The sequence below is a fragment of the Microbacterium rhizosphaerae genome (assembly GCF_034120055.1).
Lineage (GTDB): Bacteria > Actinomycetota > Actinomycetes > Actinomycetales > Microbacteriaceae > Microbacterium > Microbacterium rhizosphaerae.
Window position 1 is genome coordinate 2,623,824 of sequence record NZ_CP139368.1, and the last position, 110,919, is coordinate 2,734,742.

At 70.4% G+C, this 110,919-nt stretch carries 115 protein-coding genes, 1 tRNA gene and 1 riboswitch (2 of these 117 running past the window's edge); of the genes, 50 read left to right on the top strand and 66 right to left on the bottom strand.

What is annotated here, in order from left to right; translation table 11 throughout:
* The 3 genes from SM116_RS11845 to SM116_RS11855 all read right to left on the bottom strand — a co-directional run.
* Positions 1-684: the 5' portion of an ABC transporter permease gene (locus tag SM116_RS11845; protein WP_320941187.1), read on the bottom strand. It extends 345 nt beyond the left edge of the window; only the first 684 of its 1,029 coding nucleotides appear in the window; it begins with the start codon at positions 682-684; the stop codon falls past the left edge of the window.
* Positions 684-2,219 (bottom strand): ABC transporter permease, encoded by a 1,536-nt coding sequence (locus SM116_RS11850; RefSeq protein WP_320941188.1) that lies wholly within the window; start codon positions 2,217-2,219, stop codon positions 684-686. The genes SM116_RS11845 and SM116_RS11850 overlap by 1 nt, the downstream gene beginning before the upstream one ends.
* A gap of 128 nt (positions 2,220-2,347) precedes the next feature.
* The gene (locus tag SM116_RS11855) at positions 2,348-4,126 is read right to left on the bottom strand and encodes an ABC transporter family substrate-binding protein (RefSeq protein ID WP_320941189.1); all 1,779 of its coding nucleotides are present in this window, start codon (positions 4,124-4,126) and stop codon (positions 2,348-2,350) included.
* A gap of 190 nt (positions 4,127-4,316) precedes the next feature.
* On the opposite strand from SM116_RS11855, the gene SM116_RS11860 reads away from it, so the two are divergent.
* On the top strand, positions 4,317-5,117 hold the full coding sequence (locus SM116_RS11860) for a CPBP family intramembrane glutamic endopeptidase (protein ID WP_320941190.1): 801 nt from the start codon (positions 4,317-4,319) through the stop codon (positions 5,115-5,117).
* 66 nt (positions 5,118-5,183) lie between these two features.
* Here SM116_RS11860 and gcvP read toward each other — a convergent pair whose 3' ends face one another.
* The 4 genes from gcvP to SM116_RS11880 form a co-directional block, all read right to left on the bottom strand.
* Positions 5,184-8,078: an aminomethyl-transferring glycine dehydrogenase gene (gene gcvP / locus SM116_RS11865; RefSeq protein WP_320941191.1), complete on the bottom strand. Its 2,895-nt coding sequence runs from the start codon at positions 8,076-8,078 to the stop codon at positions 5,184-5,186.
* Positions 8,075-8,458 (bottom strand): glycine cleavage system protein GcvH, encoded by a 384-nt coding sequence (gene gcvH, locus SM116_RS11870; protein WP_320941192.1) that lies wholly within the window; start codon positions 8,456-8,458, stop codon positions 8,075-8,077. Before gcvH ends, gcvP begins: the two co-directional genes overlap by 4 nt.
* Entirely contained in the window at positions 8,455-9,615 is a 1,161-nt protein-coding gene (locus SM116_RS11875) for an aminomethyl transferase family protein (protein WP_320941193.1), read from the bottom strand. Before SM116_RS11875 ends, gcvH begins: the two co-directional genes overlap by 4 nt.
* Before the next feature lie 239 nt (positions 9,616-9,854).
* Positions 9,855-9,943: riboswitch (glycine riboswitch) on the bottom strand.
* 88 nt (positions 9,944-10,031) lie between these two features.
* Entirely contained in the window at positions 10,032-11,204 is a 1,173-nt protein-coding gene (locus SM116_RS11880) for a MarP family serine protease (protein WP_320941194.1), read from the bottom strand.
* A 91-nt stretch (positions 11,205-11,295) separates the two neighbouring features.
* Here SM116_RS11880 and SM116_RS11885 point away from each other — a divergent pair, with 91 nt between their 5' ends.
* Genes SM116_RS11885 through SM116_RS11910 form a run of 6 tightly spaced genes read left to right on the top strand, consistent with a single transcriptional unit; the run spans position 11,296 to position 17,968 of the window.
* Complete coding sequence (locus SM116_RS11885; protein ID WP_320941195.1) at positions 11,296-12,054, top strand: NUDIX hydrolase; 759 nt, start codon at positions 11,296-11,298, stop codon at positions 12,052-12,054.
* Entirely contained in the window at positions 12,051-13,364 is a 1,314-nt protein-coding gene (nadA, locus tag SM116_RS11890) for a quinolinate synthase NadA (RefSeq protein ID WP_320941196.1), read from the top strand. The genes SM116_RS11885 and nadA overlap by 4 nt, the downstream gene beginning before the upstream one ends.
* Complete coding sequence (gene nadB / locus SM116_RS11895) at positions 13,361-14,998, top strand: L-aspartate oxidase (protein WP_320941197.1); 1,638 nt, start codon at positions 13,361-13,363, stop codon at positions 14,996-14,998. Before nadA ends, nadB begins: the two co-directional genes overlap by 4 nt.
* Positions 14,998-15,852: a carboxylating nicotinate-nucleotide diphosphorylase gene (gene nadC, locus SM116_RS11900; protein WP_320944162.1), complete on the top strand. Its 855-nt coding sequence runs from the start codon at positions 14,998-15,000 to the stop codon at positions 15,850-15,852. The genes nadB and nadC overlap by 1 nt, the downstream gene beginning before the upstream one ends.
* 1 nt (position 15,853) lies before the next feature.
* Entirely contained in the window at positions 15,854-16,990 is a 1,137-nt protein-coding gene (locus tag SM116_RS11905; protein ID WP_320941198.1) for a cysteine desulfurase family protein, read from the top strand.
* Positions 16,991-17,035: 45 nt separating this feature from the next.
* Complete coding sequence (locus SM116_RS11910; RefSeq protein ID WP_320941199.1) at positions 17,036-17,968, top strand: glycosyltransferase family 2 protein; 933 nt, start codon at positions 17,036-17,038, stop codon at positions 17,966-17,968.
* A gap of 6 nt (positions 17,969-17,974) precedes the next feature.
* On the opposite strand, the gene SM116_RS11915 is transcribed toward SM116_RS11910, so the two are convergent.
* Together SM116_RS11915 and SM116_RS11920 are read right to left on the bottom strand one after the other, a co-directional pair.
* Positions 17,975-19,849 (bottom strand): ABC transporter ATP-binding protein, encoded by a 1,875-nt coding sequence (locus tag SM116_RS11915; protein WP_320944163.1) that lies wholly within the window; start codon positions 19,847-19,849, stop codon positions 17,975-17,977.
* 58 nt (positions 19,850-19,907) lie between these two features.
* Entirely contained in the window at positions 19,908-20,549 is a 642-nt protein-coding gene (locus SM116_RS11920) for a DUF1345 domain-containing protein (protein ID WP_320941200.1), read from the bottom strand.
* 140 nt (positions 20,550-20,689) lie between these two features.
* On the opposite strand from SM116_RS11920, the gene SM116_RS11925 reads away from it, so the two are divergent.
* Both SM116_RS11925 and SM116_RS11930 read left to right on the top strand, forming a co-directional pair.
* Positions 20,690-22,216 carry an MDR family MFS transporter gene (locus SM116_RS11925; RefSeq protein ID WP_320941201.1) on the top strand — a complete coding sequence of 509 codons (1,527 nt, stop codon included), beginning with the start codon at positions 20,690-20,692 and terminating at the stop codon, positions 22,214-22,216.
* Positions 22,217-22,278: 62 nt separating this feature from the next.
* Positions 22,279-22,854 (top strand): carboxymuconolactone decarboxylase family protein, encoded by a 576-nt coding sequence (locus SM116_RS11930; RefSeq protein ID WP_320941202.1) that lies wholly within the window; start codon positions 22,279-22,281, stop codon positions 22,852-22,854.
* Between the two features lie 7 nt (positions 22,855-22,861).
* Here the strand turns inward: SM116_RS11930 and SM116_RS11935 are convergent, their stop codons facing one another.
* The 9 genes from SM116_RS11935 to SM116_RS11975 all read right to left on the bottom strand — a co-directional run bounded on the left by SM116_RS11935 (position 22,862) and on the right by SM116_RS11975 (position 28,900).
* Positions 22,862-23,683 carry a DNA-formamidopyrimidine glycosylase family protein gene (locus SM116_RS11935; RefSeq protein ID WP_320941203.1) on the bottom strand — a complete coding sequence of 274 codons (822 nt, stop codon included), beginning with the start codon at positions 23,681-23,683 and terminating at the stop codon, positions 22,862-22,864.
* Between the two features lie 43 nt (positions 23,684-23,726).
* Positions 23,727-24,236 carry a hypothetical protein gene (locus SM116_RS11940; RefSeq protein ID WP_320941204.1) on the bottom strand — a complete coding sequence of 170 codons (510 nt, stop codon included), beginning with the start codon at positions 24,234-24,236 and terminating at the stop codon, positions 23,727-23,729.
* Between the two features lie 22 nt (positions 24,237-24,258).
* A complete protein-coding gene (locus SM116_RS11945; RefSeq protein WP_320941205.1) occupies positions 24,259-24,381 on the bottom strand; it encodes a hypothetical protein in 123 nt (40 codons plus the stop codon).
* Positions 24,382-24,391: 10 nt separating this feature from the next.
* Positions 24,392-25,795, bottom strand: a complete 1,404-nt coding sequence (locus SM116_RS11950; RefSeq protein WP_320941206.1) for a pyridoxal phosphate-dependent decarboxylase family protein — start codon at positions 25,793-25,795, stop codon at positions 24,392-24,394.
* A gap of 125 nt (positions 25,796-25,920) precedes the next feature.
* The gene (locus tag SM116_RS11955; protein WP_320941207.1) at positions 25,921-26,688 is read right to left on the bottom strand and encodes an ABC transporter permease; all 768 of its coding nucleotides are present in this window, start codon (positions 26,686-26,688) and stop codon (positions 25,921-25,923) included.
* Positions 26,685-27,509, bottom strand: a complete 825-nt coding sequence (locus tag SM116_RS11960) for an ABC transporter ATP-binding protein (RefSeq protein ID WP_320941208.1) — start codon at positions 27,507-27,509, stop codon at positions 26,685-26,687. The genes SM116_RS11955 and SM116_RS11960 overlap by 4 nt, the downstream gene beginning before the upstream one ends.
* Positions 27,506-27,871 carry a DUF1048 domain-containing protein gene (locus SM116_RS11965; protein ID WP_320941209.1) on the bottom strand — a complete coding sequence of 122 codons (366 nt, stop codon included), beginning with the start codon at positions 27,869-27,871 and terminating at the stop codon, positions 27,506-27,508. Before SM116_RS11965 ends, SM116_RS11960 begins: the two co-directional genes overlap by 4 nt.
* Before the next feature lies 1 nt (position 27,872).
* Positions 27,873-28,214, bottom strand: coding sequence for a PadR family transcriptional regulator (locus SM116_RS11970; RefSeq protein WP_320941210.1), 342 nt, complete (start codon positions 28,212-28,214; stop codon positions 27,873-27,875).
* A gap of 341 nt (positions 28,215-28,555) precedes the next feature.
* On the bottom strand, positions 28,556-28,900 hold the full coding sequence (locus SM116_RS11975) for a DUF7882 family protein (protein WP_320941211.1): 345 nt from the start codon (positions 28,898-28,900) through the stop codon (positions 28,556-28,558).
* A 201-nt stretch (positions 28,901-29,101) separates the two neighbouring features.
* Between SM116_RS11975 and SM116_RS11980 the strand changes: the two genes are divergently transcribed.
* Genes SM116_RS11980 through SM116_RS12000 form a run of 5 tightly spaced genes read left to right on the top strand, consistent with a single transcriptional unit; the run spans position 29,102 to position 33,756 of the window.
* Positions 29,102-29,848: a helix-turn-helix transcriptional regulator gene (locus tag SM116_RS11980; protein ID WP_320941212.1), complete on the top strand. Its 747-nt coding sequence runs from the start codon at positions 29,102-29,104 to the stop codon at positions 29,846-29,848.
* A gap of 7 nt (positions 29,849-29,855) precedes the next feature.
* The gene (locus tag SM116_RS11985; RefSeq protein ID WP_320941213.1) at positions 29,856-30,791 is read left to right on the top strand and encodes a helix-turn-helix transcriptional regulator; all 936 of its coding nucleotides are present in this window, start codon (positions 29,856-29,858) and stop codon (positions 30,789-30,791) included.
* A 57-nt stretch (positions 30,792-30,848) separates the two neighbouring features.
* A complete protein-coding gene (locus SM116_RS11990; protein WP_320941214.1) occupies positions 30,849-31,940 on the top strand; it encodes a type III polyketide synthase in 1,092 nt (363 codons plus the stop codon).
* Positions 31,937-32,629, top strand: coding sequence for a methyltransferase domain-containing protein (locus SM116_RS11995; protein ID WP_320941215.1), 693 nt, complete (start codon positions 31,937-31,939; stop codon positions 32,627-32,629). Before SM116_RS11990 ends, SM116_RS11995 begins: the two co-directional genes overlap by 4 nt.
* Entirely contained in the window at positions 32,626-33,756 is a 1,131-nt protein-coding gene (locus tag SM116_RS12000) for an FAD-dependent oxidoreductase (protein WP_320941216.1), read from the top strand. Before SM116_RS11995 ends, SM116_RS12000 begins: the two co-directional genes overlap by 4 nt.
* 8 nt (positions 33,757-33,764) lie before the next feature.
* On the opposite strand, the gene SM116_RS12005 is transcribed toward SM116_RS12000, so the two are convergent.
* Positions 33,765-34,640, bottom strand: coding sequence for a UbiA family prenyltransferase (locus SM116_RS12005; protein WP_320941217.1), 876 nt, complete (start codon positions 34,638-34,640; stop codon positions 33,765-33,767).
* Positions 34,641-34,677: 37 nt separating this feature from the next.
* Here SM116_RS12005 and SM116_RS12010 point away from each other — a divergent pair, with 37 nt between their 5' ends.
* Positions 34,678-35,205: a DUF2127 domain-containing protein gene (locus SM116_RS12010; protein ID WP_320941218.1), complete on the top strand. Its 528-nt coding sequence runs from the start codon at positions 34,678-34,680 to the stop codon at positions 35,203-35,205.
* 3 nt (positions 35,206-35,208) lie between these two features.
* Here SM116_RS12010 and SM116_RS12015 read toward each other — a convergent pair whose 3' ends face one another.
* Positions 35,209-35,688 (bottom strand): MarR family winged helix-turn-helix transcriptional regulator, encoded by a 480-nt coding sequence (locus SM116_RS12015; RefSeq protein WP_320941219.1) that lies wholly within the window; start codon positions 35,686-35,688, stop codon positions 35,209-35,211.
* Between the two features lie 137 nt (positions 35,689-35,825).
* Here SM116_RS12015 and SM116_RS12020 point away from each other — a divergent pair, with 137 nt between their 5' ends.
* Both SM116_RS12020 and SM116_RS12025 read left to right on the top strand, forming a co-directional pair.
* Positions 35,826-36,182 (top strand): DUF7882 family protein, encoded by a 357-nt coding sequence (locus SM116_RS12020; RefSeq protein ID WP_320941220.1) that lies wholly within the window; start codon positions 35,826-35,828, stop codon positions 36,180-36,182.
* Positions 36,183-36,243: 61 nt separating this feature from the next.
* The gene (locus SM116_RS12025; RefSeq protein WP_320941221.1) at positions 36,244-36,735 is read left to right on the top strand and encodes a methylated-DNA--[protein]-cysteine S-methyltransferase; all 492 of its coding nucleotides are present in this window, start codon (positions 36,244-36,246) and stop codon (positions 36,733-36,735) included.
* Here SM116_RS12025 and SM116_RS12030 read toward each other — a convergent pair.
* Positions 36,732-37,118: a hypothetical protein gene (locus tag SM116_RS12030; RefSeq protein WP_320941222.1), complete on the bottom strand. Its 387-nt coding sequence runs from the start codon at positions 37,116-37,118 to the stop codon at positions 36,732-36,734. The genes SM116_RS12025 and SM116_RS12030 overlap by 4 nt on opposite strands.
* A 119-nt stretch (positions 37,119-37,237) precedes the next feature.
* On the opposite strand from SM116_RS12030, the gene SM116_RS12035 reads away from it, so the two are divergent.
* The 7 genes from SM116_RS12035 (at position 37,238) to SM116_RS12065 (ending at position 43,667) form a co-directional block, all read left to right on the top strand.
* Entirely contained in the window at positions 37,238-37,783 is a 546-nt protein-coding gene (locus tag SM116_RS12035) for a TM2 domain-containing protein (RefSeq protein WP_320941223.1), read from the top strand.
* A 167-nt stretch (positions 37,784-37,950) separates the two neighbouring features.
* Positions 37,951-38,916, top strand: a complete 966-nt coding sequence (locus tag SM116_RS12040; protein ID WP_320941224.1) for a patatin-like phospholipase family protein — start codon at positions 37,951-37,953, stop codon at positions 38,914-38,916.
* Positions 38,917-39,134: 218 nt separating this feature from the next.
* A complete protein-coding gene (locus SM116_RS12045) occupies positions 39,135-41,258 on the top strand; it encodes an MDR family MFS transporter (protein ID WP_425563263.1) in 2,124 nt (707 codons plus the stop codon).
* 72 nt (positions 41,259-41,330) lie between these two features.
* Positions 41,331-41,909 carry a TetR/AcrR family transcriptional regulator gene (locus SM116_RS12050; protein ID WP_320941225.1) on the top strand — a complete coding sequence of 193 codons (579 nt, stop codon included), beginning with the start codon at positions 41,331-41,333 and terminating at the stop codon, positions 41,907-41,909.
* Positions 41,910-41,955: 46 nt separating this feature from the next.
* Entirely contained in the window at positions 41,956-42,384 is a 429-nt protein-coding gene (locus tag SM116_RS12055; protein ID WP_320941226.1) for a pyridoxamine 5'-phosphate oxidase family protein, read from the top strand.
* A gap of 81 nt (positions 42,385-42,465) precedes the next feature.
* Complete coding sequence (locus SM116_RS12060) at positions 42,466-42,957, top strand: DUF6069 family protein (protein ID WP_320941227.1); 492 nt, start codon at positions 42,466-42,468, stop codon at positions 42,955-42,957.
* A 101-nt stretch (positions 42,958-43,058) separates the two neighbouring features.
* Positions 43,059-43,667, top strand: a complete 609-nt coding sequence (locus SM116_RS12065) for a dihydrofolate reductase family protein (protein WP_320941228.1) — start codon at positions 43,059-43,061, stop codon at positions 43,665-43,667.
* A 207-nt stretch (positions 43,668-43,874) separates the two neighbouring features.
* Here SM116_RS12065 and SM116_RS12070 read toward each other — a convergent pair whose 3' ends face one another.
* A complete protein-coding gene (locus SM116_RS12070; RefSeq protein ID WP_320941229.1) occupies positions 43,875-44,195 on the bottom strand; it encodes a hypothetical protein in 321 nt (106 codons plus the stop codon).
* Between the two features lie 404 nt (positions 44,196-44,599).
* Between SM116_RS12070 and SM116_RS12075 the strand changes: the two genes are divergently transcribed.
* Positions 44,600-45,199 carry an FMN-binding protein gene (locus SM116_RS12075; RefSeq protein ID WP_320941230.1) on the top strand — a complete coding sequence of 200 codons (600 nt, stop codon included), beginning with the start codon at positions 44,600-44,602 and terminating at the stop codon, positions 45,197-45,199.
* A gap of 110 nt (positions 45,200-45,309) precedes the next feature.
* Complete coding sequence (locus tag SM116_RS12080; protein WP_320941231.1) at positions 45,310-46,494, top strand: NHL repeat-containing protein; 1,185 nt, start codon at positions 45,310-45,312, stop codon at positions 46,492-46,494.
* On the opposite strand, the gene SM116_RS12085 is transcribed toward SM116_RS12080, so the two are convergent.
* Entirely contained in the window at positions 46,463-47,551 is a 1,089-nt protein-coding gene (locus SM116_RS12085) for a kelch repeat-containing protein (RefSeq protein ID WP_320941232.1), read from the bottom strand. The genes SM116_RS12080 and SM116_RS12085 overlap by 32 nt on opposite strands.
* A gap of 219 nt (positions 47,552-47,770) precedes the next feature.
* Between SM116_RS12085 and SM116_RS12090 the strand changes: the two genes are divergently transcribed.
* Positions 47,771-48,688, top strand: coding sequence for an aldo/keto reductase (locus SM116_RS12090; RefSeq protein ID WP_320941233.1), 918 nt, complete (start codon positions 47,771-47,773; stop codon positions 48,686-48,688).
* 617 nt (positions 48,689-49,305) lie between these two features.
* Here the strand turns inward: SM116_RS12090 and SM116_RS12095 are convergent.
* The gene (locus tag SM116_RS12095; protein ID WP_320941234.1) at positions 49,306-49,971 is read right to left on the bottom strand and encodes a winged helix-turn-helix transcriptional regulator; all 666 of its coding nucleotides are present in this window, start codon (positions 49,969-49,971) and stop codon (positions 49,306-49,308) included.
* Positions 49,972-50,032: 61 nt separating this feature from the next.
* Between SM116_RS12095 and SM116_RS12100 the strand changes: the two genes are divergently transcribed.
* Positions 50,033-50,773 (top strand): hypothetical protein, encoded by a 741-nt coding sequence (locus SM116_RS12100; RefSeq protein WP_320941235.1) that lies wholly within the window; start codon positions 50,033-50,035, stop codon positions 50,771-50,773.
* 152 nt (positions 50,774-50,925) lie between these two features.
* Here the strand turns inward: SM116_RS12100 and SM116_RS12105 are convergent, their stop codons facing one another.
* The 3 genes from SM116_RS12105 to SM116_RS12115 form a co-directional block, all read right to left on the bottom strand.
* The gene (locus tag SM116_RS12105; protein WP_320941236.1) at positions 50,926-51,333 is read right to left on the bottom strand and encodes a hypothetical protein; all 408 of its coding nucleotides are present in this window, start codon (positions 51,331-51,333) and stop codon (positions 50,926-50,928) included.
* A 470-nt stretch (positions 51,334-51,803) separates the two neighbouring features.
* The gene (gene ychF / locus SM116_RS12110; protein ID WP_320941237.1) at positions 51,804-52,895 is read right to left on the bottom strand and encodes a redox-regulated ATPase YchF; all 1,092 of its coding nucleotides are present in this window, start codon (positions 52,893-52,895) and stop codon (positions 51,804-51,806) included.
* A 43-nt stretch (positions 52,896-52,938) separates the two neighbouring features.
* Positions 52,939-53,550, bottom strand: a complete 612-nt coding sequence (locus tag SM116_RS12115; RefSeq protein WP_320941238.1) for a dihydrofolate reductase family protein — start codon at positions 53,548-53,550, stop codon at positions 52,939-52,941.
* Positions 53,551-53,616: 66 nt separating this feature from the next.
* Between SM116_RS12115 and SM116_RS12120 the strand changes: the two genes are divergently transcribed.
* Positions 53,617-54,273 carry a methyltransferase domain-containing protein gene (locus SM116_RS12120; RefSeq protein ID WP_320941239.1) on the top strand — a complete coding sequence of 219 codons (657 nt, stop codon included), beginning with the start codon at positions 53,617-53,619 and terminating at the stop codon, positions 54,271-54,273.
* 4 nt (positions 54,274-54,277) lie between these two features.
* Here SM116_RS12120 and SM116_RS12125 read toward each other — a convergent pair whose 3' ends face one another.
* Positions 54,278-55,027 carry a class I SAM-dependent methyltransferase gene (locus SM116_RS12125; RefSeq protein WP_320941240.1) on the bottom strand — a complete coding sequence of 250 codons (750 nt, stop codon included), beginning with the start codon at positions 55,025-55,027 and terminating at the stop codon, positions 54,278-54,280.
* Between the two features lie 90 nt (positions 55,028-55,117).
* Here SM116_RS12125 and SM116_RS12130 point away from each other — a divergent pair, with 90 nt between their 5' ends.
* Positions 55,118-55,705, top strand: coding sequence for an exonuclease domain-containing protein (locus SM116_RS12130; protein WP_320941241.1), 588 nt, complete (start codon positions 55,118-55,120; stop codon positions 55,703-55,705).
* Between the two features lie 28 nt (positions 55,706-55,733).
* Positions 55,734-57,041, top strand: a complete 1,308-nt coding sequence (locus SM116_RS12135) for a DNA recombination protein RmuC (protein WP_320941242.1) — start codon at positions 55,734-55,736, stop codon at positions 57,039-57,041.
* Positions 57,042-57,057: 16 nt separating this feature from the next.
* Here SM116_RS12135 and SM116_RS12140 read toward each other — a convergent pair whose 3' ends face one another.
* Positions 57,058-57,276, bottom strand: a complete 219-nt coding sequence (locus tag SM116_RS12140) for a UDP-N-acetylmuramyl pentapeptide phosphotransferase (protein WP_320941243.1) — start codon at positions 57,274-57,276, stop codon at positions 57,058-57,060.
* A 96-nt stretch (positions 57,277-57,372) separates the two neighbouring features.
* Complete coding sequence (gene glpX / locus SM116_RS12145; protein ID WP_320941244.1) at positions 57,373-58,362, bottom strand: class II fructose-bisphosphatase; 990 nt, start codon at positions 58,360-58,362, stop codon at positions 57,373-57,375.
* A 191-nt stretch (positions 58,363-58,553) separates the two neighbouring features.
* Between glpX and fbaA the strand changes: the two genes are divergently transcribed.
* On the top strand, positions 58,554-59,585 hold the full coding sequence (fbaA, locus tag SM116_RS12150) for a class II fructose-bisphosphate aldolase (RefSeq protein ID WP_320941245.1): 1,032 nt from the start codon (positions 58,554-58,556) through the stop codon (positions 59,583-59,585).
* Positions 59,586-59,763: 178 nt separating this feature from the next.
* Here the strand turns inward: fbaA and SM116_RS12155 are convergent, their stop codons facing one another.
* The 5 genes from SM116_RS12155 to SM116_RS12175 are packed head-to-tail and all read right to left on the bottom strand — an operon-like array spanning position 59,764 to position 63,179.
* On the bottom strand, positions 59,764-60,315 hold the full coding sequence (locus SM116_RS12155) for an MOSC domain-containing protein (protein WP_320941246.1): 552 nt from the start codon (positions 60,313-60,315) through the stop codon (positions 59,764-59,766).
* Positions 60,316-60,337: 22 nt separating this feature from the next.
* The gene (locus SM116_RS12160; RefSeq protein WP_320941247.1) at positions 60,338-61,057 is read right to left on the bottom strand and encodes a zf-HC2 domain-containing protein; all 720 of its coding nucleotides are present in this window, start codon (positions 61,055-61,057) and stop codon (positions 60,338-60,340) included.
* Positions 61,054-61,560: a sigma-70 family RNA polymerase sigma factor gene (locus tag SM116_RS12165; RefSeq protein ID WP_320941248.1), complete on the bottom strand. Its 507-nt coding sequence runs from the start codon at positions 61,558-61,560 to the stop codon at positions 61,054-61,056. Before SM116_RS12165 ends, SM116_RS12160 begins: the two co-directional genes overlap by 4 nt.
* A 42-nt stretch (positions 61,561-61,602) precedes the next feature.
* A complete protein-coding gene (locus tag SM116_RS12170; RefSeq protein WP_320941249.1) occupies positions 61,603-62,133 on the bottom strand; it encodes a DUF6264 family protein in 531 nt (176 codons plus the stop codon).
* Positions 62,130-63,179, bottom strand: a complete 1,050-nt coding sequence (locus SM116_RS12175) for a 4-hydroxy-3-methylbut-2-enyl diphosphate reductase (RefSeq protein ID WP_320944165.1) — start codon at positions 63,177-63,179, stop codon at positions 62,130-62,132. The genes SM116_RS12170 and SM116_RS12175 overlap by 4 nt, the downstream gene beginning before the upstream one ends.
* Positions 63,180-63,265: 86 nt before the next feature.
* On the opposite strand from SM116_RS12175, the gene xseA reads away from it, so the two are divergent.
* From xseA to SM116_RS12210, 7 genes are read left to right on the top strand one after another with little or no spacing between them, the layout of a single operon-like run.
* Positions 63,266-64,552 carry an exodeoxyribonuclease VII large subunit gene (gene xseA, locus SM116_RS12180; protein WP_320941250.1) on the top strand — a complete coding sequence of 429 codons (1,287 nt, stop codon included), beginning with the start codon at positions 63,266-63,268 and terminating at the stop codon, positions 64,550-64,552.
* A gap of 32 nt (positions 64,553-64,584) precedes the next feature.
* Positions 64,585-64,836 (top strand): exodeoxyribonuclease VII small subunit, encoded by a 252-nt coding sequence (locus SM116_RS12185; protein WP_425563264.1) that lies wholly within the window; start codon positions 64,585-64,587, stop codon positions 64,834-64,836.
* Positions 64,836-65,528: a DUF4245 family protein gene (locus tag SM116_RS12190; protein ID WP_320941252.1), complete on the top strand. Its 693-nt coding sequence runs from the start codon at positions 64,836-64,838 to the stop codon at positions 65,526-65,528. The genes SM116_RS12185 and SM116_RS12190 overlap by 1 nt, the downstream gene beginning before the upstream one ends.
* Before the next feature lie 35 nt (positions 65,529-65,563).
* The gene (locus SM116_RS12195; protein WP_425563269.1) at positions 65,564-66,175 is read left to right on the top strand and encodes a carbonic anhydrase; all 612 of its coding nucleotides are present in this window, start codon (positions 65,564-65,566) and stop codon (positions 66,173-66,175) included.
* An 18-nt stretch (positions 66,176-66,193) separates the two neighbouring features.
* Complete coding sequence (locus SM116_RS12200; protein ID WP_320941254.1) at positions 66,194-67,588, top strand: class II fumarate hydratase; 1,395 nt, start codon at positions 66,194-66,196, stop codon at positions 67,586-67,588.
* A gap of 31 nt (positions 67,589-67,619) precedes the next feature.
* Positions 67,620-69,143, top strand: a complete 1,524-nt coding sequence (locus SM116_RS12205) for a sensor histidine kinase (RefSeq protein WP_320941255.1) — start codon at positions 67,620-67,622, stop codon at positions 69,141-69,143.
* Positions 69,140-69,796 (top strand): response regulator transcription factor, encoded by a 657-nt coding sequence (locus SM116_RS12210; protein ID WP_320941256.1) that lies wholly within the window; start codon positions 69,140-69,142, stop codon positions 69,794-69,796. Before SM116_RS12205 ends, SM116_RS12210 begins: the two co-directional genes overlap by 4 nt.
* An 83-nt stretch (positions 69,797-69,879) precedes the next feature.
* On the opposite strand, the gene SM116_RS12215 is transcribed toward SM116_RS12210, so the two are convergent.
* The 4 genes from SM116_RS12215 to SM116_RS12230 form a co-directional block, all read right to left on the bottom strand.
* A complete protein-coding gene (locus tag SM116_RS12215) occupies positions 69,880-70,470 on the bottom strand; it encodes a hypothetical protein (RefSeq protein ID WP_320941257.1) in 591 nt (196 codons plus the stop codon).
* 170 nt (positions 70,471-70,640) lie between these two features.
* Positions 70,641-71,972: an RNA 5'-3' helicase PhoH2 gene (gene phoH2, locus SM116_RS12220; RefSeq protein WP_320944166.1), complete on the bottom strand. Its 1,332-nt coding sequence runs from the start codon at positions 71,970-71,972 to the stop codon at positions 70,641-70,643.
* Between the two features lie 233 nt (positions 71,973-72,205).
* Complete coding sequence (locus SM116_RS12225) at positions 72,206-73,327, bottom strand: aminotransferase class V-fold PLP-dependent enzyme (protein WP_320941258.1); 1,122 nt, start codon at positions 73,325-73,327, stop codon at positions 72,206-72,208.
* 71 nt (positions 73,328-73,398) lie between these two features.
* A complete protein-coding gene (locus tag SM116_RS12230; RefSeq protein WP_320941259.1) occupies positions 73,399-74,184 on the bottom strand; it encodes an isoprenyl transferase in 786 nt (261 codons plus the stop codon).
* 138 nt (positions 74,185-74,322) lie between these two features.
* Between SM116_RS12230 and trhA the strand changes: the two genes are divergently transcribed.
* Complete coding sequence (trhA, locus tag SM116_RS12235; RefSeq protein ID WP_320944167.1) at positions 74,323-75,030, top strand: PAQR family membrane homeostasis protein TrhA; 708 nt, start codon at positions 74,323-74,325, stop codon at positions 75,028-75,030.
* A 3-nt stretch (positions 75,031-75,033) separates the two neighbouring features.
* On the opposite strand, the gene SM116_RS12240 is transcribed toward trhA, so the two are convergent.
* Positions 75,034-75,336 carry a hypothetical protein gene (locus SM116_RS12240; RefSeq protein ID WP_320941260.1) on the bottom strand — a complete coding sequence of 101 codons (303 nt, stop codon included), beginning with the start codon at positions 75,334-75,336 and terminating at the stop codon, positions 75,034-75,036.
* A gap of 85 nt (positions 75,337-75,421) precedes the next feature.
* Between SM116_RS12240 and SM116_RS12245 the strand changes: the two genes are divergently transcribed.
* Positions 75,422-75,817, top strand: a complete 396-nt coding sequence (locus SM116_RS12245) for a DUF4307 domain-containing protein (protein ID WP_320941261.1) — start codon at positions 75,422-75,424, stop codon at positions 75,815-75,817.
* A gap of 84 nt (positions 75,818-75,901) precedes the next feature.
* Positions 75,902-76,393: a transcription elongation factor GreA gene (greA, locus tag SM116_RS12250; protein WP_320941262.1), complete on the top strand. Its 492-nt coding sequence runs from the start codon at positions 75,902-75,904 to the stop codon at positions 76,391-76,393.
* Between the two features lie 12 nt (positions 76,394-76,405).
* On the opposite strand, the gene ilvA is transcribed toward greA, so the two are convergent.
* On the bottom strand, positions 76,406-77,626 hold the full coding sequence (ilvA, locus tag SM116_RS12255) for a threonine ammonia-lyase (protein ID WP_320944168.1): 1,221 nt from the start codon (positions 77,624-77,626) through the stop codon (positions 76,406-76,408).
* Positions 77,627-77,631: 5 nt separating this feature from the next.
* Positions 77,632-78,864, bottom strand: coding sequence for an AI-2E family transporter (locus tag SM116_RS12260; protein WP_320941263.1), 1,233 nt, complete (start codon positions 78,862-78,864; stop codon positions 77,632-77,634).
* 153 nt (positions 78,865-79,017) lie between these two features.
* Between SM116_RS12260 and helR the strand changes: the two genes are divergently transcribed.
* A complete protein-coding gene (gene helR, locus SM116_RS12265) occupies positions 79,018-81,195 on the top strand; it encodes an RNA polymerase recycling motor ATPase HelR (RefSeq protein WP_320941264.1) in 2,178 nt (725 codons plus the stop codon).
* 40 nt (positions 81,196-81,235) lie between these two features.
* Positions 81,236-82,492, top strand: coding sequence for a winged helix-turn-helix domain-containing protein (locus SM116_RS12270; RefSeq protein ID WP_320941265.1), 1,257 nt, complete (start codon positions 81,236-81,238; stop codon positions 82,490-82,492).
* On the opposite strand, the gene SM116_RS12275 is transcribed toward SM116_RS12270, so the two are convergent.
* The 7 genes from SM116_RS12275 to SM116_RS12305 form a co-directional block, all read right to left on the bottom strand.
* Positions 82,483-83,571 carry a DNA glycosylase AlkZ-like family protein gene (locus tag SM116_RS12275; protein ID WP_320941266.1) on the bottom strand — a complete coding sequence of 363 codons (1,089 nt, stop codon included), beginning with the start codon at positions 83,569-83,571 and terminating at the stop codon, positions 82,483-82,485. The two genes, SM116_RS12270 and SM116_RS12275, sit on opposite strands and share 10 nt — an antisense overlap.
* Positions 83,572-83,604: 33 nt before the next feature.
* Positions 83,605-84,171, bottom strand: a complete 567-nt coding sequence (locus SM116_RS12280) for a LemA family protein (RefSeq protein ID WP_320941267.1) — start codon at positions 84,169-84,171, stop codon at positions 83,605-83,607.
* A gap of 82 nt (positions 84,172-84,253) precedes the next feature.
* Positions 84,254-85,567 (bottom strand): D-arabinono-1,4-lactone oxidase, encoded by a 1,314-nt coding sequence (locus tag SM116_RS12285; protein ID WP_320941268.1) that lies wholly within the window; start codon positions 85,565-85,567, stop codon positions 84,254-84,256.
* Positions 85,564-86,793 (bottom strand): alanine racemase, encoded by a 1,230-nt coding sequence (locus SM116_RS12290; RefSeq protein ID WP_320944169.1) that lies wholly within the window; start codon positions 86,791-86,793, stop codon positions 85,564-85,566. The genes SM116_RS12285 and SM116_RS12290 overlap by 4 nt, the downstream gene beginning before the upstream one ends.
* Positions 86,794-86,906: 113 nt before the next feature.
* Positions 86,907-87,506 (bottom strand): copper resistance CopC family protein, encoded by a 600-nt coding sequence (locus tag SM116_RS12295; protein WP_320941269.1) that lies wholly within the window; start codon positions 87,504-87,506, stop codon positions 86,907-86,909.
* On the bottom strand, positions 87,503-88,228 hold the full coding sequence (locus SM116_RS12300; RefSeq protein WP_320941270.1) for a YcnI family copper-binding membrane protein: 726 nt from the start codon (positions 88,226-88,228) through the stop codon (positions 87,503-87,505). Before SM116_RS12300 ends, SM116_RS12295 begins: the two co-directional genes overlap by 4 nt.
* Positions 88,229-88,291: 63 nt before the next feature.
* The gene (locus SM116_RS12305; protein ID WP_320941271.1) at positions 88,292-88,891 is read right to left on the bottom strand and encodes a hypothetical protein; all 600 of its coding nucleotides are present in this window, start codon (positions 88,889-88,891) and stop codon (positions 88,292-88,294) included.
* A gap of 77 nt (positions 88,892-88,968) precedes the next feature.
* Here SM116_RS12305 and SM116_RS12310 point away from each other — a divergent pair, with 77 nt between their 5' ends.
* The gene (locus tag SM116_RS12310) at positions 88,969-89,394 is read left to right on the top strand and encodes a rhodanese-like domain-containing protein (protein WP_320941272.1); all 426 of its coding nucleotides are present in this window, start codon (positions 88,969-88,971) and stop codon (positions 89,392-89,394) included.
* 2 nt (positions 89,395-89,396) lie between these two features.
* Here SM116_RS12310 and SM116_RS12315 read toward each other — a convergent pair whose 3' ends face one another.
* The 11 genes from SM116_RS12315 to SM116_RS12365 form a co-directional block, all read right to left on the bottom strand.
* Positions 89,397-89,618: a PLD nuclease N-terminal domain-containing protein gene (locus SM116_RS12315; protein WP_320941273.1), complete on the bottom strand. Its 222-nt coding sequence runs from the start codon at positions 89,616-89,618 to the stop codon at positions 89,397-89,399.
* Between the two features lie 63 nt (positions 89,619-89,681).
* Positions 89,682-89,754, bottom strand: a tRNA-Leu gene (locus SM116_RS12320).
* A 72-nt stretch (positions 89,755-89,826) separates the two neighbouring features.
* Positions 89,827-91,296 (bottom strand): NAD(P)/FAD-dependent oxidoreductase, encoded by a 1,470-nt coding sequence (locus SM116_RS12325; RefSeq protein WP_320941274.1) that lies wholly within the window; start codon positions 91,294-91,296, stop codon positions 89,827-89,829.
* A gap of 32 nt (positions 91,297-91,328) precedes the next feature.
* The gene (locus tag SM116_RS12330) at positions 91,329-92,597 is read right to left on the bottom strand and encodes a S8 family serine peptidase (protein WP_320941275.1); all 1,269 of its coding nucleotides are present in this window, start codon (positions 92,595-92,597) and stop codon (positions 91,329-91,331) included.
* Positions 92,594-93,142, bottom strand: a complete 549-nt coding sequence (locus tag SM116_RS12335) for a DUF501 domain-containing protein (protein ID WP_320941276.1) — start codon at positions 93,140-93,142, stop codon at positions 92,594-92,596. The genes SM116_RS12330 and SM116_RS12335 overlap by 4 nt, the downstream gene beginning before the upstream one ends.
* Before the next feature lie 59 nt (positions 93,143-93,201).
* Complete coding sequence (locus SM116_RS12340; protein ID WP_320941277.1) at positions 93,202-93,693, bottom strand: FtsB family cell division protein; 492 nt, start codon at positions 93,691-93,693, stop codon at positions 93,202-93,204.
* A 34-nt stretch (positions 93,694-93,727) separates the two neighbouring features.
* Positions 93,728-95,008, bottom strand: a complete 1,281-nt coding sequence (gene eno, locus SM116_RS12345; protein ID WP_320941278.1) for a phosphopyruvate hydratase — start codon at positions 95,006-95,008, stop codon at positions 93,728-93,730.
* 116 nt (positions 95,009-95,124) lie between these two features.
* Positions 95,125-95,823, bottom strand: coding sequence for an O-methyltransferase (locus tag SM116_RS12350; protein WP_320941279.1), 699 nt, complete (start codon positions 95,821-95,823; stop codon positions 95,125-95,127).
* An 87-nt stretch (positions 95,824-95,910) separates the two neighbouring features.
* Positions 95,911-96,927, bottom strand: a complete 1,017-nt coding sequence (locus SM116_RS12355) for a DUF1648 domain-containing protein (RefSeq protein WP_320941280.1) — start codon at positions 96,925-96,927, stop codon at positions 95,911-95,913.
* A complete protein-coding gene (locus SM116_RS12360) occupies positions 96,917-97,273 on the bottom strand; it encodes a GntR family transcriptional regulator (RefSeq protein ID WP_320941281.1) in 357 nt (118 codons plus the stop codon). The genes SM116_RS12355 and SM116_RS12360 overlap by 11 nt, the downstream gene beginning before the upstream one ends.
* Before the next feature lie 29 nt (positions 97,274-97,302).
* Positions 97,303-97,743 carry a YdeI/OmpD-associated family protein gene (locus tag SM116_RS12365; RefSeq protein WP_320941282.1) on the bottom strand — a complete coding sequence of 147 codons (441 nt, stop codon included), beginning with the start codon at positions 97,741-97,743 and terminating at the stop codon, positions 97,303-97,305.
* Positions 97,744-97,798: 55 nt separating this feature from the next.
* Here SM116_RS12365 and SM116_RS12370 point away from each other — a divergent pair, with 55 nt between their 5' ends.
* Positions 97,799-99,049 (top strand): APC family permease, encoded by a 1,251-nt coding sequence (locus tag SM116_RS12370; RefSeq protein ID WP_320941283.1) that lies wholly within the window; start codon positions 97,799-97,801, stop codon positions 99,047-99,049.
* Here SM116_RS12370 and SM116_RS12375 read toward each other — a convergent pair.
* A complete protein-coding gene (locus SM116_RS12375; protein WP_320944170.1) occupies positions 99,033-100,319 on the bottom strand; it encodes a histidine--tRNA ligase in 1,287 nt (428 codons plus the stop codon). The two genes, SM116_RS12370 and SM116_RS12375, sit on opposite strands and share 17 nt — an antisense overlap.
* A gap of 82 nt (positions 100,320-100,401) precedes the next feature.
* On the opposite strand from SM116_RS12375, the gene SM116_RS12380 reads away from it, so the two are divergent.
* Both SM116_RS12380 and SM116_RS12385 read left to right on the top strand, forming a co-directional pair.
* Complete coding sequence (locus tag SM116_RS12380; RefSeq protein ID WP_320941284.1) at positions 100,402-100,767, top strand: ArsR/SmtB family transcription factor; 366 nt, start codon at positions 100,402-100,404, stop codon at positions 100,765-100,767.
* Entirely contained in the window at positions 100,754-101,242 is a 489-nt protein-coding gene (locus tag SM116_RS12385) for an SRPBCC domain-containing protein (RefSeq protein WP_320941285.1), read from the top strand. The genes SM116_RS12380 and SM116_RS12385 overlap by 14 nt, the downstream gene beginning before the upstream one ends.
* 1 nt (position 101,243) lies before the next feature.
* Here the strand turns inward: SM116_RS12385 and SM116_RS12390 are convergent, their stop codons facing one another.
* Positions 101,244-101,864, bottom strand: a complete 621-nt coding sequence (locus SM116_RS12390) for a nucleoside triphosphate pyrophosphohydrolase (RefSeq protein WP_320941286.1) — start codon at positions 101,862-101,864, stop codon at positions 101,244-101,246.
* Positions 101,861-103,012: a Na+/H+ antiporter NhaA gene (locus SM116_RS12395; protein WP_320941287.1), complete on the bottom strand. Its 1,152-nt coding sequence runs from the start codon at positions 103,010-103,012 to the stop codon at positions 101,861-101,863. Before SM116_RS12395 ends, SM116_RS12390 begins: the two co-directional genes overlap by 4 nt.
* Before the next feature lie 79 nt (positions 103,013-103,091).
* Here SM116_RS12395 and SM116_RS12400 point away from each other — a divergent pair, with 79 nt between their 5' ends.
* Positions 103,092-105,767: a phosphoenolpyruvate carboxylase gene (locus SM116_RS12400; protein WP_320941288.1), complete on the top strand. Its 2,676-nt coding sequence runs from the start codon at positions 103,092-103,094 to the stop codon at positions 105,765-105,767.
* Between the two features lie 23 nt (positions 105,768-105,790).
* Here the strand turns inward: SM116_RS12400 and SM116_RS12405 are convergent, their stop codons facing one another.
* The 3 genes from SM116_RS12405 to mfd form a co-directional block, all read right to left on the bottom strand.
* The gene (locus SM116_RS12405; protein WP_320941289.1) at positions 105,791-106,390 is read right to left on the bottom strand and encodes a gamma carbonic anhydrase family protein; all 600 of its coding nucleotides are present in this window, start codon (positions 106,388-106,390) and stop codon (positions 105,791-105,793) included.
* Positions 106,391-106,484: 94 nt separating this feature from the next.
* Entirely contained in the window at positions 106,485-106,856 is a 372-nt protein-coding gene (locus tag SM116_RS12410; protein WP_320941290.1) for a VOC family protein, read from the bottom strand.
* Between the two features lie 74 nt (positions 106,857-106,930).
* On the bottom strand, positions 106,931-110,518 hold the full coding sequence (gene mfd / locus SM116_RS12415; protein WP_320941291.1) for a transcription-repair coupling factor: 3,588 nt from the start codon (positions 110,516-110,518) through the stop codon (positions 106,931-106,933).
* An 84-nt stretch (positions 110,519-110,602) separates the two neighbouring features.
* Between mfd and SM116_RS12420 the strand changes: the two genes are divergently transcribed.
* A protein-coding gene (locus tag SM116_RS12420) for a hypothetical protein (protein WP_320941292.1) crosses the window boundary here: on the top strand, positions 110,603-110,919 show its 5' portion. It continues 262 nt past the right edge of the window; the window shows 317 of its 579 coding nt (coding positions 1-317); the start codon lies at positions 110,603-110,605; the stop codon falls past the right edge of the window.

Sequence of the window (110,919 nt, forward strand, 5' to 3'; positions counted from 1 at the left end):
GGTCGCGTTCGGCAGGATGTGCTTGAAGATGATGCGCGCATCCGAGGCGCCCGCCACGCGCGCCGCCTCGACGAACTCGCGCTCGCGCAGCGACAGGAACTCACCGCGCGTCAGACGTGCGATCACCATCCAGCTGAAGAACCCGAGCATGATGCCGAGGACCCAGACGCCGATCGCTCCGGCCCAGTTGCCGACGACCGCCGCGATGACGATGGCCGGGATCACGATGAACACGTCGGTGATGCGCATGAGCACCGCATCCACCCAGCCGCGGTAGTAGCCCGCGATCGCGCCGACGACCACGCCCGTCACGACCGCGAAGGTCGTGATCAGGATCATGGCGACGAACGAGTTCTGGATGCCGCGCATGACCATCGCGAAGTAGTCGCGCCCGATGCGGTCCTGTCCGAAGGGATGCTGACCGAGCGAGAAGGGCCACCACTGCAGGGTCGGCGCTCCGCCGTTCACGATCTTGGGAGACGGCGTGTAGTAGTTGTACGGCCACCACCCCTTGATCGGCCCGACGCCGATCGAGGACACCGACAGGATGAGAACCAGCACGAGCACGATCAGGGCGATGAGTCCGGCGCGCTGGCGCAGGAAGCGCCGCAGCACGAGGCGTCCCTGGCTGACGGGCTTCTCGGTGACGACCTCGTCGACGAGGCTGGGAAGGGAATCGGTCATCAGCGGACCCTCACTCTCGGGTCGAGCGCCGCATAGCTGAGGTCGGCGAGGAAGTTGAACGTGATGGCCATCACGGCGATCACCAGGAAGTAGCCCATGACCGGGTAGATGTCACCTGGCCCGAGCGACATCTGGAACAGCTGTCCCATGCCGGGGATGGCGAAGATGTACTCGGTGATGATCGCGCCGCCGAGCAGCGCTCCGAGGTCGGTCGCCACGAGCGTCGTGATCGGGATGAGCACGTTGCGGAACGCGTGCCGCACGACGACGACACGCTCGGGCATTCCCTTCGCGCGCGCCGTGCGCACGTAGTCCTGCCCCATGACCTCGATCATCCCGGCGCGTGAATAGCGCGTGTACTGGGCGAACGAGATCGCGAGCAGCGAGAGCGTCGGCAGCACGAGATGGAAGAACACGTCCAGCCCGCTGCGCCACATGTTGTTGGGGTCGTACCCCGGCGTGCCCGAGCCGACGGTCGCGACCGGGCGGCCGTTCGTGTCGTACATGTAGCCCGGGAACGACTGCATGAAGCGGTCGATCAGGATGAGCAGCGAGATGAGGAAGGCGAGGATGGCGCCGATCCGCATGTTCTGCTTGCGATCGTCACCGCCCACGAAGTAGCCGACGGCCAGTCCGACGACGATCGCCACGACCGCGAGGACGACGATGAGCAGCGGCGTCGCCCGGTCGAGCAGGCCCTGGATCGAGAAGTAGGTGATGATCCCGATGACGGCGACGATGCCGCCGGTCAGGAGCGCCCTGCGCTGGTGCAGCCCGGCGAGCAGCGCCACGAGGCCGACCGCCATCGCGATCGAGATGATCGGGAGCGCCACGGGCCCGATCGCGGGGGTCAGGAACCAGCCCGATGCGCTCATGTAGATCAGCAGACCCGACGTGATGACGAAGTTGATGCCGAATGCGATCAGCCGACGACGGGCATCCCCGCCGACGACGGCTTGGACGATGACGCCCATCACCACGCCTATCACGAGCGACACCCAGATAGGGATGACGGGATCCTGCAGGAAGTTGTTGTAGCCGATGGCGACGAAGCTCTTCAGCATCGCGGCCGCGAGGAAGGACGGCAGCGAGAACAGGAACAGGCTGATGACGGTGAAGCTGGAGTCGAATCCGCTGTTCTCGCGGATCGCGGAGAGGATGCCGGTCATCAGACCGAACAGGATCGCCAGGACGAGCGAGGCGGTCACCATCTGGACGGTGGAGCCCATGGCGGTGGGCAGCAGCTGGGTCACGGGCGCACCGTGGAACGAGACGCCGAGATCGCACTGATTGGCGAACGGGATGAGGCACTTCGCGACGCCGCCGAGCCACATTGCCCAGCGGACGGGTGCAGGCACGTCGAGGTGTGCGAGTTGAATACGGGCCTGGATGAGCTGCTGCTTGTTGGGCAGCGAGGACTGACGGAGATCCTCGAGCGGGTCTGTGGAGATCGCGACGAGGTTGAACATCACGAACGAGGCCGCGATGAGGATCAGTACCGAGACGCCGATCCGGCGGAGGACGAATCCGATCAAGGGGACTTCCTAGTTGTGGCAGGGAGCCGGCGGTCCACCGCGGATCGCGAGGAAGACCGGTCAGCAGAACAGAATACGCGAGCGTCGGGGGTGGCGCCCATCCGGACGCCACCCCCGAGCATCGTCACTTACTTGGAGCTGGTGCTGGTCTTGACGGACCAGTCCCACGTGTTCCAGACCGGACCGGTCTGGTTGCCCATGTACTTGACTCCCTGGATCTTGTCCGAGACGCCCCAGACACCGGCCGCCTGGAACAGCGGGAGGCCGTAGCCCTCGGTGAAGGCGATCTTGTCGATCTCCATCGAGAGGCTGTCGAGCTTCTTCGGGTCGAGCGTCGTCTGCGTGGCGAGCGCCTGGTCGTTCGCGGCGGTGAAGCCGTTGTAGTTGCCGCCACCCTGCGAGGAGAACAGCTGCGGGATCTGGGCGGTGCCCACACCCGGGCTGATCCAACCGAAGATCGAGGCGTCGTAGTTGCCCGCGGGCAGCAGCGACGACCACTTCGGGTCACCGCCGTCGATCACCTTGAAGCCGGCCTGAGCAGCCGAGGCCTGGATGGCCTGGAACTCGTCGACGCGGTTCGGGTTCTTCGTGTTGTAGAGGATCTTCACGCTCGGCGTGGCGCCCGCGAGGAGCTCCTTGGCCTTGGCGATGTCGACCTTGCTGTACGCGTCAGAGCCGTTCTGCTTGATCGTCGTCGCGTACTGGGCCTGGTTCGGCAGCCAGATCTGCGAGTCGAGCGGCTTGGCGGACGGGTTGATCGGCTTGACGATCGCGTCGACGATCTGCTGGCGCGGGATCGTCAGGAGGAACGCCTGGCGAACCTTCGGGCCCTTGAACACCGACGACTTGAAGTTCAGGTCGAGGTGGTCGTAGGAGACCTGGTTGCCCGTGAGGACCTGCGTGCCCGAGACGCCCTCGAGGGACTTCTTGGTGTCGGCGGATGCCTGCGGGTAGGCGATGTCGACCTCACCGTTCTGGAGAGCCGTGACCTGAGCCGCCGAGTCGCCGATGATGCGGAGAACGAGCGAGTCGATCTTCGGCTTCAGCGCACCCTTGTACTCCGGGTTCGGCTTCAGCTCGACCGACTGACCGGGCGTCCAGCCGGTGACCATCCACGGGCCGGACGAGACGAGGAGGTCCTTGTCGGTCGGGAAGCTCGTGATGTCGTAGCCGGTGTTCACGAAGGCCGCGGCCTTCTGGAGCGTGGCGTCCGGAGCGGCCGGGTTGGCCGGGTCGCCCTTCGGCAGCCCCTTCAGGAGGCTGGTCAGCGCCGCAGCGTTGGCCAGGCCCGCCTTCTTGGCGACGACGTGCGCCGGCTGTGCGAGCGGGTTGAAGAGCTCCCAGTCGACGTACGGGGTGCCGTACTTCAGGGTGATCGAACGATTGTCGTCGCCCACGGTCGGGAAGGCGGTCGAGTCGACGCCCGCGGTCGAACCCGCGATGGCGAAGTACTGCGTGCCCTTGGTCACGTTGCCGTCGGCGTCGAAGGTGGCCGAGTCGTAGTAGCCCGACCCGATCGCCCAGCCGAGGACCAGGTCATCGGCGGTGATGGGCTGGCCGTCCGACCACTTCGCGTCCTTGTTGAGGGTGTACTTGACCGTGAGCGGGTCGTTGGACACCTTCGTGTACGTGCCGAAGTCGGTGTTCTTGACCAGCTTGAAGTTGTTATCCGGGTAGTTGAAGAAACCCCCGGTCAGGTAAAAGATCTGGCCATTGGTGTCCAGGTTTCCCTGAGGTGTGTTCTGGTTGAGCGACGTCATGTCGTTGACCGTCGCGACGCGGACCGTGCCGCCCGTCGGTGCGGCGCTGGCAGTGTTGCCGGAGCCTCCCGTGGACGAGCAGCCCGCGAGTGCGAGAGCACCTGCGGCCGCAACCGCGACCACTGCTCCCAGGCGTGACTTCTTCAATGTTCCTCCTGTGCAAGGGGTTAGCGGCCGTGCAGGATCGTGCCCAGCCCCGGCCGCGGATAGGGACAGACTAGGTAACGTCCGACGGATGGTCAAAGAGCGTGTCGAAAACGTTACATACCCTTAACTCAACTCGAGCGGTGTGTGGCAATCTGACAACGCAGAAGGTGTATGGACGCAAGGAGTGCGCATGTCGAACGGAGCCGCCATCGCGCCTCCCCGGGTCGAACCGCTCAGCCGCCCTCGGGTCATCTGGGAGATCTGCCTCGTCCTCGCCATCAGCGTCGGGCAATCTGCCGTCTACTCGCTGCTCTCGCTCATCCGCTCCGCGCTGGCGACGACGCCGCTCGGTGACCAGCAGACACAGCTGAATCCCTCCCGTGACAAGGTCGCTTTCTGGGACGTTCTCTACCAGTTCCTGGATATCTTCTTCTCGCTGGCCATCGTCGCGCTGGTCGTGTACCTGCTCTGGGAGCCGGGCACGAATGCGCTGCGGCGCATCGGCCTCGACTTCAGCCGCTTCGGGCGCGACCTTCTGCGCGGCCTCCTGCTGGCGGCGGTCATCGGCATCCCCGGACTCGCCCTGTATGCGGTCGGACGCATCCTGGGATTCACCGTGGCGGTCGTCGCATCCCCGCTCGGCGCCGCCTGGTGGACCGTCCCGCTCCTGCTGCTGTCCGCACTGCGCGCGGGGCTGACCGAAGAGGTGATCTTCGTCGCCTACCTGACGGACCGGCTGTCGCGGCTCGGCTGGGGCACCTGGGGGATCATCTTCTTCTCGGCCGCCCTGCGCGGGCTGTACCACTCGTACCAGGGCCCCGGCGCCATCGCCGGGAACTTCGTGATGGGCGTGGTGTTCGCGTGGTGCTACCGCCGCTGGGGACGCGTCATGCCTCTCGTCATCGCCCACACACTGCTCGACACCGTCGCGTTCGTGGGCTACCCCCTCGCGGCCGCGCTGTGGCCGGGCGTGTTCGTCCCGCACAAGTAGGGATCGGTCGACGGGACGGGGCGGGCTGCCGACGCATCCCACCCCGCTCCGTTCCCCGGATGCCGCCTAGGCGAACGCCTCGACCGGCGGGCAGGCGCACACGAGGTTGCGGTCTCCCCACGCGTTGTCGATGCGGCGCACCGGCGGCCAGTATTTGGTGCGCACCAGCGTGTGCACGGGGTAGACCGCCGTCTCGCGGGAGTAGGGGTGCGTCCACTCCTCCGCGACGATCGACTCCGCGGTGTGCGGGGCGTTGACGAGGGGGTTGTCGTCCGCCGGCCACTCCCTCGCGCCCACCGCGATGGCCTCCGCCTTGATGGCGATCATGGCGTCGACGAAGCGATCGAGCTCGGCGAGGTCCTCCGACTCCGTCGGCTCGACCATGAGCGTCCCGGCGACGGGGAACGACATCGTCGGCGCGTGGAACCCGTAGTCGATGAGGCGCTTGGCCACGTCGTCGACCGTCACCCCGGTGTCGTCCTTCAAGGGCCGCAGATCGAGGATGCACTCGTGGGCGACGAGTCCGCCGGCTCCCGTGTAGAGCACCGGGTAGTGCTCGCGCAGACGCGCGGCGAGGTAGTTCGCCGCGAGCACGGCGGCGGACGTCGCATCCTTCAGCCCCGCGGCGCCCATCATGCGCACGTACGCCCACGAGATCGGGAGGATGCTGGCCGAGCCGTAGGGTGCGGCCGAGATCGGGCCGCCCTCGAACACGAAGCCACCCGCGTGATCGGCGCGCTGGGCGAGGTTGTGGGCCGGCAGATAGGGCGCGAGGTGCGCCTTGGCCGCGACCGGGCCTACACCCGGCCCGCCGCCGCCGTGCGGGATGGCGAACGTCTTGTGCAGGTTCAGGTGCGACACGTCGCCGCCGAGGTCGCCGAAGCGGGCGTAGCCGAGGAGCGCATTCAGGTTCGCGCCGTCGACGTACACCTGGCCGCCGGCGTCGTGCACGGCCTGGGTGATGTCGACGACATCCTGCTCGTACACGCCGTGCGTGGACGGGTAGGTGATCATGAGCGCGGCCAGCTCGTCGGCGTGCGCCGTGATCTTCGTGCGCAGGTCGTCGAGGTCGACGTTGCCCGCGTCGTCGCACGCGACGACCACGACCCGCATCCCCGCGAGGACCGCGGACGCCGCGTTGGTGCCGTGCGCGGACGACGGGATGAGGCACAACGTGCGCTGCGCGTCGCCGTTCGCGTGGTGGTAGCCGCGGATGGCCAGCAGGCCCGCCAGCTCGCCCTGCGAGCCGGCGTTCGGCTGCAGCGAGACCGCGTCGTACCCGGTGACCTCGGCCAGCCACGACTCGAGCTGCTCGATCATCGCCAGGTAGCCGTGCACGTCCTGCTCGGGCGCGAAGGGGTGCACGCGCGAGAACTCCGGCCACGACACCGCCGCCATCTCGGTGGCCGCGTTGAGCTTCATCGTGCACGAGCCGAGCGGGATCATGCCGCGGTCGAGCGCGTAGTCACGGTCGGCGAGCTGCTTCAGGTAGCGCATCATCGCCGTCTCGCTGCGGTGCGTATTGAAGACGGGATGCTCGAGGTACGCGTCATCCCGCATCAGCGATGCGGACACCGCACGCAGCGGCGTCGCGTCGGCGTAGGCCAGGTCGCGCACGTCGTTCTCGTCCGCCTCCGGCAGCCCCAACGCCCACGCGACGGCCGCCAGGTCGTCGGCCGTGGTCGTCTCGTCGACGGAGATGCCGACGGTCGCGTCATCCACCCAGTGCAACTGGAAGCCCTTCGACCGCGCGCGCTCGATCACCCGCCGGGACGGACCCGGCGTGACGACGCGGATGGTGTCGAAGAACGCGTCGGCGACGAGGTGCAGGTCGTAGGAGCGCAAGCGCTCCGCGAGCGCCTCGGCCTTGCGCGCGACCTCGGTCGCGATCTCGCGCAGGCCGTCCGGCCCGTGGTAGACCGCGTACATCGACGCCATGACGGCCAGGAGCACCTGTGCGGTGCAGATGTTCGAGGTCGCCTTCTCACGACGGATGTGCTGCTCGCGGGTCTGCAGGGAGAGCCGGTAGGCCGGGTGCCCGGTGGCGTCCTGCGAGACGCCGACGAGGCGGCCGGGCATCTGTCGCTCGATGCCCTGGCGCACCGCCATGTAGCCGGCGTGCGGGCCGCCGAAGCCGAGCGGGACGCCGAAGCGCTGGGTCGTGCCCACCGCGATGTCCGCGCCGAGCGAGCCGGGCGAGCGCAGCAGCGTGAGGGCGAGGAGATCCGCCGCGACCACCGCGAGCCCGCCTGCGCGGTGGACGGCGTCGATGACGCCCGACGGATCCCAGACGCGGCCGGTCGCTCCCGGGTACTGCACGAACACGCCGAACGGCTCGACAGGCTCGCCGACCGAGTTCGCGAACGGCGCGCCGTTCGCGAGGTCGGCCTCGACGATCCTGATGCCGACCGCGGCCGCACGCGCGTGCAGCAGCGACTTGGTCTGCGGGAAGGCGTCCGTGTCGACGACGAAGGTCGCCGAGGTGGACTTCGAGACGCGCCGGGCGGCGAGCATCCCCTCCACGACGGCGGTCGATTCGTCGAGCATCGACGCGTTGGCGGTCTGCAGCCCGGTGAGGTCGGTCACCATCGTCTGGAAGTTGATCAGCGCCTCGAGGCGGCCCTGCGAGATCTCCGGCTGGTACGGCGTGTACGCCGTGTACCAGGACGGGTTCTCGAACACGTTCCGTGCGATCACGGAGGGCGTGATCGTGTCGTAGTAGCCGAGGCCGATCATGGGGCGCGCGGTGCGGTTCTGCGAGGCCAGCGCGCGCAGCTCTGCCAGCGCCTCGGCCTCGGTCGCCGCCGGGGGGATGTGCGTCGTCTCGCGCGGCTGCGCGTGGATGGATGCCGGCACGGCGGCCTCGACGAGCGCCTCGACCGTGTCGTAGCCGACGACCTCGAGCATCGCGCGCTGCGCGGCGGCGTCCGTCCCGATGTGGCGATCGGTGAAGGCGGTCATGCAGCCCCCTCCGTGAGGGCGACATAGGCAGCGCGGTCGAGGAGGGCCTCGACCGCGGCCGGGTCGACCCGCACCTTGATGAGCCAGCCCTCGCCGAACGCGTCGGCGTTCACGAGCGACGGGTCGGCGTCGACGGCGCCGTTGACCTCGAGGACCTCGCCGGACAGCGGCGCGTACAGCTCGCCCACCGACTTGGTCGACTCGATCTCGCCGCACACGTCGTTGGCGCCGACGGCGGAGCCCACGGAGGGAAGGTCGACGTAGACGATGTCACCGAGCTGCTCCGCGGCGTAGTCCGTGATGCCGATGGTCGCGACATCGCCGTCGAGGGCGACCCATTCGTGCTCGGCGGTGTACTTGAGGGCGTCGAGATCGGTCATTTGTTCCTCCGGTAGAAGGGCAGGGCGGTGACGGTGGCGGGGATGCGGGTGCCGCGGACATCGATGGAGAGCACAGTGCCCTCCGCCGCCGCGGCGGGGGTGACGAAGGCCATCGCGATCGGGTGGCCCAGAGTGGGGCTCAGCGCCCCGCTCGTGATCTCGCCGACGACGTCGTCGCCGAGAAGAACGCTGTAGCCGGCGCGGCCGGCGCGCTTGCCGTCCGACGTGAGACCGACCAGGACGGTGGCGCGAGGCGCGGGCGTCGTGTGGCCCTTGCCGACGAAGTCCTCCTTGGCGTCGACGACGACGCGGCCGAGGCCGGCCTGGGCGGGCACGATCGCGCGCGACAGCTCATGGCCGTAGAGGGGCATGCCCGCCTCGAGGCGCAGCGTGTCACGTGCGGCGAGCCCGGCGGGCACCAGCCCGAGCGGCTCGCCAGTGGCGAGGAGCGCGTCCCACAGCGCGCCGGCGGCCTCGTTCGCGACGAGCAGCTCGAAGCCGTCCTCGCCCGTGTAGCCGGTGCGGGCGACGAACAGCCACGCGCCGTCGAACGTTCCCTCGCGCCACGCGTAGTAGCCGAGGGTGTCGAGGTCGGGGATCTGCACCCCGGGGGTCGCGCGAACGATCTGCTCGGCGATGGGGCCCTGCACGGCGATGAGCGAGAGGTCCTCGGTCGCATCCTCGATGATCGGCGCGTCGGCGCCGAACGTCAGCGACTCCCCGAGGATCGGGTTCTCGACGACCGTCGGGGTGGCGTTCCACGCGTCGAGACCGGCCGCGAACGCCGCTGCCACGGCATCCCGATTGCCCGCGTTGGACACCACGAGGAAGTACTGCTCGCCGGTGCGGTACACGATGACGTCGTCGATGATCGTGCCGTCGTCCGCGAGGACGAGCGAGTACTTCGCCTTGCCGATCGCCATGGCCGAGATGCGCCCCGCCAGCACGTAGTCGAGAAATTCCGCGGCACGGCCGTCGTGGACCCAGAACTCCGCCATATGCGAGATGTCGAACAGTCCGGCGGCCTCGCGGACGGCACGGTGCTCGGCGAGGTCGGAGCCGTAGCGGACGGGCATCAACCAGCCGCCGAAGTCGGTGAAGGACGCACCGAGAGCCTCGTGGCGGTCACGGAGCGGGGTGTATCGGGGGTCTGTCATGAGTTCTCCCGTTGCGGGTGGGCAGCCGTCGGTCGGCGGCTGAGAACTCCCCCTCTGTCATGGGCCTGAGAGCTTCGCGAGTGCAGGGCACGCGCTTTCACCGTCGGCGGATTCCGAGAGAACATCGCAGGAGATCGTGGGGACCTGAAGAGATCGGGTCACCGGGGTTTCGACTCGGCGCTGGAGCGCCTCGCTCAACCCGATTTCTCGCTTCGCTCGAAATCGCTTTTCAGAGCGGCCTGACCCGCGCGGTACACGGACCTGAGAGATTGGCGGGGAGCTTGCTCCTTCGGTGCCCGGCATACCGGGGCTCTCCCGCGAGGGTCATGAGGCCTTATTCAGTTGGCCCGTCAAGCATAGCGGCGGGATGCGTCCCCGTCACGACGCAGATCCGGGGCTCGCCGGACGTCCGGGCTTCAGGCCGCGCACTGGGTGGGGGCCACCGGCGTCTGCAGCCTCGACGCCTCCCGCACGACGGGAGCGATCTGGTCCGACGTCTCCGCGTACCCGCGCGACGAGTCGTTCTCGTCGCGGGCGAACACCAGGCCGGCGACCGTGCCCTGCGCGGTCAGCAGCGGGCCGCCGGAGTTGCCCGGCTTGACCTGCGCCTGGAGCGCGTAGACCGAGCGGACGGCATCCTTCTTGTTGTAGATGTCGGGCACCGAGACGCTTCCCGTCGACAGGACGCGGGCGGGGGTCACGGTGAACGGTCCGCCGTACGGGTAGCCCTCGACGACGGCGGAGGAGCCGGCCGGAAGCGTCGGAGTCAGGCGCAGGGATGCCGCCCTCAGCCCCGGGACGGCGACGACGGCGAGGTCCTTCTCCGGGTCGAAGTAGACGACGCGGCCCTCCTGCGCCGTCTGCCCGGGCAGCTCGACGACGGGGCGGTCGACGCCCGCGACGACGTGCGCGTTCGTGAGGAGTCGTCCCGGGGCGACGACGAACCCACTGCCGGTCACGCTCACGCCGCAGGCGTAGGCCGTGCCGCTGATGCGCGCGACCGAGCGCGCCGCGCTCGAGAGTGCGGGATCGGCGAGGTTCACGGGAGGCTGCGGGCTCGCGGCGACGCCCGGGAGCGCCAGTCCGAAGCTCGGCAGGCCGCCGTCGAGCATGTCGGCCCGCAGCTGCGCGATGCCGGCCGCGACCGGCTCGGGAGTGAGGTTCTCGATGGTGGTGAGCACGCGCGAGGATGCCACCGCGGACGACACGGTGGGGATGCCGACGGCCGCGATGCCGCTGCCGACGAGCGACAGCGTCAGTGCCGCGATCACCAGGGTCGCCGCTCCCCCGAGCACGCGCTCGAACGGGCGCAGCGGGGTGCGGTCGACGCCGCGACGCACGAGCAGCCCGAGGGCGGCGCCGCCCCAGGCGCCGAGGACGAGGAGCGCGATGGAGGCGAACACCGTGGTGAATGCGCGCCAGCCGGGCGCGGGGATGACGCTGCCGAGGAGCGGAACGAGCCAGTACGCCGCCGCGGCGCCCGCGATCAGGCCGATGAGGGTGCCGATGCTCGCGAAGAAGCCGCGGGTCAGTCCGCTGATGAGCGCGCCGATCAGGACCGCGATCAGGATGATGTCGACGACGTCCACACTCCGACGCTAGGTCTGATCCCTGAGAGCACGCCGATTTGCGGTTCTGGTCATCATGACTCTAAGATCGCTTCGGAGAGTTAAAGTCACCATGACACGAACACCGCCTGAACCGGATGCCGCGACCCGCGTCGCAGTGTCGACCGTGATCTTCACCCTGCGCCGGATGCCGCATGCCGAGCGCGCGGCCGTCGTGCTGCCGCTCGTGCGGCGCACACGCGATCCCTTCGAGGGCCGCTGGGCGCTCCCGGGCGGCTGGCTGGACGTCACGGAAGGCCTGGATGCCGCGGCTTCCCGCACCCTCGCCGAGACGACCGGTCTCGCCCCGAGCTATCTGGAGCAGCTGTACGCGTTCGGCGACGTCGACCGCTCCCCCACTCGTGTCGTATCCATCGTGTACTGGGCCCTGCTGCGCTCGGACGAGGTCGACGCGCAGCTCGCCGAGCACGCCGCGCGCGGGGACGCTCCGGAGAACGTCTCGTGGTTCGACGCGGCATCCCTCCCGCCCCTCGCCTTCGATCACAACCAGATCGTCGACTACGCGCTGTGGCGCCTGCGCAACAAGGTGGGCTACAGCCGCATCGCGCACGGCCTGCTGCCGGACGCCTTCACCCTGGGCGAGCTGCGCGAGGTGAACGAGTCGATCCTCGGGCGGCGCCTGGACCCGGCGAACTTCCGGCGCCAGGCCGAGGCATCCGGCACCCTCATCCCCACCGACGCCTTCCGTACGGGCAGCCACCGCCCCGCCCGCCTCTACCGGTACAACCGCGACGTCGAACTGGCCGAACGCGGACCGCTCCTTCCCGCCGGGTCCCCGGCATCCCCCTCCCCTGAAGGGATCCACGCATGACCGTCACCTCGCTCACTCTGGAGCCCCGCCCGATCGACCCGTCGGTCGACCACGGCATCCAGGCCATCGTCGCCGGCGCATCGAGCGCCGAGACGTGCAACACGGACCTCGCCGCCGGTCCGTGGGACTTCGACATCCGGGCGGGATACGGCCCCGGCGCCTCCATGGGGGACGTCATCCCGACCGGCGCACCCCGCCAGGGAGGCCTGCCGCAGGAGTACCGGGACGCGTCGGAGGACGAGCTGCACGCCCGCATCGCCGCCGCCAAGGCCGCGCTCGGCGAACGGGTCGTCATCCTCGGCCACTTCTATCAGCGGGAAGAGGTCGTGCGGCACGCCGACTACGTCGGAGACTCGTTCCAGCTCGCAGGCTTCGCGAAGCAGCACCCCGAGGCCGAGGCGATCGTCTTCTGCGGCGTGCACTTCATGGCCGAGACCGCCGATCTGCTGTCGCAGCCGGAGCAGGCCGTCATCCTGCCGAACCTCGCCGCCGGATGCTCGATGGCCGACATGGCCGACATCGACGAGGTCGAGGACTGCTGGGAGCAGCTCGCTGAGATCTACGGCGACATGGAGGCCGTGGACGAGGAGGGGCTCGTGCCGGTCGTCCCCGTGACGTACATGAACTCATCGGCGGCGATCAAGGGGTTCGTCGGACGGCACGGCGGGATCGTCTGCACGTCGTCCAACGCACGCACCGTGCTGGAGTGGGCCTACGCTCGCGGACGTCGCGTCCTCTTCTTCCCTGACCAGCACCTCGGCCGCAACACCGCGAAGGCCATGGGCGTGCCGCTCGAGCAGATGCCGATGTGGAACCCGCACAAGCCGCTCGGCGGCTCGTCGCAGGTCGAGCTGGAAGACGCCAAGGTCATCCTGTGGCACGGGTTCTGCTCGGTGCACCGCCGGTTCACCGTCGACCAGATCGACAAGGCCCGCGCCGAGCACCCGGGCGTGCGCGTCATCGTGCACCCCGAATGCCCCATGGCGGTCGTGGATGCGGCGGACGAAGCCGGATCGACGGACTATATCCGCAAGGCGATCGCGGCGGCCGACGAGCCGACGACGTTCGCCGTCGGCACCGAGATCAACCTCGTGCAGCGCCTGGCCGCGCAGTACCCGCAGCACGAGATCTTCTGCCTCGATCCCGTCGTCTGCCCCTGCTCGACGATGTACCGCATCCACCCCGGCTACCTGGCGTGGGTGCTGGAGGAGCTCGTCGCCGGGTCCGTGGTCAACCGGGTGACGGTGCCGGCGGACGTCGCCGACCCCGCACGCGTTGCCCTCGAGCGGATGCTGGCGGCCCGGCCATGACGGCGCCCAGGCGCCGTCCGGACGCATCGCCGGACGTGATCGTCGTCGGCAGCGGCATCGCCGGCCTCACCGCCGCACTGCACGCGGCGGACGGCGGCTGCCGCGTCACCCTCGTCACGAAGGACGAGCTCGAGCACGCCAACACGCGCTACGCGCAGGGCGGCATCGCCGCGGTGCTGTTCGACGACGACCGCATCGAGGACCACATCGAGGACACCCTCACCGCCGCCGCGGGGCTCGCCGACCCGGAAGCCGTGCGCGTGCTCGCCGCGGAGGGCCCCCAGCGCATCCGCGAGCTCATCGACCTCGGCGTCGCGTTCGACCGCGCCGCGGACGGAACGCTGGCGAAAGGCCTCGAAGCGGCGCACTCGTATCCGCGGGTCGTCCACGCGGGAGGCGACGCGACGGGCCTGGCGATCGAGAAGGCACTCGTGGCCCGTGTGCGCACGGCTGCGATCGCCGTGGTCGAGCACGCCTTCCTCGTCGACCTCGTCGTCGACGACGGGCGGGTGGTCGGCGTCGAGCTGCTGATCGACGGACGGCACCACCGGATGGATGCGGACGCGGTCGTCCTCGCGACCGGCGGCGTCGGTCAGCTGTACACCTCCACGACGAACCCGTCGGTCGCGACCGGCGACGGCATCGCGGCTGCGATCCGCGCCGGTGCGGAAGTCCGCGACCTCGAGTTCGTACAGTTCCATCCGACGGTGTTGATAGGAACGGCTGGCGCCGCCCCGGGCGCAAGCCCCACGGGGAACCCGAACACCGCCGATCCGTTCCTGGTGTCCGAGGCCGTGCGCGGCGAGGGCGCGGTGCTGGTCGACGAGTCCGGCCGCCGGTTCGCCTTCGACTCCCACCCGGATGGAGAGCTCGCACCGCGCGACGTCGTCGCCCGGGCGATGGGCCGACAGATCGCCCTGCAGGAGGGACGTCCCGTGTTCCTGGATGCGACCGCCCTCGGCGCCGAGCGGCTCGCGAGCCGATTCCCGACCATCGATCGAGCGGTCCGCGAGCGCGGCTGGGACTGGACGCGCGAGCCGATCCCGGTGGCACCGGCCGCGCACTACCTCATGGGCGGCGTCGTCACCGACCTGGAGGGGCGCACGAGCGTCCCGGGTCTGTACGCCGTCGGCGAGGTGGCGCGCACCGGTGTGCACGGCGCGAACCGGCTCGCATCCAACTCCCTGCTGGAGGGCGCGGTCTTCGGCGCCCGTGCGGGCGACGCCATCGCACGGGAGGCGTCTCACCCTCACGCGACCCCACATCGAATCGCCGAGCCCGCATCCGATCCGCGCGCATCGAGCGGGGGTTCGGGAAACGAGCGCGGGCTCGCGGGCGAGTCGGACGCGTTCTCCCGGGCGGCTCTGCAGCAGCTCATGTGGGCGGATGCGGGACTCGTGCGGGATGCTGCGGGCCTGCGGCACGCGGCATCCCGCATCGCCGCCTGGCGCGCGCAACCGCGAGACCACGCCACGGTCGAGGAGCTCGAGGACGACAACCTGCTGCTCGTCGCACAGCATGTCGTCGCCGCCGCCCTGTCTCGCACGGCCTCCGTCGGAGCGCACTTCCGCAGTGACGACGTCCCCCCGGCGGAGGGCGCCCCCTCCGTCCTCGAGTCGATCGGAGCATGCTGATGCTCACCCGCTCGACCATCGATCGCGTGGTCGCGGCCGCGCTGGACGAGGACGCTCCGTGGGGCGATCTGACCGGCGAAGCGCTGATTCCGGCCGACGCCACCGCGCGCGCCGAGCTGGCCGCCCGTGAAGACGGCGTGTTCAGCGGCGGGGACGTGTTCGAGGCTGCGTTCCGGCTGACCGATCGGGCGATCCGCGTGGAACTGCGCACCGCAGACGGCGCGAGCTTCACCGCCGGCGACACGCTGGCCGTCGTCGAGGGCCCTGCTCGTGCCGTGCTCACCGCCGAGCGCGTCGGCCTGAACTTCACGCAGCGCATGTCGGGCATCGCGACCCTGACCGCCCGCTACGTGTCGGAGATCGACGGGACCCGTGCGCGGATCGTCGACACGCGCAAGACCACACCCGGCCTGCGCGCATTCGAGCGGCACGCCGTCGTCTGCGGCGGCGGTCACAACCACCGCTTCTCGCTGTCGGACGCCGTCATGGCCAAGGACAACCATCTCGCCGTCCTCCGGTCCGGTGGCGCCGACCTCACCGCGGCCCTGCGCGCGGCGCTCGATCGGCTGCCGCACACGACCCACGTGGAGGTCGAGGTGGACCGGCTCGACCAGATCGAGCCGGTGCTCGCAGCCGGCATCGACACGATCATGCTCGACAACTTCTCGCTGGACGACCTGCGCGCAGGGGTGGCGCAGGTCGCGGGCCGTGCGGTGGTCGAGGCGTCCGGCGGCGTGACCCTCGACACGGTCCGCGCGATCGCCCAGACCGGCGTCGACGTCATCTCGGTGGGCGCGCTGACCCACTCGGCGCGGGCTCTCGACCTCGGCCTCGACATCCGCATCGGCGACTGACGTGCTCTACCTCGACAACGCGGCGACGACGGCGGTCCGCCCCGAGGTGCTCGAGGCGATGGTGCCGTTCCTGACGCGCACGTTCGGCAACCCGTCGAGCCATCACACCGTCGGCGAGGAGGCGGCCTCCGCGCTCGCCGATGCGCGCGTGCGGGTCGCCCGGGTCATCGGGATGCGCCCCGGCGACATCGTCTTCACGTCCGGCGGCACGGAGGCGAACAACCTGGCGGTGAAGGGCATCTCGATCGCGGCCGCGCTGAACCGAGGGGCCCGGCATGTGGTCACGTCGCCGATCGAGCACGAGTCGATCCTCGCGTCCGTCGACTACCTGCGGCGCGTCCACGGCTTCGACGTGACAGCGCTTCCGGTCGACGGGACGGGCACGGTCTCCCCCGTCGCCCTCGCCGCTGCGCTGCGCGACGACACCGCACTCATGGCGCTCGGCTACGCGAACAACGAGATCGGCACGGTCCAGGATGCGCCGGCCTTGGCCGCCGTCGCGCGGGAGCGGCGCATCCCGTTCCATCTCGACGCCGTGCAGGCGGCGGGCTGGCTGCCGCTGGCCGGGACGGATGCCGACTCCCTCGCGGTCGCCGGCCACAAGGTCGGCGCGCCCAAGGGCACCGGGATGCTCGCCGTGCGCAGCCGGATCCCGCTCGAGCCCCTGCTGCACGGCGGCGGCCAGGAGCGCGGCCGCCGCAGCGGCACCGAGGACGTCGCCGGAGCGGTCGGGCTCGCGACGGCGCTCGAGCTCGCCGAGGCGGAGCGGGTGGAGGATGCCGCCGCCGTGGGCGCGATCTGCACGCGGTTCATCCAGCGGGTGCTCGCCCTCGTCCCCACGGCCCGGTCGACCGGCGACCCGCTGCACCGCCTCCCCGGTACCGCCGGCTTCACGTTCGAGGGGACGAGCGGCGAGGCGGTGCTGCTGGAGCTCGAGCGCCGCGGGGTCGTCTCCTCGAGCGGATCGGCCTGCGCCGCGGGCAGCGACGAGCCGTCGCACGTCCTGGTCGCGCTCGGGATCGCACCTGAGGTCGCGCAGACAGCCGTGCGCTTCACCCTCCCGCATGGGCTGCGGACCTCGCTGGATGACGTGGCCGACGCGGTCGCCGCATCCGTCGCCGCCGTCGCCGGGATGTGACGGCAGCGGGCCGACCCTGCTCCGGCTCCCCGTAGTATCGGGCGCGTGAGCCGACCCGTCGTCACCGTCCTCGTGCCCGGCCGCGACGTCGGCGCCTTCGCCGCAGAGGCGATCGCATCACTGCGCGCGCAGACGTTCGCGGACTGGGCGGCGATCCTCGTCGACGACGGCTCGGCCGACGTCACGAGCACGGTCTTCGACAACGCGGCGGCGGAGGACGACCGCATCCGCGTCATCCGGCACGCCGAGTCCCGTGGGCTCGGCGCCGCCCGCAATGCGGCGCTGGAGCTCGTCGACACGCCGTACGTCGGCTTCCTCGACGCCGACGACATCCTGCGTCCGCGGGCGCTCGAGCGGCTCGTCGCAACGGTGACGGCGACGGGGAGCGACCTCGTCGTCGGCGCGTACGTGCGGCTGCGTCCCGATGTCGACGGCGGCTACCGCACCGGCGAGGTGCAGCCGTGGGTGTCGGCATCCACCGATCCCGAGCGTCATGGCGTGACCCTCGCGACCCACCCGGCCGCCGCCGGCAACATCGTCGCCTGGTCGAAGCTCTCGCGCACCGAACTCTGGGACGGCCTGCGCTTCCCCGAGGGACGCGCCTACGAGGACCAGGTCGTCGCGCAGCGGCTGTACACGCGGGCCGAGGCGTTCGATGTCATCCCGGACATCGTCGTCGAGTGGCGCGAGCGCGCCGACGGCACGTCGATCACGCAGCGCAAGGCGGAGCTTCCGATCCTGCGCGACTACCTGGATGCGCTCGCCGGCGGCATCGCGGTGCTCGACGAGCGGCGACTGGATGCGGCGGCCGCCAGCCGCGTCTCCCTCATCTTCCGGCTCGACCTTCCGCCGCTGCTGCAGATCGCACGGACGCACGCGGACCCGGAGTACCGCGCTCTGCTCGAGGCGTTCGTGCGCGACCTCGCGATGCGTCCCGGTGCGCCCAAGCGTGCGGACGACCTCGTCGCCCTCGGCTGAGGACGCTCAGGCGCCCTCGATGCGGGAGGCGGCGAGCTGCTCGGCGGCGAGCGCCGAATACAGGCCGCCGCGGGCGAGCAGCTCGCCGTGCGTCCCGGACTCGACGATGCGCCCCGCGTCCACGACGTGGATGACGTCGGCGTCCACGATGGTCGACAGGCGGTGCGCGACCGTGATGGTGGTGCGGCCTCGGGCCGCGGCATCCAGTGCCTCCTGCACGACCCGCTCGGACACCGTGTCGAGCGCGGACGTCGCCTCGTCGAGCAGCAGGACCGGTGGATCCTTCAGCAGCACGCGCGCGATCGCGATGCGCTGCTTCTCGCCGCCCGACAGGCGATAGCCCCGCTCACCGACGACCGTGTCATAGCCGTGTGCGAACCCGGCGATGACGTGGTGGATGTTGGCCGCCGTGCACGCGGCCACGAGCTCGTCGTCCGTCGCATCGGGCTTGGCGTAGAGCAGGTTCTCGCGGATGGTCGCGTGGAAGAGATACGTCTCCTGGGTGACGATGCCGACATGGTCGATGATCGACTGATGCACGAGCGAGCGCACGTCGGCGCCCGCGAACATGACGCTTCCGCCGCTCGCCTCGTACAGCCGCGGCGTGAGGTACAGCACCGTGGTCTTGCCGGCGCCGCTCGGCCCGACGAAGGCGACGTGCTGGCCCGGCTCGGCACGGAAGGAGACCCGGTCCAGCGTGGGCCGGAGGGAGCCGCCGCCATCCGGATACCGGAACGAGACGTCCCGGAACTCCACACTCCCGGCGGGGCCCGGCGCATCCTCGACGCGGATCGCGTCCGGTTCGTCGGCGATGGCCGGCACGAGGTCCATGTACTCGAAGATGCGGGCGAACACCGCCTGCGATGTCTGCAGGTCGAGCGCGACCCGCATGAGGCCCATGAGCGGCTGCAGGAGCCGTGCCTGCACCGTGGTGAAGGCGACGATCGTGCCGGCGGTGATGACCGCGTTGCCGTTGGCGAGGATGATGCCCGACACCAGGTAGATCACCGCGGGGACGCTCGCCATGATGACCCCGACGAGGGCGAAGAATCCCTGGCCGCTCATCGCGCGGCGCACCTGCAGCCGCACCTGGTTGCGGTTCTCGGCGCGGTAGCGGTCGCCCTCCGCCTGCTGGCGGTTGAACGACTTCGACAGCAGGATGCCCGACACACTGAGGGTCTCCTGCGTGATGGCCGTGAGCTCGGAGAGCGACTCCTGCGTCTGCGCGGCGATGCGCGCGCGCACCTGCCCGACGCGCCGCTGCACGATGGCCAGGACGGGCATGATGATCACCGCGATGATCGTCAGCCGCCAGTCGATGAGGATCATGGCCACGAGGGATGCGACGACCGTGACGGTGTTGCCGAGGATGCTCGTCACGGTGTTGGTGAGGACGTCCGCCACAGCGCCGACGTCGTTCTGGAGACGGGACTGCACGGCCCCCGTCTTCGTCCGGGTGAAGAATCCGAGCTCCATGGACTGGAGATGGTCGAACAGGCCGACGCGCAGGTCGCCCGTCACGGAGTTTCCGACCGTGGAGGTCAGCCACGTCTGCACGACGCCGAGGCCGGCCGAGATGAGGAACAGCGCGATCATCGCGGCGACCAGTCGGAAGAGCAGGGTCAGGTTCGGGCCGCCGCCGGTCGTCGGGAACAGGGCGTCGTCGAAGACGCGCTGGACGATGAGCGGCGGGATGACGGCGATCGCCGCCCCCGCGATGACGAGCATCGCCGTGAGGACGATGCGGCCCCGGTAGGGCCGGAAGAGGTCGACGGCGCGCTTTCCGAGGTCCTTGATCTGCGGGGCTGCGGCGTTCGCCGCGCGCTGGGCGCGCGCATCCACTCCGCGGAAGGCGACCGGTCCGCCGCCGGGGTGTCCCATGGCCATCAGAGAGCTCCGCTCTTCACATGCAGTCGTGCGTCACGCGCTGCGCGGGATGTCAACTCAGCCCTGTCACGAGGTTGATGACGGTCGCCAGGATGACGGCTCCGAACAGGTACGCGAGCAGCGTCTGGGCGATGACGATCCGCCGGATCTCATTCGACCGCACGTTGGTGTCCGCAACCTGATAGGTCATCCCGAGCCCGACGGAGAAGTACGCGAAGTCCGTGTACATCGGGTCCTCGTCCTGGTTGAACGAGATGCCGCCGACCGGCTCCGCGTAGTAGACGCGGGCGTAGCGGAGCATGTAGTCCACCTGGATGAGAATCCAGGATGCCGCGACGCTGAGCACGGCGATCCCGGCGAGCTCGAATGACTCCGCACCGGACGCATGACGCGCCTGGATCACCACGAACACCACCGCCGCGAGGCTCGTCACCGAGCCGGCCAGCGCGATCAGTCGTGCCGCGGCCCGTCCCGGGTCCTCCGCGATCGCGTAGTCGCGCGTGCGCGCGGCATCCATGTTCCACACGAAGATGAGGATCCACGTCACGTTCACGATGGCGAGGAAGGCCCACCCGATGAGCAGTCCCGCGGCCAGTCCGAGCTGCGTCCCGACGGTGATCCCCGCGCCCACGCCGACGGCGAGCGAGAACAGGAATCGGATCCGCACGGAGTGACGCAGAGGCGGTGTGGTCATGACGGAATCGTTTCACGAAAGTCGGAATGCGATGTCGGACCCCGCTGTTAGGTTGCTACGTGCCGCGCTTCGCGGCCCATTCTCTTTCACGCGGCGTGCATCCGCATCACCGTGTGAGGACTCTGCAGAGGGGACGACCCATGGCCGCCACCGACACGACACCGGGAACGGGAAGCCTTCCCACCGCGCCCGCCGCTCCGAGGCTTCGCCCCGAGGAGAGCCGCGTGGTGTGGCTGCTCCTGGCCGCCGCGTTCGTCGCCATCCTCAACGAGACGACGATGGGCGTCGCGATCCCGCACCTCATCACCGACCTCGGCATCACGGCGCTGGCCGCGCAGTGGCTGACGACGGCGTTCATGCTGACCATGGCGGTCGTCATCCCGATCACCGGCTTCCTGCTCCGCCGCTTCACGACGCGCACGATGTTCGTCGCCGCGATGGGCCTGTTCTCACTCGGCACGCTCATCGCGTTCCTCGCGCCCGGGTTCCCCGTGCTGCTGGTCGCCCGCGTCGTCCAGGCCTCGGGCACCGCGATCATGATGCCGTTGCTCATGACCACCCTGATGACCGTCGTGCCACCCGCCATCCGCGGCCGCATGATGGGCCGGGTCAGCATCGTGATCTCGCTGGCCCCGGCGATCGGCCCGACGCTCGCCGGCGCGCTGCTGAACAGCTTCGAGTGGCGCTGGATCTTCGGTCTCGTGCTCCCGATCGCGGTCGTCGTGCTCGTCGTCGGGGCACGCTGGATCCACAACCTGGGCGAGACGACGCATGCGCCGATCGACGTGCTGTCCGTGATCCTGTCGGCGCTGGGCTTCGGCGGGCTCGTGTTCGGGCTCAGCCAGCTGGGTGCGGGTGCAGGCGGCACGGGAGCGGATGCCGCGGCGGCCGCCGCCGCATCCACCACGACGCTCGTGGTGTCGCTCGCGGTGGGCGTCCTCTCGCTCGGCCTCTTCGGCTGGCGCCAGGTGATCCTGCAGCGCAAGGACGACGCCCTCCTCGACCTGCGCGTCTTCAAGAGCGCGAACTTCACGCTCTCGATCGCGCAGATGGCGATCATGTCGATGGCGTTCTTCGGCGCCATCACGGTCGTTCCGCTCTACCTGCAGGACGTCCTGAAGGTCACGCCGCTCGTCACGGGCCTCGTGGTGCTGCCGGGTGCTCTCGCCATGGGCCTCACCGGCCCCGTCATCGGACGCATCTACGACCGCTGGGGCACCAGGGTCCTGCTCGTGCCCGGTGCCGTGGTCACGAGCGGGATGCTCTGGTACTACACGACGTTCACGCCGGCGACGCCGGTGTGGGTGATCGCCGTGGCGCAGACCGTGCTGTCGATCGGGCTGGCGCTGTCGTTCACCCCGCTGTTCACGGCATCCCTCGGATCGCTCGAGCCCCGTTTCTACTCGTACGGATCGGCCGTCCTCGGCACCGTGCAGCAGGTCGCGGGCGCTGCGGGCATCGCCCTCATGTTCGGTGTCATGGCGGCGGCATCCGCGGCTGCCGCCGCCTCGGGCGCGGATTCGGTCGCCGCGCAGGCGGCCGGCACACAGGCGGCCTTCCTCACGGCCGCGATCCTGTCGCTGCCGCTGCTCGTCGGCGCCTTCCTCGTCCGAAAGCCGGCGGACCAGATCGGCGCGCCGGCCGAGGGCGAGTTCGCCGCGCACTGAATGCCTCTGTCGCCTTCGGCTCCGGCGTCCTAGCGTGATCTGCGGAGCCGAAGGAGACAGCGATGATCGTCATCCCCCCAGCCGAGTCGGACGCGACGGGACACGTCGCCGACATGTACGCCGGAGACCTCGAGAGCGACGGGTTCGTGTTCGCCCACACGAAGGCGATGGCGATCAACCCCGGGGCGCATGAGGCGTTCGAGGCCCTCATCCGTGCCATCGTGCCCTCGATCGGCATACGCACCTATGAGCTCGCGACGCTGGGAGCAGCGCGCGGCATCCGGTCGAAGCACTGCCTGCTCGCGCACGGGCGCAAGACCCTCCGCGCCAACGCGATGGACGAGGAGCAGCTGCAGCGGGTCGCGGTCGACTACCGCGACGCCGACCTCTCAGCCGCGGATGTCGCGGTGATGGCGTACGCGGAGAAGCTGTCGACGGATGCCACATCCATGACCGACGCCGACAGCCGGGAACTGCGCGATCTCGGTTTCAGCGACAGGCAGATCGTCGACATCACGCTGGCGGCCGCGGCCCGGAACTACTTCAGCCGCACGCTCCAGGCGCTGGCCGTGCCGCTCGACGACGTGCCGGGACTCTCCCCCGCGCTCGCCGACGCCCTGCTCTCACCCACGCGCTGAGCGGGCGTCAGGCCACTCCGCCCTGGCAGAACGGGCAGTACTGGCCGCTCGACGAGCCCGTGCCGCCCGGGATGTCGAGGATCGTCGTGCCGCAGACCGGGCACGCCTCGCCGGTGCGCCCGTGGACGCGCATCGAGGCGACCTTGGCGGCCTTGAGCTCTGCGATCGGGATGCCGCGCCGGGCCGCCGTCGCATCCCGCATCACCGACTCGACCGCCGCGAACAGCCGGTCGCGCTCGTCATCCGACAGCGCTGCCGCGTGCGCGAGGGGGGCGATCTTCGCGGTGTGCAGGATCTCGTCGGAGTAGGCGTTGCCGATGCCTGCGATCGACTCCTGCTCCTGCAGGAGAGCCTTCAGCTGCTTGCGCCGCGAGCCGACGACGCGGTCGAAGTCGCGTCGGCTGTACGACGGGTCGAGGGGGTCGGCGCCGAGCTTGGCGATGGAGCCGACCTCCATCGGATCGTCGACGACCGAGACGCCGAGCGACAGCCACTCGCCCGCATCCGTGAGCTCCAGCTGTGCGCCGTCGAAGGCCAGGTGTGCCACGACCGGCGCCGGTGTCTCCGCTGTCACCGGATCCCATGCGGCCCAGCCCGCGCGGCCGAAGCTGATGACCAGGTGCGGGCCCCGGCCCTCGTCGGTGGCGAGGTCGACATGCTTGCCGTAGCGGCGCACCCCGGTCACCGTGTGGCCTTCGAGCTGCGCGAGAGGCCGGGCGCGGGTCTTCAGGACGCGGAACTCCTCGAGCTCGCCGCCGAGGAAGTCCCGGCCGGCGAGCCGGGCGCCGAGGTCGTCTGCCAGCACCTGCACTTCGGGAGACTCGGGCATGGCTCCAGTGTGCCACCGTGCCCCGACACCGCCGACGGCCCGGTCAGTGCGTGACGACGGCCTTGAGCAGGATGAGGACGCCCCCGAACGCGGCCGTGACGACGGCGCTCAGGATGCGCGGAGCCCAGTGCGTGCTCCACCGCGCGACGGCGATCCAGCCGAGGGCGCCCAGCAGCACCGTGTTCACAATGAGCGCCGCCCATTGGGCGGTGGTGTCGTCGATCGCCTGGCTCGCTCCGAGCAGCAGGATGACCAGCGGCGGCAGCGAGGCATACACCATCCCGCTCGAGTGCTTGGCCGCGGCGGCGAAGCTCGGGCCGACGCCGGCGTGGCCGTTCGTCGCGGCGAGCCGCCCGAGGGCGCCTGCGTAGACGTGGGCGGCGAAGAAGACGATCACGGTCACCACGACTGCGATGAACGCATCCCACGCGCTGCCGTTGGCGGCGGCGCTCGCGACGATCATCCCCGAGACGAGGATGAGCCCGTAGATGGCCTCCTCGGATGTGAGGATGCGGTTGACCCGCGGGCTGATGTTGAGCTGTTCGTCGGTCATGGCCGGCGCGAACAGTGCCGGGTCAGCCGATGCAGCAGCTGTCGCCGCCGCAGCACGCGCCGGCGGAGTCGACGACGGCCAGAAGGTTCTTCTCGTCGGGGACGGTCAGAAGCGTCAGCGGGGCGGAGGCGGGCGAAGTCGTCATGGGCTCCATGCTATCGACCTTCAGTCCGACTCGGCCCGGCTCGGCGCTCAGTCATCGTGTCGAGGATCTCGACCAGCCGCTCGAAGGTCGTCCGCGGGTTGAGAATCGCGAAGCGGGCGTTGGTGCGGCCGGCGTGCGAGCTGGGGGTCACGAAGGCGATCTGCTCGTCCAGCAGCTGAGCGGACCACCGGTTGTAATCCTCCTTCGTCCAGCCCTCCCGCTCGAACACGACGACCGACAGCATCGGCTGGCGCACGAGACTCAGTTCGGGTCGACTCTCGATCTCATCCGCGATCCGCCGGGCCAGCTCGATGCTGTGGCTCACCGCATCCCGGTACACGCCCGCCCCGTATGTCGCGAGCGAGAACCACAGCGGCAGCCCGCGGGGGCGACGGGTGAGGTGGATGGCGAAGTCGGACGGGCTCCAGTCCCCTGTCTCGGTGAGGGTGTCGAGGTACTCGGCGTGCTGCGTGTGCGCGATGCGCCCCAGCTGAGGGTCGCGGTAGATGAGCGCACACGCATCGAACGGCGCGAACAGCCACTTGTGCGGGTCCACGACGAGCGAGTCGGCGCGCTCGACACCGGCGAAGAGCGAGCGAGTCAGGGGGGACAGCATCCCCGCGAGCCCGTACGCGCCGTCGACGTGCAGCCAGAACTCGAACTCGTCCTTGAGCGCGGCGATGCCGGCGATGTCGTCGACGATGCCGAAGTTCGTCGAGCCGGCCGTGGCGACGACGGCGAAGACGCGGTCGCCGTGCTCCTCGAGCGCCGCACGAACGGCGTCGGCGCGCAGGATGCCGTCCTCCCCGGCGGGAACCGCGATGACGTCGACGTCCATCACCTTGGCCGCGGAGATGTTCGAGGAGTGCGCCTCGACGCTGCAGACCATCGCGAAGCGCTCGGGGCTCCTGCCGCGGCGGCGGGCCGCGTCGCGCGCGGCCACGAGGGCCGAGAGGTTGCCGAGCGTGCCGCCCTGGACGAAGACACCGCCGGCGCCCTCGGGAAGCCCGAACTCGGCGGCGAGCCAGCGCAGCACCTCGTTCTCCGCGTGCACGGCGCCGGCGCCTTCGAGCCACGAGCCGCCGTAGAGGACGCTCGCCGAGACCACGACGTCGAAGGCCGCTGCGGCCTTCGTGGGAGCGGCCGGGATGAACGAGAGGTACGCCGGATCGTCGATCGAGATGCACGCCGGCGCGAGGACGTGCTCGAAGATGCCGAGCGCCTTGCGGGCACCGATCCCCTGCTCGCTGATCGTGCGGCCGGCGAGCCGCACGAGTTCGGCCTGCGGAAGGGGCTTGTCGAGCGGAGTGTCCTGCGCGAGGAGGCGGTTGCGCGAGTACTCGAGGACGAGGTCGACGATAGCCGCCGTCTCGTCCGACACCTCGTGCATGCGGGCGCTGTCTGCTGCGGTCATGGTTCCTCCTCCTAGGGCACCGCAATGGTGGCACGGCGGCGATGCCAGGCGCTACCTGACCGGACGCGCAGGACGACGGCGGCCCGCATCCTCGATCGGATGCGGGCCGCCGGCACGTGAGGACGTCAGCTGATCTTGCGCCGGTAGAGCGACATCGACACGGCATAGCCGACGACGAGGATGCCGACGCACCAGGCGAGCGCCACCCAGATGTCGCCACCCACGGGCTGCCCCGCGAACAGAGCCCTCGTCGTGTCCACGATCGAGGTCACCGGCTGGTTCTCGGCGAACCAGCGCACGGGACCGGGCATGCTCTCGGTCGGCACGAACGCCGAGCTGATGAAGGGCAGGAAGATCAGTGGGTAGGCGAAGGCACTCGCGCCATCCACGGTCTTCGCGGACAGTCCCGCGATGACGGCCAGCCACGTGAGCGCCAGCGTGAACAGCACCAGGATGCCGATGACGGCCAGCCAGGCGCCGACGCTCGCTCCGGTGCGGAACCCCATGATGAGCGCCACGCCGATGACGATCGCGACCGACACGAGGTTGGCGACGAGCGAGGTCAGCACCTGCGCCCACAGCACGCCCGATCGCGCGATCGGCAGCGAGTGGAAGCGTTCGAAGATGCCGCTCTGCAGATCCATGAACAGGCGGTACGCCGTATACGCGATGCCCGAGGCGATGGTGATGAGCAGGATGCCGGGCAGCATGTAGTCGATGTACGACCCCTTGGCGCTGCCCAGGTCGATCGCCCCGCTGAACACGTAGACGAACAGCAGCATCAGCGCGATCGGAGTCACGGCGGTCGTGATGATGGTGTCGGGGCTGCGCAGGATGTGCCGCAGCGAGCGACCGGTGAGCACGGCGGTGTCGCCGATGGTGTGCGCGGTCATCGTCCTTCCTTCCCTGTGGCGGCGGCATCCTTCTCGGGGTCGCCGGCGGTCTCGTGCTCTGTCGCGTCCTCCTCGCCGGTCAGGGCGAAGAACACGTCCTCGAGGCTCGGCTGCTTCTCGACGTATTCGACCTTCGCCGGCGGCAGCAGCTGCTTGAGCTCGGCGAGCGTGCCGTCGACGATGATCGTGCCCTTGTGCAGGATCGCGATCTGGTTCGCCAGCTGCTCGGCCTCCTCGAGATACTGCGTGGTCAGCAGGACCGTGGTGCCCCCGCTCGCGAGCTCGCGGACCGCGTCCCACACCTCGTTGCGCGCAGCCGGGTCGAGGCCCGTCGTCGGCTCGTCGAGGAAGATCACCGACGGGCTGCCGATGAGACTCATCGCGATGTCGAGGCGGCGGCGCATGCCGCCGGAGTACGTCCCGACCCGGCGGGAACCGGCATCCGTCAGCGAGAATCGGGCCAGGAGCGCGTCGGCGATCCCGCCCGGGTCCTTCTGGTGGCGCAGCTTGGCGATGAGGATGAGGTTCTCGCGGCCGGTGAGCACCTCGTCCACAGCGGCGAACTGGCCCGTGAGGCTCACCGTCTCGCGCACCTTCTGGGCCTGCGCCGTGACGTCGAAGCCCGCGATCGACGCGATGCCGGCATCGGGCTTCAGGAGGGTCGAGAGGATGCGGACGACCGTGGTCTTGCCCGCGCCGTTCGACCCGAGGAGGGCGAAGATGCTCCCTCGTGCGACGTCGAAGTCGACGCCCTTCAGCACGTGCAGGTCCTTGTAGGACTTCTCCAGACCCTGCACATGGATCGCGGCATCCGCGGTCATGATCGTTCCTCCTTCTCTGCATCGTCGATCGCCTTCACGAGGCGGGCGCGCTCCTTGTCGATCCACTGCTTGCCGGCGTACGAGGCGGCGACCTCGTCGGCGAACGCCACCGGGTCGTCGCCGACGATCTCGCGCAGCGGAGTTCCGTCGGCCGCCGCGCGCTCCCACATGTCGACCTGGTCGCCCATCATCCGCATGAGCGTGTCGCCGTCGGTGATGCCGCCCGCGTACATGAAGTAGCGCTGCACGGCCTTCGCGGCCGAGCCGTAGGGCTCCGGCAGCGCCTCGAGACGCGCCTTGTACTGCTTGTACTGCTTCTTCTGCTCCAGCGAGCCCGTCAGGGTCTCGATCCAGTTCGCCATCTCAGTTGTTCCCTTCGGAGTGTTCCTGCTGAATGTGTGTCATGCGGTCGGCGAGCGAGTTCCAACTGCCCCAGAACTCGCCCAGCTGATCTCGTCCCTGCGCGTTGAGCGAGTAGACCTTGCGCGGCGGACCCTTCTCGGACGGCACCTTCTCGACGTCGACCAGGCCCTTCTGCTCGATGCGCAGGAGGACGGCGTAGATCGTGCCCTCGACGATGTCCGCGAAGCCGCGGTCTCGAAGCTCTGACGTGATCTCGTACCCGTACGCGGGACGCGTCGCGAGGATCGACAGGACGATGCCCTCCAGAACGCCCTTGAGCATCTCGGTGTCCTGCTTGCCCATCGGTGTCCCCCTCTCTGCTACTCAGTGTTGTTGACTACCAGTAGACGGTAACACTGAGTACCGGTAGATAGCAACACCAAGTACCGAATTTCTTTCACGAACTCATCACGCGCTGGTGCCGGCAAACGACGACAGCGACATCTGAGCCTCACGCCGCTGCGCAGACCTCCACGAAGGAGCTCACGCGGCCTTGTGGAGGAAGCGAAACTCGTGGCGGCCGAGCCCCTTCAGGATCCCGTCGAAGGGGTGCCCGAAGGCGGCGCGGCCGCGGCGGAAGCGTCCGGCCGTGCGGCCATCATTTACTCGTGCGATGAATCGGTGCGTGGACTCCGCGCGCGCTGCTAGATCGGCACACTGATCTCGTCGTCCGAGGCCCGCTCGTCGGGCAGCTCGGCAGGCTCGGGGACGAGGTGGAGGCCCGCCGAGGAGTTCGCGGCGAACATCAGGGCCTCGAGCCACCGGCGGTTCAGCTGCGCCCGTCGGCTGCCCGCATAGCTGAAGACGATCGAGGAGTGGGGGTGCAGCCACACGGTGGTCCGGCCGCTGCCCAGGCTGCGATCGACCGTCCAGTTGAACGTGAACGCCTCGCCGCGCCGCAGTTTCGTGCCGATCACACTTTGCAGGTGAAGCAGGACTCGATCCTCGATGTCGAGTCGCGTGTCGTTCTCGTAGATGAACTTGCCCACGGGCCCGCCCTTCTGGTCCCCGGGCAAGCGCCCGTGTCTCGATCCCCGATCACGAGTATTTTATCCTTCAAACGCAAGTCATATCCCGCAACCGCACGAATTGACGTCTGCGGATTCGCGGGGTGAGATGGAGGGGTGGACGGGATGGATGGCTCCGAGCCGCGACCGACGCATGAGCCCGGGTCATCGACGGCGGTCCTGGTGCGGGACGAACCCCGCTCTTCGTCCGGATCGCCCGTCCTCCGCCGGGACGAGAGTGGTTCCGGACTCGTCGTCTCGGAGATCACCACGACGATCGCCGGCGGGGTTCCCGGGTCGACGGGTGCGGACGATCCGCAGGTCCACGGGGATGACGTGGCCATCGATGCGGGCGCCCTCGACGAGTTCGCCCGACGGGTCCTCGACCGCGAGCGGTTCCACGTCGAGTTCCGCGGGTGGGAGCCGGAGACACCGCAGGCGACTCAGCAATGGCGCGAGATGGTCGCCTACGTTCAGCCGCTGATACGCCGCGGCCTCACGACGGATCCGATTCTCGGCCGTCCCCTGCAAGACCTGATCATCGCCACGTTCCTGCGCACCTTCCCCACCAACATCGACGACCCCGTCGCCGCCCCGGGCGCTGTGACCGCGGCCGTGGGCCGCGCGATCCGATACCTCGAGGACCACTTCGCGCGACCGGTGCGTATGCCGGACGTCGTCGCGGCCTCCCGGCTCTCACCCCGCGGCCTGCAGGCGGCGTTCCAGCGCGAGCTGTCCTGCACCCCCAGCGGATACCTGCGACGCATCCGCCTCACCGCTGCGCACCGCGAGCTGCGGCTCGCGGACTCGACATCCAGCGCGACCGTCGCGCAGATCGCTCGCGCGTCGGGCTTCACCCACATCGGTCGTTTCTCCGTGGCCTACCGCGACGCGTACGGCGAGTCGCCGCGCGAGACGCTTCGTCGGTGAGGCCGGGGTGACGTATTTCGACCGCGCGTTCGGTTCGAACGACATCGGCGAGGCCGAGCAGTGGATGGATGCCGCCTACGGCCGGGTCGACCTCGATCCGCGGTTCCAGCGATACGACGAGCGGATGAGGGGCGACGACCGCTTCTTCCTCACCGCTGCGCGCATGGACGGCACCTACAGCTGCCTCATCGACCCCGGCCTGTTCATCGTCGCGACGGCCACGCCCGGCTTCAGCTGGATGAGGGATCGTGACGAAGGCAGCCTCTTCGACCAGCCCGCCATCTTCCAGCCCGGCGATCCCTACTCCGTCGTCGCGAGCAACACCGAGGTGCACGCCGTCGGATTCGCGACGGATGCGCTGCGGCGAAGCGCTCGGCTCCTGTGCGGGGATGACGAGCTCGAGCTGCGGTTCGACGGGGTGCGCGCGGCGTCGCGGGAGTCCGCCGCCACGCTCCTGGCCGCACTCGACCTCGTCCACGGACACGCGCGCGAGGGGCTCCTCAGCAACGACCTCTTCCGTGCGCGCGTCTACCGGCACATCGCGATCCGGACGCTCGACTCGTTCCGAGTGGTCGGCGACCGGCACCGGCTGCGGGTCTCGGCGGAGCGCCGGCATTCGATCTACCGTCTCGCCGCCGACTACTTCCACGAGCATGCGTCTCTCCCCATCACGCTGGAGGACGCCGCCGAGGCGGTGGGTGCATCCGTGCCCGAGCTCGACCTCGCGTTTCGCGCCTACGCGCCCGGGGAGGAGAGCCCGACCGTGTTCCTGCAGGGCGTCCGGCTCGAGGCCGCGCTGCGCGATCTGCAGGCGGGTGATCCGACGCTGGGCAGCACCGTGGGCGAGATCGCGACACGCTGGGGCTTTCCGTCCCCGAGCCGCTTCGCCGCGCAGTTCCGGGCCGCCTACGGCGTGAATCCGAAGTCGGTGCTCGACCGCTGACCCGCCGAATACCCGTCAATCGTTCTCGTGACCCGCTGGAGCGGGTTACCGTGAGCCATGCCCGCAGCGATCCTCTCCATCGGCACAGCGGTTCCGGCGACACGTATGGCCCAGTCCGAGGCGCGTGACTTCTTCGCCGCGCAGCCGGGCATCGGGCGGCTGGGCGGGCGTCTCATCCATGCGGCGTTCGATCAGTCCGCGATCGACTTCCGCCATACCGTGATCCCGGATCTCTACACGGCAGAGGGCGGCATCTTCCTGAGCCCGACCACGGGCATGCGACGGCCGACGACCGGTGAGCGCAACGCCTACTACCGCCGCGAGGCGCCCCCGCTGTTCGCGGCGGCCGCCTCCGAGGCACTCGCTCGTGCGGGAGTCGGCGCCGCGGAGGTCACGCACGTCATCACGGCATCGTGCACCGGGTTCTTCGCCCCGGGGCCCGACTTCCGGCTCGTGATGGACCTCGGACTCCCCACGAGCGTCGAGCGGTACCACATCGGGTTCATGGGATGCGCGGCCGCCTTCCCCGCGCTGCGTGCCGCCACGCGCATCTGCGATGCGCAGCCGGGTGCCGTCGTCCTGGTCGCGTGCGCCGAGCTGTGCACTCTGCACATCCGCTCCTCCGACGTGCCCGACCAGATCGTCGCATCCTCGGTGTTCGCCGACGGTGCTGCGGCGGCCGTCGTGACCTCGGACGCCGCACGTGCGACGAACGCCCACCTGGAGGCGGCCGGGTTCACGACCGCCATCACGAGCGAGGGCGAGAACGCCATGGACTGGACGATCGGCGACGAAGGCTTCGAGATGGTCCTCACCGCCGAGGTGCCCCGCATCGTCGGGCGCGAGATCCGCGCCGCGGTCGATGCGGCCGGCGGCTCGGAGACGGCGGATGCGTGGGCCGTCCACCCCGGCGGGCGCAGCGTGCTCGACCGCGTGCAGTCCGGGCTCGACCTGCCCGACAGCGCCATGCAGACGTCGCGCGCGGTGCTGCGGGAGTACGGCAACATGTCGAGCGCCACCATCCTCTTCATCCTCGGCCGCCTGCTCGCCGACCCGACCCTCGGCGACGGCGCACGTGTGATGGGCCTCGCGTTCGGCCCGGGGCTGACCGTCGAGACGGCCCGATTCACCCGGCGGGATGCGACGTGAGCCTCGCCGTCCGCGATGCGCAGCTGCGCGAGATGATGGACGACCCGGACTGCGATCCCGTCCGGCTGCGCCGCACACTCCAGCGGTTCGCGATCACGAACCGCTTCGTGGCGGGATGGGGCCGGACGTACCGGAACCTGATCGCGCCTGCGCTGGCGGCCCTCGGGCGTCCCGCGACGATCCTGGACCTCGGATGCGGCGGCGGCGACGTGCTGCGCCGCGTCGTGCACGCGGCGCGCCGTGACGGCTTCGAGGTCACCGGGCTCGGCGTGGATCCTGACGAGCGGGCGATCGCGACGACGAGACCGATGGATGCTGTCACCTACCGCGCCGCCGACAGCCGGCGTCTCCTGGCCGAAGCGGCCGCCTTCGACATCGTGATCTCCAACCACGTGCTCCACCACCTCGACGAGCACGCCTTCGACGCCTTCGTGGACGAATCGGCGTCGCTGGCGACGACCCTCTGCATCCACTCCGACATCCGCCGCGCCTCGCTCGCCTACGCCGCCTATGCGGTCGGGATCACCCCGATCTCCCCGGGCTCGTACCTGCGCACCGACGGCCTGCGCAGCATCCGTCGCTCCTTCACGCCCCGCGAACTGTCCGCTGTCCTGCCGCTCGGCTGGCGCGTGGAGACCTCGCGGCCGTTCCGCGTGCTCGCGGTGCACCGGGCGCGGCACCGCGCATGAGCCATCACGAGGTGATCGTCGTCGGGGCCGGCCCGGCAGGGCTGCTGGTGTCCGCCGAGCTGGCGCGGCGCGGCGTCGACGTCGCGCTCTTCGAAGCGCGCACGACCGCCGGCGCGGGAAGCCGGGCGATCGGCGTGCACCCGCCCGTGCTCGCGGCTCTCGAGGCATCCGGTGCGACCGAGCGCATCCTGGCCGCTGGCGCCCGCATCCCGCGCGGCGAGGCGCGCAACCGCAGCGGCAGCGTCCTGGGCGAGGTGCGGTTCGACCGCCTCAGCACTCGATTCCCGTTCGTTGCGGCGGTTCCGCAGGCGGTCACCGAGGCCGCGCTCGCGCACGGCGCGCCCCTGCCGGTCCGCGGACGCCGGGTGGATGCCGTCAGCGAGCGCATCGATCGGGTCGAGGTGCGCTTCGCGGGGGATGCGGCCACCGCCTCGGCGGTCGTCGTCGCTGCCGGAGTCGCGGGACGACGACTGGTGCCCGCCGCCCTGCCGCGAGCGCGGAGCTATCGGGACCGCTATGTCATGGCGGACCTCTCCGGCCCGACCGGGGAGCCCGACGGGCTCGCGGTCGTCACGCTGGACCCGGCCGGAGTCGTCGAGTCGTTCCCGCTGCCGGGCGGCGGCAGGCGACTCGTCGCGTGGAACGGCCAGGGGCCGGCAGAAGACGGACCGGCCCTCGACACGCTCCGCACCGCGGTCGCGGCGCGCACCGGAGACGTCCCGCTCGCCGACCTGATCCAGGATGCGACGGCCTTCGGCATCCGTCGCGTGCTCGCCCGCCGCATGCGCTGCGGGCGCGTCTTCGTGATCGGCGATGCCGCGCACGAGATCAGTCCCATCGGCGGGCAGGGCATGAACCTCGGGCTGCTGGATGCCGCGACCCTCGCGCCCGTGCTCGCACAATGGCTGGCCGACCCCGGTTCCGAAGGAGCATTCGATCGCTGGGAGCGCAGCCGCCTGCAGTCGGCGCGGACGGCGGCGCGCATCTCGGGGCTCAACACGGCTCTCGGCCGTGGGCGGGGCGCTGGGTCCCATCGCCTCCTCGCGGGTGCGGTCCGAGGGCTGGCCGGGCGGTTCTCCCCCGTGCTGGCGCGGGCGTACGCGATGGGTTTCGACGCCGACGCGTGACGAGAGCGTCAGGCGGCCAGCCGGCTGGCGACGACGACCTCGGCCGTCAGCAGCAGCGCTCCCGCCATGACGAGCTGGAATGAGAGGCGCCTCGGCTCGCGGATGAGCGAGACGACGAGCCCCCACGCCGCGAGCACGAGCACGCCCGCGGTGAGCACCCAGGTCGCGATCACACCCGCCGTGCTGTCGACATCGGTGCCGAGACGCACGACGACCGCCCCGACGACGAGCGCGACGTAGGCCACCACCGCCGACGCGCGGCGGCCGAGGCGGTGCGGCAGCCCGCGGACCCCGGTGAGCTCGTCATCCTCGAGGTCGGGCAGCACGTTGGAGAAGTGCACGGCTGTTCCGAGCGCGGCTCCCGCGATCCAGGCCCAGAGCGGGGCGACATGGGGATGCGAGAGCGCCAGCGTCGCCAGAGAGGGGAAGACGCCGAATCCCACGGCGAAGCATGCGGCGGACCACACCGTCGACTTCAGCACCGCGTTGTAGGCCCAGCCGCAGGCGAGGAACACCGCGTGGGCGACCGCCATCCCCCACCCGAGCAGCGCCGAGAGGGCGAGTGCGACGACCACGGCGACGATCGCCGAGATCCACGCGACGCGAATCGGCGCCTGCTCGCGTGCGAGAGGCTTGTCCGTGCGGCCGGCGATGCGATCCCGCGGGGCGTCGATCACGTCGTTCGACAGGCCGATCGACACCTGGCCGAAGAAGACCGAGACGGTCAGCACGACCAGACGGTCGAGGTCGACACCGACCGAGAGTCCGAGGGCGAGCGCGATCGTCGTGACGACCACCGTGGGGCCGGGATGCGTCGAGCGCCATAGGGTGGCGACGACGTTCGGGCGGCTCCGCTCCGAACTCCCCGTGACTGGCGGCGTCATGCACCCACGGTACGGCCAGACGACGGAGGATGGGGCGATGAAGGAACGCGTCCTCGACCTGGTCTTCCTGATCGGAGTGCTGTTCAAGGGCATCGACGGACTCGTCGAACTGGTCGGCGGAGTCCTGCTGCTGTTCGTCGCGCCCGCCCAGCTGATCGGCCTCGCCGGCAGTCTCACCGCCGCCGAGCTCGCCGAGGATCCCCACGATCTGCTCGCGAACCTGCTGCTGAACGGCGTCGCCCACCTCGGTTCGGGCGGCAAGACCTTCCTCGCCGCGTATCTGCTGCTGCACGGCGTCGTGAAACTCGCGATCGTCGTGGCGCTGCTCATCGGCTCGCGCAGGATCTATCCCTGGGCGATGGCCGCGCTCGGGCTGTTCCTGATCTTCCAGATCTACGAGATGTTCACGCAGCCGTCGGTGGGCGTCGCCGTGCTCACGGTGTTCGACGCGGTCATCATCTGGCTGACGTGGCGCGAATGGCGGCGCGGGCGCGAGCTTCGCGCCACCTGGCGTGGCACGGTGGCGTGGGTGTTCCACCGCACGCCCGCGCCGGGCACGGAGTGAGCGCTAGCCTTCGAGACCGTGGAAGCGCGGGGTCTGGCTGCGGACGGCCTCGGTCACGCGCTCGAGGAAGCCCGTGATGATGCTCGCCTCCGACGTCGTGAGGGAGGCGGAGATCTCCCGAAGCCGAGCCCCCAGGGGGTCGATGTCATCGAGGGCGGCCGTGCGATCGAGCGCCACGACGTGCTTGCTCCGGCGGTCGACGGGATGCGGCTCCACCCGGAGCAGGTGCTTCGCGACGAGCCTGTCGAGGAGGGTCGTCACCGATGACGGCGACAGATGGAGCTGGTCGGCGATCATGCGCGGCGTGACCGCATCGCCGGGGAACTCGGACACGTAGCGGACGGCGGCACGGTCGGTGTCGTTCAGCCCGGAATGACCCGCTCGCTGGCGGCCCAGCCGAGCCTCCGCAAGGCGCAGGCGCTCGACGGCGTCGGTCACCGCTCGGATCTCGTCGAGGCTCGCGGCATCGTGTTCACGAGGCATATCGCCACCATACCCAACATCGCTCGGTTTCGAACTATGAGAAACCTCACATTTCGGTTTCAGATATTACGGTTCCGAACTATCATTGGTTTCGCGTAACCGTGCCCCAGCGGCCGCGGAGAGCAGAGGAGCCCGACATGGGCAAGTTCAACTACAACGCCACGACCCGGGCGGACATCGATGACCGCCTGCTCCTGCACCTCCAGATCGTCATCGGCACGAAGCTGCGGCGCGGCGAGGCATTCCCGTTCACGTGGAAAGACGACGCGAGCCTCGGCGGCGGCCGCACCACCGTCTGGGTGAGCGCGTCATCCACGCTCATCTACCGCTATCACGGCAGCCGCATGCCCTCCGTGAACAGCCAGTGGCTCGAGGCGCTGATGACCACGGCGAACTCCCCCGGCGGCCTGTACCCCGTGAATGAGCCGGCGGCCGCAGCCCGTCGGGACGCCATCGGGCCCGACGAGCCGCTGAACCTGGAACTCGTGCCCTGATCCGCGTCCCGGCCCGACTCTCGGGCGTCCGGATGTCGGCGGCCGCGCGTAGCGTCGTCGCATGACGTTCTTCGGCACGCTCGAGACGCCCGTGGGCGTGATCGGCGTCGAGAGCGACGGCGAGTCGATCACGCGGGTGGCGTGGATGCGGGTGCCCCCGGCGCCGGGATCCTCGCGCGATCCGATCCTGAGCGAGGCAATGCGCGAACTCGCGGCCTATTTCGCCGGTGACCTGAGACGGTTCGAGGTGCCGATCGCCATCCCCGCGCGGCCCGACGCGACGAGCTCCGTGCTGAACACGCTCCACGACACCGTCTCCTATGGCGAGTCGGTGACGTACGCCGAGCTCGCCGCTCGCAGCGGCGGTACGGTGCCGGCACGAGGGATCGGCTCCATCATGGGCGCGAACCCGCTCCCGATCATCGTGCCGTGCCACCGAGTGGTGGCAGCCGACGGCCTCGGCGGCTACTCCGGAGGCGCACCGGGTCAGGGTCGCGCGACGAAGCGCTGGCTGCTCACACACGAGGGTGCGATTCCGCCGTCCCTCTTCTAAGACTCTCCGTCGAACTCGCGCCGCAGGTACTGCGGAGCCTGCACGCGCCACGCCTCCGTGACGAGCTCGGTGAAATGATCCGGATCGATGCGCTGCATGCGGAAGGCGATCTTCGGCTCACCCCAGGGCGTCGTGCGGGGCAGGAACACGTCCGGCGCCATCTCGCGGAGAGCGAGCGCGTCGAGTTCGTCGGCGAGCTTCACCGCCACCACGAGTTCGGCCGCCATGACCTCGCGCACGCCCTCGGGGACGCTCGGCCACGGCGAGCACTCCCACGCGTACAGCTTGTTGCGCACGAACCAGGCGGCCCCGCCGGTCATCGCGCGCTCCTCGCTGCCCGGGAGGCCCTCGGCGATGCGTCGCAGATCATCCAGGCCGACCACCTTCGAAGGCTAATCGGGACCCCCGACACCGTGAAACGAAGCGTACATTTGCCTCACGACCTGTCGGCAGCCGCCCGCGACCAGCATCGTCCCGGCCCGGCGGCCGTGAGGAGGACGACATGATCGAGACGGCACCTGCCGGCTGGTACGGGCTGCCGGGAGGCGGCAGCCGGTTCTGGGACGGGCGGATGTGGACCCCGGATGTCCTCGGCGCGCCCTCGCGCGCAGCGGAGTACGAGGCTCTCTCGCCGGACCTGCCCCCGCCCCAGACGCTCGTGATCGAGCCGCTCGTGATCGAGCCGCTCGCGCCGCAGGTGCCGGCGGGCTGGTACCCGAGCGCGTCGGGTGTGCTCCAGTGGTGGGACGGCGCGACGTGGGGACCTCTCGCGCCGGAAGCGCGGTCCGGGCGCCGTCCGCCGAAGGAGGCCGGGATCGCGTACGTGTTCCTCCTGCTGCTCGGCGGGTTCGCGGCGCACCGGTTCTACTTGGGACTGACGGGATCGGCGATCGCCTTCAACATCATCTGGTGGGGCGGATGGATGTTGTCTCCCTTCCTCATCGGCATCCCCTTCGTCATCGCGGGTGGTTTCTGGCTGTTCATCGACCTCTTCCGCATCCCGTTCCTGACCCGCTCCGTGAACGCATGGCGCCGCTCCTGCGCGTAGCGGCCAGGTCGGGGCGTGCTAGCGTCGTCCCGATCGTGATTCGAACGACCGGAGGTGAGACCCATGAACGCAGTATCCGTATGGGTGCTCCCCCGGCAGGCACGATCCTGCGGCTGAGGTAGTCGCAACCGGGAGCGCCGACAGGCACATCGCGAAAGGCGACTCCCATGAGCACTTCCTCTCCCACCCCTCACGACGCGTCCACGGGCAACTGGCCGATGCCCGACCAGCAGTTCGACGTCGCGCGCTCCGGTCGCGCCGGCGAGCGGGCCCTCGTGATCGCCGGCGGCGGCGCAGCAGGCAACGCCTGGGCGCTCGGCGTCATCGCGGGCCTCGCGGACGGCGGCGTCGACGTCAGCCGCGCCGACCTGGTGATCGGCACCTCATCCGGCTCGACCGTGGCCGCCCAGATCACGAGCGGAACCCGGGCCGCGGAACTGTACGCGTCGATCCTGGCCGAGCAGCTCCCGGTCCACGGCAGCAGCCCGCGTCGAGGGCCCGCGGGCGGCGTCTCGGGCCAGAGCTACCTGGACTGGTCGAACGCGGTCATCGCGTCGGCGTCAGACGCCTCCGACATGCGGCGCAGGATGGGCGCTGCGGCGCTCGAGCGCGACGCATCCGACGGCGCGGACGGGATGCGGTGGCGCGACGTGGTCGCGGGTCGTCTCCCCCGTGCGGAGTGGCCCGAGCAGCGCGTGCTGATCACGTCGGTCGATGCACGCACCGGCGAGCCGGTCGTCTTCGACCGCGACAGCGGCGTCGATCTGGTGGATGCCGTGGCCGCGAGCACCTCTGCGATGAACCCGTATCCGATCGGCGCGAACCGCTACCTCAACGGCAGCTACCGGCGCGGCGAGAACGCCGATCTCGCCGCGGGCCACGGGCGCGTGCTGATCCTCGTTCCGTTCGGCGGCCGGACGCGCGTTCCGCAGGAGTGGGGCATGGACCTGAGCGCTCAGGTGGCCGATCTGCAGGGCGGCGGGAGCGTGGTCGAGACCGTGTTCCCGGATGCATCCACCCGTGACTTGTTCGATGCCAACGCGCTGGATCCCGCCACGCGGCTGCAGGCCGCCCATGGCGGGTACGAGCAGGGCCACGCGCTCGCACCCCAGCTCGCCGACTTCTGGAGCTGAGCCGCTCCGTTCCACCCTCCCGCCGGCGCCGCCCTTCCTGCCGTTCGCCGGTGATCCGGCGGAAATCGGGCGGGCGCGCTGCGGCCGCCCGATTTCCGCCGGATCGCCGTCGTGCCGGGGAAACGAAAGCTGAGAGTTTTGCATGACTGCAAACATTGTGTGGCTACATCATTGCACAGGTGCAATTATGTAGGTACGCAATCTTACGAAGGAAGCTGATGTCTTCAACCGCTACAGCACCCACGCGGACTGTGCGCGCATCCCGCCGCACTCCCGGGTCCCCGATCATGACGCACCGGCAGATCATGCTGGTGATCGTCGGCCTGATGGCCGGCATGTTCCTCGCATCCCTCGACCAGACCATCGTGTCGACCGCCATCCGCACGATCGGCGACGACCTGCACGGTCTCGATCAGCAGGCCTGGGTGACCACGGCCTACATGATCACGTCGACGATCATGGTGCCGATCTACGGCAAGCTCTCCGACGTCTTCGGACGTCGCCCGCTCTACCTGTTCGGCATCGCCGTCTTCATCGTCGGGTCGCTCCTGTCCAGCTTCTCGACCTCGATGATCGAGCTCGCCGCCTTCCGCGCCTTCCAGGGCATCGGCGCCGGTGCGCTCATGTCTCTGCCGCTCGCCATCATGGGCGACATCCTCGCTCCGCGTGAGCGCGCCAAGTACCAGGGATTCTTCCTGGCGATCTTCGGTGTCTCCGCTGTCCTCGGGCCCCTCCTCGGCGGCGTGTTCGCCGGCGCGAGCGAGATCTTCGGCATCACGGGCTGGCGCTGGGTGTTCCTCATCAACGTGCCGATCGGCATCATCGCGATCAGCATGGTCTTCGCGTTCCTGCACCTGCCCCGGATCGGCGATCGCGTGAAGCCGCGCATCGACTGGTGGGGCGCGGCCGCGGTCATCGTCGCGCTCGTGCCGTTCCTCCTCGTCGCGGAGCAGGGCCGCACGTGGGGCTGGACCTCGACCGCCTCGGTCTCCTGCTTCGTCGTCGGCGCGCTGGGCCTGCTTGCGTTCCTCCTCATCGAGCGGCGCATGGGCGAGGATGCCATCATCCCGCTGAAGCTCTTCCGCTCGGGCACGTTCTCGATGGCGACCGGCCTGGGCTTCCTCATCGGCTTCGGCATGTTCGGCGCGATGCTCACCATCCCGCTCTACCTGCAGATCGTCGTCGGCCTCTCTCCGACCGCATCCGGCTTCGCGATGCTGCCGATGGTGCTCGGCCTCATGATCTCGTCGATCGGCTCGGGCCAGCTCATCTCCCGCACGGGCAAGTACCGCTGGCTGCCGACGATCGGCATCGCGCTGGTCGCCGCCGGCTACGGCCTGCTGACGATGCTGAGGGTCGACTCGTCGATCTGGATGCTGTCCGGGATCATGGTGCTCGTCGGCCTCGGCCTGGGCATGGTGCAGCAGGCGCTCACCCTCGCCACGCAGGGCGCGGTCGAGCCGCGAGACATGGGTGTCGCGACGAGCGCCGCGACGTTCTTCCGCCAGATCGGCGGCACGCTGGGCGCCGCCGTGCTCCTGTCGATCCTGTTCTCGGTCATGCCGACGCACATCAACACCGCGATGGCCGACAAGACGCAGCTCACGGCCGCGCTGGATGCCGCGATGAACCCGGCTGTCGCCGACAAGGCGAACAACAAGGGCGTCATGGACCAGATGTGGTCGAAGATCGTCGAACCGATCGAGAAGGGCACGCAGGAGGGTCTCGACAAGGCGACCGCCCAGGTCACCGCCGCCGTCAAGGTCGCCGTGACCCAGAAGGTCACCGCCGCCGTGGACGCGCAGGTCGCCGCGGGGCACGTCCCGCAGCTCGCCGCCGACTCGGTGATCGCCGAGCAGGTCGCGAAGGCGCTGCCGGATGCGACGGCCACGGCCCTGCAGCGGGCCGCCGCCAAGGCCGGTGTCTCGGTGATCGACGGAAGGCTCGCGGTCGACTACACCGACGCCGCGCAGCGCCAGGCGATCGTCGACAAGGCCGAGCCAACGATCGAGAAGAAGCTGAAGGACACCTCGTCGACCAGCTCGTCCGACAGCCCGAGCATGAGCGACACGTCGTTCCTGAACGGCGCGGACAAGCCGCTGACGCTGCAGTTCCTCACCGGCTTCACCACCTCGACGGGAGCCGTCTACTGGACGGGTCTGATCGTGATGCTGGTCGCGTTCGTCCTGTCGCTGTTCTTCAAGGCGCCCCCGCTGCGTCAGCGCTCTGCTCTCCAGGAGCAGGCCGACCAGCATGCGGCTCAGGTCGAGGCCGAGAGGGCGGACGCCGAGCGCACCGATGACGACGTCATCGCAGAGCTGGAGGAGCGGGTCAACTCCTGACCCGCCACAATGGGAGGTGCACCGGCCGGACGAGCTCCGGCCGGTGCATCCCCGCAGAAACGGATTGAGACGATGAGCAACCTGCAGCCGGATTCGCTCCGCGAGCGCAAGAAGCGCGAGACGCGCGAGCGCATCCGGGAGGCCGCGGTGGAACTGGCGGATGCAAAGGGCATCGCCGACACGACGGTCGAGGAGATCTGCGCAGCGGCGGATGTCTCGGTGCGCACGTTCTTCAACTACTTCCCGAGCAAGAATGCCGCGATCCTGGGCCTTCCCGCGCTCGTCATCACCGACGAGGCGCGTACTGCGTTCCTCGCGGGTCAGGGCTCGCTCGTCGGCGACATCGTGACGCTGATCACGGGCCTCGGGATCGAGCTGCCGCAGAAGCACAAGCACGGGGTCATCAAGCGCCACCCGGAGCTGGCCTCGACGCTCATGGAATGGGGCAGCCGGCACCGCAGCGACCTGATCTCGATCGTGGAGCAGCGGGCAGACGCGCCGACCGCGCGGCTCGCCGTGGGCGCGGTGATGCTCGCGTTCGGCGATGCGGCATCCGAGGGCGGCGACCTCAGCGAGGACACGATCGTGGATGAGGTGCACCTGGCGCTCGATCGCCTCGCCGGTCTGCTCGCGGAGCGCGCTCCGCGCTGAATCCTCTCCGTCCGGTAAGACGGAATCATCAACGAGGAGGCCACCGATGGAGCTGGACGAGAAGCAGCAGGCATTCCTGCAGGACCACCACGCCGCGGCGATGATCACCACCGCCCACGACGGCGAAGCCAAGGCGGTGCGCGTCGGCATCGCGCTGGTCGACGGCCGCATCTGGAGCAGCGGCACCACCGATCGGGTCCGCACCCGACGACTGCGTCGCGATCCGCGGAGCACGCTCTTCGTCTTCGATCCCGGCCCGAGATTCCTCACGATCGAGGCGAAGGTCACGATCCTCGACGGCGAGGATGCGCCGCGCAACAACCTCGACCTCTTCCGGGTGATGCAGAGCCGTCCCGCCGGCCCGCTGAACTGGTACGGCGAGGAGCTCGACGAAGACGCCTTCCTCGCCCGGATGGTGAGCGAGGGCCGGCTCGTCTACGAGTTCTCCCCGGTGAAGGTCTACGGCACGGCGTAGCGCTGCGACGTTCCTTAGACGCTCCTGGGACGAGCCCGCCTACAGTCGGCATCGCCCGCCGTCCCCGACCCAGACGAGACGATGACCGACACCAGCAGCATCCGCATCCCACACGCCATCCGCGAGTACTTCCGCATCGATCTGCCCGGTCTCCGGGCGCAGCCGCGCGCCGGACGCCTCGTGATCGCGACACTCGTCGCGATCGTCGGCTCGGTCGCCGCTTGCGCGCTCCTCGCGCTCGCCGGTGCTGCACTGTTCCCCTCGACCCGCGGCTACGAGCACTTCCAGTTCGCGGACTACACCAAGCTCACGGTCGTCGGAGTGCTGATCGCGTGCGCGGGATGGCCCCTCGCGTGCGCTGTGAGCTCCCGCGCGCGCCGGCTCTACCTGTGGGCTGCCGTGACCGTCACGATCGTCTCGTTCGCCCCTGATGTATGGATCGCGATGCACGGCCAGACCGCCGAGGGCGTGTTCGTGCTCGCGATCATGCACGTCGCGGTGGCGGTCGTCACGTACCTCGCCGTCGTCGTGATCGCGCGCCAGCGGGATGCGGCTGCGACCAGCGCTGCGTAGCCGCACGCGCTCCGCCCGCGTGTCCATCGCCGCACGGTTCGATCGTCATTCGGATGAGACGGGCATCGCGCCTGATCACCCGGAGACGAAGAGGGAACCCCATGAGCAGAATCTACGTCGCGAACCACGTGACCCTGGACGGCGTGATGCAGGCGCCCGGCCGCGCAGACGAGGACGCCCGCGGCGGCTTCTCGCGGGGCGGCTGGGCGACCGCGCGCTCGAACGACGAGGTCGCGACCGCGCTCGGCGAGCGCGTGATGAAGGCGGGCGGGATGCGCCTCCTGCTCGGGCGCCGAAGCTACGACGACATGCTCACGCACTGGAACGCGCAGGGCGGCCCTTTCAAGGACGGCCTCAACAGCGCACCCAAGTACGTCGTCAGTGCCTCGGCTTCGACGACGCTGCTCTGGCCGAACTCGACCCTCGTGTCCGGGGACGTCTCATCCCAGGTCGCAGCGTTGAAGGCGGCGGATGGCCCGGACCTGTGCGTCATGGGCAGCGGCTCCCTGATTCAGGCGCTGCTCGCATCAGACCTGATCGATGAGTTCCTCCTGTTCATTCACCCGATCATCCTGGGCACCGGGCGGCGACTTTTCCCGGACGGTGGTGCGACGGCTGATCTGAGACTCCTGAGCACCTCGAGCACGAGCACGGGGGTCGCCATCGCGTCCTTCGCGGTCAGGACCGCCTCTCCTCGTGCAGATCGGTGATCATGCCGGCGGCCACCGCATCCGCGACGACCCGATGCTCGGCAGCGACGGGCGATCAGTGCCCGCGCACGTCGAAATCCTCGTAGAACCAGCCCGGCCCCCGGCCCCACGCGTAGACGACGAACGTCCCCGGCTCGCCGGGACGGGTGAGGAAGCCGCTCGCTCCGTGGAACTCGCCGATCTCGGTCCCGGTCGTCGGAATGACCGCTACGGCCGGATCGTATACCCGCGGTAGTACGAACGAAGCTGCTCCAGGGACCGATCGCTGCGGATCAGCAGCGCGCCCAGGTACTGCATGCCGTTGCCGTTCCCAACGAGCTTCCCGGCCTGTGCCGTGGAGTCGATGCGCTCCGTCCCCGCGGGAAGAGGGAGGCTGAGCAGCTCGGTCTCGACATCGCGCGCGGCGGCGTCGTTGACGACCGGCACCGACACGGCGAACCCCGCGATGATGAGGACGACACCCAGGAGCATGGTCCAGACCGCACGGCTCACGACCGTTCGGCTATCGGCTCGCTGCACCTCGGGCATACAGAGACTCTACGAAACGGATGCGCAGGGCTCGGTTCACACAGTCGGTCCATTAGGGGTGCCGGGACGGTCGAAGAACGCGAGGATGTCGGCGGCGCGCTGCGTGAGCATCTATTGACCGGCGGGCGCTATGACATTTCCTTGGATTTCTTCGCCCCGCACGTGATTCTGAGCGTTGTCTGTCAGGCCGCACTGGACGATCCACGTATGGCATCTCAGGGGGCCGCCACGCCGTCGCCCGCGCTTCCGGATCTGCTGCCGGAGCCTCTGCGCCGACATGACCCGAATCGTGGGCTTCTGGTCGTTCTGGCTGCGGAGCCTCGAGCGCGATCTGCGGGCCGCCCGTATACGGGCCGACCGCATCCACAGCGAATCGATCGTCATCTGAGACCTGGGGAGTCGTCATGAAGAAGATCGTGTGGTGCATCCTCGCCACCATCGCCGGGCTCGTGTTGCTCTTCACCTACCGCACGTCGCTGGATCAGCCCACGACATCCCCCATCATCACCGGCACCAAGACCACGTCGACGAGAGGCCCGTCCCCGTCTGCGACGCCGTCCCCGTCCGCGACGCCGTCCCCGTCCGCGTCCGCGACGCCGGCCGCGCCCGCGACGACATCCGCGCCAGCGACGCCCGCCGCACCCGCGAACCCAGGCGGCTCCTCCGGTTCGTCGAGCGGGTCCTCGGGGTCATCGGGATCGACCAGCCGGTCCGCGAGCGGGCTGAAGGACGGGACCTACACGGGCCGAACGGCATACACGCGATACGGTCCGATGCAGGTCAGGATCACCGTGTCGAGCGGGGTCATCACCCGCGTGGCAATCCCTCAGTACCCCAACTCCACCGGGACAGACCAGCAGATCAACTCCTACGCGATCCCGCAGCTCGCCAACGAGACCCTGGACGCGCAGAGCGCACGGATCGACATGGTCTCCGGCGCGACCTACACCAGCCAGGGCTACCTGGACTCGTTGCAGAGCGCGATCGACAAGGCCCGCGCCTGACTGTGCTCAGCGAGCCAGGGGAACGTCAGCAGGAACCTCGCGCCTGCCGCCGCCAGAGGCGACGAGCGCGCACCTGGCTGGCTCACAGGTCGCCGTCGGAAGATCCGGGCATGACCGCTCGACGAACGGCGCCTCTCGTGGCTGCGGCGGCGCTGCTCCTGGCAGCCTGCACCGGGCCGGCTGCGGGCTCGGCGAAGCCGCCCCCCGCCCCGACGACCGTTCGACCGGCGAGCCCGACGAGCGTCGCGACCGCCGCGCCGGCGCCGACCGCGGGCGCGCCGGGTAGCGCGTTCCCCGCCGTGGCCGCGGGGCACCCCCCCGGGGAGCTGGCCCCCGGCTCGAACCCCGCCGTGCTGCCTGGGCCCGTCGTCATCGCCGACCGCGACAACAACCGGCTCGTCGTCGTCAGCCCGCACGGCCAGGTGCTGTGGCAGTGGCCGCAGCCGGGGGACCTCGCGCCGGGGCAGACCTTCCAGGTGCCCGACGACGTCTTCGTCACCCCCGACGGCAAGGACGTCGTCGCGACGGAGGAGGACGTCTTCGCCATCACGGAGATCGACGTCGCGACCAGGAAGATCGTCTGGCGGTACGGCACACCGGGTCACCACGGCTCCGGGCCCGACCAGCTGTGGAACCCGGACGACGCCATCATGCTGCCCGACCGCAGCGTGGTCGCCGCCGACATCAAGAACTGCCGGCTCGTCGACCTGTCCGCGGCCTCGACGTCACCGCTGTGGACGCTCGGGACCGTCGGCCGCTGCCACCACGCGCCGCCGACCCGCTTCGGCAGCCCGAACGGCGTCTTCCCGCTGCCCGACGGCAACTTCCTGGTCACGGAGATCAACGGGGACTGGGTCGACGAGATCGACCGGCACGGCCACGTGCTGTGGGCCACGCATCCGCCGGCGGTCGCATACCCGTCCGACGCCCACCAGTACAAGCCGGGCCAGTATGTGATTGCGGACTACTCCGACCCCGGGCAGGCGCTCATCTTCGACGCATCGGGCAAGACGATCTGGCGCTGGAACCCGTCGTCGGCTCCCGGGCGCCTCACACACCCGTCCCTGGCCATCGGCCTGCCGAACGGCGACATCATGCTCAACGACGACTCCAACCATCGCGTGATCGTCATCGACCCGAACACCAACACGATCGTGTGGCAGTACGGGCACACCGGTCAGCCGGGCAGCAGGACGGGCTACCTCAACCATCCGGACGGCCTGGACCCTCTGCCGCCGTTCTCGCTGGCGGACACCGTCGGCGTCACGGCGCCGCCGACGCCGGGCCGATGGTGAGCCGCACCACCGTGTCCAGAGGGTGGGTCGAGCCGGCCGCGGCCGTCTCGCCGCCGACGACGTAGGCAGCGTCACCCAGCACGGCGACCGCCGTGTCGGACGCGGCGGACGGCAGGTGCCCGACGAGCGACGTGGCGCCCGTGGCGGTGTCGAGGCGTTCGATGGCGTCCAGGTGCTTGCCGGCGCTCAGGCCGCCGACCACGAGCAGCGTCCCGTCGAGGACTGTGGCGGTCGCGTGCGACAGCGGCGCGGCCAGGTGTCCGTCGACGCTCGCGGCGCCCGTCGCGAGGTCGACGCGCTGCACGATGTCGACCTGGGCGCCGCCGTGCTGCCCGCCGACCACCCACAGCGCGCCGCCGACGAGGGCGGCCGCGGCGTACCGCACGCCGGTCATGAGGTGCGCCACGATGTGGAACGTCCTGCCGTCGGTGGTGGCGAGCACGTCGGTCAGCTCCGTGCCGGTCGCGTACCCGCCGACGACGTAAGCCGTCGTGCCGTCCGACGCCACGACATGGTCCGACCGCGGCGTCGGCAGGTGCCCGACGAGAGTGCCGGCGCCCCCCGCCACGGGCACCGACTGCACCCAGTCGGCCGACGCCTGGACGCCGCCGCCGAGCACGAAGGCCGAGCCGCCGAGGACGGCGCCGCCGGCGTCGTGCGTCGCGTGGGCGAGCCGGCCCACGGCGGTGATCGCCGCGGCCGGGGGGTCGAGCCTCAGCACCTGGGCGCTCGTGTTGCCGGCGACGAGCCCGCCGAGCAGGAGCACCTGGCCGTCTGCCGCCACGGCGACCACTCGCGAGGCCGGTGCCGGCAGCCGCACGGACAGCGTCGTCGCGGTCACTGTGGTGACCTGAGCGGGCGTCGTGGTGGGGGCCTGCGATTGGCCGGGTGAGCCGGCGGCGCTACCGGAGGACGATGGCGCCCGGAAAGGGTCGGTCGGGTGGCTCGCCGTCGGGGCCGCGCTGCACGAGCCGAGCACCACCACGGCGAGCAGACTGACCAGGGCGGCGCGCATGCGCCGGCCCGTCGAGGGAGTGGGGACGCGTCGAGCTGGCATGGTGGCCATTCTGAGGTACGGCTCCATGCCCCGGCTGTGGGCTCGAGGGACGTATCCCGATGGCGGAGTGGGGCCTGTGCTGATCGTAGAGGTGGCGGCCGTTAGTATTCGAGACGACGAACGAGTCACGGACCGAGGACTCCGGTAAGCCGTGCGGACGTTCGTCCAGGACAATTCCGGTGGTCGACCTCGCTCCGGAGCACGAGGAGCGGAGGACGCATGACGATGCAGCAGCGGCGAGTCGACTCGGCGAAGGCAGTAGTCGCGACCGGCCCGGCCGGCGGTTCATGGTCGCTCGGACCATTGCAGGTGAGCCGCATGGGCTTCGGCGCCATGCGGCTCGCGGCCGGTGCGGCGTTCACCGACGGTCCGAGCCGAGACCGGGCGGCATCCATCGCGGTGCTGCGCCGCGCGCGCGAGCTGGGGGTGACGCACTTCGACACGGCCGCGTTCTACTTCTCGCCGCTGCGCGCCGCGAACGAGATGATCAACGCCGCCTTCCCCGAGCACGACGACGACATCGTCGTCGCGACGAAGGTGGGTCCGGGTCGGGATGCCTCGGGCCACTGGACCGATCCCGCACGCCCCGACCAGCTGCGCGGGCAGGTCGAGGAGAACCTGCGCCAGCTCGGCCGCGACCGGCTCGACCTCGTGTATCTGCGGGTGTTCGGATCGGGCTCGATCGGCGACCTTTTCGGCGTACTGGCCGAGCTGCGGACCGACGGCTTGATCGGCAACCTCGGCGTCTCGAACGTGTCCCGGGCACAGCTGTACGAAGCATGGGACATCGCTCCCGTCGTCAGCGTGCAGAACCGGTTCGGGCTCGATCAGCGCACCCCGGAGACCCTCGCGGTGCTCGAGGAGACCACCCGGCGCGGGATCGCTTTCGTGCCGTTCTTCGCGATGGCCGGAGCTGCCGGCGGGCGTGGCCGCTCCGCCGAGACGAACCCGGCGGTGACCGAGGTCGCGAACGCGCGCGGGGTGTCGGAGGCGCAGATCCGGCTCGCCTGGACGCTGCATCAGGGTCCGAACGTGCTCGCGATCCCGGGCACCGGCGACCTCCGGCATCTGGAGCAGAATGTCTCGGCGGCGGACATTCAGTTCACACACGAGGAATTGGATGCCCTCAGCCGGTGACGCAGCGGGCCCCACGCCGAGCGGGTTGTCGGGGATATCGCATTCTCCCGGTCGCGGTCGCGCTCGACAACGGCGGATTTTGCGGGCACTGCATCTTGCGATCGATGCCGCGGCCGACACTCGGCAGCCGCACAATGAGCGACCGTGCACTGCACGGCCCGCGACCGAGTTCGCCGACGGACGGCTCTCTCACGGGACTCTGTACTTCGCCGATCCATTCGGCGCACCCGACGCGGGAATCACACTGGCCGAACCCACGCCGGGACGGGAGATCCGGCGGCCGCACCCATGACGCAGCAACGGCCCGGCACGCATCCGCAAGTTCGGCACACTGCAAAGGGCTGGCACGAGAACGCGGGCAGCCAACGGCTCCTGCCAACCAACCGCACACCAAGCACACCGCCCGCAAAGGGACCCCATCCGGAGGTGGGGTTAGCGGTTAGGGTTCGAGAGCTTGGTAGAACGCGCGTCCACCGGCGTCGTGCGCGCTGGCGCGGTATGGAGTGACGTCCGCGAGGGCTGTCGACACGTCCGCGATACTACCGACCGGCCTGTCCGGCGGGGCCGCCATGAAGTGAAGACCCACCCCGGCGGGGCCTCGTCGTTCTCGAAGAGCCTCAATCAGCGGTGTCCACAATCGACGCGATTGTGGCGATCAGGCGTCGGAATCGGTCGATCGCAGTCTGCGTGCCCTGGATAACGAGGGCGTCGTCTGCGCCGTTCAGGATGAATCGCGAGAACTCTTCTCCGCTCGCCACGACTCTCACTTCGGCGGGGTGGTCGTCGCAGCCTGCCGAGTACGTCCAGTGGCCTTCGTCGCTCTTCACGTGATAGTCATCGCCGTCGAGGATGAGTTGCCAGTTGGCCGGATCGCGGTCGGTGGACTCGCTCTCGATGGCCTGCACGGCTGCTCGCAGCAGGTGTTCCGGATGCACCGGCTCGCCGGGGCGCGGCCGACGCCAAGCGTGCCGACGGCCCCAGTCGCCGAGCGCATCGATCACGGGCGCGAGCTCACGGCCGACGTCGGTCAAGGCGTACCGGACCTCGCGTCGGCCCGGCTCCCGATCGACCGCGACCACTCCGGTCTGCTCCAGCTCCTTCAAGCGCTGACTCAGAGTCTTCGGAGTGATTCCTCCCAGTCTTCCCATGAGGTCGGTGAACCGTCTCGGCCCCGAGAGCAGGTCTCGGATCACGAGCAGGCTCCAGCGGTCGCCGAGCTCCTCGAGCGAGCGGGCGACGAGGCAGAAGTGGTCGTACGTGCGCACGTTCCGGGTAGTTCCCATAGGACGAGCTTAGCGCTACTATTTCATAACTACTATCTAATAGTTACTGAAGGAGCGGATGATGTCGCAGCTTCCCGGCTATCTGTGGGCGATCACCTTCGCGGGGGTGGTCGGCATCCTCGTGAGCACGGGCATCGTGCTCTACGGCGGCGCTGTGCGGGCGGGGCTTGACCGTCGCCGATCCGGCGGCATGACCGCCGTCGCGGCCGTGCTCTTCGGCGGATGGCTCATCGCCAGCTCCCTGATCGGCGTCGCAGGCGGCTACCGGGCACGGATAGGGCACGGGATCCCCTGGATGCCGGTGGCTGTCGTCGGCTTCCTCGTCCTGCTCCTGATGCTCGCACGGATCCCGTCGGTCCACCGCGCCCTCCGCAGTGATGGCACAGGCTCCCGGCTTCTCATCCCGCATTCGTTCCGAGTCGCCGAGGGTGTCGTCTTCCTCATTTCGATGGCTCTCGGATTCCTCCCCGCGCTGTTCGCGATCCCGGCGGGCCTCGGCGATATCGCGATCGGGATCGCCGCGCCACTCGTCGCGCAACGGCTGAACAGTGGCACGGGCGAGCGGGCCCCGAGGCGATTCAGCCTGCTCGGAATGGCGGATCTCATCGTCGCGCTGGGGCTCGGCGGCCTCGTCGGCTTCCAGCTCGTACCGTTCATCCCCGCGGCGCCGGCCATCAGCAGCCTGCCCCTCGTTCTCATCCCGACCGTCGGGGTGCCACTCTTGCTGGCTCTGCACGTGACATCACTGTCGGCCTTGCGGTCCGCTCGAAGCTCAGCGCGAACCCCCGCGCTCGCCGGGTGAGCTGAGCACGCCCGCGCCCAGCGCGAGGGCGAGACAGACCCACTGGACGAGCGCGATGGACTACTTGCGGACGAGAAGGACGCAGGTCGCCAGAAATCCGCGGAATTATGCGGCCAGTCAGACGTTGAAGCGGAACTCCACGGCATCACCGTTCACGATGATGGCTCAGCTTCGGGAACGGCGAGGAATCGACGGGCGACGTCTTCGAGGCGTTTCATGAGTGACCACTCAAGTTCGGCGGACGCAGTGCGGAGAATCACGACCGTAGTGTCTTCAGCACCAGCAAGCAACTCACTGAGGCGGGCCGGCCGATCTGAACCGGCCACGATGCCAAGCACCGTCACCTCGATACCCTCAAGGCTCATCCGACTGGGGGCGACAGACCAATAGCCAACTCGCCACTCGCGTGAAATCCCCCGCTGAGAACCCGACAGGAGGCGGACACCGCTAAGGACTTGGCGCCGCTCGGCCTTTCGCGCCCAGGCCCGTCGAAAGCCAACCCGCGCCAGCGAGTCACCGAGCATTCCGCCGATGAGATCGCCGATGAGATCCGCGAGCATGTCGGGTCTCCTCCAAAGGTCTATCTGTGACAACGCTCCACGATATCGACGTTCACTATTGCGCGTTTCGCTTCAATGCGCGCGGGCCGCTGGGTGAGTCGCGGCCCCGGGTTGTTCGTACACCCGCCTGAGTGCGCGTGCGCCCGCCGTGGAGACCCACCCGAGCAATCCGAAGACGATCACGAGTCCCGCTGCAATGCACAGCAGCGGCATCTGCAGGAGGAGGCACACGACGCCGAACAGCGCGCCGACGGATGGCAGTACCCAACCAGGGATCCGGTTCGAAAGCCGGTCCCACCGCGGGCTGTGTGCCCAAATTGCAGCAGCCTCGGCTACCTGCGGGTCGGGATGCCGCTCACCGGTGTTCGCGAGACGGAAGACCTCCCGGCGGGCAGGTGCGCCCAGGCGCTTCCACTCGACTCGGTTCCTAGAGGCCATCGCAGCATCAGAACCCGAACCTGAACTGGCCATCACTTCGAACCGCTAGATGTCTGTCCGAAGCGGAACTCCACGACGTCGCCGTCCTGCATCACGTAGTCCTTGCCCTCCATGCGCGCCTTGCCGTGCGCGCGGGCCTCGTGCACGGAGCCCAGGTCGATCAGATCCTGGAAGTGGATCACCTCGGCCTTGATGAAGCCCTTCTCGAAGTCCGTGTGGATGACGCCGGCGGCCTGGGGAGCCTTCCAGCCCTTGCCGATCGTCCAGGCTCGCGCCTCCTTGGGACCGGCGGTGAGGTAGGTCTGCAAGCCGAGCGTGTCGAAGCCGATGCGGGCGAGCTGGTCGAGCCCCGACTCGTCCTGACCGGTCGAGGCGAGCAGCTCCGCCGCATCCTCGGGGTCGAGGTCCATCAGCTCCGACTCGATCTTCGCGTCCAGGAACACGGCCTGGGCGGGGGCGACCAGGGCTGCCAGTTCCGCCTTGCGCGCCGCATCCGTCAGCACCGCCTCATCCACGTTGAACACGAAGATGACGGGCTTCGCGGTAAGCAGGCCCAGCTCGCGGATCGGCTCGAGATCGATCCCGGATGCCGACAGCAGCACGCCGCGCTCCAGCGCGTCCTTCGCCTGCAGCGCCGTCGAGAGCACGACGGGCTCGATCTTCTTGCCCCGCACTTCCTTCTCGTACCGTGCGATCGCCTTCTCGAGCGTCTCGAGGTCGGCGAGCATCAGCTCGGCGTTGATCGTCTCCATGTCGTTCTGCGGGTTCACCGCGCCCTCGACGTGGACGACATCGTCGTCGGCGAAGCCGCGCACGACCTGGGCGATCGCATCCGCCTCGCGGATGTTCGCGAGGAACTTGTTGCCGAGCCCCTCCCCCTCGGATGCGCCGCGCACGATGCCCGCGATGTCGACGAACGACACGACAGCCGGCACGAGGCGCTCGCTGTGGAACACGTCGGCCAGCTGCTGCAGCCGCGGATCGGGCAGGTTCACAACCCCGACGTTGGGCTCGATCGTCGCGAACGGGTAGTTCGCCGCGAGCACCTGGTTCTTGGTCAGGGCGTTGAAGAGAGTGGACTTGCCGACATTGGGCAGTCCGACGATTCCGATGGTGAGAGCCACGGGCATCCAGTCTAGTTGGGGACGGATGCCGATCCCGGCGGGGTCAGTCGGGGTCGACCCGCCAGCGCATGAGCACGTTGCCCGATTCCTCCCAGACACGTGTCTCGAGGAGCTTGAGGGCGACCAGCGGCTTCGCATCGAACAGCGCAACGCCGGATCCTGCGATGAGCGGGAACGTCACGAGGTGCAGCTCGTCGACGAGGCCGGCGTTCATCATGTCGTTCCAGAGCACCCGCCCGAGCAGGATCAGGATGCCGCGCCCCTCCTCGCTCTTCAGGGCCGCGACCTCGGCCCGGGCATCGGCCACGCGAACGATGCGGACGTTGTCGTACGGCGCGAGATCGCCCTCCGTGATCGTGTCGGACACGACGATCTTCTCGACGCCCAGGATGAGACCGGCGAATTCGCGGCGGATGGCCGTCGCATCCGGGTCCCCCTGCACTCCGGCCCAGTAGCCGAGGTTGCCGAGCGTCGATCGGCGGCCCGAGAGGATCAGCGTGTCGGATCGGCGCAGCAGCTCGGTCGTATAGAAGTCGAACGAGTCGGCGCCGCAGTAGTCGGGGTGCTGGTGCTCGAAGAACGAGCCGATGTCGTGGTCGTCGTCCTCGTAGCGACCGTCGACGGTGACGAAATTGCAGACAGTGAGGGTGCGCACGCGCCGAACGCTACCCGTCTCCTCCGACCCTCGTCACCGGCACCGTCACGGGCCATACTGATGGCCGTGGATGACTGCTGCGCTCCGCGCACCCCCGACGGCTACGAGCGAGAGTTCGACGCCCGGTTCGCGCGTCGCCTCGCGACGCGGTATCGCCGCGCGGGCCTGACGCCGAGTGCCCGCCTGATTCTCGAGTTCGCGTCATCGATCGGCCTCGAAGGGTCGTCACTGCTCGAGATCGGCGGGGGCATCGGGGACATCCAGCTCGAAGCGCTGAGGAACGGCGCATCCCACGCCACCAACGTCGAGCTGTCTTCCGCGTACGAGCCCGAGGCGGCTCGCCTCCTCGAGGAGTCCGGCTTCCGCGATCGCGCCACCAGGATGCTGGGCATCGACGTCGCGGGCACCCCGGAGGCCGTCGAGCCGGCGGACATCGTCGTGCTGCATCGCGTCGTGTGCTGCTACCCGGACTACGAGCGGCTGCTCGGGGCGGCGGCCGGGCGCGGCAGGCGCGCCGTCGTCTTCAGCTATCCGGTGCGCAGCTGGATGACCCGCGCGAGCGTGCGCGCCGTCAATGCGTGGAGCGTCCTGAATCGCAGGTCGTACCGGATGTTCGCGCACGCTCCGGACGACATGGTCTCGGTGCTGCGCGCACGCGGGTTCGAGACCCGGTATCGCGGCGGCACCGGACCCTGGCGGATCGTCGGCGCCGTCCGCGTCTGACGTTCTACGGCCGGACGGCGCGGAAGGCGCGCGTCACGTACGGCAGCTCGATGACGGCATCCTCCGTCGCTCCGACGCGGTCGAAGAGCGCCGCGAGCCCGCGCTCGATCCGCGCGCGATCGTCCGGCTCGGCGGTGAGGAGGTAGCTGCGCGAGCGTGCCATGTCGAACAGCGCGTCGCGGGTCATGGGCCGCATCCACGCCCAGCTCTGCCATTCGAGAGCCCCGAACGGCTCCCCGACCACCGGGCCGCCCTCGGCGATCATGATCTCGGCGTTGCTGCTGTGCATGATGTCCGACATCTCCGACACCCAGTCGACGCTGTCGTCCCGGATGTTCCAGATCAGCCCGAGCACCCCGCCGGACCGCAGGACGCGCCCGGCCTCCGCAGACGCCTCCTCGACGTCGACCCAGTGCCACGCCTGCCCGAGCACGACGGCGTCGACGCTCGCGTCGGGCAACGGCATCCGTTCCGCCGTCCCGAGGAAGGTCGGGACGGCAGGAAGCTCCGCGTGCAGCCGCGCCAGCATGTCGGCATCGGGGTCGACGGCGACGGTCTGCGCCCCGATCGCCTCGACGACGCGGGTGAGCTTGCCGGTGCCGGCGCCGACGTCGACCGCACGGATCGAGGTCTGGCCGTCGGCGACGGGATCGAGCATCCATCGCACCGCTTCGACGGGGTAATCGGGCCTTCCGGACTCGTACGTGGATGCGGCGGCGCCGAACGAGCGCGCCATCTCATCGCGTGTGGCCATATGCCCGAGCGTACGCCGCGCAGATGCGGATCGCGCCGCCGCTCGGCGCGCCTCCCGTCCCGCGCGACGGCGCCGGGCGACCCTGGCACCGTGGGATTGGATTTCACCGCGATCGACTTCGAGACGGCGAATTCCAGCAATGCGTCGGCGTGCGCGGTGGGCCTCGCCCGCGTACGCGACGGCCGCATCGTCGCCCAGGCGGGGTGGCTCATCCAGCCGCCCGCGGGACACGATGCCTTCTTCGAGATCAACGTGGGGATCCACGGCATCCGCCCCGAGGACGTCCGGGACGCACCCACCTGGACGGCGCAGCTCGACGACCTCGCCGCGTTCGCGGGCGCGGACGTGCTCGTCGCGCACAACGCGGGATTCGACATGGCCGTACTGCGCGCCGCGTGCGACGTGACCGGGGACCTCTGTCCGCCCTACCGCTACGCGTGCAGCCTGCAGATCGCGCGGCGGCTGTACGACCTCGAGTCCTATCGCCTCCCGTCGGTCGCGGCGGCCGCGGGCTTCACCGGCTTCGCGCACCACGACGCGGCCGCAGACGCACTCGCCTGTGCGCACATCATGATCGATGCGGCGAGGCGCACCGGAGCGGACGACATCGCCCACCTGGCCGATGCGGCCGGCGTGGAGATGCGGCGCATCCCCGCGCCGGCGTTGTTCGCGGCCTGATGTCGGAGGTTCCCGGCATCCTTCTCGCATGGACGCACTGACCCTCGCCGTGATCGCCGTCGTCGGCATCGGCATCGGCGCACTCGCCGGCTGGTTCGCCGGGCTCGCGCGCGGCGCGAACCGCGAGAGCGCCGTGCGCGCGGATCTCGCGTCGCGTACGGCAGCGGCGGAGGCGGCGCGGGATGCTGCGCAGGGCGAGCTCCGGCGGCAGGTCGCCCTGTACCGCGAGCTCGTCGCTCAGGCGCGTGACGATCAGGCCGCGCGCGAGGAGCGCGAGCGGCGCGAGCAGCAGGTGCTGCGCGCGCTCGCCCCCGTGCGCGAGACGCTGGAGACCATGCAGCTCAAGGTCGACGACCTCGAGCGCGACCGGCAGCACCAGTTCGGGATGGTGGCGGAGCAGCTGCGGCAGACGCGCGTGAGCGGCGAGGCGCTCCGGGCGACCACGGAGTCCCTCGCCAGTGCGCTGCGCTCCGGCGCGACACGCGGCGTGTGGGGCGAGACGCAGCTGCGCCGCGTCGTCGAGGCGGCGGGTCTCACGCGGTACGTCGACTTCGACACGCAGACGTCGATCCAGACGGATGCGGGCGCCGGCCGTCCCGACATGGTCATCCGCCTTCCCGGCGGGCGGGCGCTGGCCGTCGACGCGAAGGTGCCGCTCGACGCCTACCTCGAGGCGAGCGCGATCCCGATCACAGCCCAGGGCGATGACGGTGCGCGGCGCGCGGCACTGCTGGGCAAGCATGTGAAGGCCGTGCGCGCCCACATCGACGCCCTGGCGCGCAAGACGTACTGGGCCGGAATCGGCGCGAGCCCCGAATTCGTCGTCTGCTTCATTCCGAGCGAATCGTTGCTCGCCGCAGCGCTCGAGGAGGACCCGGCGCTGCTCGACTACGCGTTCGGCAAGCGGGTCGCCCTCGCCTCGCCGGTCAACCTCTGGGCGGTGCTCAAGACGGTGGCGTACACGTGGACCCAGCAGGACGTCACGCAGGAGGCCCGGCAGCTGTTCGAGCTCGGCACACAGCTCTACGAGCGGCTGGGCACCCTCGCCGGCCACGCCGACGACATGCGCCGCGCGATCGAGCGGACGGTGGACACCTACAACCGCTTCGCGGGCGCGCTCGAGTCGCGCGTGCTCGTGACGGCGCGGCGGTTCCCGGGGATCGACGAGACGAAGCTGGACGCCCTCGGGGTGCCGGCGACGATCGAGCGGACGCCTCGGCGTCTGGTCGCGGACGAACTCGCGCTCGCGCCGGACGAGCCCGTGCTCACCGCAGACGAGCCCGTGCTCACCGCAGACCTGGGAGACCTGCGAGAGCGGCTCGCCGAGTCGGAGTGATGGCCGTGAGGCCCGGTCAGACGAGACCCTGCGGGATGAAGTTCATGAGCGCGATGACCGCGAGAGTGACGCCGACGAAGGCGCCGACGAGCCACCATGCGCTGATCTGATGTCCCTCATCGCGACGCACTCGGAACAGGACGTCCGGGCGTCGCGCCGGATCATGGGCGTGCGCGTTCGCCACGACCGCCTGAGCGCCCGTGCGAACGGGAGGTTCACCTGCAGGACCTGCCATGACCGGTCCCCTCTCGTGCTGTGTGCGGGACCTTCTGATTGTGCCAGAGAACCGCCCCGCGCATGCGGAGCGCGCTCCCAGACTGGTCCGAGCCGCCTACAGCCACTTGGAGACGAGGTGCTCCGACGAGATCCGGCGCAGCGTCCCGGAGACACCGCGGAGCACGACGCTCTCGGTGTAGAGGTAGCCCCCCTCGCGGCGCACACCGGCCACGAGAGCCCCGTCGGTCACACCCGTCGCGACGAACAGCGTGTTGTTGCCCTGGACCATCTCGTCGGCCTCGTACACGTACCCGTCGAGTTTCAATCCGGCGTCGATGCCGCGCTGTTTCTCGTCGTCGTCGCGCGCCCAGAGACGGCCCTGGATGTGGCCGCCGAGCGCCTTGATCGCGCATGTCGTCACGATGCCCTCCGGAGAGCCGCCGATGCCGATGCACATGTCGGTGCGGGCGTTGTGCCGCGCTGCGTTGATGCCGCCCGCGACGTCGCCGTCGCTCATGAGCCGGGTGCCCGCACCCGCCTCGCGGATCTCGGCGATGAGCTCCTCGTGGCGCGGACGATGCAGCACCGACACGACGATCTCGTCGACGGGCTTGCCGAGCGCCTTCGCCAGCCGCCGGATGTTCTCCGCGACGGGGAGGCGGATGTCCACCACGCCGACGCCCGCGGGCCCGGTGACGAGCTTGTCCATGTAGAAGACGCTGGATGCGTCGAGCATCGCACCGCTGTCTGCGACGGCGATGACCGACAGGGCGTTGTTGCGGCCCGCGGCGGTCAGCGACGTGCCGTCGATCGGGTCGACCGCGATGTCGCACTGCGGACCGCGGCCGTTGCCGACGTGCTCGCCGTTGAAGAGCATCGGGGCGTTGTCCTTCTCGCCCTCGCCGATGACGATCGTGCCGTCGAAGTCCACCGTGCCGAGGAACGCGCGCATCGCGTCGACGGCGGCGCCGTCGGCCGCCTCCTTTGCACCTCGACCGATGAACGGAACGGCGCGGATGGCCGCGGCCTCCGTGGCGCGCACCAGTTCGAGGGCGAGGTTGCGATCGGGGCGGAGCGGGCTCATCTCGGCGGAAAGGCTGACCATGGCGCCATGGTATTGGGCGACCGCGTCGAAAACGGTCCTTCCCTCCGCGCGCAGACCCGAAAGAAGCGCCGTTCTTGCCGCGCCGTCAGATCCCACGGTTCCGCGGGGCACAGCATCCACCACGACATGATGGATCTTCCGCGCCTCACTAAGCTCAGTGGTGATACCCCACCACGATCGAGGAGTCGGACATGCCCGTCGCCACCCCCGAACAGTACGCAGAGATGCTCGACCGCGCGAAGGCCGGCGGATTCGCGTACCCAGCCATCAACGCGGCGAGCTCCCAGAGCATCAACGCGATCCTCCAGGGCCTCACCGAGGCCGGCTCGGACGGCATCATCCAGGTCACGACGGGAGGCGCCGACTACTTCGCCGGTCACACCGTCAAGGGCCGCGCGACCGGCGCCCTCGCCTTCGCGAAGTTCGCGACCGAGGTCGCCAAGAACTACCCGATCACGATCGCGCTGCACACCGACCACTGCCCGAAGCCCGCGCTCGCCGACTTCGTGCTGCCGCTCATCGAGGCTTCCGAGGAGGAGGTCAAGGCCGGCCGCAACCCGATCTTCCAGTCGCACATGTGGGACGGCTCGGCCGTGCCGCTCGACGAGAACATCGAGATCGCCAAGGAGCTGCTCCCCCGCCTGAAGAACATCAACGCCATCCTCGAGGTCGAGATCGGCGTCGTCGGCGGCGAGGAGGACGGGGTCAAGCACGAGGGCACCAACGACGCCCTCTACACGACCACGGGCGACGTCGCGAAGGCGGTCGAGGCCCTCGGCCTCGGCGAGCAGGGCCGCTGGATCGCCGCCCTCACCTTCGGCAACGTGCACGGCGTGTACAAGCCCGGCAACGTGAAGCTCAAGCCCGAGCTCCTGGGCGAGATCCAGGCGGGGATCGCCGCGCAGTTCGGCACGGGCGAGAAGCCGCTCGACCTCGTCTTCCACGGCGGCAGCGGGTCCTCCGACGAAGAGATCGCTCTGGCGGTCGCGAACGGCGTCGTCAAGATGAACATCGACACCGACACGCAGTACGCCTTCACGCGCTCGGTCGCCGGCTTCATGTTCCAGAACTACGACGGCGTCCTGAAGGTCGACGGCGAGGTGGGCAACAAGAAGGCCTACGACCCGCGCGCGTGGGGCAAGATCGCCGAGTCGGCGATGGCCGCTCGCGTCGTCGAGGCGACGAAGCAGCTCGGCTCGGCAGGGCAGTCGAAGGGCGCCTGACCCTCTCGGTCACCGAGCTCGCCCTCACGGTCACCGAGCTCGCCCTCACGGTCACCGAGCTCGCCCTCACGGTCACCAAGCTCGCCCTCACGGTCACTGAGCTCGCCCTCACGGTCACTGAGCTTGTCGAAGTGCGGATGCCTCGGTCTGCGGGCCGGGGCATCCGTCGTCTCCGCGCCTACTCGGGGTCCTGGTAGCCGTCGAGCAGTCCCGGTGCACCCTCCGGGGCGGGGATGACGACGATCTCGTCCCCCGCCTGGATCCGCCCGGTGCGCACCACCCGCAGGTATGGTCCGAGTCGCCGCGCGCTCGAGAACCGCTTGACCCACCCGCGCTCGTCATCGCCCCCGACCCACCGTGCGAATGTCTGGCAGGGTGTCCGCGGCATCGTGACCTCGACCTCGACCCCGTCGCCGATGCGCCAGCGGTCGCCGATGCGCGACGCGTTGACGTCGAGGCCCTGCACGCGCAGGTTCTCGCCGAACCAGCCCGGCGGGAGCTTGCGGCCGAGCTGGCCTGCCCAGTGCTCGGCGTCCTCGTCGGCGTACGCGTAGAGCGCCTTGTCGAGGCCGCCGTGGTGCTTGCGATCGGCCTGCACATCGGCATACGCGCCATAGCGGCCGACCCGCACGCTGCCCTCGACGGCCCTCTTGTCGATCGCCGTCACACCGACCGCCCCTGCGTCGGGGCGGAGCTGACGGACGACGCAGACGGCGACGAGACGAGGCATCCCGTCAGCCTATCCACGCGGGTCAGGGCGAGTAGGTCATGAGCACCTTGCCCGAGGCATCCAGGATCTGCACCGCACGGATGGATGCCGTGTCCAGCGCCGTTCCCGCGCTCAGATGCGCGTCCTTGCCCGCGAGCACCTTCCAGGTGGACAGCTGGGTCGTGGAGCCGTCGGTGCCGACCACCGCGAGGGCGTACACGTGGTCGGCGCCCCCCGTGCCGTAGGTCGGCGCGTACCGGCACGACAGGTCGATCTTCGTGCCCCACGCCACGCCCTGCAGACGCACCGAAGCCGTGAGCGGAGCCTTCGTCAGCGGCTGCATCGCCTCCGCCGGCGGCAGCGAGGGCAAGGCCGTGGCCGTCGGGATCGCCTGGGGGATCCGCGGCTCGAAGGCCTCCCCGAGCGTCAGCGGAAGCGCGACGGCCGCGACGACGACGACCGCCGCTGCGAGGGCGAGGCCGAACCTCAGTGCCCGTCGCCGCCTCTCCGCGGCGCGCGCCCGCTCGACGAGGGCGCTGCGTGCCGCGGGCCCGGGTTCCGCGCTCGGTCGTCCGGTCCCGGTGTCCTCGGCGAACGCGTCCGCCCGCACTCGCGACAGCAGGCCGACGGTCGGCGCGAGCGCCGCCACTGCCGCACGGCACTCGGCGCAGGTCTCCATGTGCTCCTCGAAGGCCGCCCGGTCGGCGGGCGAGAGCGCTCCGATCAGGTAGGCGGCATCCCATTCCGCGAAGCGATCCGTCATCTCGTCACCCCCCTCTCCTGCAGGGCCAGGCGCAGTGCGCGCAGTCCGTAGTGCAATCTCGATTTGACCGTTCCCTCGGGGATGTCGAGCTCCGCGGCGGTCTGCGCGACGCTCCTGCCCAGGTAGTACGCGTGGACGATGACCGCGCGATGGTCCGGGGTGAGCGTCGCGAGGGCGTCGCGGATCAGGATGCCGTCGAGCAGCAGGTCCGCCGCATCCGCCCCCGCGTGATCGGGAGGATCGGCGACGGCGAACTCGTGCCGCCGGCGCGCGCTACGTGCTTCGTCGATGACGATGCGCCGTGCGACGGTCAGCATCCACCCGCGCAGCGACTCCGGGTCCTCGGCGAGGATCCGCGGTGTGCGCCAGGCGCGCAGCAGCGTGTCCTGCACGATGTCGTCGGCGGCGGCGGCGTCACCCGTGAGCGCGACGACGTAGCGCCGCAGCGGCGCCGCATGGGCGTCGAAGAGCGCCGTCAGCCGGGCTTCGTCGGTGCTTCGCAAGGGTCCTCCTCGCTGTCATCACGATAACGAGGGCCCTGGGGTTCAGCGCGCCGTCTGCTGATCGAACCAGTGGATGACCGCCGGGTCGGCGACCAGCGGGATCGTGAGGCAGATCGTGAGCACGATCCAGCTCACGACGGCGCCGACCAAGGGGATCCACCAGGCCCGCTTCCCGCGGGCCATCACGCGCCAGGAGATCAGGGCCGTCACGATCCAGCCGATCGCGAAGACGATCACGCCGGCCGTGGCCCACGCCTGCGACTGCGGGGTCGTGGTGAACGATCCGGTGATGCCCATGGTCTTCATCCACGCATCCGCGAACGCGGTGAAGTCCGAGAGTTCGAAGACCGTGCTCACCACGACGAACGCGCCGTAGGCGAGCAGGGCGACCGTGACGATGCGGTCGATCAGGTGGCCGCGCGCGGCCGGAGCGCCGGGGGCCGGAACGACGGGACCGGGCTGCGCGGGCGCCGGCGGGGATGCAGGCGGGGCATGCTGCATGCGCGCGCGCTGTTCCTCCGGGGTCGCGTACTCGCCGTATGCGGGGCGCGGGCGCTCGTCGGGTGTGCTCATGCGCCGGCTCCTGCACCCGTGGCGCGGCCGCCGAGCGCCCGCTCGTCGCGACGACCGGCAGTGTCGTGCCGCAGCTCCTTCGGCAGCGAGAACATCAGGTCCTCCTCGGCGGTGCGCACCTGCTCGACATCGCGGTAGCCGGCACCGGCCAGCTCCTCGAGCACCTGCTGGACGAGCACCTCGGGCACCGAAGCGCCGCTCGTCACCCCGACCGTCGCGACGCCGTCGAGCCACTCCTGGCGCACCTCGTCGGCGTAGTCGACGCGATAGGCGGCCTTGGCGCCGTGCTCGAGCGCGACCTCGACGAGGCGCACGCTGTTGGACGAGTTCGCGGAGCCGACGACGATGACGAGGTCGGCATCCTTCGCCACCTTCTTGATCGCGACCTGCCGATTCTGCGTCGCGTAGCAGATGTCGTCCGAGGGCGGATCGTGCAGCTCGGGGAACCGGTCGCGCAGGCGCCGCACCGTCTCCATCGTCTCGTCGACGGAGAGTGTGGTCTGCGACAGCCACACGACCTTCGACGGATCCTTCACCTCGACGGTGTCGGCCTCGTCGGGCGAGTTCACGATCGTGACGTGATCCGGCGCCTCGCCGGCGGTGCCCTCGACCTCCTCGTGCCCGAGGTGGCCGATCAGGAGGATCTCGTAGTCGTCGCGGGCGAAGCGCACGGCCTCGCGATGCACCTTGGTCACGAGCGGGCAGGTGGCGTCGATCGCCTGCAGGCCCCGGTCCGCTGCCGCGGTCACGACGGCCGGCGACACGCCGTGGGCGCTGAACACGACGTGCGCGCCCTCGGGCACTTCGTCGACCTCGTCGACGAAGATCGCGCCCTGCGCCTCGAGCTCGGTCACCACGTGGATGTTGTGGACGATCTGCTTGCGCACGTACACCGGTGCACCGAAGCGCTCGAGCGCCTTCTCGACGGCGATGACCGCACGGTCGACGCCCGCACAGTACCCCCGTGGGGAGGCCAGCAGAACGCGTTTGCGTCCGTCCACGGGGATATCCTGAAGGCGCCCTCGGCGCCCCGGGATGCGGGGCACGGGCAGCTTCACGGCGGGGGTGCTCACGCCTTGATTCTACGGTCGGCCGCCCGGGCGCAGCCGAGAGGACGCACAGACAGGGACTCATGACGATCTTCCGCCCCGACCACGTGCCGGGCGAGCCGCCGCCCGCCGACGCCGTGGCCCCGCGCGACTCGTCCCCGGATGCCCCGACCTCGGTCGCGCGCCTCAACGAGACCATCCACGGTTTCGTCGAGCGGTGGGGATCGGTGTGGGTCGAGGGCGAGATCACGTCGTGGAACGTGCGGGGCGGCAACGTCTACGGCCGGATCAAGGACCTCGGAGCGGATGCCGCGCTCTCCTTCCGACTCTGGTCGTCGACGCTGCGCCGCCTGCCCGATCTGAAGGTGGGCGACCACGTCGTCGCCTGTGTCAAGGCCGACTACTACGTGCGCGGCGGCGACTTCACGTTCACGGTCTCGGCGATGCGCCACATGGGGCTCGGCGACCAGCTCGAACGGCTCGAACGGCTGCGCGCCCAGCTGCGGGCGGAGGGCCTGTTCGATCCTGCGCGCAAGAAGCCGATCCCGTTCCTCCCCCGCTGCATCGGGCTCATCACCGGCGAGAAGTCGGACGCCGAGCGCGACGTGCACCGCAACGCCGAGCTGCGCTGGCCGCAGGTGCGCTTCCGCACGGCGCACGCAGCGGTCCAGGGCGATCGGTGCGTGCCCGAGACGATCGGGGCACTGAAGGCGCTGGACGCCGATCCCGACGTCGACGTCATCATCATCGCCCGCGGCGGCGGCGACCCGCAGTCCCTGCTCGGCTTCAGCGACGAGCGCCTGCTGCGTGCGGTGGCCGCCGCATCCACTCCCATCGTGAGCGCCATCGGCCACGAGAACGACCACCCGCTCCTCGACGACGTCGCCGATCTGCGCGCGTCGACGCCGACGGATGCCGCCAAGCGCGTCGTTCCGGATGTCGCCGAACAGCGCGCCCTCGTCGCGCAGCTGCGCGCGCGGCTCACCGGTCGCCTCACGCAGCGACTCTCGCACGACATCGCCCAGCTCGAGCAGCTGCGGACGCGTCCGGCCCTGCGATCGCCGGAGTCGATGGTCACATCGCGCGAGCACGAGATCCGCATGGCGACCGCGCGCGGGCGCGACATCGTGGAGCGGGAGCTGGATGCCGCGACCCTCCGCACCGCCGAGCTGCGCGCAGGCCTGCGCGCCCTGTCGCCGGGCGCGACCCTCGCGCGCGGCTACGCGATCGCGCTGGTCGACGGAGACGTCATCGTGCGGGATGCGGCGCAGGCCCCGGCCGGCGCACAGCTCGTCGTGACGGTGGGCCGCGGATCCCTCGCGGCGCTCTCCGAGGGTGAGATCGTCGAGAGCGCCGACGACGAGCGCTGAGGCGGCGGGGGCGCGCGACGCGCCGAACTAAGATGGAACCTATGACCGCGCCGACCGAGGGCCTTCCCGACGTGGCGTCGCTCTCCTTCGAGCAGGCCCGCGACGAGCTGGTGCGCGTCGTCGCCGAGCTCGAGCAGGGTGCGCCGACGCTCGAGCACTCTCTGGCCCTGTGGGAACGGGGCGAGGCGCTCGCGGCACGGTGCGAGGAATGGCTCGTCGGCGCGAAGCGCCGGCTCGACCAGGCGCGCGGAGCGGCCGAGACCGCCCGCACGACGGAGGCATGATGGCATCCGGAACCGCCCACCCCACTCCACCCGCCGCTTCGCCTGGGGCGGAGCCTCGGGGGCGTGGCCCCCGCATCGTGGCCGAGCTCGGCCGCCCGGAGACGCCCGAGGAGACCGCGGCACGCAAGGCCGAGTCGTCTCGCGTCTACCGCTCGAGCCAGACCTTCCGCAATCTCATCGCGGCGCTGCTCGCGACCCTCGCGATCGTCGTCGTCATCGTCCTGTCCGTGCCCCGCGGCACGCCCGCCGCGCAGGGTTCGATCGATGTCGCCTCCGTCGCCCAGCAGGTGCAGAGCGGCTACGACCACCCCGTCGTGGTGCCGCACGTGCCGACCTCGTGGCGGGTGAACGAGGCCGCGATCGACGGCAGCGACACGTGGTCCATCGCCTATGTGCCGACGGGTGACAAGGGCTACCTGCGCGTCTCGCAGGCCTTCGACGCCGACACGGCGTGGGATGCCCAAAAGCTCAGTGGAGCGGCACCCTCGGGCACCATCGTCGTCGACGGCGTCACGTGGACGGTGTACGACATCCAGGATCCGTCGCGCGCCGGCAACGTCTCGTACGCCATCGGCACGAAGGCGGGCAAGGACCGCATCCTCATCTATGGCACCGCGAACCCCAAGACGGCCGCCGTGGCCGCGGAGGGGCTCGCGCAGCAGATCCACGACCTGAACGGAGCCGCCCAGTGACCGAGACCGCAACCCCCGCCGCCATCTGGACCGAGATGCAGCGCGGCAATGCGAGATTCGTCGCGGGCGAGCCCAGCCACCCCCGCCAGGACGTCGAGCGGCGGCACGACCTCGCCCACACGCAGGCGCCGCGGGCGGCGCTGTTCGGGTGCGCCGACTCGCGGCTGGCGGCCGAGATCATCTTCGACCAGGGCCTGGGCGACCTCTTCGTCATCCGCAACGCCGGTCAGGTCGTCACCTCCTCGGTCGTGGGGTCGCTGGAGTACGCCGTCGCGGTGCTGAACGTGCCGCTCATCGTCATCCTCGGCCATGACGAGTGCGGCGCCGTGCGCGCAGCCATCGACTCCACCGCCGTCGACGCCGCGGAGCTGCCGGCGAACATCTGGCGTCTCATCGCGTCGATCGTCCCGGCCGCGCGGCGCGTTCTGCGCGAGACCCCCGGCGCGACGGCGGAGACCGTGGACGCGGAGACCGTAGGCCGCGAGCACCTGCGCGACACCGTCGCAGAGCTGCTGCAGTCGTCCGACCTCATCAGCCGGGCCGTCGAGGAAGGGCGGCTCGCGATCGTGGGCGCCAACTACCGACTGGCCGAGGGCGCCGTGGTGCCCGACATCACCGTGGGCATCGCGACGGACGCGGATGCCTGAGACCGGAGGAACGAAGAAGTGACCGACACCGAGTACCGCATCGAGCACGACACGATGGGCGAGGTGCGGGTGCCCGCATCCGCGCTCTACAGCGCTCAGACGCAGCGCGCCGTGGAGAACTTCCCGATCTCGGGGAAGGGCCTCGAGCCGGCGCAGATCGCCGCCCTGGCCCGCATCAAGAAGGCGGCGGCGCTCGCCAACAAGGATCTCGGCGTGCTCGACGCGGGCATCGCCGACGCGATCGCCCAGGCGGCGGACGCCGTGGCGACCGGCGCGTACGACGACCAATTCCCGGTCGACACGTACCAGACCGGCTCCGGCACGTCCTCGAACATGAACATGAACGAGGTGCTCGCGACGCTGGCGACCCGCATCCTCGGTGCCCCCGTCCACCCGAACGACCACGTGAACGCCTCGCAGTCGTCGAACGACGTCTTTCCGACCTCCGTCCACATCGCCGTGACGCAGGCCCTCATCGACGACCTGATCCCCGCGCTCGACCACCTCGCGGTCGCGCTCGAGGCGAAGGCCGAGCTCTGGAAGGACGCCGTCAAGTCCGGCCGCACGCACCTGATGGATGCCACGCCCGTCACGCTCGGCCAGGAGTTCGGCGGATACGCGCGCCAGATGCGCCTCGGCATCGAGCGTGTGCGCTCGGCGCTGCCCCGTGTCGGCGAAGTGCCCCTCGGGGGCACCGCGGTCGGCACCGGCATCAACACGCCGCTCGGCTTCCCGCAGAAGGTCATCGAGCTGCTCGCCACCGAGACCGAACTGCCGATCACCGAGGCCAAGGACCACTTCGAGGCCCAGGCCAACCGCGACGGCCTCGTCGAGGCGTCCGGCGCCCTGCGCACGATCGCGGTGTCGCTCACCAAGATCAACAACGACCTGCGCTGGATGGGCTCCGGTCCGAACACGGGTCTCGGCGAGCTGCACATCCCGGATCTGCAGCCCGGTTCGTCGATCATGCCCGGCAAGGTGAATCCGGTCGTCCCCGAGGCCGCGCTCATGGTCTGCGCACGGGTCATCGGCAACGACGCGACCATCGCGTGGGCGGGCGCCTCCGGCTCGTTCGAGCTCAACGTCGCGATCCCCGTCATGGGCACCGCGCTTCTGGAGTCGATCCGACTGCTCTCGAACGCGATGCGCGTGCTCGCCGACAAGACGATCGACGGCCTCCAGGCGAACATCGCGCGTGCCGCCGCATTCGCCGGGATGTCGCCGTCCATCGTCACGCCGTTGAACAAGGTGGTCGGCTACGAGGCGGCTGCGAAGATCGCCAAGCACGCCGTCGCGCAGGGCATCACGGTGCGCGAGGCCGTCATCGACCTCGGCTACGTCGACCGCGGCGAGATCTCCGAAGAGCAGCTGGACGACAAGCTCGACCTGCTCTCCATGACCCACCCGGGTTGAGCCGGGCCGGCACTCCCCCGTCGCCCCGTCCGTGATCCGCGCCTCGCACGCCGCAGCTCCCCGCCCGCTCTCCACGCGGGCGCGGATCCTCAGCGCGATCCTCGCGGTCGCCTGTGTGGGGCTCGCGGTGGTGGGCGGCGTGACGTTCCTCGTGCAGCGCGACCGCGTGCTGTCCGAGGTGGACGCCCGGCTGAAGGCGCAGGTCGGGAGCCTGGAGACGGTGGCCTCGCCGGCACCGGCGGTGAGCCCGAACGACAGCGCCACGACGGCCACCGAGAAGCTGTCGACGGACGACTTCTCGTCGGTCTCGGACTACCTGCACGCCGTCGTCGCCCGGCTCGTGCCCGCGCAGAACGAGGGCTCGGTCGCGGTGATCGACGGTCGCGCGCGCTACCGGCCGTCGACCCTGTCCGGCTTCGACCTCTCGCAGAACACGCAGCTGATCACCCGCGCCGTGGCGGAGACGGCCAGGGCCCACGGCACCGTGATCGGCACGGCCGACACCTCCCAGGGTGCACTCCGGTACATCGCCATCCCGGTGACGATGTCCGGCGATCCCGAGTCGGGGCTGTACATCCGCGCGATCAACCTCGACGCCGAGCTCTCCCCGGTGACCGCGTCCATCACGACGTACGGGATCGCTGCGGTCGTCATGCTGGCCGCGATCGGTCTTGTGGGCTGGTTCGTCGCAGGACGCCTCCTCTCGCCCATCCGGCGCCTGCATGAGACGGCGGATGCGATCACCCTGACGGACCTCGGCGCCCGCATCCCCGCCGAGGGCAACGACGACATCTCCGCCATGACCCGCACGGTCAACTCGATGCTCGACCGCCTCGAGTCCTCGGTGGATGTGCAGCGCCAGCTCCTCGACGACGTGCGCCACGAGCTGAAGACGCCGATCACGATCGTGCGGGGGCACCTCGAGCTGATGGATGCCGCGGACGCCACAGATGTCGACGAGACGCGCCAGCTCGGCATCGCGGAGCTCGACCGCATGACCCGGCTCGTGGACGACATCGACCTGCTGGCCGCCGTCGAGGGCGACCAGTACACGATGGTCGACATCGCCCTGGACCGGCTGACCGCCCGCATCGGAGGGATGGTCGCCGTCATCCCCGGCCACACGTGGACCATCGAGAGCACGGGGTCGGGAGTCATCCACGGAGACGAAGACCGCCTCCTGCAAGCGTGGCTCGCCCTGGCCGACAATGCGGCGAAGTACTCGCCCCCGGGTGCCCCCATCGAGCTCGGCTCCTCGATCGACGAGCACCGGGCCCGGCTGTGGGTGCGCGACCACGGCCCCGGCATCCCGCCCGACATGCGCCGGCGCGTCTTCCGCCGGTTCGACCGTGCCGGCGGCAAGCGCTCCATCGGCGGCTCCGGCCTGGGCCTCGCGATCGTCGAGGCCATCGCCAAGGCGCATGACGGCGCCTGCACGATCACCGACAGTCCCGGTGGCGGAGCCACATTCTCGATCGAACTGCCGCGTCATCCCATGGTCGTGCCCACCCCGGTGCGGGCCGACAGCGTCACCCGCCGGGAGGAGGCATCGTGACGGTCATACTCATCGCCGAGGACGAGCCGCAGATCGCGGCCTTCGTCCGCCGCGGCCTCGAGCACGCCGGCTACCAGACGATCCTCGCCGAGGACGGCGGCGATGCGCTGCGCATCGCCCTCACCGGCGACGTCGACCTCGTGCTGCTCGACGTCGGGTTGCCGACGTTGGACGGGTTCGAGGTCCTGCGGGAGATCCGCCGCCAGAACGGCGTCCTGCCCGTCGTCATGCTCACGGCGCGCACCTCCACGCGCGACACGGTGGAGGGGCTGGATGCGGGCGCCAGCGACTACGTCCGCAAGCCCTTCACGTTCGAGGAGCTCCTCGCGCGGGTGCGCTCGCGCCTGCGCGACACCGACCGCGGCACCGCCGTGGTGCTCACCCACGGGGACGTCACGCTCGATATCCGCTCCCGGACCGCCGTCGTCGGAGAACGCGAGGTCGAGCTGTCCGCACGCGAGTTCGCCCTGGCGCGGGAGTTCCTGCGGCATCCGGGCGAGGTCCTCAGTCGTGAACAGCTGCTCAGCCGCGTCTGGGGCCTCGACTTCGACCCCGGATCCAATGTCGTCGACGTCTACGTGCGGTACCTGCGCGCCAAGTTCGGCCACGACCGGATCGCGACGGTCCGCGGCGTGGGCTACCGGTGGGACTGACAGCCCCAGCCCCGCACAGAGAAAGGCCCCCGACGCTGGGGAAACGTCGGGGGCCGGGGGCGGTGCTGGGGATACCGCCCGGGTCAATCGCGGTGTGCTGGGGATGACTCTCGCGATTGAGACGTGAAACTCTTGTCGTGGCCGCGTGCCTTGCCGCTGTCGCGGCCGTTGCCATGAACGGGCGCCTGCGCGATGACGCCGTCGCGCTGAACGAGCTTCGGGCTCATCACGGGCGCGTTGAGCCGGCTCTGGCCGCCGGCTCCGTTGCCGGCGGTCTGGTCGCTGTTCTGATGCCCGTTCTGGCCGCCCTGCCCGTTCGCGTCCTGGCCCGACGAGTGCTGGCCGGACGCCGGACGCCTGTTGCCGGATGCCTCCGACTTCGCCGCCGTGGCCCTGGAGGCCTTCGCCGGGGAGGTGAGGATCTCACCGGGCTCCGGAGCCGGCACCGTCACCGTCTCGGGCGCTGCGGGAGCAGGGATGTCCGAGTCCGCCGCGACCACGGGGAAGGGCGTCGGATGCGACGGCGCGACCACGTCGATCTTCGCCACCGACACGCGTGACCCGGCGTTGTCGGCGCGCGCGCCGAGGTCCGTGATCGTCACGACGCCGATGATGCCGCTGACGATCACGGCCGTGCCGGCGATGCCCGCCGTCACCGCCATGCGCGCTGCCATCGACATCCCCTCGGTCTGCTGCTCGGTCGCACACGAATTCGTGCGGGCGACCACACACTCTATGGTCGCGTGTCCGCGGGCCGACATGTGCGCATTTCCGATGAAACTATTCTCATCTTCGATGGACACGTCGGCCCGCGGCCGAGCGGATTCCGAGCGGGCCCCGAGCGTCAGGCGAGCTCGCCGGCCTCCAGCAGATCCGTCACGAGGGCAGCGATCGCCGAGCGCTCCGAGCGGACCAGCGTCACGTGGCCGAACAGATCGTGCCCCTTCAGCGTCTCGATGACAGAGGCGACGCCGTCGTGACGTCCGACCCGCAGGTTGTCGCGCTGACCGACGTCGTGGGTGAGCACCACGCGCGAGTTCTGGCCGATGCGGCTGAGCACCGTGAGCAGCACGTTCCGCTCGAGCGACTGCGCCTCGTCGACCACGACGAACGCGTCGTGGAGCGAGCGCCCGCGGATGTGGGTCAGCGGAAGCACCTCGAGGATGCCGCGAGCCATGACCTCTTCGATGACGTTGGAGGAGACGACCGAGCCCAGGGTGTCGTAGACCGCCTGACCCCACGGGTTCATCTTCTCCTGCTGGTCTCCGGGGAGGTAGCCGAGCTCCTGGCCGCCGACCGCGAACAGCGGCCGGAAGACGATGATGCGCTTCTGCAGCTGACGCTCGAGCACGGCCTCCAGACCCGCGCACAGCGCCAGCGCCGACTTGCCGGTCCCGGCGCGCCCGCCCAGCGACACGATTCCGACGCTCGGGTCCAGCAGAAGGTCGATCGCGATCCGCTGCTCCGCCGAACGGCCGTGCAGCCCGAAGACATCACGGTCGCCGCGCACGAGCCGGTACTCGCCTTCTCCTGTCACACGTCCGAGCGCCGAGCCGCGCTCCGAGTGGATGACCAGGCCCGTGTTGACCGGAACGCCCCGGATGTCGTCGCTCGTGCCGATCTCGGTCTCGTAGAGGTCGCTCATCTCGTCGCCCGAGAGGTCCACGCTGGCGATGCCGGTCCAGCCCGAGTCGATCGCCTGCTCGGCGAGGTACTCCTCGGCGACGATGCCGAGCGAGGCGGCCTTCACACGCATCGGCAGGTCCTTAGACACGACCGTGACGTCCTGACCGTCCTGCATGAGGTTCATCGCGACGGCGAGGATGCGGGTGTCGTTGTCGCCCAGGCGCATGCCTGCCGGCAGGACCGACGCATCCGTGTTCGTGAGCTCGACGCGCAGCGTCCCGCCGTCTCCGACCGGCACCGGGAAGTCCAGGCGCCCGTTCTCGATGCGCAGCTCGTCGAGGTGCCGCAGCGCCTGTCGCGCGAAGTACCCGATCTCCGGGTCGTGGCGCTTGCCTTCGAGCTCGGTGATCACGACGACGGGGATCACGACCGAGTGCTCGGCGAACCGGAAGAACGCGCGGGGGTCGCTCAGCAGCACCGACGTGTCGAGAACGTACGTGCGCAGGCCTTCGTCCTGCGTGATGTCATCTCCGGCGACGTCGTCGACGATGGCCTGCTGGTGGTGCTGTGCTGCTCGAGTGGTCACAACCCGCTCCCCGCCCCGGGACCTCTCCCGGCTTCAGGCGAGTCGACCACTGGCTGCGAGTCGCGATCCGTTTGGCCGACCCGATCGGGCACCTTGCCCGATGCCATGAACGTACGACGACATCGCGCGTACGTCGGTAGCGCCACGCCTGCGTGTCTCTGAACGCTCCGTGAACGCGAAGCCCGTCACCCGCCGGCTCAGGCGACGCGTGAGGCGGCGAACGCGCCGAGTGCGTCCTGCAGCATGTGGAGCGTGCCGATGTCGGTGCCCGCGTGCGGTGCGAGCCGGATGAGCCCGGACCGCGTCGTGAACACCAGGCCGTAGTTCGCGAGCGTGGCGGCCAGCGGCCCGGCATCCTGCGGATCGGGGGCGAGCGCGACGATTCCGGCTCGCCGCGCCGGGTCACGGGGAGTGACGACCGGGATGCCGTGTCCGTCCGCGAGCGCGATGACCTCGTCCACGCGCTCGGCGAGCGCACGCTCGATGACACCGACACCCACGTCGGCGATCTCCCGGGCCGTGGCTGCGAGGCGGCCCGCGGCGAGGTGGTCCAGGACGGACACGCCGTACGCCTGCACCGATGCGGCGGGTGGGACGATCGCATCCACCGGAAGATCCCCCTCGACAGCGGCGAAGCCGGACAGCACCGGCGCGATGCGCTCGCGCGCGATGTCGGAGAACGAGGCGAATCCGGTCCCCCGTCCCGCCCGCAGCCACTTGTAGCCGTGCCCGCACACGACATCGGCGGCCTCGTACTCCGCCTCGATGACGCCGAAGCCCTGGATCGCGTCGACGATGAGCAGCCGGTCGCCGATGACGTCGCGGATCGCGCCGAGGTCGGCGCGGTAGCCGGTGCGGAAGTCGACGAGGCTGACGGCGACGGCCGTCGTCTGGTCGGTGAGCGCGTCGCGGATGGAATCCGGCGTCACGAAGCCGTCCTCCGGATCGAACAGGTCGAGCGTCGCACGGCCGGTGAGGGCGACAGCGCGTGCGGCGGTGATCGTGAGGCTCGGGAACTCGCTCCGGGCGACCAGCAGGCCGCCCTCGAGGCCGAAGAACGCGTGCATGAGGCCGTAGCTGGTCGACGGTTGCAGCGTCACGTGCTCCGCATCCGTCCCGAGCAGCTCGCCGAGCAGCTGCCGCGCCTCACGGTCGTGGTCCGCCACCAGATCGATGCTCGATCGGCGCCCGGTGCCGAGGAGGTCGGCATCCGCCTGCACCTCGCTGCGCACGCCCGGTGAGAGCGGACCGAACGCCGCCCAGTCGAGATATCCGGGCTCGCCGTCGAAGGACGCGGCGAAGGTCGCGAGATCGCTCATCCGGTCATTCTGACACGCCGGAATCCACCCGCCGCGAGGGCTTGGCGACAAGCCTCGCGTGTGGGGCGGCCTCAGCTGCCGTAGCGGCGATCGCGGGAGCCGTAGTCGCGGATCGCCCGGAGGAAGTCCACCTCGCGCAGATCCGGACCCAGAGCCTCGACGAAGTAGAACTCGCTATGCGCCGACTGCCACAGGAGGAAGTCGCTCAGCCGCTGCTCACCGGAGGTCCGGATGACGAGATCGGGGTCCGGCTGGCCGCCGGTGTAGAGGTGCTCGCCGATCTGCTCAGGGGTCAAGCTCGCGGCGAGCTCCTCCAGAGAGCCGCCGGTGGCGTCGTGCTGCGCGATGATGCTGCGCACCGCGTCGACGATCTCGCTGCGGCCGCCGTATCCGACGGCGAGGTTGACGTGCAGCCCGGTGTTGTCCTTGGTGCGCGCCTCCGCCTCGCGCAGCACGCGGAGCAGTTCGGGGGGCAGCAGCTCGGCGCGGCCTACGTGCTTGATCCGCCAGCCCGGGACTCGTGAGATCTCGTCTGCGAGCTGGGCGATGATGTCGTTCAGATCGGAGAGCTCGACGGCGTCGCGCTTGCGCACGTTGTCGGTGGAGAGCAGATACAGCGAGACCACCTTCACGCCGACGCCGTCGCACCAGCGCAGGAACTCCTGCATCTTCGCGGCTCCGGCGCGGTGGCCGTCGGCCGCCGACTGGTAGCCCAGCTGCCGCGCCCAGCGGCGATTGCCGTCGATCATCATCGCGACATGGTGGGGCACCGACTCGGGGGCGAGGCCCCGGCGCAACCGGTTGATGTAGAGCCGGTAGAGGGGGCCCTGCCCCGCGTTGGCCCGGTCGCGCGTCACGCGTCTAAACTACCCGCGCCGCTCCCACCCGCGCATCCTGACCCCTTGCCTGGAGGATGCCCGCATGTTCCCCGGGGGGCATGCCGAGACCCGTAGTCTCGAGGGGTGAGCAAGCGCAGCGACAGGGCCGAGGTCGAGATGCCCCAGCTTCCCCTGATGGATGCTGCGGACGCCGACGCCGCCGCTCCCGAGATCAAGCCGACGTGGCGCGGCTGGATCCACGCGGGCACGTTCCCGGTCGCGATCGCGGCGGGCATCGTGCTCATCACCTTCGCGCAGACCGCACCGGCCAAGTGGGCCTGCGCGGTCTTCATGGTGACGTCGCTCCTGCTCTTCGGCAACTCGGCGCTCTACCACCGGTTCAACTGGGGTCCGACGACCAAGGCCGTGCTCAAGCGCATCGACCACGCCAACATCCTGCTGCTGATCGCCGGCACCTACACGCCGGTCGCCGCCCTCGCGCTCCCGCCGCAGCAGGGGACGATCCTGCTCGTACTGGTGTGGACCGGGGCGCTGCTCGGCATCCTCTTCCGCGTGTTCTGGATCCACGCGCCGCGCTGGCTCTACGTGGCGCTGTATCTCCTGCTCGGCTGGGCCGCGGTCATGTACGCCGCCGACCTGCTGCGCGCGAGCCTCGCCATGTCGATGCTCATCCTCGCCGGCGGCCTGCTGTACACCGTCGGCGCCGTCGCCTACGCGCTCAAGCGACCGAACCCGTGGCCGGGGAAGTTCGGCTTCCACGAGATCTTCCACGTCTGCACGGTGCTGGCGTTCCTGTGCCACTGGACGGCCTGCCTGATCATCGCGCTGCACCCGGTCGTGCCGTCGCTCGGCGCGCCGGGCTGATCCTCAGTTCCTGCCCGGATCGACGTCCTGGTCGTCGACGTCGGTCTTGCGCTCGGCGATATCGGCCTGCTCGGCGGCGAGCTGCTCCGCATCGAGCTCCTCGCGCACCTCGGCCCGGTAGCGGCCGCGACGGATGCGTCGCATCATGTCCCACACGAGGAAGACGACCACGACCGCAAGGATCGCGATCAGCACGAAGCCGGCGACGCCCGGGGTCACCGCATTCGGATCGACGTCGGTCGGCGACGGCGAGGGCGTCGGCGTGGCCTCCGCGAATCGGCTGATCGCGGCGGTGACTGCATGCATGTGTCCTCGTTTCGCGCGGGAAGCGCATAGCCTGGAGTTCCAGCCTAATTCCTCCCGAAATCCCTCATTCCTCCCCGAAACGGTCATGACGACTCAGGACATGCTCGACGAGCGCTACGGGCGCCGAAGCGCCGCCCGCTCCCGGCGGATCACGCTCATCGTCGTCATCGCGATCGCGGCCATCATCGTGGCCGCGGTGTCGTGGTACACGATCAACGACAAGTCGAACAGCATCGACGCCGAGGCGACGGGTTTCCGCATCGCCGACGCCCGCTCGGTCTCCGTGACCTTTCAGGTCACCGCGCCCCCCGGATCCGCGCTCGCGTGCGTCATCGAGGCCGACGACGAGCAGCACGGGATCGTGGGCTGGAAGGTCGTGCAGTACCCCGCATCCTCCGCTCACCACCGGGCGTTCACCGAGACCGTGCCGACCGTCGGACTCGCCGTGACAGGTTTGGTGAACTCCTGCTGGTTGACGTAGTCTGCATGGACTGCACAGACCGACGCCCTGGCCAACGCCGGGGCGTCTCGGCTTATCACCCCCCGTGGGAAGAAGGAGACCGCCGTGTCCGATGACACCCAGGTGACGTTCCTCACGCAGGACGCGTACGACCGGCTCGCCGCCGAGCTCGAGGAGCTGTCGACGACCGGCCGCGAGGAGATCGCGAAGCGCATCGAGGCGGCACGCGAAGAGGGCGATCTCAAGGAGAACGGCGGCTACCACGCCGCGAAGGACGAGCAGGGCAAGCAGGAGGCCCGCATCCGCACCCTCCAGGGTCTGCTCAAGCACGCCAAGGTCGGCGAGGCGCCCGTCAGCACCGGGGTCGTCGAGCCCGGCACGGTGGTCACCGCCGTCGTCGCCGGCGGCGAGGAGGTCTTCCTGCTCGGCAACCGCGAGATCGCGTCGAACAGCAAGCTCGACGTCTACAGCGAGGCGTCTCCGCTCGGATCCGCGATCCTCGGCCTCAAGGAGGGCGCGCAGACCTCGTACACGGCCCCCAACGGCCGCGAGATCGCCGTCGAGATCGTGAAGGTCGAGACCTACGCAGGGCAGTGAGCCCCGCGCCGGTCAGTCCTCGACCACGGTCGGGCGGAACCCGGCCTCCTCGAGCGTCTGGATGACGAGGCCGCGATGCTCGGCACCGCGCGTCTCGACGCTCAGCTGCAGGGTCACCTCGCTGATCTGCATCCCCTGACCGTGCCGGGTGTGCAGCACCTCGGTGACGTTGGCTCCGGCCATCGCGAGAAGCTCGGATACGCGCGCCAGCTGCCCCGGGCGGTCGGGCAGCGGGATGCGCAGCGTCATGTAGCGGCCCGATGCGGCGAGGCCGTGGGCGACGACGCGCTGCAGCAGGAGCGGATCGATGTTGCCGCCGGACAACACGAGAGCCGTCGGGCCGTTCGGCTGCACCACGCCCTCGAGCAGAGCCGCGACACCCACGGCACCCGCCGGCTCCACTACCTGCTTCGCGCGCTCGAGCAGCACGAGGAGTGCGCGCGCGATATCGTCCTCCGTGACGGTCACGACGTCGTCGACGAGCTCCTTGATGATCTCGAACGGGAGGTCTCCCGGACGGGCGACCGCGATGCCGTCGGCGATCGTGGGCGTCGTCCGGACCTCGATGGGATGACCGGCGCGCAGCGACGCTGGGTACGGCGAGGCGTTCTCGGCCTGGACGCCGACGATCCGGATGCGTCGGCCCTCCGCCGCGGCACGCGCCTTCACGGCCGCCGCGACCCCGGCGATGAGCCCGCCCCCGCCGATGCCGATGACCAGCGTCTCGAGGTCCGGGATCTGGTCGTAGAGTTCGAGGCCGAGCGTGCCCTGCCCCACGATGACATCGCGGTGATCGTAGGGATGGATCAGAACCGCGCCGGTGCGCTCGGCGAACTCCGCGGCCATGCGCAGCGGCGTCTCGACCGTCGCGCCGTCGAGGACGACGTCGGCTCCGTATCCACGGGTCGCGAGGAGCTTCGGCACCGGCACGCCCAGCGGCATGAAGATGGTGGCGGGGATGCCGAGCTGCTGCGCCGCGAGCGCCACGCCCTGCGCGTGATTGCCGGCGGACGCCGCGACGACGCCGCGGGCACGCTCCTGCTCCGTCAGCCGTGAGAGGCGGTAGGTGGCGCCGCGGATCTTGAACGACCCCGTGCGCTGCAGGTTCTCGAGCTTGAGATGGATCGGCGCGCCCACCACGTCACTGAGGTGCTGGGACTCCAGGACCGGCGTCGTCGCGATCTGCCCGCGGAGGGTGGCCGCGGCATCCTCGAAGTCGGCCAGAGTCGGCATGCTGCTCACGCGTCGTTCTTCTCTCTCTCGGCGGTCTGGTTGCTCGTGCGTCGCTTCTCGATCGGCACCGTGCTCCAGATGAGGTCGGGCGGTGCGCCGGAGGCGCTCGTCTCCCATCCGCGCTGGGCCAGGTAGACGCCGACGACGTTGACGAACGCGGCCAGCGGCACCGCGAACAGGGCGCCGGGGATGCCGGCGATCAGCGCACCGCCTGCGACGACGAGCACGACCCCGAGCGGGTGCACCTTGACGGCGGATCCCATGAGGAGCGGCTGCAGCACGTGGCCCTCGAGCTGCTGCACGCCGAGGATCACGACGAGCATCCACAGCGCGATCCAGGGGCCGTTGTAGATGAGGGCGAGGATGACGGCGACCGCGCCGGTGACCACCGCGCCGACGATCGGGACGAAGGCGCCCAGGAACACGAGCACCGCGACGGGCAACGCGAGCGGCACGCCGAGCAGGAACGCGCCGAGGCCGATGCCGATCGCGTCGATCGTCGCCACGAGCAGCTGCGTGCGGGCGTAGTTGACGACGGCCACCCAACCCGCGGCTCCCGCGCCGAGGATCGCGGGGCGCGCCTGCTTCGGGAAGAGCCGGGTCGTCCAGCGCCAGATGCCGCCGCCGTCGGCGAGGATGCACAGGAGGATGAAGATCGTGAGCACCACACCGGTCGCGATGTGGCCGATCGTGCTGCCGATCGAGAGCGCACCGCTCCACAGCGCGCTCCCCTGCTGCTGGGCGAGCTTCAGCACCTGGGCGAGGAACTGGTCGATCTGCTCGGTGCTCAGCTGGAGCGGACCGGTCGTCAGGAAGTGCCGGAACTGGTCGACCGCCTCGAGTGTGCGCGACTGCACGGACCCCCACTGCTGCGCGATCTGCCAGATCGCGAGCGCCAGGAGTCCGCCGATGATCGCGATGGTGCCGAGGACCGAGATGACGACCGCGAGCCAGCGCGGAAATCGGTGGCGCAGCATCCAGCTGAAGGCGGGCCAGAGCAGCGCCGTGATGAGGATCGCGATGAGCAGCGGGACGACCAGCAGGTTCAGCTGGATGATGAGCCAGATGCCGACCCCGATCGCAGCCGCGACCACCAGGAGCCGCCAGGCGTAGGCTGTCGCCACGCGCAGACCGCGCGGGATGGTGGGCGAGATGTCGGTGCTGACGGTGCGCATCCGCAGCGCGTCGAGGAACCGGCCGCGGGATGTGTCGTCCGGCTGGGGGGCAGGGCCGCTCATCCAGTCAGTTTAGTGGGCGGTCGTATTCCGCTTGAGAGATGCGAACTCCCTCCCCTTCCACTGTAACGGCCGGGTGGGGGCTTGCCGCAAGGGCCCCTCTCCGGGGCAGAATCATGGGTCCCCGAACCCGTGACCCACACCGGAGCCGCAGACGTGAGACGACAGAGCCCGTTCGACCTTCCCGACCGGCTGCACGCCAAGGACGACCCCGCCCTCATCGGCGGGGACGAGGAGCACTTCGCCCGCATCGCGCAGACGCTGGAGGCGCAGATCGCGCAGCTGACCGCGCGGCTGGACGCGGAGCGGCTCGTGCCCGCCGGCTCGGGTCAGGCGGCGCTCGACCGGGACCTCGAAGTGCATCGCCTCTCCCGCGCGCTGCGCCTGCTCACCCGGTTCGGCCTCGACCTGTGCCTCGGGCGCATCGTCGCCGAGGGCGCGAGCGAGCCGACGTACATCGGGCGGCTGGGACTGACGGATGCGGCCGGCCGCCGCCTGCTCGTGGATTGGCGCACCCCTGCCGCCGAGCCCTTCTTCGCGGCGACGCACGGCGATCCCCGCGGCCTCGTGAGCCGGCGGCGCTACCGATGGGCGGGCGGACGCGTGGTCGACTACTGGGACGAGGTCTTCGCACCCGACCCGTGGAACTCGGACACGTGGCGCGCCGAGCGGGCCGCGCTCGACGACCAGTCGGCCTTCATCGCGAGCCTCGGCACGAGCCGCTCGGCGCAGATGCGAGACGTGCTCGGGACGATCCAGGCGGATCAGGATGCCGTCATCCGCGCGAGGGCGCGCAGCGCCCTCGTCGTCGACGGCGGGCCGGGCACGGGCAAGACCGTCGTGGCCCTGCACCGTGCGGCGTACCTCCTGTACAGCGACCCCCGGCTCGGCGACCGCCGCCGGGGCGGCGTGCTGTTCGTCGGCCCGCATCACGCCTACGTCGCGTATGTCGCCGATGTGCTGCCGAGCCTCGGCGAGGACGGCGTGCAGACGTGCACGCTGCGCGACCTGGTGGCGGAGGGTCGGGATGCCGCTCCGGAACCCGACCGGGCAGTGGCGCGGCTCAAAGGCGGGGTCGACATGGTGCGTGCGGTGGAACGTGCCGTCGCACTGCTCGAGGACCCGCCGGGCTATGACATGATCCTCCGCAGCGAATGGGTGGACGTCGTCATCACACCGGCCGACTGGGCGGCCGCGTTCGGAGCTGTCGAGCCCGGACTCTCCCACAACGAGGCCCGGGAGCAGGTGAGCGAGACCATCCTCGACATCCTCGCGGCGCGTGCCGGGGGTGCGGATCTGTCGGCGGCCGAGCTCCGGCGGATGCTCGCGCACGAGAAGGCGATGGCCCGGGCGCTCGATCGGGCGTGGCCGCAGGTGGAGGGGGCGGACCTCGTCGCGCGTCTGTGGACCGAACCCGAGCACCTCGCCGACTGCGCCCCGTGGCTCTCGCCTGCCGAGATCGCCGCACTGCAGCGAGCGGACGGTCATGCCTGGACCGTGGCGGACCTGCCCCTGCTCGATGCGGCGCGGCACCGCCTCGGCGATCCGGATGCGGTGCGCCGCGAGCGGGAGCGCGAGTCGGCACTGGCCGCCGACCGCGCCTACATGGCCGACGTCGTCGACAGTCTCGTCGCCGCCGACGTGGACATGGACTCCCCGCTCAGCTGGATGATGATCGGGAACAACTCCGGAGACGACGTCCGCGAGAGCCTCGTCGACGAGGCCGTGGTGGCGCCGCGCGACCTCGACCTCCTCGCGGGTCCCTTCGGGCACGTCATCGTCGACGAGGCCCAGGAGCTCACGGATGCCGAGTGGCTCATGCTGCTGCGGCGGTGTCCCTCGCGCAGCCTGACCATCGTCGGCGACCGCGCGCAGGCGCGGCACGGCTTCGCGCAGTCCTGGCAGGACTCTCTCGAGCGGGTCGGCATCGGGCGAGTGGATGTCGCAACCCTTCGGGTGAACTACCGGACACCCGTGGAGGTCATGGCCGAGGCGGAGCCCGTCATCCGCTCCGTCGTCCCCGATGCCAACGTGCCGACCTCCGTCCGCTCGACCGGCCTGCCCGTCGTCCACGCCCCTCTCGCCGGTCTCGACGGGATGCTCCAAGAGTGGCTCGAGTCTCATGAGGAGGGCGTCGCCTGCGTCATCGGCGACGACTCCAGGCCCGACGGCCCTCGCGTCCGCTCGCTCTCCCCGGAGAACGCCAAGGGTCTCGAGTTCGACCTCGTCGCGCTCGTCGACAGCGGGGCGTTCCCCCCGGGGCTGGAGGGAACGGTCGACCGGTACGTCGCCATGACCCGCGCCACGCAGCAGCTCATCGTGCTGGCGGGCTGATCGAGCGGAGGTGTCGGGGGTCGCGGTTAGGCTGGCGCGCGTGAGATCGACCCTGAGCATCGCCGAGGCCCGGCGCATCGCCCTCGCCGCGCAGGGCTTCGCACGGCCCCGCCCCGACGTCGCCGGCAGCCGCCACCTGCGCGGTGCGATCGAGCGCATGGGTGTGCTGCAGATCGATTCGGTGAACGTCTTCGCGCGCTCCCACTACATGCCGCTGTTCGCGCGCCTGGGCGCATACGACCAGGCGGCGCTCGACCGGCTGCTCTTCGCACGGCGGCCGCCGTACGTGGAGTCGTGGGCCCACGTCGCCTCGTTCATCCCGGTCCCCGACTGGGGGTTGTTCCAGTTCCGTCGTGACGACCTCCGCACGCGCTACGCCGGCGAAGGCAGCTGGTACGACGTCAACCGCGAGATCGTCGACTGGGTTCGATCCGAGCTCGCGACGCGGGGACCGCTGCGGCCGGCCCAGATCGAGCACGATGCCAAGGAGACGCGGCGGGGACCGTGGTGGGACTGGGACGTCGTCAAGAACGCCCTCGAGCACATGTTCCTCTTCGGCGACGTCGCGATCGCCGGGCGGCGGGGGTTCGAGCGCCGGTATGCGCTCGCCGAGCAGGTGATCCCCGCCACGGTGCTCGAGAAGCCCGTGCCGCGCGCCGACGCCGTGCGCGAGCTCGTCGCGCGCGCGGCACGCGCGTACGGCGTTGCCACCGCATCCGACATCGCGGACTACTACCGCGTCAAGGACCGGCCCGGCATCATGACAGCGATCCACGAGCTGGAGGATGCCGGCATCCTGCAGCCGGTGGTCGTACGGGGCTGGGAGCGGGCCGGGCGGCCCGCGCCCGTCTGGGTGCACACGGAAGCGGTGCTCCCCCGCCGGGTGGAGGCGGCGGCCATCCTCACGCCGTTCGACCCTCTGGTGTGGTTCCGCGATCGCGCCGAGCGGCTGTTCGACTTCGAATACCGCATCGAGATCTACACCCCCGAGCCTCAGCGGCGCTACGGCTATTACTCGCTGCCCGTGCTCGTCGGGGACGACATCGTGGGACGGGTCGACGTCAAGGCCGACCGGCAGTCGTCGCGCCTGCTCGTGCAGTCCGCCTGGTGGGAGCACGGGAGGCCGGCGGACGCCGCCGAGCGCCTGGCCGAGCAGCTGCGCCTCGCGGCCGTGTGGCAGGGCCTGGAGCGGATCTCCATCTCGAGCTGGGGCGATGCCACCGGCGATCTGGCGGCTGCGATGCCGGATGCCGAGCGTCACGAGGCGCGCGCGGGTCTCGCCGTCGTTCAGTCGTAGACCGGCTCGAGTCCGAGCCAGGCGGCCAGGGCGGCGATCTCGGCATCCACGGCATCGGCGATCGGCCGCGTGAAGGGCACGTCCTCATGGACGGCATGGATGCGGAGCACCCCCGCCTTGCGATCCGCCTTGGCGTCGAGCTTGCCGACGAACCGGTCGCCGTGCAGGATCGGCAGCGCGAAATACCCCCACCGTCGCTTCGCGGCCGGCTTGTACATCTCGAGGATGTACTCGTAGTCGAAGAGCTCCACGAGCCGGCCGCGGTCGAACACCATGCGGTCGAAGGGCGACAGCAGCGCCGTGCGCGGAGAGAAGGACTCTGCCGCGGCGAGGGCCGCGGCATCCACCCGCCACTCCCCCTGCACGCCGTCGACGACCGCGCGCTCGCCCACGCCGCCGACGTCGATCGGCTCACCCGGCTGCGCGACGCTCTTCTCCCGGGCGATGCCCAGTGCTCCGAGGCGTCGCTCCGCCCGTTCCCGGACGGCGTCCTCGTCGGCCAGTTGTGGCGAGTCGGCGGGGTACACGCGCTCGGCGAGATCGAAGAGCCGACCCTTCGCGTCCCGGCCCCATACGGCCGCCTCACCGCGTGCCACGAGGACCTCGATCATCTGCTGCGCGTTGCGGTTGTTCGTCCAGCCGCTCGAGCGCCACGAGACCTGCGCCGTGTCGGGCACCTGGGCGGCATGCACCGGGCCCTCCGCGCGCAGGCGCTCGAGGACGTCGGCGCGGAACCGCGTGTTGGCCTCGAACCACGCCCGTGTGCCCTCCCAGAGCGGCGCCCGACGCATGTCGGGACGCAGCAGCGGCAGGTCGGTCATCGGGCGGTAGAAGCCGCCCCACTCGAAGACGGCGCGATCCACCTGCTCCACGCGGGCGAGATCGGCCGGCTGATACGGCCAGCCGATCCTGCTCCAGAGGATGAGATCGGCGCTCGGGGCGACCGCGGCCGTCGGATCGACGTTGACGATCGTCAGCCCGTCCACGGCCTCCACGATGTCCGCAGGGCGCTGCGCGGTCAGCAGCTGAGCCGCGACCGCGACGCGACGCGCGGTGTCCCGGTCGAGCGTGAGAGGCATGGCCCCGACGCTACCGCGGGGCGAGGACAGCGCTCAGAACTGGACGCGCGGAGGCTCGGAGATGGCGGCTCCGTCGACGACCTCGAAGAACTCCCGCTCACTGAAGCCGATACGGCGCGCGAACATGTTGTTCGGGAACACTTTGATCTTGGTGTTCAGCTCGCGCACCCCGCCGTTGTAGAACCGGCGCGAGGCCTGGATCTTGTCCTCGGTGTCGACGATCGACTGCTGCAGCTGCAGGAAGTTCTGGCTCGCCTGCAGCTGCGGGTACGCCTCGGCCACCGCGAACAGCGACCGCAGGGCCTGCTGCATGTGGCCTTCGGCGACGCCCGCCTCGGCTGGTCCCCTCGCCGACAGCGTCTCGGCCCGCGCCTGGGTCACGTTCTCGAAGACCGCCTTCTCATGCGCGGCGTAGCCCTTCACCGACTCGATGAGGTTCGGCAGCAGGTCGGCTCTCCGCTTGAGCTGCACCGTGATGTCGCTCCATGCCTCGTCGACGCGCACGTTCAGCTGCACGAGCGAGTTGTACGTCGCCCAGAGGTAGATACCCACGATGAGCACCAGCACGACGACGATGAGGGCAGGGATGAGCCATTCCATCAGGTGGAACTCCTTCGCGAGATAAACCCCATACTAACGAGGGCGCCCGACGGCAGCCCCGACCTCCGAGGACTCTCAGGCCTTACTCACCGAGCACGCGCTCGAGGTAGGTGTTGCTGAACATGCGCGTCGGGTCGAGCCGGTCGCGCAGCGCCAGGAAGTCGTCGAATCGCGGGTAGCGGTCGCGCAGGATGTCGGCATCCAGCGTGTGCATCTTGCCCCAATGCGGACGTCCGCCGAATGACAGCATGATCTTCTCGACCGCCTCGAAGTACTCCGTGGGGTTCTCCCGGTAGTACCGGTGCACGGCGATGTAGCCGGACGCACGGCCGTGCGCGGTCGACATCCAGAGATCGTCGGCGGCGGCGAAGCGCACTTCCACGGGGAACGAGATCCGCCACCCCCGTTCGTCGATGAGGGCGCGCAGCGCCTCGAAGGCCGGACGGACATTCTCGGCCGGCAGCGCATACTCCATCTCGCGGAACCGCACGTCGCGGTTCTGCGTGAGAACCCGGTTCGACAGGTCGGTGTACTCGCGATTGCCGGTCAGTTTGACCGCGAGACGCGAGAACGGGGGCACGACGGACGGGACGAGGGTGCCGGCCGCGCAGACCATCCGGTAGAGGCCGTTCGACAGCAATTCCTCGTCGATCCACTTTCCGACGCGCGGCAGCGGCTGACGGGGCGCGCTCTCGGGAAGGCGCGTGTGGGTCTTCGTCAGCGCCACGTCCGTGTGCGGGAACCAGTAGAACTCGAAGTGATCGGCCGCCGCGACCCGCGTGTCGAGAGTCTCGAGCACCTCGTCGAGGGGCTCCGGGTGGTCCACCGCCTGCAGGACGAAGGCGGGGACGCACTGGAGCGTGACGTCGACGAGGATGCCGAGAGCGCCGAGGCCGACGGCGACCGCGGGCAGCAGCCCGGGGTTCTCTTCGTCGTTGACGGTGAGCAGCGTGCCGTCGCCCGTGACGAGCGTGACCCCGACGACCTGGGTGGCGATGCCGCCGAAGCGCGCACCGGTGCCGTGGGTTCCGGTCGAGATCGCACCCGAGATCGACTGGCGGTCGATGTCGCCGAGGTTCTGCATGGCGAGCCCGTAGGGGGCGAGGAGCTTCGGCACCTGGTGCAGGCGAGTGCCCGCGAGCAGCGTCACGCGCGACCGCTCGCGGTCGACGGCCACGATGCCGGTGAGGTCGACGAGGTCGAGGAGCACGCCCGGCGCGACGGCGATGCCGGTGAAGCTATGACCGGCACCGATGGCCTTGACCTGCATCCCGCGCTTGGCGGCGGCCTGGACGGCTCGCTGGACCGCACCGGCGCTGCTGGGCAGCTCGACGAGCTGCGGGCGGACACGTGCCGAGCGACCCCAGTTGCGCCATTCTCCGGCCGGTCGTGTCACAGGAACGCCTTCCCCTCGCCGCGGTAGGTGGGAACCTCGCCCGCGATGCGATCGTCGTCGATGAGCAGGTAGCTGCCCAGTCGCTCGGCGAGCTCGCCGCTCTTGGAGTGGCGGAACCACACGCGGTCGCCCACCCTGAGCTCTCGGGCCGTGTCGCCCTGCAGCGGGGTCTGGACCTCGCCCGTGCCCTCGCGGCCGAGCGTGTGCAGCCCCTGCGGCCAGACGGGCTTCGCCTGACGGGAGGCGAGCGGCGGGCCGGAGGCCACCCATCCCCCGCCGAGCACCGTGGCGATGTCGGGCAGGGGCTTTCGGACCACATCCATCGCGAATGCGGCGGCCGGCGCCGGGTCGAAGATGCGGTAGCCGTCGAAGAGGTGCCCGGCGAGCAGCCCGCTGCCGGCGGTCACCTCGGTGACGGACTGGTCGGATGCCGTGAGCTCGAGCGATCCGGTGCCGCCGCCGTTGATGAACTCGAGGGGGGCGATCTCGCGGAGCGCGGCGACGATGGCCGACCGGCGCTCGAGGAGCTCCTGACCGGAGCGGCGCTGCATCCACCTGATGACGGGCGCGTCCGCACCCGCCTTGTCGGGCTGTCCGGCGATCTGCGCCTCGTACATCATGAGCCCGACCAGGGCGAAGCCGGGGCGGGTGGTGATCGCGCGGGCGAGGTTCGCGACCTCGCCCGGCTCGTGGACGGGCGAGCGCCGCACGCCGATGTGCCCGAGGCCCGGGGCGCGCCACGATGCATCGGCGTCGATCGCGACCCGGATGACCGGGCGCGAGCTCGCGGGGACGACCGCGTCGACGAGATCCAGCTGCGCGAGATCGTCGACCATGAGGGTCACCCGCGCGGCGGCCGTCTCGTCGGCGGCCAGGCGCGCGATGGCCGCGCGGTCGGCCGTCGGGTAGCCCAGCACGATGTCGTCGTGGTCCTCGGCGAGCCAGAGCGCCTCGGCGAGCGTGAAGGCGAGGATGCCCCGGTAACCCGGCAGGGCGAGGGTCGCGTCGATCACCTGTCGGACGCGCACCGACTTGCTGGCGACGCGGATCGGCACGCCGCTCGCGCGCACCGCCATGTCGAGCGCGTTGTAGCGGAGGGCGGCGATGTTGATCGCGCCGACGGGAGCCGGCACGTCCGCGATCGCGCGCGACATCGCCCCCCAGTACGCGTCGGGATCGTCCCACGGGAGACCGTGCGCAGACGCCGCGGCCGGCGGGTAGGCCATCAGGTCCAGATCAGAGCTCCGTTGCACCCGTAAAGCTTACGGGAGCGACGCATCCGTGAAATCCAATCCCTATGCCGGTGGGATCGAGTCCCATCCCCTGTGGAGGCGCGCCCTCAGTCCTCCGGCTTCGGGCGGCGCACGATCAGCCATGCGCCCACCGCTGCGATCGCGACGACGACCAGGCCGATCCCGATGCCGAGCCAGACACCCGCGTCAGGAGGCGGTGACGACGCGGCGTCGGAGTGCGAGCTCTGCGCGGGGGCTGTACCGCACGCCGGATGCGTCGACCCCGCCGCCTTCGGGCTGGCGGAGACAGCGGCATCCGGTGCGTACGTGAACGTGTAGGTGCCCGAGACGGGGTGCCCGTCCGACGACACCGCCCGCCACGCCACCTCGTACGTTCCTGCGGGACCCATCGCGACGGGCACCGTCACCTCCGGACCGGACAGCTGGGCGCATCCGGTCTCGTAGTACTTGCCGTCAGGCCCGACGAGCTCGACGACGTCGGCGCCCTGCCCGCCGATCGGGTCGCCGCTGAAGGTGAGGGTGAGCTGCGTGATCGGGCCGGCGGTGGTGGAGCCCTGCGCGGGCTCCGTCACGAGCAGGCTGTCGTGCGCCGATGCAGCGGACGCCGTCGCGAACACGCCTGCCAGCGCGATCGCGACGCCGGCGAGACCGAGAAGGATGCCGCGGCCGGCGGCGCCACGTCTCATTCCGACCGCCGACGAGCGCGGAGGACGAACGCCGAGAAGAGCACGCTGCCGAGCGCGAGGATCAACGCCGTGATGCTGAGTCCCAGCGCGATCCCCGCGGCCGGCGCGGTGGCGGCGGCCGCATCGGCGGCGGAGCGGACAGGGGGCGCGGACGTCGCGTCGTGGTGCTCGTCGACGGGCGGGGTGTCCGTGATGTAGATCACCGGCGCCGGCTCGAGCGTGTCGTCCTTCGCGACGTCTTCGGGCGTCGCCTTCCACTCGACGACCGTGCCGTCGCTGTAGGTCTGCGTGACCGGGAGGACGATGTGCCCCGTCTTCGGGATCGGACCGAGCGACACGGTGAGCAGCTGGAACTGTCCCGGGGCGATCCCCGCGCCGTCGGCGGCGAACGTGATGCTCGCGGGTGCCTTCGTGATGGTGTTGCCGGAGACTGTGACGGGCTTCGGGAGGTCCTGGGTGGCGACGGCGGCGGTCCACCCGGGCACCGGGCGGTACGAGACGCTCGTCAGCGGCGTGTCCAGCGGCAAGTGGACGACGAGCTTCGTCGTGCTCGCGGTCGTCGACTCGTTCGGAGCACGGAACGTGACGTACGCCCAGCCGCCGGGGGCGGCCGTGTTCGGATCGACGGTGACGTGCGCGCTGGCCGCGAGCGGGGCCGCGACGGCGAGCGCGATGCCGGCGGCTGCACCGACGACAAGGCGGGACAGGGACTTTCTGTGCATGTGGGTTCTCTCTGTGCGGCGCGCGCGGAAGCGCCTCCGCGCGCGAAGGTGAAGGGTCTCGGGTCAGGCGACGACCGGAGGACCCCTGCGCGGTGCGAGAGAGAAGACGGACAGGTTCGCGAGGATCGCGGTGCCGTCGGCGGGCTCGGGGATGCGGCGCGCCGGCGACTCCGGAGCACCGAGCAGCACGCGCGCCACGAACGACCAGCCGACGAGGTCGAGAAGCGCCCGGAGGGCGCGCTCCCCCGCACCGAAGGCGACGATCGTGAGCAGGGCGGCCACCGCGTGGCCCGCCCACATCGCGGGGGACGTCATCCGGTGTCCGTCGAGCGCCGGCAGCATCGCGGGCATCACAGCGTGCATGTGGTCCGCCATCCCTGCGCCCACCGTGCCGGGTGCGACGCGGCCGACGTCGCCGACGCCGATCTGCAGCAGCCCGTGGAAGACGAACTGGCTCGCGACGACCGCGAGGGTGAGGCGCATCCACGACAGCCTCCGCCCGGCGAGCAGAACGCAGACGGGCAGTGCGACCGTGAGGGCGAGGACGATGCCGAGCAGCGGCGCCGCATCGCCGGCGGCGAATGAGTGCGACAGCGCGGCGACGAAGACCGAGAACGCGGCGGCGAGGCCGCCTCGCCACGCCCGTCCCGCTCGCGATGCCATGCGTCTCCCCCGATGCCGTTCCGCCTTCGAGTCTAGGCCGTGCGTCGCACCCGCCCGGGAGGTGCTGGAATGGGCGGATGCAGACCTCTCTCGCCGCGGTCGACTTCTTCGCCGCGAAGCTCGTCTATGAGACCGACCCCTCAGACCTCGCCGCCGCGCGGGCCTCGGGCAACCCGCCGCTCGTCATCGACACGCGCAGCGAGGCCTCCTGGCGGCAAGGGCGCATCCCGGACGCCGTGCACATCCCGAACGCCGAGCTCGCCGAGCGGATCGGCGACGTCGCGCCCGAGCTCGACCGCGAGATCGTCGTCTACTGCTGGGGCCCCGGCTGCAACGGCAGCACCCGCGGCGCGCTGATCCTCGCGACGCTCGGCTACACGAACGTCAAGGAGCTCATCGGCGGCTTCGAGTACTGGGCCCGTGAGGGACTCGCCGTCGTGACGGAGAACGGTCGCACACGACGGGATGCCGACCCCCTGACCGCGCCGGTCGCGCCGGCCTAGGATCAGCGCCTGCGGCCGAACACGAAGTAGGCCGCAGGCCCGATCCAGTTGACCAGGATCACGGGAACCCACAGCCCTTTCCGACCGCGGACCTCGCTCGGCGCTCGACGGGCGAGGTCGACATACGCCCACACGGCGAGAGCGAGCTGCACCACCGCCCCGACGGCGATTCCGGCCTGCCGCCCCCGCGACAGTTCCGAGAACTTCTTCGCACCGCTGGTCATGGTGCTCCTCCCCTGGTCTCCATCGACATGGGAAGACGGACCCCCGGCTGCTGCGTCCGTCCGTACCCCCGCCGGGACTCGAACCCGGACTGAAGCGATTTTAAGTCGCCTGCCTCTGCCATTGGGCTACGGGGGCGCAGCATCCCGCGCAGAAACACGGATGCCGCAGGCTCATCCTCTCAGACGAGCCTGCGGCGTCCGGTGAAGCCTACTGGGCGGCGGCCTTCGCGGGCGCCTTCTTGGCCGCCGGCGCCGTGGCCGGCGCAGCGGCAACGGCCGATGCGGCAGCGGCCGATGCGGCAGCGGCCGATGCGGCAGCGGCGGGGGCCTCGGGAGCCGGCGACTCGACGGGCTGCGGCGGGCGGGGGCGCGCGGCGAACTCCTCGAAGACGTAGCGGGGGTTCTGCACCGTCTCGAGGTTCACCAGGTCGCGGCCGAGCCAGAAGTTGTTCCACCAGCCCCACAGCACGCGCCACTTGCGCTCCCACGACGGCATCGCCAGGCCGTGGTAGCCGCGGTGCGCGAACCAGGCGATGAGCCCCTTGAGCGCGAAGTTGCCGGACTGGAACACGCCGTCGTACAGGCCGAGGCCCGCGACCGCGCCGAGGTTCTTGTGGTAGTACTCGCGCGGCAGCTCGCCCCGCAGCACAGCGACGAGGTTCTTCGCCAGCAGCTTGGCCTGACGGACGGCGTGCTGGGCGTTCGGGACGCAGTAGCCGCCCACGCCGCCGCCGCTGAGATCCGGGACGGCCGAGACGTCGCCGGCGGCCCAGGCGCCCTCGACGATCTCGTCCTCGGTGCCGACGCGCAGGTCCGCGCGGGTCTTGATGCGGCCGCGCTCCTCGACGGGGAGATCGCCACCGCGCACGACGGTCGGGTTGGCCATGACACCGGCGGTCCAGATGATCAGGTCGGTCGGGATGACCTCGCCGGTCGACAGCTGCACGTTGCCGTCCACGGCACCCTGCACCTGCGTGTCGAGGTGCACGTAGGCGCCGCGCTTGGCGAGGTCCTTCAGCACCCACTCGCTGGTCTTCAGCGAGACCTCCGGCATGATGCGGCCCATCGCCTCGATGAGGTGGAAGTGCGTGTCGTCGAAGGTCAGCGTCGGGTACTTCGACACGAGCGACGAGGCGAGCGAGCGCAGCTCGGCGAAGACCTCGATGCCGGCGAAGCCGCCGCCGACCACGACGACGGTGAGCAGGCGGTCGCGCTCGGGTCCGCGGGGCAGCGAGGCCGCCTTGTCGAAGTTCGACATCAGGCGATCGCGGATCGCGACGGCCTCTTCGATCGTCTTCAGGCCGATCGCGTTGTCGGCGATGCCCGGGATCGGGAAGGTGCGCGACACGGCACCGGCGGTGACGACGATCTGGTCGTACTCGTGCTGCCATGGCTCACCCATGGGCGGCGTGATGGTGGCGACCTTGTTGGCGTGGTCGATGCCGGTCACCTTCGCGGTCACGACCGTGGTGCGCTTGAGGTGACGGCGCAGGGCCACGACCGAATGGCGCGCCTCGATCGATCCGGCCGCGACCTCGGGGAGGAACGGCTGGTAGGTCATGTAGGGCAGCGGGTCGACGATCGTCACCTCTGCCTCGCCCTTGCGAAGATGCTTCTCGAGCTTCCACGCGGTGTAGAAACCCGCGTAACCACCACCGACGACAAGGATCCTGGGCACGCTCTTAGTCACAGGGGGAGAACTCCTAGAGATCAACGGCTCGGCGAGCGAGGGGTGCGCGCCGATCGGATGCGTCGGACAGCAGCGGTGACGCCGAGCGCTACCAGTATACCGACCGCGGTGAGGGCGACGAGCGGCAGGGTCCCGTACAGGAGGGTGCCCTCCGACGGGAGGAGGGCCGACGGACGGCTCGCGGCATCCGCCGGCGGCAGCGGAGGCACCGTGTAGGTCGTCGCATCCCGAGTCGGCTGCGGGGTCGACGCTGCGCGGCGGTAGAGGTGCACCCAGTCCGAGAGGCTGCCCATGGGGTTGGTCTCGACGGACGGGACGGATGCCGACACGGCGGCCGCGGCATCCACCAATCCGTAGCCGTAGAGCGGGTCGGGCGTCTTCGCGCCCGTCGCGGGGTGAGCGGTCTTGATGATGCGCTCGATGACGTTGTTCGCGTCGAGATCGGGATGCGCAGCCCGGACGAGCGCGACGATGCCGGCCACGATGGGCGCGGCACCGCTCGTGCCGCTCCACTGGACCAGGCGGCCGTCGGCCGAGACTCCGAGCAGCTGCTCGCTCGGCGCAGAGACCCCGATCGTGATGCCCTGCGTCGACGCCTCCAGGCTCGCCTTGCCCTCCGGGTCGAGGCCGGCCACGGTGAGCACGCCCGGAATCGTCGCCGGGGCGCCGACGCGAGTGGTGCCGCTCCCCCGGTTGCCCGCGGCGACGACCACGACGACGTCACGGTCGAACGCGTACTGGAAGGCGGTGTCCCAGCTCGGATCCCAGTCGAGCGTGTTCGTCGTGAAGGAGAGGTTGATGACCTTCGCCCCGTGATCGACCGCCCACCGCATCGCGTCGGCGACCTGCTGGGTGAACGACACGCGCGACGTGGCGCCGAATCCGACGGAGATCGAGAGGATGTCGGCTGCCGGCGCCACCCCGATCATGCCGTCGCCGTTTCCCGTGCCGCGCGCGGCGGCGAGGGATGCGACCCAGCTGCCGTGGTTCGCGTCGACGGCGCCGACCGGGGTGCGGCCGTCGGCGGCGCCCACGCCGGACACATCGGTACCGCCGACGACGGCACCGTCCAGCTCCGGCGCGTGCCCGACGCCCGTGTCGATGACCGCGATCTTGACGCCGGCGCCCTGGGACGTCTGCCAGGCGGTGCGGATGCCGTAGGCATCGAGCCAGTATTCGGCGCTGCGGACGCGATCGGTGGGATCGTCCGGGACGGGCGGCGGCGCCGCGCCCGTCAGCACGAGCACCGCCACGGCGCTCGCCACGAGCGCGAGAAGCGCTCGCCTCATCCGGTCGCCCCGCCCGATGCCGGCGCGGCCGTGAGGGATCCCGGAGTGGCGCAGACGCAGCGCGCGGGCGACCAGGTCGAGCGTGCCAGCGCCAGATCGCCGATCGGGTTGACGCCCGGTCCCGCCGCGAGCGCGTGGCCGGCCAGGGCGTGCAGGCACTTGACGCGGGTCGGCATCCCGCCCGCCGAGATCCCGTCGATCTCGGATACCTCGCCGTACTGCGCCCGGTCGGCCAGATAGGCCTCGTGCGCCGCGGCGTACGCCGCCTGCAGCTCGGGATCGGAATCTAGCAGCTCGCCGAGCTCGCGCATGACGTGATCGGCCTCGAGCGACGACATCGCCGCCGTCGCCGCGGGGTGGGTGAGGTAGTAGAACGTCGGGAAGGGCGTGCCGTCGGGAAGACGCGGTGCCGTGGCCACGACCGTCGGGTTGCCGCACACGCAGCGGGCGGCGATGCCGACGACGCCGCGCGCGGGCCGGCCGAGCTGCTCGCGGAGCACCTCGAGGTCGGCGTCTTCCACCGGGGCGAAGGGGGGCGTGGTCACCCGGAAAGGCTACCGGCCGCGGCTGGACTCTTCCCGGAAACCGTGGCGCGACGTCCCGGTCAGCCCACGGGGGCCGCCGTCTCCGAGACGCCGGCGGCGGTGACGGATCGCACGAGCTGCGACATCCAGTCGGTGTGCGTCTGCTCCACCTTCGCGCTGACCTTCTGCTGCTCGCGCGGCTGCGAGGCAGCGGGGAGGTCGTTGTCGACGAGGAAGACGACCTCGCCGGGCTTCACGTAGTACAGGCGCGCGCGGGCCTGGGTCGTGATGTAGGCGGGGTCCTTCCAGCGCTCGCGCTCGCGCTCGAGCTCGGCCACCTGGCCCTTGGTCACCTGCACGGCATTGCGAACGGATGCCAGCTGCTGCTGCTGCTGCGCGTAGGTGCCGATCGTCGGCACGAGCACGAAGACGCCCAGGACGACCAGTCCCAGCATGATCGCCGCGAACCCCGAGACGCGGATGCCGCCGAGCCAGCGCCCCACGTCGACCCGGGTGCGGGCCGGCGGGCCGCCCGCCACAACGCCGGAAGGGGAAGACGTCCGTTCTGCCACGTCTCCCCCTCCCGTCGTCGCGGGTGTCCCCGCGTCAGCCCTTGAAGCGCCGGAAGGCCGAGCGGCCCGCGAACTCCGCCGCGTCGCCCAGCTCCTCCTCGATGCGCAGAAGCTGATTGTATTTCGCGACGCGCTCGCTGCGAGCGGGCGCGCCGCTCTTGATCTGACCCGAGTTCACCGCGACGGCCAGATCGGCGATCGTGGTGTCCTCGGTCTCGCCCGAGCGGTGCGAGAACATCGTCGTGTAGCCCGACCGGTGGGCGAGGTCGACCGCATCCAGCGTCTCCGACAGGGTGCCGATCTGGTTGACCTTCACGAGCAGCGAGTTCGCGACGCCGAGGTCGATGCCGCGCGCGAGTCGCTCCGGGTTGGTGACGAAGAGGTCGTCGCCGACGAGCTGCACCTTGGCGCCGAGCGCGTCCGTCAGCGCCTTCCAGCTGTCCCAGTCGTCCTCGGCGAGGGCGTCCTCGATCGTCACGATCGGGTAGGCGTCGACGAGGCCGACGTAGTAGTCGGTCAGCTCCGCGGCGGTCCAGTCCTTGTTGTCGAGCCGGTAGACGCCGTCGTTGAAGAACTCGGTGGCGGCGACATCCAGGCCGAGGGCGATGTCGGAGCCCGGCGTGAAGCCGGCCTTCTCGATCGCTTTGACGAGGAAGTCGAGGCCCTCGCGGTTGCTCGGCAGATCCGGGGCGAAGCCGCCCTCGTCGCCGAGGCCGGTCGCGAAGCCGGCGGCCTTGAGCTCGCCCTTCAGCACGTGGTAGGTCTCGGCACCCCAACGCAGGGCCTCGGCGAAGGTCGACGCGCCGATCGGGGCGAGGAAGAACTCCTGCATGTCGATGCCGTTGTCTGCGTGCTCGCCGCCGTTGATCACGTTGAACAGCGGCACGGGCAGGACGTGGGCGTTGGGGCCGCCCACATAGCGGAACAGCGGCAGATCGGCGCTGTCGGCCGCGGCCTTGGCGACCGCCAGGCTGACGCCGAGGATGGCGTTGGCACCCGTGCGGGACTTGTTCTCGGTGCCGTCGGTCTCGATGAGGATCTCGTCGATGATGCGCTGCTCGCTCGCGTCGACGCCCTCGATGGCGGGGCCCAGCTCGTCGATGACGGCGTCGACGGCCTTCAGGACGCCCTTGCCGCCGTAGCGGCTCTTGTCGCCGTCGCGGAGCTCGTACGCCTCGAACGCGCCGGTCGACGCGCCGGACGGGACGGCAGCGCGCTGGACGACGCCGTCGTCGAGCAGCACCTCCACCTCGACGGTCGGATTGCCGCGCGAGTCCAGGATCTCGCGCGCGTTGACAGCCTCGATAAGTGCCACGGAGGACTCCTTGAGTTGGGTGAGGGGTTGCTCGGAGCGTCGTCGGTCCGGGTTCGAGTCTAGTGATCGGCGCTGGCGGCCCCCATCGGATGTCGGACGCCCGGCTGATGGGCGGCTCAGGGCTCGAGTGCGTCGTCGTAGCCCTCGACCACGTCGGTCAGCACGGCGATCGCCACACCGTCCCACCCTTTGCGGTCGAGTGTCTGCAGGGCCGTCGCGTCGAAGCGCGGGTCGGCGCCCAGCATCTCGAGGCCCCGCCGGACGCCCTCGATCTGCGGCGTCGACGCGGCCGGGTCGGCGACGTCACCGCTGCGGACGGTGTTGTCGACGACGACGACCGTGCCCGGGTGCCCCAGCCGGGCCGCCCACTCGAGGTACAGCGCGTTGGACTCCTTGTCGGCGTCGATGAACACGAGGTCGTATGGACCGGTGAGCGTCGGCAGCACGTCCTCCCCGCGACCGATCCGGATCTCGACCTTCTCGCCGACGCCTGCGCGGTCGATGCTCGCGCGCGCCACCGACGCGTTGACCGGCTCGGCCTCGATGGTGGTCACGAGACCGTCATCCGGGATGCCGCGCGCCATCCAGATCGTCGAATAGCCGCCCAGTGTGCCGATCTCGAGCACGCGACGCGCGCCGCCGATCCGCGCGAGGAGGTTCAGGAGCTTTCCCGAGACCGGGGCGACCTCGATCGCCGGCAGACCGGCGGCCTCCTGCTCGGCCACCGCGTGCTCGAGGGCCTCGTCGTGCCCCACGAGCGTGTCGGTGAAGTATGCGTCGACGCGGCGCCAGTTCTCCGGGGTCAGCTCGGTCATGCCCCCAGCGTCGCGTGCCGTGCAGCCACCGTCAAGCGCGCACCGTCAAGCGCGCACCGTCAAGCGCGCACCGTCAAGCGCGCACCGTCAGCCGCGCGCGACCGCGGCTCGCTCCACGAGCGCCTGCAGCAGCCCGGCACCCGTCTCGGCGTCCGGAGCGGTCACCACGAAGATCCGGCCGCTGCGCCGGGAGACCTCGATGGCCGGACCCGTGCGCAGGACGACGCCGAAGCGGCCCGGGAGGTAGCGGATCCCCCAGCCGCCGAAGTCGGCCATCGGGGTCACGGTCGTCGCACGCGCGGAGACGACCTCGCCCAACGGCACGTGGAATCGCGGGATGCCGATGGCCGAGATGACCGTGAGGCCCGTCCCGTCGACGCGCAGGTGGAAGACGAGCGTCGTCGCCGCAGCGGCGATCAGGACCAGCGTCACGACGCCCGTGATCCACGCGGCGGCGGGCTCCGCGGTGAAGGCGAGCCAGATCGTGAGGGCCGCCACGGCGACCATGACGGCCGTGATCGCGATGACGGCCGGGCGGGACGCGGTGGTGGTCTGCATCCACACCGCGCGTTCGCCGCGCGCGAGCGAGACCGGCGTCGAGGGCAGGGTCGGTGCGCCGGACTGCTCCTGGTGCGGCTGCACGAACCATCCGATGACGCCGGCGACGGCCGCCGCGGCGAACGACACGAGGAGGGGCACCGTGACGGGCGGCGCCTGCACCGCCGCGTCGAGACCCGCCTGCATCGCGAAGGTCCACGTCATCAGCACCGCGGCGAGCACGGCGAGCGCGAGGGCGAGCGCGCCGAGGAAGCGGAAGGCGGCCCCGCGGTGGCCGCGGCGGAGACCGGGATGCACCGTGACGGCGATCAGCACCGGAAGCAGCAGTCCGAACAGGATCGTGAGGACGGGCGACACCCAGACGGGTCCGAAGCCGTTGGGATGTCCGCCCGCGCCCCAGTGGATCGCGATCGGGTCCGGCATGTGCGGGATCAGCACGAGCTGCACGATCACGGACGCGAGAGTGAGGATGACCGGAAGCACCAGCGCCACGAGCACGAAGCGCGAGACGGCGCGGTCGCCGGCGGCAGAGCGGTCAGCGGTCACGGGTGGCCTCCTTCACGAGGGACGACAGGGAGTCGGGCGAGAGCCCGAGGGCGCGGGCGCGGGCGGCCAGCGCGCGAACATCGCGGTGGAGGGATGCGAGGGATGCCGCGGCATCCGTCACGACGGCACCGCGGCCGCGCCGCATGTCGAGGAGCCCCTCGTCCCGCAGCTCCTGGTAGCCGCGGAGCACCGTGTGCACATTGACGCCGAGCGCCGCGGCGACGTCGCGTGCCGCGGGCAGCCGATCGCCGGGGGCAAGGCGTCCAGCCGCGGCATCCGCCCGCACCGAGTCCGCGATCTGCGCGAACAGCGGCGCGTCGGTGTCGGGGTCGATGCGGATGAGCATGCACTTATTCTATAAGAAATAGAACAGTTTCAGGCGCCGGCGAGCTCCTCCAGGGCGGCCGCGATGCGCCGCTCCCGCGTGTCGCTGCGCTTGGCCTCCGTGACGCCGCGGGCGACCTCCTTACGCCGCGTGAACGACAGGGCGTCGAACGCAGCCCGCAGGCCCGCGGCATCCAGCGCCGTCGCGAGGTCCGAAGGAACCTCGACCTCGCGCTCCGCGACGTCGAGGTCGACCGTCGCATCCACCTCGTCACCGATCTCGACGCCGAGCTGCGCCCGCGCGGCCTTCGACATGCCGATGAGGTTCTTGCCGTCCATGACGCCCAGGCGCAGGCGGGCGGTGTTGCCGCCGATGCCGACGATGACCGCGGCACGTCTTCCGCCGCCGAGCTCCTCGACCTGGTCGTCGGTCAGCTCGAGGGCCGTCGCGGGCCCGAAAGGCACGAGGACAGCCTGGATGCGCAGCGTCATGCACCCATCCTCCCGCACGAGCCGGCCGCAGTCACGGGCAGGCTAGAGTTCGGCCGTGACATCCCCCGCGCTGCACCGCCGCCTCGGACTGGGCGACGCCGTCTTCATCGGCCTCGGCTCGATGATCGGCGCCGGCGTCTTCGCCGTCTGGGCACCCGCCGCCCAGGCCGCGGGTGCGGGCCTGCTCGTCGGCCTCGCGATCGCGGCTGTCGTCGCGTTCGGCAACGCGACGTCCTCGGCGCAGCTCGCGGCGGCTCACCCGACGTCCGGCGGCACCTACGCGTACGGTCGCGCCGAGCTCGGCCCGTGGTGGGGCTTCGTCGCCGGGTGGGGCTTCGTCGTCGGCAAGATCGCCAGCTGCGCGGCCATGGCCCTGACCTTCGCGGCGTACGTCGCCCCGCCCGGCGGGGAGCGGCTCGTCGGCATCGCCGCCGTGATCGTGCTCACCGCGGTCAACTGGTTCGGCGTCACGCGGACAGCGGGGGCGGCGCGGGTCGTCGTCGTCGTCCTCGCCGCCCTCGCGGTCGCCGTGTCGGCGGCCTTCGCGGGCGGTGCGGCATCGGGAGGGCTCTCCGCTGGGTCGCTGTGGTCCGGCGGGCTCTATGGCATCCTGCAGTCCGCCGGACTGCTGTTCTTCGCCTTCGCGGGGTACGCCCGGATCGCGACCATGGGCGAGGAGGTGCGCGATCCGCGCCGGGTCATCCCGCGTGCCATCGTCATCGCTTTCGCGGTCGCACTCGTGATCTACGCCGTCGTGGCCGTCGCCGTGCTGAGCGCACTGGGACCGGCGGCCGTCGCCGCCTCCGCTCAGCCGGTCGCCGACGCTGCGGCGCACTCCGGATGGGCGTGGGTCGACATCGTCGTGCGCGTCGGGGCGGCTGCGGCCTCCCTCGGCGCCCTCCTCGCCCTCGTGGCTGGTGTGAGCCGCACGACCTTCGCGATGGCGCGCGAGGGCGACCTCCCGCGATACCTCGGCGCGGTGCATCCCCGGTGGCACGTGCCGCACCGCGCGGAGGTGTCCGCCGCCGTCGTCATCGTGATCCTCGTCGCGTCGGTCGACCTGCGCGGCGCCATCGGGTTCTCGTCGTTCGGCGTGCTGCTGTACTACCTCGTCGCCAACCTCGCCGCGTGGCGGCAGCACGGCGACGCGCGCCGCTACCCCCGCGCGCTGCAGGTCGTCGGCGCGGCGGGATGCGTCGTCCTGGCCGTCACGCTGCCATGGCCGTCGGTCGTCGCCGGAGCGATCGTCGCGGCGATCGGAATCGCGTACCGAGGGATCCGGCTGCGGGTCAGCCGAGCGGCTTGAACGCGAGGTCGGTGTCGCCGGCCGCGACGGTGGCGAACTGCGTGTAGCCGTCGGCCGCCGAGCGCTCCAGGAGCCCCTTGAGGTTCTTCGTGCGCTGCTCGAGGCGCACCCGCGCGCCGGCGGACACGAGCGCGGCCTTGTGCGCGACGAGCTCGGCGATGGGCACGTCACGGTCGTGCACGAGCACGATCGCGCGCGCGCTCGCATCCTCGGTCGCAGCGACGAGGTCGACGATCCGCTCGAAGCCGATCGAGAAGCCGACAGCCGGCACGTCCTGCCCGAGGAAGCGCCCGATCATGCCGTCGTAGCGCCCGCCGCCGCCGAGCGAGTAGTCGACGGAGGGGTGCGCGAGCTCGAAGATCGTGCCGGTGTAGTACCCCATGCCGCGCACGAGGAAGGGATCGAAGACGAGCGGGATGTCGCCGCCCTTCGACAGGCTCAGGGACCGGTGGTCCTCGGACAGACCGCGCGCGGCGCCGACGGCCTCGCCGATGCCGACGAGGTGCGCGACGACGTCGTCGGGAGCACCCTCGGGCAGGGCCTTGCGGACCTGGCGCTCGCCGTACGGGTGGTACTCCATCGTCATCGGACGCAGGAGGAACTCCTCGAACGCGTCCACGGCCGACGCCGTCGCCCCGCGCTCGCGCAGCTCGGCCGCGACGCCCTCGGCGCCGATCTTGTCGAGCTTGTCGATCGTGATCAGCACGCCCGGGCGCTCGTCGGCACGGAAGCCGAAGCTATCGAGCATCCAATCGAGCGCCCGCCGGTCGTTGATGCGGATGTCGCCGCCCTCGAGCCCCAGCGCATCGACCGTGTCGAGCGTCGCGACGACGAGCTCGGCCTCGGCGCGAGCCGAGGCATCCCCGATGACGTCGATGTCGCACTGCACGAACTGGCGGTAGCGACCCTTCTGCGGACGCTCCGCGCGCCACACCGGCGCCATCTGGATCGACCGGAACACCGTCGGCAGCTGTCCGCGGTTGGTCGCGTAGAACCGTGCGAGCGGCACGGTCAGGTCGTAGCGCAGTCCGAGGTCGGTGAGCTCGGACGGCTGCTCGGCCGCGGCGCGGATGGCGTCCGCATCCAGTCCCCGCTTGAGGACGTTGTACGCGAGCTTCTCGTTGTCCGCGCCGAGCCCGGCGTGCAGGCGTTCGTACTCCTCCATGACGGGCGTCTCGATCTCGTCGAACCCGTGCGCGCGGTAGCGCTCGCGGATGACGGCGAGCACGCGCTCGCGCCGGGCCTTGTCGGCAGGGAGGAAGTCGCGCATGCCGCGCGGCGGATTGACGGATGCCACGGCACCATCTTTTCAGGTCCTTGACATTCAAGTGATTCCTTGAATAATCGATGTCATGCCGATGCCGACCCAGACGTTCGCGGCGATCGGGGATCCGGTCCGTCTGACGATCGTCGACCGGCTCGCCGAGTCGGATGCGACGGTCGGCGAGCTCGCGGGTCTGTTCGAGATCTCGTTCCAGGCCGTGTCGCAGCACCTCGACGTGCTCGAACGCGCCGGCGTCATCTCGCGGCATCGCGAGGGCCGCACGCGCCGCGTGCGCCTGCATCCGGAGCCGCTGGACGAGGCAGCCGCATGGATGGACGCCCGCCGACGCCGTCTCGAGGCCCGCTATGCCCGGCTCGACGACGTTCTCGCCGCGCTCGCGACCTCCGCACAGACCGACCGAATCGACGAAGGAGAACCGCATGGCCACCCATGACATCCAGAAGCCCGGCCTCACCGCTCATACGCGGACGGGCGAGCAGAGCATCTTCCACCGGCGCGAGTTCGATGCGCCGGCCGCGCTCGTGCAGCGGGCGCACACCGAGGGCGACCTGTTCACCCGATGGATGGGCCCGAAGGGCACGACGGTGCGGCTGGACCGCTTCGACGCGCGGACGGGCGGCGCCTTCCGCTACGTCGTCGAGGCGCCGGGCGGCGGCGCGTGGGCGTTCCGCGGCGCGTACCACGAGGTCTCCCCCGGGCTCGTGGTCCACACGTGGGAGTACGAGGACGAGCCCGGCCCGACCCTCGAGACGCTGCGGTTCGTCGATCTCGGCGGCGGTCGCAGCGCGATCGAGGTGACGTCCACCTACACGTCGAAGGACGCGTGCGACGCGATGCTCGCATCCGGGATGGATGCCGGCATGGACGAGGACTTCGAGCGGCTCGACGCGGTGCTCGCGGGCCTCTGACTCACGCCTCGGCGTCGCGGATCTCGCCCTCCAGAGCCCGGAGCCGCTCGCGCAGCGCGCGCTCGGCATCCCAGCCGTTCGCCCGCGCCGTCGCCACGAGCGCGAGGAGGGACTCGCCGAGATCCTCCTCGGAGGGCGCGGGCGGGCCGTCGACCCCGATCCCCACCGAGGCCGCCTTGCCGAGGAGCTTCTGCGCGAGTGCGAGGGACGGCATCCGCTCGCTCACCCCGTCGAGGACGCTCGTGCGGGTGCTCTTCTCCGCCGCCTTGGCCGCGTTCCACAGGACGAGCACCTCCGCCGGCGTCGTCGCGACCGCGTCGCCGAAGACATGGGGGTGCCGGCGCACCATCTTGTCGGTCAGCACCCGTGCCACGTCGTCGATGTCGAAGGGGTCGTCGGGGTCGCGCGATGCGATCTCGGCGTGGAACAGCACCTGCCAGAGCAGATCGCCGAGCTCCTCGCGCAGGTCCGCGCGGGAGCCGTCCTCCACGGCGTCGATGAGCTCGGCGCTCTCCTCCGCCAGGTACGGCACGAGGTCGCGGTGCGTGATCTGCTGGGTCCAGACGCAACGGTCCCGGACGGTGCGCATCGTGTCGGCAGCATCCCGCAGCGGATCGGTCATGGCGTCTCCTCTCTGGTGCGGTAGTGGCGCGCGCGCCACGAGACGAAGGCTCCCGCCAGCACGAGGGCGAGCAGCGAGCCGGCCAGCACGCCGAGGATCGCACCGTCGCGCAGGGCGGCGTCACTCGCGAACGCGAGGTTCGCGAGCAGCAGCGACACCGTGAAACCGATGCCGCCCAGGGCTCCCGCGGCCAGCAGGTCGCCCAACGGCATCCGGTGGCCGCCGAGCACGCGCTGGGCGATCCATCCCCCGGCTGCGATGCCGACCAGCTTGCCGACCGGGAGCGCGACGAACACCGCCCAGAACACCGGCGGCAGTCCCGCACCCTTCGGCAGGGGCACGAGCGCGGCCGAGAACGCGAAGAGCGGCAGCACCAGTCCGTTGATCCACGGCTCGAGCGCGTGCCGGGTGCGCAGGGCGCGATCCTGCGCCATCGCCAGGCCGAGCAGCACGCCCGCGATCGTCGGATGCACCCCCGACACGAGGACGAGCACCCACGTCGCCACCGCAAGCGCGATCAGCCCGATCGTCAGGGGTGCGCGGTGCCGCGTCTGCACGCGCGAGAGGATCGCGAACAGCACGACGGCGAGGAACGCCAGCGCCAGCATCCCGATCTTCAGATCCGTCGCGTACAGGACCGCGATGAGCACGATCCCCACGATGTCGTCGAGGATCGCCAGCGCGAGCAGGAACACGCGGACCGATGACGGCAGCCCCCGCCCGAACACCGCCAGCACGCCGAGCGCGAAGGCGACGTCGGTCGCCGTCGGCACCGGCCAGCCCGATGCCGCCGCGGTTCCGGCTGTCATCGCGAGGTAGATCCCCACCGGGATGACGACTCCGCCCGCCGCAGCGATGGCGGGCTGGACCGCGCGACGGATGCTGCGCAGCTCCCCCCGCGTCAGCTCGAACTGCAGCTCCACCGATACTGCGAAGAAGAAGAAGACGAGCAGGCCGTCCTGCACCCAGTGCGTGAGCGACAGGTCGACCGCGCCGAAGCCGACGTGAAGGTGCGAGAGCTCGATGACGTCGTGGCCGATCGGCGTGTTGGCGACGACGAGACCGGCGACGGCGGCGATCAGGAGGAGGATCGCGGGGAACCGCTCCGAGCGAAGGAGCGACGGCTTCGCCTCGGAGTCGGACTGCACGCGCACAGCCTATCGACGTGTGTGACACCGGAAGGTCGGTCGATTCGAAGCCGTTCCGCCGCGCATATACCGTGGAGCCATGCGCGAACCCACCCCCACCGAAGCCATCGACCTCGTCGGCCGATACGAGGCGGGTCAGCGGATCCCCGAGCAGATGCGCGCCGACGTGCGCGTGCTCGGCGCCCTGCTCGGCCGTGTGCTGCGTGAAAGCGGATCCGCCGGACTGTACGAGGATGTCGAGCGCCTGCGCGTCGCGACCATCCAGGCATACACCGACGAGACGCCCGAGGCCTTCGCCCGCGCCGCGAAGATCGCCGACTCCTTCACGATCGCCCGCGCGGATGAGGTCGCCCGCGCCTTCACGGTGTACTTCCACCTCGCGAACCTCGCCGAGGAGCAGCAGCGGGTGCGCGTCCTGCGCGAACGCAACAGCCGGGTCGACCGCGACGACCCGGGCGACTCGATCGCCGCGGCCTTCACGCACCTCGCGACCGAGGTGGGCGACGAGACCGCTCTGGCTCGACTGCACGCCCTGCGCTTCCACCCCGTGTTCACCGCCCACCCGACCGAGGCCCGCCGCCGCGCGGTCTCGAGCAGCATCCGGCGCCTGTCGACCCTGCTCGCGGAGTACGACGCCCTGGCCGAGGGCGGCGCCGACAAGCGCCGGGCCGAGCGCCGCCTCCTCGAGGAGATCGACACGCTGTGGCGCACCGCGCCGCTCCGGCCGGAGAAGCCGGCGCCCACCGACGAGGTGCGCGCCGTCATGACCGTCTTCGACGACACGCTGTTCACCGCGGTGCCGCACGTCTATCGCCGGGTCGACGACGCGCTGCAGGGCCTCGCGGCCGGAGCGCGCGCGCCGATCGTCCGGCCGTTCGTGCGCGTCGGCTCGTGGGTCGGCGGCGACCGCGACGGCAACCCGTTCGTGACCGCATCCGTCACCCGCAAGGCGGCGGGCATCGCCGCCGAGCACGTCCTCCTCGGCCTCGAGACCGCGACGAACCGCATCGGACGCGTGCTCACGCTCGACGAGGCCGTCACGCCGCCGAGCCCCGAGCTTCTCGCGCTGTGGCGCCGGCTGCGCGATGCCGATGAGGATGCCGCGGCGGAGGTCGCGAAGCGCTCCCCCGGTGAGCCGCACCGGCGGATCCTGCTCCTGCTCGCCCGCAAGATCCGGGCCACCCGCACGCGCGACGCCGACCTCGCATACCGCGACCCCGAGGACCTGCTCGCGGATCTGCGCGTGGTGCAGTCCTCACTCGCCGCCGCCGGCGCGGCACGACAGGCCTACGGCCACCTGCAGCAGCTCATCTGGCAGGTCGAGACGTACGGGTTCCACCTCGCCGAGCTCGAGGTGCGCCAGCACTCGGCCGTGCACGCCAAGGTGCTCGCCGAGCTGGATGCGGGCGACCCGCCGAGCGCGCAGACCGAGGAGGTGCTCGAGGTCTTCCGCACGATCGCGGCGCTGCAGCGCCGCTACGGCCCGCGCGCGGCCGGTCGGTACATCGTCTCGTTCACGCAGTCCGCCGACGACCTCGCGAACGTGCACCGCCTCGCCCGCCACGCGGTCGGCGCCGACGGCACGCCGCCGGTCCTCGACGTCATCCCGCTGTTCGAGACGTTCGCCGACCTCCAGGCCGCACCCCGCATCCTCGCCGAGATCGTGCAGCACCCCGAGTTCGCCGCGCGCCTGGATGCCACGGGCCGCCGGCTCGAAGTCATGCTCGGATACTCCGACTCGTCGAAGGACGTCGGGCCCGTCGCGGCGAACCTCGCGCTGTACGTCGCGCAGGAGGCCATCTCGGCGTGGGCGCGTGCCGAGGGCATCGAGCTCACCCTCTTCCACGGCCGCGGCGGCGCCCTCGGGCGCGGCGGCGGGCCGGCGAACAGCGCGATCCTCGCCCAGCCGCCGCACTCGGTCGACGGGCGCTTCAAGCTGACCGAGCAGGGCGAGGTCATCTTCGCCCGCTACGGCGACCCCGCCATCGCGATGCGCCACATCGACCAGGTCGGAGCCGCGATCCTGCTCGCCTCATCGCCCGAGATCGAGCAGCGCAACAGCGCGGCGGCCGAGCGCTACGCGGACGTCGCAGCGACGATGGATGCCGCCTCCCGCGACCGCTTCTTCGCGCTCGTGAAGGCGCCCGGCTTCGCGCCGTGGTTCGCCACGGTCACCCCGATGGAGGAGCTCGGCCTCCTCGCGCTCGGCTCACGGCCGGCGCGGCGCGGGCTGTCGGTCGAGTCCCTCGAGGATCTGCGCGCGATCCCGTGGGTGTTCGCCTGGACGCAGGCGCGCATCAATCTCGCCGGCTGGTTCGGCCTGGGCACCGCCCTCGAGGCCGTCGGCGACCCGGAGCGCCTGAAGACCGCGTATGCCGAGTGGCCGCTGTTCCGCACGATGATCGACAACGTGGCGATGAGCCTCGCGAAGGCCGACGCCCGCATCGCCCGCCGCTATCTCGACCTCGGCGACCGCGACGACCTCGCAGACCTCGTCATGGCGGAGATGTCACTCACCCGCGCGTGGGTGGAGCGGGTCACGGGCGCCGCAGACCTGCTGGAGAACAAGCCGGTCCTGCAGCGTGCCGTCAAGCTGCGCAGCCCCTATGTGGACGCCCTCTCGCTGCTGCAGCTGCGCGCCCTGCGCGCGCTGCGCGATGCACCGTCGGATGCGCCCGAGCCGGATCCCGAACTGCAGCGACTGCTGCTGCTCTCGGTCTCGGGTGTCGCCGCGGGCCTGCAGAACACCGGCTGACCGCTGTGCCCGCGACCGCCGGATCAGTCGATGCGCCGGTCGCCGGCGTGCCGGGCGAGGCTCGTGCCGTAGCGCTCGGTGAGCTGCACCATGAGGTCGGGCGTCTCGCGATCGAGCCCGAAGACGTAGCCGGGGAAGTCGAGCTCGCGCTGCGCGGCCCAGATCTCCTCGTGCCGCTCAGCAGGCAGGACGAGTACGGGATCGCCGACCGCGACCCACCCGATCGGCACGACGCTGTCGGCGGGAAGCACCGTGCGCAGATGCACGACGGCGTTGATCCGCACCTCGCTGCGCTCGCCGATGCGAGCGCCGTTGAAGATCCGGGTCCCGGTGGCGAGGAACACCTCATCGGCGATCGTCGCACCGGAGATGCTCGCCATCGGACCCACGAGCACGTGATCGCCGATGTGCACGGCGTTCGCCGAGGTCGCACGGATGAGCGCGTTCTCCATCACGATCACGTACTCGCCGAGGGTGATCGGGCCGCCCTCGGACGTGATCACCGCCCCGTGCAGCACCTGGCATCCGGCGCCGATCGTGACGTCTCCGCTGATGACCGCGGTGGCGGCGATGACCGCGTCCGGGTGGATGCGGGGGCTGGACCCCACGTGCTCGAACTGCATCGTGCCTCCTGCTCGGGACGGTTCCGCCAGGCTACCCCCGCGGGCGCTCCGGCAGACGGAGCCCGGTCGACGCGCGACCCCGGCTCGGGGCGACTCAGGACTCGGGCGCCGCGGTCATGCCTTCGTACAGGCCGAGCTCGTTGCCGTCGGGGTCTGCCACGATGGCCCACCAGCTCGTCTCGGTGATCTGCCGCTTCTCGGCGACGACCGTGCCGCCGTTGGCCTTCGCGGCCGCGAGCGCGTCGTCGATGGAGTCGACCTCCACGTACGAGCGTGGCTGCGTGAAGTCGTCGTCGCGCTTCGTGAGTGCACCGCCCGAGATCTTGTTGGGCGCCTGCCACATGGGATAGCCCTCGAACCCGGGCGCCTCGGCGATCTGCCAGCCGAACAGCGCGGAGTAGAACGAGCCCGAGGTCGCGAAGTCCGTCACCGGGATCTCGATGTGCGTGATATCACCGTGCGGCATGGTTCATCCTTCCGATCGGATTCGGGTTGCGCCCAGTCTGACCCGACCCGCCGGCGTCCTCAAGACCCTCCGGATCAGACGGATGCCGCGGCCTGCGGAACCGGCCACAGCTGATCGAGAAGCTGCGCGACCCACGCGATGAGCTCGGCATCGCCGAGCGCTTCGCCGTCGGCGGTCGGCAGCGGGACGACCACGGCCTCTCCCCCGGCCACGAGCTTCGCCTTCGGATACAGCCGCTGCAGGCGCACCCGCATCGAGTCCGCCAGGTTCGCGGGTGCGACGCGGAGGTTCGGTCCCATCGCCACGACGTCGGCGAGCCCCGCCCGGCCTGCCCGGCGACGCAGGCGCGCGACCGCGAGCAGGCCCTCCACCTCGGCCGGTGGCTCGCCGTAGCGGTCGCGCAGCTCGTCGACCACGAGGTCGATCGCATCCTCCTTGGCCGTGACGGATGCCGCCGCCGACAGCTTCTGGTACGCCTCGAGGCGCAGCCGCTCGCTGTCGATGTACTCCTCGGGGATGCGGGCCCGCACGGGCAGCTCGAGCCGCAGTTCGGTGGGGCCCTCGGCGTCCTCTCCGCGGAACGTCGCCACGGCCTCCCCGATCATGCGCAGGTACAGGTCGAAGCCGACGCCCGCGATGTGGCCGGCCTGCTCGGCGCCGAGCAGGTTGCCGGCTCCGCGGATCTCGAGGTCTTTGAGCGCGACCTGCATGCCGCTGCCGAGATCGTTGTTCACCGCGATCGTCTCGAGCCGGTCGGCCGCCGTCTCGGAGAGCGGCTTCTGCTCGTCGTACAGGAAGTACGCGTACGCCCGCTCGCGCCCGCGCCCCACGCGCCCGCGCAGCTGGTGCAGCTGCGACAATCCGTACTTGTCGGCACGGTCGATGATGATGGTGTTGGCGTTGGAGATGTCGAGACCGGTCTCGATGATCGTCGTGCAGACGAGCACGTCGGCGCGGCGCTCCCAGAAGTCGTCGACCACCCGTTCGAGCTGGTGCTCGCCCATCTGCCCGTGCGCGACGGCGATGCGCGCCTCGGGAACGAGCTCGGCCAAGTGCGCCGCGACCCGCTGGATCGACTGCACCCGGTTGTGCACGTAGAAGACCTGACCCTCGCGGAGGAGCTCGCGACGGATGGCGGCGGCGACCTGCTTGTCGGTGCGCGCCCCCACGTACGTGAGGATGGGGTGCCGGTCCTCGGGCGGCGTCTGCAGCGTCGACATCTCGCGGATGCCGGTCACCGCCATCTCGAGCGTGCGCGGGATGGGCGTCGCGCTCATGGCGAGGATGTCGACGTTGGTCTTGAGCTTCTTGAGCTGGTCCTTGTGCTCGACGCCGAACCGCTGCTCCTCGTCGATGATCATGAGCCCGAGGTCTTTGAAGAGGACCTTCTCGGTGAGGATGCGGTGCGTGCCGATGACCATGTCGACCGACCCGTCCGTGAGGCCCTCGATCGTCTCTCGCGCCTGCTTGTCGGACTGGAATCGCGACAGCGGCCGCACCTTCACGGGGAATCCGGCGAACCGCTCGGCGAACGTCTCGAGATGCTGCTTCACGAGGAGGGTCGTCGGCACGAGCATCGCGACCTGCTTGCCGTCCTGGATGGCCTTGAACGCCGCGCGCACCGCGACCTCGGTCTTGCCGAATCCGACGTCTCCGGACAGGAGCCGGTCCATCGGGATCGGCTTCTCCATGTCGGCCTTGATCTCGTCGATCGTCTGCAGCTGGTCGGGGGTCTCGGCGAACGGAAACGCCTCCTCGAGTTCGCGCTGCCACGGCGTATCCGGTCCGAAGGCGTGCCCCTTCGCCGCCATGCGCGCGGAGTACAGCTTGACGAGCTCCACGGCGATGTCGCGCACCGCCTTGCGGGCACGGCCCTTGGCGGCCGCCCAGTCGCTGCCGCCCATCTTCGACAGCGTGGGCGCCTCGCCGCCGATGTACTTGGAGAGCAGGTCCAGCTGATCGGTCGGCACGTAGAGCTTGTCGCCCGGGTGACCGCGCTTGCTCGGCGCATACTCGAGCACCAGGTATTCGCGCGTGCTCTTGACCGGGTTGCGACCGCCGCTGGACACCTGCCGCTGCGTCAGCTCGACGAACCGGCCGATGCCGTGGGTCGAGTGCACCACGTAGTCGCCGGCCTTCAGCTGCAGGGGGTCGACGACGTTGCGCCGCCGCGACGCCAGCTTCTTCACGACGCGGCCGTCGGCGCTGATGGTGCGGCCGTAGAACTCGGACTCGGTGAGGACGGCGAGCTTGGCACCGTCGGCTTCGAACCCGCGCTCGAGCTCCGCGACGACCACGTGCGCGACACCCGGCTCGAGCGGCGTCTCGACGGCGTCGACGCGGCGCGCGGCGATCCCCCGCTCCGCGAGCACGTCGCGCGCTCGATCGGCCAGTCCCGCCCCGGATGCCGCCACCACGACGGCCCAGCCCGCGGTCAGCAGCTCCCCGACGTGCGCCGTCGCGCCGTCGACGTTCCCCTGGAACGAGGGGACGGAGGCGGCCCGGATGCGGAACTCGTCGTCGGGCTCCGCCTCGTCGATCTCCGCGGCGATGTCCGCCGCGCCCGAATCGAATGCGCTGAGGGTCCACCACACGCCGCCGCGGCTGTGGGCGGCCTCCCGCAGCTCGGACAGCGACACGAAGTCGCCGGCGCCGAGATCGACCGGCGCCGCGGCGCCCCCGGTCGCCGCGCTCCACGCCGCATCCAGGAACTCCCGGTTGGTCTCGGCGAGGATCGTCGCTCGCGCCACGGAGCGTTCCGGGTCCACGAGAGTCACGGCGACGCCCTCGGGCAGATAGTCGGCCAGGGTCACCACATCCTCGACGAGCACCGGCGTGAGCGACTCCATGCCCTCCACCGGAATGCCCTCGGCCATGCGCTCCAGCATCCCCGCGAGTCCCGGAAGGTCGGGCATGAGCGCCCTCGCCCGCGCGCGCACCTCGTCGGTCAGCAGCAGCTCGCGCGCGGCCTGCAGCTCGACCTCGCGCACCTCGCCCGGGAGGCTGCGCTGGTCGGCGACCGAGAACGCGCGGATCTGGTCCACCTCATCGCCGAAGAACTCCACCCGCGACGGGTGGTCGGCGGTCGGCGGGAAGATGTCGAGGATGCCGCCGCGCACCGCGAACTCGCCGCGCCGCGACACCATGTCGACCCGGTGGTAGGCGCGGGCGACCAGGTCTGCGATCACGGCGTCCAGGTCGTGGCCGCGCGCGCCGACGACGAGCCGGACCGGCGCCAGTGCCGTGAGACCGGCCGCGAGCGGCTGCAGCGCCCCGCGGACGGATGCCGTCACGACCAGGGGCACGGAGCCGTCCCACTCGTGCACGCGTCGCAGCACGTCGAGCCGGCGCCCGACGGTCTCGGGACTGGGGCTCAGCCGCTCGTGCGGCAGCGTCTCCCATGCCGGGAAGTGCACGACATCGGCACCCGGCATGAGCGCCTGCAGCGCCGCGCCGAGCGTTTCCGCGCGGCGGCCGGTGGGTGAGATGGCGAGCAGGATGCCGGGCCTGCCGGCGTCGCGCCGCTTCCCGACGAGCGTCGCCAGCAGCGGCGCATCGAGCCCGTCGACGAGCGAGACGTCGGCATCGATGGATGCGACGGCACCCGCCTCGCGGAACGTCGACGACGATGCGAGGGCGCGCGCGATCCCGGGAACTGTCACCGGACAATCCTACGTTCCGGCCCCGACACGCAGGCCGCGCGGGAGCCACGCGCTGCGCCGTCGTCCGCGCCGTAGGCTGGGCGCGTGACCGATGAGGGACCCGACGCACCGCCGCCCGCCCCGCAACCCGTTCCGATGCCGTATCCGAACACGCGACAGCCCGTCTACGGGCAACCGCCCGCGGACGCCTACGGGAGGCCGTTCGCCGCACCGTACACGGCACCGCCGGCGCCCGGTTACCGGCCCCGGCAGCCCCGGCCCGCAGGTTCGCGGACCCTGGGCGCCGTGGCGTTCATCCTGTCGCTTCTCGCCGCGGTCGTGGCACCGATCGTCGCGTCCTTCGCGGGGTGGGGCATCGGCGCCGGCGTCGGCGCGCAGCAGCTGAGCGCCCTCTCCGAGAC

What these genes read in the sequence shown, in the direction of transcription:
- SM116_RS12160 (WP_320941247.1), bottom strand. Translation starts at nt 61,057, where the DNA reads ATGACGGATCGCTTCGCGGAATGGGATGCCGCCTACCTGATCGGAGCG.
- SM116_RS11970 (WP_320941210.1), bottom strand. Translation starts at nt 28,214, where the DNA reads ATGGGCAAGCAGGACACCGAGATGCTCAAGGGCGTTCTGGAGGGCATC.
- SM116_RS12350 (WP_320941279.1), bottom strand. Translation starts at nt 95,823, where the DNA reads ATGACCGAGCTGACCCCGGAGAACTGGCGCCGCGTCGACGCATACTTC.
- SM116_RS12035 (WP_320941223.1), top strand. Translation starts at nt 37,238, where the DNA reads ATGATCGAGACGGCACCTGCCGGCTGGTACGGGCTGCCGGGAGGCGGC.
- SM116_RS12095 (WP_320941234.1), bottom strand. Translation starts at nt 49,971, where the DNA reads ATGGGAACTACCCGGAACGTGCGCACGTACGACCACTTCTGCCTCGTC.
- SM116_RS12135 (WP_320941242.1), top strand. Translation starts at nt 55,734, where the DNA reads ATGGACGCACTGACCCTCGCCGTGATCGCCGTCGTCGGCATCGGCATC.
- SM116_RS12040 (WP_320941224.1), top strand. Translation starts at nt 37,951, where the DNA reads ATGAGCACTTCCTCTCCCACCCCTCACGACGCGTCCACGGGCAACTGG.
- SM116_RS12215 (WP_320941257.1), bottom strand. Translation starts at nt 70,470, where the DNA reads ATGGCAGCGCGCATGGCGGTGACGGCGGGCATCGCCGGCACGGCCGTG.
- SM116_RS12405 (WP_320941289.1), bottom strand. Translation starts at nt 106,390, where the DNA reads ATGCAGTTCGAGCACGTGGGGTCCAGCCCCCGCATCCACCCGGACGCG.
- SM116_RS12000 (WP_320941216.1), top strand. Translation starts at nt 32,626, where the DNA reads ATGAGCCATCACGAGGTGATCGTCGTCGGGGCCGGCCCGGCAGGGCTG.
- SM116_RS12275 (WP_320941266.1), bottom strand. Translation starts at nt 83,571, where the DNA reads ATGCCTCTCACGCTCGACCGGGACACCGCGCGTCGCGTCGCGGTCGCG.
- xseA (WP_320941250.1), top strand. Translation starts at nt 63,266, where the DNA reads ATGACGATCTTCCGCCCCGACCACGTGCCGGGCGAGCCGCCGCCCGCC.
- nadA (WP_320941196.1), top strand. Translation starts at nt 12,051, where the DNA reads ATGACCGTCACCTCGCTCACTCTGGAGCCCCGCCCGATCGACCCGTCG.
- SM116_RS12155 (WP_320941246.1), bottom strand. Translation starts at nt 60,315, where the DNA reads ATGCCTCGTCTCGTCGCCGTCTGCGTCGTCCGTCAGCTCCGCCCCGAC.
- SM116_RS12090 (WP_320941233.1), top strand. Translation starts at nt 47,771, where the DNA reads ATGACGATGCAGCAGCGGCGAGTCGACTCGGCGAAGGCAGTAGTCGCG.
- SM116_RS11945 (WP_320941205.1), bottom strand. Translation starts at nt 24,381, where the DNA reads ATGACGACTTCGCCCGCCTCCGCCCCGCTGACGCTTCTGACCGTCCCC.
- SM116_RS12005 (WP_320941217.1), bottom strand. Translation starts at nt 34,640, where the DNA reads ATGACGCCGCCAGTCACGGGGAGTTCGGAGCGGAGCCGCCCGAACGTC.
- SM116_RS12280 (WP_320941267.1), bottom strand. Translation starts at nt 84,171, where the DNA reads ATGGAATGGCTCATCCCTGCCCTCATCGTCGTCGTGCTGGTGCTCATC.
- SM116_RS12245 (WP_320941261.1), top strand. Translation starts at nt 75,422, where the DNA reads ATGACGACTCAGGACATGCTCGACGAGCGCTACGGGCGCCGAAGCGCC.
- SM116_RS12300 (WP_320941270.1), bottom strand. Translation starts at nt 88,228, where the DNA reads ATGCACAGAAAGTCCCTGTCCCGCCTTGTCGTCGGTGCAGCCGCCGGC.
- SM116_RS11990 (WP_320941214.1), top strand. Translation starts at nt 30,849, where the DNA reads ATGCCCGCAGCGATCCTCTCCATCGGCACAGCGGTTCCGGCGACACGT.
- SM116_RS12375 (WP_320944170.1), bottom strand. Translation starts at nt 100,319, where the DNA reads ATGCGCGACTTCCTCCCTGCCGACAAGGCCCGGCGCGAGCGCGTGCTC.
- SM116_RS12240 (WP_320941260.1), bottom strand. Translation starts at nt 75,336, where the DNA reads ATGCATGCAGTCACCGCCGCGATCAGCCGATTCGCGGAGGCCACGCCG.
- SM116_RS11940 (WP_320941204.1), bottom strand. Translation starts at nt 24,236, where the DNA reads ATGACCGACGAACAGCTCAACATCAGCCCGCGGGTCAACCGCATCCTC.
- ilvA (WP_320944168.1), bottom strand. Translation starts at nt 77,626, where the DNA reads ATGCCGACTCTGGCCGACTTCGAGGATGCCGCGGCCACCCTCCGCGGG.
- SM116_RS12125 (WP_320941240.1), bottom strand. Translation starts at nt 55,027, where the DNA reads ATGGCCACACGCGATGAGATGGCGCGCTCGTTCGGCGCCGCCGCATCC.
- SM116_RS12015 (WP_320941219.1), bottom strand. Translation starts at nt 35,688, where the DNA reads ATGCCTCGTGAACACGATGCCGCGAGCCTCGACGAGATCCGAGCGGTG.
- SM116_RS12365 (WP_320941282.1), bottom strand. Translation starts at nt 97,743, where the DNA reads ATGACGCTGCGCATCCAGGCTGTCCTCGTGCCTTTCGGGCCCGCGACG.
- SM116_RS11915 (WP_320944163.1), bottom strand. Translation starts at nt 19,849, where the DNA reads ATGGGACACCCCGGCGGCGGACCGGTCGCCTTCCGCGGAGTGGATGCG.
- SM116_RS12400 (WP_320941288.1), top strand. Translation starts at nt 103,092, where the DNA reads ATGCGCGAACCCACCCCCACCGAAGCCATCGACCTCGTCGGCCGATAC.
- SM116_RS12330 (WP_320941275.1), bottom strand. Translation starts at nt 92,597, where the DNA reads ATGAGGCGAGCGCTTCTCGCGCTCGTGGCGAGCGCCGTGGCGGTGCTC.
- SM116_RS12065 (WP_320941228.1), top strand. Translation starts at nt 43,059, where the DNA reads ATGAGCAGAATCTACGTCGCGAACCACGTGACCCTGGACGGCGTGATG.
- SM116_RS11960 (WP_320941208.1), bottom strand. Translation starts at nt 27,509, where the DNA reads ATGACCGCGGATGCCGCGATCCATGTGCAGGGTCTGGAGAAGTCCTAC.
- SM116_RS12085 (WP_320941232.1), bottom strand. Translation starts at nt 47,551, where the DNA reads ATGCCAGCTCGACGCGTCCCCACTCCCTCGACGGGCCGGCGCATGCGC.
- SM116_RS12315 (WP_320941273.1), bottom strand. Translation starts at nt 89,618, where the DNA reads ATGACCAGCGGTGCGAAGAAGTTCTCGGAACTGTCGCGGGGGCGGCAG.
- SM116_RS11930 (WP_320941202.1), top strand. Translation starts at nt 22,279, where the DNA reads ATGATCGTCATCCCCCCAGCCGAGTCGGACGCGACGGGACACGTCGCC.
- SM116_RS12225 (WP_320941258.1), bottom strand. Translation starts at nt 73,327, where the DNA reads ATGAGCGATCTCGCGACCTTCGCCGCGTCCTTCGACGGCGAGCCCGGA.
- SM116_RS12025 (WP_320941221.1), top strand. Translation starts at nt 36,244, where the DNA reads ATGACGTTCTTCGGCACGCTCGAGACGCCCGTGGGCGTGATCGGCGTC.
- SM116_RS12050 (WP_320941225.1), top strand. Translation starts at nt 41,331, where the DNA reads ATGAGCAACCTGCAGCCGGATTCGCTCCGCGAGCGCAAGAAGCGCGAG.
- SM116_RS12195 (WP_425563269.1), top strand. Translation starts at nt 65,564, where the DNA reads ATGCAGCGCGGCAATGCGAGATTCGTCGCGGGCGAGCCCAGCCACCCC.
- trhA (WP_320944167.1), top strand. Translation starts at nt 74,323, where the DNA reads ATGCCCCAGCTTCCCCTGATGGATGCTGCGGACGCCGACGCCGCCGCT.
- SM116_RS11965 (WP_320941209.1), bottom strand. Translation starts at nt 27,871, where the DNA reads ATGGCGAACTGGATCGAGACCCTGACGGGCTCGCTGGAGCAGAAGAAG.
- SM116_RS12045 (WP_425563263.1), top strand. Translation starts at nt 39,135, where the DNA reads ATGTCTTCAACCGCTACAGCACCCACGCGGACTGTGCGCGCATCCCGC.
- SM116_RS12385 (WP_320941285.1), top strand. Translation starts at nt 100,754, where the DNA reads ATGGCCACCCATGACATCCAGAAGCCCGGCCTCACCGCTCATACGCGG.
- gcvH (WP_320941192.1), bottom strand. Translation starts at nt 8,458, where the DNA reads ATGACCGATCTCGACGCCCTCAAGTACACCGCCGAGCACGAATGGGTC.
- SM116_RS12020 (WP_320941220.1), top strand. Translation starts at nt 35,826, where the DNA reads ATGGGCAAGTTCAACTACAACGCCACGACCCGGGCGGACATCGATGAC.
- SM116_RS12185 (WP_425563264.1), top strand. Translation starts at nt 64,585, where the DNA reads ATGGAACCTATGACCGCGCCGACCGAGGGCCTTCCCGACGTGGCGTCG.
- SM116_RS12260 (WP_320941263.1), bottom strand. Translation starts at nt 78,864, where the DNA reads ATGAGCGGCCCTGCCCCCCAGCCGGACGACACATCCCGCGGCCGGTTC.
- SM116_RS12105 (WP_320941236.1), bottom strand. Translation starts at nt 51,333, where the DNA reads ATGCTCGCGGATCTCATCGGCGATCTCATCGGCGGAATGCTCGGTGAC.
- SM116_RS12380 (WP_320941284.1), top strand. Translation starts at nt 100,402, where the DNA reads ATGCCGATGCCGACCCAGACGTTCGCGGCGATCGGGGATCCGGTCCGT.
- SM116_RS12410 (WP_320941290.1), bottom strand. Translation starts at nt 106,856, where the DNA reads ATGCCGCACGGTGATATCACGCACATCGAGATCCCGGTGACGGACTTC.
- SM116_RS11950 (WP_320941206.1), bottom strand. Translation starts at nt 25,795, where the DNA reads ATGACCGCAGCAGACAGCGCCCGCATGCACGAGGTGTCGGACGAGACG.
- SM116_RS12170 (WP_320941249.1), bottom strand. Translation starts at nt 62,133, where the DNA reads ATGAGCACACCCGACGAGCGCCCGCGCCCCGCATACGGCGAGTACGCG.
- SM116_RS12290 (WP_320944169.1), bottom strand. Translation starts at nt 86,793, where the DNA reads ATGGCCTACCCGCCGGCCGCGGCGTCTGCGCACGGTCTCCCGTGGGAC.
- fbaA (WP_320941245.1), top strand. Translation starts at nt 58,554, where the DNA reads ATGCCCGTCGCCACCCCCGAACAGTACGCAGAGATGCTCGACCGCGCG.
- nadC (WP_320944162.1), top strand. Translation starts at nt 14,998, where the DNA reads ATGCTCACCCGCTCGACCATCGATCGCGTGGTCGCGGCCGCGCTGGAC.
- SM116_RS12295 (WP_320941269.1), bottom strand. Translation starts at nt 87,506, where the DNA reads ATGAGACGTGGCGCCGCCGGCCGCGGCATCCTTCTCGGTCTCGCCGGC.
- SM116_RS12055 (WP_320941226.1), top strand. Translation starts at nt 41,956, where the DNA reads ATGGAGCTGGACGAGAAGCAGCAGGCATTCCTGCAGGACCACCACGCC.
- SM116_RS11920 (WP_320941200.1), bottom strand. Translation starts at nt 20,549, where the DNA reads ATGACCACACCGCCTCTGCGTCACTCCGTGCGGATCCGATTCCTGTTC.
- SM116_RS12100 (WP_320941235.1), top strand. Translation starts at nt 50,033, where the DNA reads ATGTCGCAGCTTCCCGGCTATCTGTGGGCGATCACCTTCGCGGGGGTG.
- SM116_RS12390 (WP_320941286.1), bottom strand. Translation starts at nt 101,864, where the DNA reads ATGACCGATCCGCTGCGGGATGCTGCCGACACGATGCGCACCGTCCGG.
- nadB (WP_320941197.1), top strand. Translation starts at nt 13,361, where the DNA reads ATGACGGCGCCCAGGCGCCGTCCGGACGCATCGCCGGACGTGATCGTC.
- SM116_RS11875 (WP_320941193.1), bottom strand. Translation starts at nt 9,615, where the DNA reads ATGACAGACCCCCGATACACCCCGCTCCGTGACCGCCACGAGGCTCTC.
- SM116_RS12080 (WP_320941231.1), top strand. Translation starts at nt 45,310, where the DNA reads ATGACCGCTCGACGAACGGCGCCTCTCGTGGCTGCGGCGGCGCTGCTC.
- SM116_RS11935 (WP_320941203.1), bottom strand. Translation starts at nt 23,683, where the DNA reads ATGCCCGAGTCTCCCGAAGTGCAGGTGCTGGCAGACGACCTCGGCGCC.
- SM116_RS11860 (WP_320941190.1), top strand. Translation starts at nt 4,317, where the DNA reads ATGTCGAACGGAGCCGCCATCGCGCCTCCCCGGGTCGAACCGCTCAGC.
- SM116_RS12075 (WP_320941230.1), top strand. Translation starts at nt 44,600, where the DNA reads ATGAAGAAGATCGTGTGGTGCATCCTCGCCACCATCGCCGGGCTCGTG.
- SM116_RS12010 (WP_320941218.1), top strand. Translation starts at nt 34,678, where the DNA reads ATGAAGGAACGCGTCCTCGACCTGGTCTTCCTGATCGGAGTGCTGTTC.
- SM116_RS12190 (WP_320941252.1), top strand. Translation starts at nt 64,836, where the DNA reads ATGGCATCCGGAACCGCCCACCCCACTCCACCCGCCGCTTCGCCTGGG.
- SM116_RS11955 (WP_320941207.1), bottom strand. Translation starts at nt 26,688, where the DNA reads ATGACCGCGCACACCATCGGCGACACCGCCGTGCTCACCGGTCGCTCG.
- SM116_RS12360 (WP_320941281.1), bottom strand. Translation starts at nt 97,273, where the DNA reads ATGCTCATCCGCATCGACCCCGACACCGACGCGCCGCTGTTCGCGCAG.
- SM116_RS12310 (WP_320941272.1), top strand. Translation starts at nt 88,969, where the DNA reads ATGCAGACCTCTCTCGCCGCGGTCGACTTCTTCGCCGCGAAGCTCGTC.
- SM116_RS12070 (WP_320941229.1), bottom strand. Translation starts at nt 44,195, where the DNA reads ATGCCCGAGGTGCAGCGAGCCGATAGCCGAACGGTCGTGAGCCGTGCG.
- glpX (WP_320941244.1), bottom strand. Translation starts at nt 58,362, where the DNA reads ATGGTCAGCCTTTCCGCCGAGATGAGCCCGCTCCGCCCCGATCGCAAC.
- SM116_RS11925 (WP_320941201.1), top strand. Translation starts at nt 20,690, where the DNA reads ATGGCCGCCACCGACACGACACCGGGAACGGGAAGCCTTCCCACCGCG.
- SM116_RS12305 (WP_320941271.1), bottom strand. Translation starts at nt 88,891, where the DNA reads ATGGCATCGCGAGCGGGACGGGCGTGGCGAGGCGGCCTCGCCGCCGCG.
- gcvP (WP_320941191.1), bottom strand. Translation starts at nt 8,078, where the DNA reads ATGACCGCCTTCACCGATCGCCACATCGGGACGGACGCCGCCGCGCAG.
- SM116_RS12140 (WP_320941243.1), bottom strand. Translation starts at nt 57,276, where the DNA reads ATGGCAGGTCCTGCAGGTGAACCTCCCGTTCGCACGGGCGCTCAGGCG.
- SM116_RS11885 (WP_320941195.1), top strand. Translation starts at nt 11,296, where the DNA reads ATGACACGAACACCGCCTGAACCGGATGCCGCGACCCGCGTCGCAGTG.
- SM116_RS12060 (WP_320941227.1), top strand. Translation starts at nt 42,466, where the DNA reads ATGACCGACACCAGCAGCATCCGCATCCCACACGCCATCCGCGAGTAC.